The sequence below is a fragment of the Pontibacter korlensis genome (assembly GCF_000973725.1).
GTDB classification, from domain to species: domain Bacteria; phylum Bacteroidota; class Bacteroidia; order Cytophagales; family Hymenobacteraceae; genus Pontibacter; species Pontibacter korlensis.
On record NZ_CP009621.1, the window covers coordinates 230,686 to 346,028 of the forward strand.

General features: G+C 49.3%; 99 protein-coding genes, 1 tRNA gene and 1 pseudogene (2 of these 101 only partly in view). 55 read left to right on the forward strand and 46 right to left on the reverse strand.

The features are described from left to right. On the forward strand, window positions 1-1,145 hold the 3' portion of the coding sequence (locus PKOR_RS00980) for a RagB/SusD family nutrient uptake outer membrane protein (protein WP_046308679.1). 388 nt of this gene lie to the left of the window's left edge; 1,145 of the gene's 1,533 nt are visible here — the last part of the coding sequence; its start codon lies off the left edge, out of view; the stop codon is at window positions 1,143-1,145. A 95-nt stretch (window positions 1,146-1,240) separates the two neighbouring features. Here the strand turns inward: PKOR_RS00980 and PKOR_RS00985 are convergent, their stop codons facing one another. Then, entirely contained in the window at window positions 1,241-2,521 is a 1,281-nt protein-coding gene (locus PKOR_RS00985) for an erythromycin esterase family protein (RefSeq protein WP_046308680.1), read from the reverse strand. 145 nt (window positions 2,522-2,666) lie between these two features. Continuing rightward, window positions 2,667-3,395 (reverse strand): DUF4197 domain-containing protein, encoded by a 729-nt coding sequence (locus PKOR_RS00990; RefSeq protein WP_046308681.1) that lies wholly within the window; start codon window positions 3,393-3,395, stop codon window positions 2,667-2,669. 227 nt (window positions 3,396-3,622) lie between these two features. Between PKOR_RS00990 and PKOR_RS00995 the strand changes: the two genes are divergently transcribed. The 6 genes from PKOR_RS00995 to PKOR_RS01020 all read left to right on the forward strand — a co-directional run bounded on the left by PKOR_RS00995 (window position 3,623) and on the right by PKOR_RS01020 (window position 10,971). Continuing rightward, the gene (locus PKOR_RS00995; protein WP_046308682.1) at window positions 3,623-4,882 is read left to right on the forward strand and encodes a competence/damage-inducible protein A; all 1,260 of its coding nucleotides are present in this window, start codon (window positions 3,623-3,625) and stop codon (window positions 4,880-4,882) included. A 142-nt stretch (window positions 4,883-5,024) separates the two neighbouring features. Further along, window positions 5,025-6,407 carry a dihydrolipoamide acetyltransferase family protein gene (locus tag PKOR_RS01000; protein ID WP_046308683.1) on the forward strand — a complete coding sequence of 461 codons (1,383 nt, stop codon included), beginning with the start codon at window positions 5,025-5,027 and terminating at the stop codon, window positions 6,405-6,407. Between the two features lie 165 nt (window positions 6,408-6,572). Further along, window positions 6,573-7,088 (forward strand): hypothetical protein, encoded by a 516-nt coding sequence (locus tag PKOR_RS01005; protein WP_046308684.1) that lies wholly within the window; start codon window positions 6,573-6,575, stop codon window positions 7,086-7,088. Between the two features lie 211 nt (window positions 7,089-7,299). Continuing rightward, complete coding sequence (locus PKOR_RS01010) at window positions 7,300-7,887, forward strand: hypothetical protein (RefSeq protein ID WP_046308685.1); 588 nt, start codon at window positions 7,300-7,302, stop codon at window positions 7,885-7,887. 268 nt (window positions 7,888-8,155) lie between these two features. Further along, complete coding sequence (gene dnaK / locus PKOR_RS01015; protein ID WP_046308686.1) at window positions 8,156-10,096, forward strand: molecular chaperone DnaK; 1,941 nt, start codon at window positions 8,156-8,158, stop codon at window positions 10,094-10,096. Between the two features lie 182 nt (window positions 10,097-10,278). Beyond that, window positions 10,279-10,971, forward strand: a complete 693-nt coding sequence (locus PKOR_RS01020) for a hypothetical protein (protein ID WP_148561596.1) — start codon at window positions 10,279-10,281, stop codon at window positions 10,969-10,971. Window positions 10,972-10,999: 28 nt separating this feature from the next. Here the strand turns inward: PKOR_RS01020 and PKOR_RS01025 are convergent. After that, a protein-coding gene (locus PKOR_RS01025; RefSeq protein ID WP_415837351.1) for an IS3 family transposase occupies window positions 11,000-12,264 on the reverse strand; the annotation gives its coding sequence in 2 pieces (ribosomal slippage) (window positions 11,000-11,895 and window positions 11,895-12,264; 1,266 coding nt in all). Between the two features lie 116 nt (window positions 12,265-12,380). Here PKOR_RS01025 and PKOR_RS01035 point away from each other — a divergent pair. Further along, complete coding sequence (locus PKOR_RS01035; RefSeq protein WP_158453726.1) at window positions 12,381-12,896, forward strand: outer membrane beta-barrel protein; 516 nt, start codon at window positions 12,381-12,383, stop codon at window positions 12,894-12,896. A 74-nt stretch (window positions 12,897-12,970) separates the two neighbouring features. Here the strand turns inward: PKOR_RS01035 and purE are convergent, their stop codons facing one another. Further along, entirely contained in the window at window positions 12,971-13,498 is a 528-nt protein-coding gene (purE, locus tag PKOR_RS01040; RefSeq protein WP_046308690.1) for a 5-(carboxyamino)imidazole ribonucleotide mutase, read from the reverse strand. Window positions 13,499-13,500: 2 nt separating this feature from the next. Beyond that, window positions 13,501-14,631, reverse strand: a complete 1,131-nt coding sequence (locus PKOR_RS01045) for a 5-(carboxyamino)imidazole ribonucleotide synthase (RefSeq protein WP_046308691.1) — start codon at window positions 14,629-14,631, stop codon at window positions 13,501-13,503. 162 nt (window positions 14,632-14,793) lie between these two features. On the opposite strand from PKOR_RS01045, the gene PKOR_RS01050 reads away from it, so the two are divergent. The 4 genes from PKOR_RS01050 to PKOR_RS01065 all read left to right on the forward strand — a co-directional run bounded on the left by PKOR_RS01050 (window position 14,794) and on the right by PKOR_RS01065 (window position 17,253). Then, window positions 14,794-15,417, forward strand: coding sequence for a MarC family NAAT transporter (locus PKOR_RS01050; protein ID WP_046308692.1), 624 nt, complete (start codon window positions 14,794-14,796; stop codon window positions 15,415-15,417). A gap of 114 nt (window positions 15,418-15,531) precedes the next feature. Continuing rightward, entirely contained in the window at window positions 15,532-15,939 is a 408-nt protein-coding gene (locus PKOR_RS01055) for a hypothetical protein (RefSeq protein WP_052738653.1), read from the forward strand. A 270-nt stretch (window positions 15,940-16,209) separates the two neighbouring features. Beyond that, a complete protein-coding gene (locus PKOR_RS01060) occupies window positions 16,210-16,692 on the forward strand; it encodes an RDD family protein (protein ID WP_046308693.1) in 483 nt (160 codons plus the stop codon). A gap of 129 nt (window positions 16,693-16,821) precedes the next feature. Next, the gene (locus PKOR_RS01065) at window positions 16,822-17,253 is read left to right on the forward strand and encodes an RDD family protein (RefSeq protein ID WP_046308694.1); all 432 of its coding nucleotides are present in this window, start codon (window positions 16,822-16,824) and stop codon (window positions 17,251-17,253) included. 10 nt (window positions 17,254-17,263) lie between these two features. Here PKOR_RS01065 and PKOR_RS01070 read toward each other — a convergent pair whose 3' ends face one another. The 4 genes from PKOR_RS01070 to PKOR_RS24630 form a co-directional block, all read right to left on the reverse strand. Then, entirely contained in the window at window positions 17,264-18,541 is a 1,278-nt protein-coding gene (locus PKOR_RS01070) for a DUF389 domain-containing protein (RefSeq protein WP_046313881.1), read from the reverse strand. Window positions 18,542-18,656: 115 nt separating this feature from the next. Further along, window positions 18,657-19,238 carry a SixA phosphatase family protein gene (locus PKOR_RS01075; RefSeq protein WP_046308695.1) on the reverse strand — a complete coding sequence of 194 codons (582 nt, stop codon included), beginning with the start codon at window positions 19,236-19,238 and terminating at the stop codon, window positions 18,657-18,659. 47 nt (window positions 19,239-19,285) lie between these two features. Further along, complete coding sequence (locus PKOR_RS01080; RefSeq protein WP_046308696.1) at window positions 19,286-22,159, reverse strand: tetratricopeptide repeat protein; 2,874 nt, start codon at window positions 22,157-22,159, stop codon at window positions 19,286-19,288. Between the two features lie 190 nt (window positions 22,160-22,349). Further along, a complete protein-coding gene (locus tag PKOR_RS24630; protein WP_148561597.1) occupies window positions 22,350-22,529 on the reverse strand; it encodes a hypothetical protein in 180 nt (59 codons plus the stop codon). Window positions 22,530-22,943: 414 nt separating this feature from the next. Between PKOR_RS24630 and PKOR_RS01085 the strand changes: the two genes are divergently transcribed. From PKOR_RS01085 to PKOR_RS01100, 4 genes are read left to right on the forward strand one after another with little or no spacing between them, the layout of a single operon-like run. Then, window positions 22,944-23,999 carry an NAD-dependent epimerase/dehydratase family protein gene (locus PKOR_RS01085; protein WP_046308697.1) on the forward strand — a complete coding sequence of 352 codons (1,056 nt, stop codon included), beginning with the start codon at window positions 22,944-22,946 and terminating at the stop codon, window positions 23,997-23,999. Between the two features lie 55 nt (window positions 24,000-24,054). After that, window positions 24,055-24,816 carry a glycosyltransferase gene (locus PKOR_RS01090; RefSeq protein ID WP_046308698.1) on the forward strand — a complete coding sequence of 254 codons (762 nt, stop codon included), beginning with the start codon at window positions 24,055-24,057 and terminating at the stop codon, window positions 24,814-24,816. After that, the gene (locus tag PKOR_RS01095) at window positions 24,803-25,459 is read left to right on the forward strand and encodes a lipid-A-disaccharide synthase N-terminal domain-containing protein (RefSeq protein ID WP_046308699.1); all 657 of its coding nucleotides are present in this window, start codon (window positions 24,803-24,805) and stop codon (window positions 25,457-25,459) included. The genes PKOR_RS01090 and PKOR_RS01095 overlap by 14 nt, the downstream gene beginning before the upstream one ends. A gap of 5 nt (window positions 25,460-25,464) precedes the next feature. After that, window positions 25,465-27,099, forward strand: a complete 1,635-nt coding sequence (locus PKOR_RS01100) for an ArnT family glycosyltransferase (RefSeq protein WP_046308700.1) — start codon at window positions 25,465-25,467, stop codon at window positions 27,097-27,099. A gap of 92 nt (window positions 27,100-27,191) precedes the next feature. Here PKOR_RS01100 and PKOR_RS01105 read toward each other — a convergent pair. Both PKOR_RS01105 and PKOR_RS01110 read right to left on the reverse strand, forming a co-directional pair. After that, window positions 27,192-27,273: transfer RNA gene (locus PKOR_RS01105), tRNA-Leu, on the reverse strand. Between the two features lie 112 nt (window positions 27,274-27,385). Continuing rightward, entirely contained in the window at window positions 27,386-28,105 is a 720-nt protein-coding gene (locus PKOR_RS01110) for a phosphatase PAP2 family protein (RefSeq protein WP_046308701.1), read from the reverse strand. A gap of 83 nt (window positions 28,106-28,188) precedes the next feature. Here PKOR_RS01110 and thpR point away from each other — a divergent pair, with 83 nt between their 5' ends. The 12 genes from thpR (at window position 28,189) to PKOR_RS01170 (ending at window position 40,727) form a co-directional block, all read left to right on the forward strand. Then, window positions 28,189-28,734 carry an RNA 2',3'-cyclic phosphodiesterase gene (gene thpR / locus PKOR_RS01115; protein WP_046308702.1) on the forward strand — a complete coding sequence of 182 codons (546 nt, stop codon included), beginning with the start codon at window positions 28,189-28,191 and terminating at the stop codon, window positions 28,732-28,734. Window positions 28,735-28,751: 17 nt separating this feature from the next. Continuing rightward, window positions 28,752-29,285, forward strand: a complete 534-nt coding sequence (locus tag PKOR_RS01120) for a CinA family protein (protein WP_235337101.1) — start codon at window positions 28,752-28,754, stop codon at window positions 29,283-29,285. 35 nt (window positions 29,286-29,320) lie between these two features. After that, entirely contained in the window at window positions 29,321-29,974 is a 654-nt protein-coding gene (locus tag PKOR_RS01125; protein ID WP_046308703.1) for a class I SAM-dependent methyltransferase, read from the forward strand. A 126-nt stretch (window positions 29,975-30,100) separates the two neighbouring features. Continuing rightward, window positions 30,101-31,933, forward strand: a complete 1,833-nt coding sequence (locus PKOR_RS01130) for a M61 family metallopeptidase (RefSeq protein WP_046308704.1) — start codon at window positions 30,101-30,103, stop codon at window positions 31,931-31,933. Between the two features lie 97 nt (window positions 31,934-32,030). Further along, a complete protein-coding gene (locus PKOR_RS01135; RefSeq protein ID WP_046308705.1) occupies window positions 32,031-32,684 on the forward strand; it encodes a hypothetical protein in 654 nt (217 codons plus the stop codon). Between the two features lie 249 nt (window positions 32,685-32,933). Further along, the gene (locus PKOR_RS01140) at window positions 32,934-33,950 is read left to right on the forward strand and encodes an MBL fold metallo-hydrolase (protein ID WP_052738655.1); all 1,017 of its coding nucleotides are present in this window, start codon (window positions 32,934-32,936) and stop codon (window positions 33,948-33,950) included. A 76-nt stretch (window positions 33,951-34,026) separates the two neighbouring features. After that, complete coding sequence (locus tag PKOR_RS01145; protein WP_046308706.1) at window positions 34,027-35,505, forward strand: sodium:solute symporter; 1,479 nt, start codon at window positions 34,027-34,029, stop codon at window positions 35,503-35,505. A 300-nt stretch (window positions 35,506-35,805) separates the two neighbouring features. After that, window positions 35,806-36,123: a hypothetical protein gene (locus PKOR_RS01150; RefSeq protein WP_046308707.1), complete on the forward strand. Its 318-nt coding sequence runs from the start codon at window positions 35,806-35,808 to the stop codon at window positions 36,121-36,123. Between the two features lie 158 nt (window positions 36,124-36,281). Further along, window positions 36,282-38,102, forward strand: a complete 1,821-nt coding sequence (locus PKOR_RS01155) for an ABC transporter ATP-binding protein (protein ID WP_046308708.1) — start codon at window positions 36,282-36,284, stop codon at window positions 38,100-38,102. A gap of 124 nt (window positions 38,103-38,226) precedes the next feature. Beyond that, window positions 38,227-38,754, forward strand: a complete 528-nt coding sequence (locus PKOR_RS01160) for a hypothetical protein (protein WP_235337103.1) — start codon at window positions 38,227-38,229, stop codon at window positions 38,752-38,754. A gap of 105 nt (window positions 38,755-38,859) precedes the next feature. Then, entirely contained in the window at window positions 38,860-39,729 is an 870-nt protein-coding gene (locus PKOR_RS01165; RefSeq protein WP_046308709.1) for a DUF2911 domain-containing protein, read from the forward strand. A 74-nt stretch (window positions 39,730-39,803) separates the two neighbouring features. Further along, window positions 39,804-40,727 (forward strand): class I SAM-dependent methyltransferase, encoded by a 924-nt coding sequence (locus PKOR_RS01170; protein WP_235337105.1) that lies wholly within the window; start codon window positions 39,804-39,806, stop codon window positions 40,725-40,727. A 328-nt stretch (window positions 40,728-41,055) separates the two neighbouring features. Here PKOR_RS01170 and PKOR_RS01175 read toward each other — a convergent pair whose 3' ends face one another. From PKOR_RS01175 to PKOR_RS01180, 3 genes are all read right to left on the reverse strand, one after another. Continuing rightward, complete coding sequence (locus tag PKOR_RS01175; protein WP_046308710.1) at window positions 41,056-42,771, reverse strand: sodium:solute symporter family protein; 1,716 nt, start codon at window positions 42,769-42,771, stop codon at window positions 41,056-41,058. After that, window positions 42,768-42,914: a hypothetical protein gene (locus PKOR_RS25170; protein WP_200897408.1), complete on the reverse strand. Its 147-nt coding sequence runs from the start codon at window positions 42,912-42,914 to the stop codon at window positions 42,768-42,770. Before PKOR_RS25170 ends, PKOR_RS01175 begins: the two co-directional genes overlap by 4 nt. A 68-nt stretch (window positions 42,915-42,982) precedes the next feature. After that, complete coding sequence (locus tag PKOR_RS01180) at window positions 42,983-45,526, reverse strand: PIG-L family deacetylase (protein WP_052738656.1); 2,544 nt, start codon at window positions 45,524-45,526, stop codon at window positions 42,983-42,985. A gap of 400 nt (window positions 45,527-45,926) precedes the next feature. On the opposite strand from PKOR_RS01180, the gene PKOR_RS01185 reads away from it, so the two are divergent. The 4 genes from PKOR_RS01185 (at window position 45,927) to PKOR_RS01200 (ending at window position 48,544) form a co-directional block, all read left to right on the forward strand. Further along, the gene (locus PKOR_RS01185) at window positions 45,927-46,625 is read left to right on the forward strand and encodes a hypothetical protein (RefSeq protein WP_046308712.1); all 699 of its coding nucleotides are present in this window, start codon (window positions 45,927-45,929) and stop codon (window positions 46,623-46,625) included. 224 nt (window positions 46,626-46,849) lie between these two features. After that, window positions 46,850-47,518, forward strand: a complete 669-nt coding sequence (locus tag PKOR_RS01190; RefSeq protein WP_046308713.1) for a DUF2461 domain-containing protein — start codon at window positions 46,850-46,852, stop codon at window positions 47,516-47,518. Next, on the forward strand, window positions 47,515-47,892 hold the full coding sequence (locus tag PKOR_RS01195; RefSeq protein WP_052738657.1) for a hypothetical protein: 378 nt from the start codon (window positions 47,515-47,517) through the stop codon (window positions 47,890-47,892). The genes PKOR_RS01190 and PKOR_RS01195 overlap by 4 nt, the downstream gene beginning before the upstream one ends. Before the next feature lie 169 nt (window positions 47,893-48,061). After that, complete coding sequence (locus tag PKOR_RS01200; RefSeq protein ID WP_148561598.1) at window positions 48,062-48,544, forward strand: hypothetical protein; 483 nt, start codon at window positions 48,062-48,064, stop codon at window positions 48,542-48,544. 21 nt (window positions 48,545-48,565) lie between these two features. Here the strand turns inward: PKOR_RS01200 and PKOR_RS24635 are convergent, their stop codons facing one another. After that, complete coding sequence (locus PKOR_RS24635; RefSeq protein ID WP_148561599.1) at window positions 48,566-48,754, reverse strand: hypothetical protein; 189 nt, start codon at window positions 48,752-48,754, stop codon at window positions 48,566-48,568. Window positions 48,755-49,047: 293 nt separating this feature from the next. On the opposite strand from PKOR_RS24635, the gene PKOR_RS01205 reads away from it, so the two are divergent. The 7 genes from PKOR_RS01205 (at window position 49,048) to PKOR_RS01235 (ending at window position 55,621) form a co-directional block, all read left to right on the forward strand. Next, window positions 49,048-50,520, forward strand: a complete 1,473-nt coding sequence (locus PKOR_RS01205) for an APC family permease (protein WP_046308715.1) — start codon at window positions 49,048-49,050, stop codon at window positions 50,518-50,520. A gap of 146 nt (window positions 50,521-50,666) precedes the next feature. Continuing rightward, window positions 50,667-51,227, forward strand: coding sequence for a vitamin K epoxide reductase family protein (locus tag PKOR_RS01210; protein WP_046308716.1), 561 nt, complete (start codon window positions 50,667-50,669; stop codon window positions 51,225-51,227). 9 nt (window positions 51,228-51,236) lie between these two features. Next, on the forward strand, window positions 51,237-51,635 hold the full coding sequence (locus PKOR_RS01215) for an SPW repeat protein (RefSeq protein ID WP_046308717.1): 399 nt from the start codon (window positions 51,237-51,239) through the stop codon (window positions 51,633-51,635). 296 nt (window positions 51,636-51,931) lie between these two features. After that, a complete protein-coding gene (locus PKOR_RS01220) occupies window positions 51,932-52,630 on the forward strand; it encodes an alpha/beta hydrolase (RefSeq protein ID WP_046308718.1) in 699 nt (232 codons plus the stop codon). Continuing rightward, window positions 52,582-52,833: a hypothetical protein gene (locus PKOR_RS01225; protein WP_046308719.1), complete on the forward strand. Its 252-nt coding sequence runs from the start codon at window positions 52,582-52,584 to the stop codon at window positions 52,831-52,833. Before PKOR_RS01220 ends, PKOR_RS01225 begins: the two co-directional genes overlap by 49 nt. Before the next feature lie 3 nt (window positions 52,834-52,836). Continuing rightward, window positions 52,837-53,982 carry an NAD(P)/FAD-dependent oxidoreductase gene (locus tag PKOR_RS01230; RefSeq protein WP_046308720.1) on the forward strand — a complete coding sequence of 382 codons (1,146 nt, stop codon included), beginning with the start codon at window positions 52,837-52,839 and terminating at the stop codon, window positions 53,980-53,982. A gap of 196 nt (window positions 53,983-54,178) precedes the next feature. Further along, complete coding sequence (locus PKOR_RS01235; RefSeq protein WP_235337575.1) at window positions 54,179-55,621, forward strand: ArnT family glycosyltransferase; 1,443 nt, start codon at window positions 54,179-54,181, stop codon at window positions 55,619-55,621. An 81-nt stretch (window positions 55,622-55,702) separates the two neighbouring features. On the opposite strand, the gene PKOR_RS01240 is transcribed toward PKOR_RS01235, so the two are convergent. The 17 genes from PKOR_RS01240 to PKOR_RS01325 form a co-directional block, all read right to left on the reverse strand. Further along, window positions 55,703-55,915, reverse strand: a complete 213-nt coding sequence (locus PKOR_RS01240) for a hypothetical protein (protein ID WP_046308722.1) — start codon at window positions 55,913-55,915, stop codon at window positions 55,703-55,705. Window positions 55,916-56,273: 358 nt separating this feature from the next. Further along, entirely contained in the window at window positions 56,274-56,780 is a 507-nt protein-coding gene (locus PKOR_RS01245) for a hypothetical protein (RefSeq protein WP_046308723.1), read from the reverse strand. A gap of 13 nt (window positions 56,781-56,793) precedes the next feature. Continuing rightward, window positions 56,794-58,455, reverse strand: a complete 1,662-nt coding sequence (locus PKOR_RS01250) for a dipeptidyl-peptidase 3 family protein (protein ID WP_046308724.1) — start codon at window positions 58,453-58,455, stop codon at window positions 56,794-56,796. A gap of 450 nt (window positions 58,456-58,905) precedes the next feature. Continuing rightward, the gene (locus PKOR_RS01260; RefSeq protein ID WP_046308726.1) at window positions 58,906-59,520 is read right to left on the reverse strand and encodes a deoxynucleoside kinase; all 615 of its coding nucleotides are present in this window, start codon (window positions 59,518-59,520) and stop codon (window positions 58,906-58,908) included. 214 nt (window positions 59,521-59,734) lie between these two features. After that, complete coding sequence (locus PKOR_RS01265) at window positions 59,735-61,066, reverse strand: vanadium-dependent haloperoxidase (protein WP_046308727.1); 1,332 nt, start codon at window positions 61,064-61,066, stop codon at window positions 59,735-59,737. A 71-nt stretch (window positions 61,067-61,137) separates the two neighbouring features. Next, window positions 61,138-64,605 carry a VCBS repeat-containing protein gene (locus PKOR_RS01270; RefSeq protein ID WP_235337107.1) on the reverse strand — a complete coding sequence of 1,156 codons (3,468 nt, stop codon included), beginning with the start codon at window positions 64,603-64,605 and terminating at the stop codon, window positions 61,138-61,140. A 27-nt stretch (window positions 64,606-64,632) separates the two neighbouring features. Then, window positions 64,633-67,974, reverse strand: coding sequence for a VCBS repeat-containing protein (locus tag PKOR_RS01275; protein WP_046308728.1), 3,342 nt, complete (start codon window positions 67,972-67,974; stop codon window positions 64,633-64,635). Window positions 67,975-68,071: 97 nt separating this feature from the next. Then, window positions 68,072-69,604, reverse strand: a complete 1,533-nt coding sequence (locus PKOR_RS01280; protein ID WP_046308729.1) for a RagB/SusD family nutrient uptake outer membrane protein — start codon at window positions 69,602-69,604, stop codon at window positions 68,072-68,074. Window positions 69,605-69,654: 50 nt separating this feature from the next. Further along, entirely contained in the window at window positions 69,655-72,909 is a 3,255-nt protein-coding gene (locus PKOR_RS01285) for a SusC/RagA family TonB-linked outer membrane protein (protein WP_052738658.1), read from the reverse strand. A gap of 414 nt (window positions 72,910-73,323) precedes the next feature. Then, window positions 73,324-74,424 (reverse strand): SGNH/GDSL hydrolase family protein, encoded by a 1,101-nt coding sequence (locus PKOR_RS01290; protein ID WP_148561600.1) that lies wholly within the window; start codon window positions 74,422-74,424, stop codon window positions 73,324-73,326. Between the two features lie 123 nt (window positions 74,425-74,547). Then, entirely contained in the window at window positions 74,548-75,432 is an 885-nt protein-coding gene (locus PKOR_RS23270; protein WP_148561601.1) for a phosphodiester glycosidase family protein, read from the reverse strand. Between the two features lie 28 nt (window positions 75,433-75,460). Beyond that, window positions 75,461-76,711: a hemopexin repeat-containing protein gene (locus PKOR_RS01300; RefSeq protein ID WP_046308730.1), complete on the reverse strand. Its 1,251-nt coding sequence runs from the start codon at window positions 76,709-76,711 to the stop codon at window positions 75,461-75,463. 150 nt (window positions 76,712-76,861) lie between these two features. Further along, on the reverse strand, window positions 76,862-78,547 hold the full coding sequence (locus PKOR_RS01305) for a BACON domain-containing protein (RefSeq protein ID WP_046308731.1): 1,686 nt from the start codon (window positions 78,545-78,547) through the stop codon (window positions 76,862-76,864). Between the two features lie 61 nt (window positions 78,548-78,608). Next, window positions 78,609-79,556: a sugar phosphate isomerase/epimerase family protein gene (locus tag PKOR_RS01310; RefSeq protein ID WP_052738660.1), complete on the reverse strand. Its 948-nt coding sequence runs from the start codon at window positions 79,554-79,556 to the stop codon at window positions 78,609-78,611. A gap of 27 nt (window positions 79,557-79,583) precedes the next feature. Next, entirely contained in the window at window positions 79,584-81,320 is a 1,737-nt protein-coding gene (locus PKOR_RS01315; RefSeq protein ID WP_046308732.1) for a RagB/SusD family nutrient uptake outer membrane protein, read from the reverse strand. Between the two features lie 26 nt (window positions 81,321-81,346). Beyond that, on the reverse strand, window positions 81,347-84,895 hold the full coding sequence (locus PKOR_RS01320) for a TonB-dependent receptor (protein WP_200897409.1): 3,549 nt from the start codon (window positions 84,893-84,895) through the stop codon (window positions 81,347-81,349). Window positions 84,896-85,002: 107 nt separating this feature from the next. After that, window positions 85,003-86,196, reverse strand: coding sequence for a FecR domain-containing protein (locus tag PKOR_RS01325; protein ID WP_046313904.1), 1,194 nt, complete (start codon window positions 86,194-86,196; stop codon window positions 85,003-85,005). 455 nt (window positions 86,197-86,651) lie between these two features. Here PKOR_RS01325 and PKOR_RS01335 point away from each other — a divergent pair, with 455 nt between their 5' ends. The 7 genes from PKOR_RS01335 to PKOR_RS26070 all read left to right on the forward strand — a co-directional run bounded on the left by PKOR_RS01335 (window position 86,652) and on the right by PKOR_RS26070 (window position 92,207). Then, window positions 86,652-87,206 (forward strand): RNA polymerase sigma-70 factor, encoded by a 555-nt coding sequence (locus PKOR_RS01335; protein ID WP_052738662.1) that lies wholly within the window; start codon window positions 86,652-86,654, stop codon window positions 87,204-87,206. A 375-nt stretch (window positions 87,207-87,581) separates the two neighbouring features. Continuing rightward, on the forward strand, window positions 87,582-87,947 hold the full coding sequence (locus tag PKOR_RS01340; RefSeq protein ID WP_148561602.1) for a hypothetical protein: 366 nt from the start codon (window positions 87,582-87,584) through the stop codon (window positions 87,945-87,947). A 615-nt stretch (window positions 87,948-88,562) separates the two neighbouring features. Next, window positions 88,563-89,405: a UDP-2,3-diacylglucosamine diphosphatase gene (locus PKOR_RS01345; protein ID WP_046308736.1), complete on the forward strand. Its 843-nt coding sequence runs from the start codon at window positions 88,563-88,565 to the stop codon at window positions 89,403-89,405. Continuing rightward, window positions 89,402-90,388, forward strand: coding sequence for a glycosyltransferase family protein (locus tag PKOR_RS01350; protein WP_046308737.1), 987 nt, complete (start codon window positions 89,402-89,404; stop codon window positions 90,386-90,388). Before PKOR_RS01345 ends, PKOR_RS01350 begins: the two co-directional genes overlap by 4 nt. Window positions 90,389-90,440: 52 nt before the next feature. Beyond that, window positions 90,441-91,823 carry a GH1 family beta-glucosidase gene (locus PKOR_RS01355; protein WP_046308738.1) on the forward strand — a complete coding sequence of 461 codons (1,383 nt, stop codon included), beginning with the start codon at window positions 90,441-90,443 and terminating at the stop codon, window positions 91,821-91,823. 130 nt (window positions 91,824-91,953) lie between these two features. Continuing rightward, complete coding sequence (locus PKOR_RS26065; RefSeq protein WP_415837280.1) at window positions 91,954-92,094, forward strand: hypothetical protein; 141 nt, start codon at window positions 91,954-91,956, stop codon at window positions 92,092-92,094. Then, window positions 92,031-92,207, forward strand: coding sequence for a transposase (locus PKOR_RS26070; protein WP_415837281.1), 177 nt, complete (start codon window positions 92,031-92,033; stop codon window positions 92,205-92,207). The genes PKOR_RS26065 and PKOR_RS26070 overlap by 64 nt, the downstream gene beginning before the upstream one ends. Before the next feature lie 44 nt (window positions 92,208-92,251). On the opposite strand, the gene PKOR_RS01365 is transcribed toward PKOR_RS26070, so the two are convergent. Then, window positions 92,252-93,460 (reverse strand): IS110 family RNA-guided transposase, encoded by a 1,209-nt coding sequence (locus PKOR_RS01365; protein ID WP_052738663.1) that lies wholly within the window; start codon window positions 93,458-93,460, stop codon window positions 92,252-92,254. A gap of 299 nt (window positions 93,461-93,759) precedes the next feature. Between PKOR_RS01365 and PKOR_RS26175 the strand changes: the two genes are divergently transcribed. Next, window positions 93,760-94,575: an IS3 family transposase gene (locus PKOR_RS26175; RefSeq protein WP_235337109.1), complete on the forward strand. Its 816-nt coding sequence runs from the start codon at window positions 93,760-93,762 to the stop codon at window positions 94,573-94,575. A gap of 75 nt (window positions 94,576-94,650) precedes the next feature. Here PKOR_RS26175 and PKOR_RS01375 read toward each other — a convergent pair whose 3' ends face one another. From PKOR_RS01375 to PKOR_RS01385, 3 genes are all read right to left on the reverse strand, one after another. Beyond that, on the reverse strand, window positions 94,651-95,070 hold the full coding sequence (locus tag PKOR_RS01375; RefSeq protein WP_046308740.1) for a DUF1761 domain-containing protein: 420 nt from the start codon (window positions 95,068-95,070) through the stop codon (window positions 94,651-94,653). A gap of 4 nt (window positions 95,071-95,074) precedes the next feature. After that, entirely contained in the window at window positions 95,075-95,485 is a 411-nt protein-coding gene (locus tag PKOR_RS01380; RefSeq protein WP_046308741.1) for a DUF6157 family protein, read from the reverse strand. A 117-nt stretch (window positions 95,486-95,602) separates the two neighbouring features. Then, a complete protein-coding gene (locus PKOR_RS01385; protein WP_046308742.1) occupies window positions 95,603-96,079 on the reverse strand; it encodes a hypothetical protein in 477 nt (158 codons plus the stop codon). A 120-nt stretch (window positions 96,080-96,199) separates the two neighbouring features. Here PKOR_RS01385 and PKOR_RS01390 point away from each other — a divergent pair, with 120 nt between their 5' ends. Continuing rightward, entirely contained in the window at window positions 96,200-97,756 is a 1,557-nt protein-coding gene (locus PKOR_RS01390; protein WP_046308743.1) for an IS1182 family transposase, read from the forward strand. A 42-nt stretch (window positions 97,757-97,798) separates the two neighbouring features. Here PKOR_RS01390 and PKOR_RS01395 read toward each other — a convergent pair whose 3' ends face one another. The 3 genes and pseudogenes from PKOR_RS01395 to PKOR_RS25445 all read right to left on the reverse strand — a co-directional run. Continuing rightward, on the reverse strand, window positions 97,799-98,503 hold the full coding sequence (locus tag PKOR_RS01395) for a hypothetical protein (protein WP_148561603.1): 705 nt from the start codon (window positions 98,501-98,503) through the stop codon (window positions 97,799-97,801). A gap of 234 nt (window positions 98,504-98,737) precedes the next feature. After that, window positions 98,738-99,031, reverse strand: coding sequence for a tyrosine-type recombinase/integrase (locus tag PKOR_RS25440; protein WP_148561786.1), 294 nt, complete (start codon window positions 99,029-99,031; stop codon window positions 98,738-98,740). After that, window positions 98,979-99,353, reverse strand: a pseudogene (locus tag PKOR_RS25445) (tyrosine-type recombinase/integrase); the annotation flags it as partial. The gene PKOR_RS25440 and the pseudogene PKOR_RS25445, both read right to left, overlap by 53 nt. Before the next feature lie 77 nt (window positions 99,354-99,430). Here PKOR_RS25445 and PKOR_RS24645 point away from each other — a divergent pair. Beyond that, window positions 99,431-99,856, forward strand: a complete 426-nt coding sequence (locus PKOR_RS24645) for a hypothetical protein (protein ID WP_148561604.1) — start codon at window positions 99,431-99,433, stop codon at window positions 99,854-99,856. Between the two features lie 732 nt (window positions 99,857-100,588). Further along, window positions 100,589-100,765: a hypothetical protein gene (locus tag PKOR_RS25180; protein ID WP_200897410.1), complete on the forward strand. Its 177-nt coding sequence runs from the start codon at window positions 100,589-100,591 to the stop codon at window positions 100,763-100,765. A gap of 75 nt (window positions 100,766-100,840) precedes the next feature. Here the strand turns inward: PKOR_RS25180 and PKOR_RS01410 are convergent, their stop codons facing one another. Further along, window positions 100,841-101,470 (reverse strand): hypothetical protein, encoded by a 630-nt coding sequence (locus tag PKOR_RS01410; RefSeq protein WP_046308746.1) that lies wholly within the window; start codon window positions 101,468-101,470, stop codon window positions 100,841-100,843. Window positions 101,471-101,702: 232 nt separating this feature from the next. On the opposite strand from PKOR_RS01410, the gene PKOR_RS01415 reads away from it, so the two are divergent. The 4 genes from PKOR_RS01415 to PKOR_RS01430 all read left to right on the forward strand — a co-directional run bounded on the left by PKOR_RS01415 (window position 101,703) and on the right by PKOR_RS01430 (window position 106,035). Then, on the forward strand, window positions 101,703-104,144 hold the full coding sequence (locus PKOR_RS01415) for a GAF domain-containing protein (protein ID WP_046308747.1): 2,442 nt from the start codon (window positions 101,703-101,705) through the stop codon (window positions 104,142-104,144). A gap of 264 nt (window positions 104,145-104,408) precedes the next feature. Beyond that, complete coding sequence (locus tag PKOR_RS01420; RefSeq protein WP_046308748.1) at window positions 104,409-105,215, forward strand: hypothetical protein; 807 nt, start codon at window positions 104,409-104,411, stop codon at window positions 105,213-105,215. Window positions 105,216-105,360: 145 nt separating this feature from the next. Next, on the forward strand, window positions 105,361-105,585 hold the full coding sequence (locus PKOR_RS01425; RefSeq protein WP_046308749.1) for a CDGSH iron-sulfur domain-containing protein: 225 nt from the start codon (window positions 105,361-105,363) through the stop codon (window positions 105,583-105,585). Window positions 105,586-105,591: 6 nt separating this feature from the next. Beyond that, window positions 105,592-106,035 (forward strand): putative signal transducing protein, encoded by a 444-nt coding sequence (locus PKOR_RS01430; protein ID WP_046308750.1) that lies wholly within the window; start codon window positions 105,592-105,594, stop codon window positions 106,033-106,035. Between the two features lie 50 nt (window positions 106,036-106,085). Here the strand turns inward: PKOR_RS01430 and PKOR_RS01435 are convergent, their stop codons facing one another. From PKOR_RS01435 to PKOR_RS01445, 3 genes are all read right to left on the reverse strand, one after another. Continuing rightward, entirely contained in the window at window positions 106,086-107,438 is a 1,353-nt protein-coding gene (locus PKOR_RS01435) for a RagB/SusD family nutrient uptake outer membrane protein (RefSeq protein WP_046308751.1), read from the reverse strand. A gap of 18 nt (window positions 107,439-107,456) precedes the next feature. Beyond that, window positions 107,457-110,423: a SusC/RagA family TonB-linked outer membrane protein gene (locus PKOR_RS01440; RefSeq protein ID WP_046308752.1), complete on the reverse strand. Its 2,967-nt coding sequence runs from the start codon at window positions 110,421-110,423 to the stop codon at window positions 107,457-107,459. A 255-nt stretch (window positions 110,424-110,678) separates the two neighbouring features. After that, window positions 110,679-110,933, reverse strand: a complete 255-nt coding sequence (locus tag PKOR_RS01445; RefSeq protein WP_046308753.1) for an acyl-CoA-binding protein — start codon at window positions 110,931-110,933, stop codon at window positions 110,679-110,681. Window positions 110,934-111,107: 174 nt separating this feature from the next. Between PKOR_RS01445 and PKOR_RS01450 the strand changes: the two genes are divergently transcribed. Next, complete coding sequence (locus PKOR_RS01450) at window positions 111,108-113,306, forward strand: S9 family peptidase (RefSeq protein ID WP_046308754.1); 2,199 nt, start codon at window positions 111,108-111,110, stop codon at window positions 113,304-113,306. Window positions 113,307-113,450: 144 nt separating this feature from the next. Here PKOR_RS01450 and PKOR_RS01455 read toward each other — a convergent pair whose 3' ends face one another. The 3 genes from PKOR_RS01455 to PKOR_RS01465 form a co-directional block, all read right to left on the reverse strand. Then, window positions 113,451-114,137, reverse strand: a complete 687-nt coding sequence (locus tag PKOR_RS01455; protein ID WP_235337113.1) for an N-acetylmuramoyl-L-alanine amidase — start codon at window positions 114,135-114,137, stop codon at window positions 113,451-113,453. A 53-nt stretch (window positions 114,138-114,190) separates the two neighbouring features. Continuing rightward, window positions 114,191-115,162, reverse strand: coding sequence for an N-acetylmuramoyl-L-alanine amidase family protein (locus tag PKOR_RS01460; RefSeq protein WP_235337115.1), 972 nt, complete (start codon window positions 115,160-115,162; stop codon window positions 114,191-114,193). A 68-nt stretch (window positions 115,163-115,230) separates the two neighbouring features. Further along, window positions 115,231-115,343, reverse strand: the end of a protein-coding gene (locus PKOR_RS01465) for a serine hydrolase (RefSeq protein ID WP_046308756.1). Its footprint extends 763 nt past the window's final position; 113 of the gene's 876 nt are visible here — the last part of the coding sequence; its start codon lies beyond the right edge, outside the window; the stop codon is at window positions 115,231-115,233.

The following is a 115,343-nucleotide window of genomic DNA, read 5'->3' on the forward strand; positions in this document are numbered from 1 at the left end:
CGCCGGAAACAGATTTGCGCAGGCGCCTGCTTGCCGAAGCAAAAGCGCTAAGGGCCTTATACTACCTGGACCTGGTATCACTTTGGGGAGGAGTGCCACTTGTATTGAATGACGTTCCACCAAGTGAGTATACGGCGCAACAGAGAGCCAGCCGCGAAGAAGTGTATGCGCAGATAGAGCAGGACCTGACTGAAGCGATACCTGATCTCCCTTTGAAGAGCAGCTATGGCAGCGGCGAAAGATTCCGCTTTACAAAGGGAGCGGCGCAGGCATTGCTTGGCAGGGCATACCTCTACCAGGAAGAGTGGCAGCAGGCAGCTGAGCAGCTTGACGAGGTGATCAATTCAGGACAGTACAGCCTGGAGCCAGACTTCAGTAGGGTTTTCTCCTTAGAAGGGGAGTTTGGCCCTGAGTCTTTGTTTGAAGTTGCCTACTCCAGCGATGCCGACTATGACTGGGGCAACTTCCCGTGGGGCAATGGCCGCAATTTGGAGAGTAACATTCATATCCAGTTGATGGGGCCTCGCTCCGACTTTTATACCAAGGCACCAGAGGATAGTTTAATAGGTGGCTGGGGCTTTAACACCCCTCGCCCAACTCTGTACCAATCCTTTGTTAATGCAGCAGATACAGAAAGAAGAATCCATACAATTATGTCTGAGCAGGAGCTCGAAGCAAAAGGCGGAAGCTGGTCTGCACCTACGGCTTATGATTATATGGGATACTTCCAGCGCAAGTATGGCTCTTTTTCTAACCAGACAAACTCCCAGGGAGGTGCTATCGGCGAGCTGAACTATGGCACCAACTGGCGATTGATTCGGTATGCAGACGTGCTGCTGATGGCCGCCGAAGCCTACTACCGCCTTGGAAATGAAGGCAGGGCACGCCAAGAACTAAACAAGGTGCGCGAAAGAGCCGATCTTGATGAAATAACGGCCTCTGGTACCGACCTGTTCAATGCTATTGTGAGGGAGCGGGAATTAGAACTTGCCTTCGAAGGCTTCAGGTACATCGACCTGGTGCGTTGGGGCCTGGCAGCAGAAGTGCTGGGGCCCTTGGGCTATGTGGAGGGTAAGCATAACCTGCTTCCTATACCGGATGCTGATGTAAGAACAGCAAACCTGACACAGAACCCCGGTTACTAAAACCAAACAAAGCTTAGAACACTAAACTCAGGAAGGGCCTACAACTGTAGCCTCTTCCTGAATTTATATAAGTGTAACACCACTCCAATATTTTTTTAGTAGTTCCATGGGTAAAGATCCGGCTCTTTGGCGCCGCGGTTCTTCATGCGGATCGGGTGCACTGCCTCTGTTTCGTCAAAATAGATAAAGGCATCGTAGCGCTCAGGTATTACGGTAGGCACATAGTTGCCGAACATTTCATACTTCGGATCATATACAACCCCTATAGCCCGGTGGCCGATTCGCTCCTGCAGCTCGGGCAAATGCTTCAGGTCTTTGGACAGGATAATTTTATCATCCGTGCTCATATTATGCAGCATTTCCTCCCAACTGCCCTCTACAGCCGGTGGTACATCCATTTTCTGCATAGGTGCTCCCCAGGATTTTCCGGCAATCACGGTTCCCTGGTAGGAGCCAAAGCCAACGAGCTTTACATTGTCGCGCCCATACTTCTGGCGGGCAAGCTGCCCAATATTAAACATGCCATGATCGGCCATATCAGTATAGCTGGCATCGCCAACATGAGTGTTATGCTCCCACACAATAGCCTTTGCGTTCGGGCCGTGAAGTTCGAGCAGGCGATCCAGTGTCTCCATCATATGGCTGTCGCGCACATTCCACGAGTTACTGCTTCCGCCAATCATGGCCCGGTAGTACTTCTCAGCATTGGCAGCCACCAGTGCATTCTGCTTTGTGTTAAAGTCCTGCTCCGGATCATCACTAAGGCTGCGCTGTTGCTGTACCTTTGTCAGCATCTCGATTACTTCGCGCTCACAATCTGTAGGAACAAATGCTGTGGCCTGGGCATAGGTTTGCGGATCACGGTTAAACGGCTCAAAGCAGTTGATGGCTATGCGCGCGGCCTCGGCGGCTTGCCCGTCGTTCTTTTCCAAAAAACGCAGGATCTGCTCCAGCGACTCCCAAAGGCTATAGACATCCAGGCCATAAAAGCCTACCTTCTCATGCTGCATCCGCAGGTTGTTGTGCTCCCGCATCCACTCTACCAATGCTGCCACTTCCCAGTTGGCCCACATCCAGGTAGGCCACCGACGGTATACTTCCAGCACTTCCGCTATTTTGCTACCTGAACCGGGGTAACCTTTGATCAGCCGGTTCACAGCATAGCACTCGGGCCAGTCCCCTTCCACCGCAATAAAGTTGAAGCCCTTCTCCTGGATAAGCCTTCTTGAAATGGCCGTCCGCCAGGTATAATACTCAGAGGTACCGTGTGAGGCCTCGCCTAACATAACCACACGGGCATCTCCTATTTCCTGAAGTAAAACATCCAGGTCTTTCTCCTTTGTAATTGCTGTATATTGAAAAGGCTTGTTTCCCATAGCGGTGGAATAAATATAATGTAGCGCAAAATCTTAAATTGCTGTATTGTACTTTCGATGAGCAGTTTATGTTCCATAAAATAAAACACCCGCTCTACTTCTCAAGTAAAGCGGGTGCAAAGTCTTGCTAAGTATATTGTACAGCTTATGACTGGTTCTGCTGGGCAAAAACTCTTCGCAGAAGCTCTGTAGTACGTGCCACCGGATTTTCCCTGATCTTCAGTTCTTCCTGCGCCACTAATAAAAACAGGCCATCAATGGCTTTCTGAGTGGCATAGTCATCCAGGTCTGGATTAACTTTTTGCACCAGCGGGATCTTGTTGTACTGGTTTACAAGATCAGCATAGTACCTGGTGGCGTTCGTTTTCTCCAGCGACTTTACCATAATGGGATTGAAGGCGTTGTAAAGTTGCTGTGAGGTAGTACGCTTCAGGTAATTGGTAGCGGCATCTTTATCTCCCCTCAATATGCCCCACGCATCCTGTATCGTCATTTGCTTGATAGCACTCACAAATATCGGCACAGCGCTTTTGGCTGCATCTTCGGCTCCGCGGTTCAGGGTAAGTATGAACTTGTCTACTTGGTTGCCCAAGCCCACCTGGCGCAGCGTATTCTCCACGCGCTGCACATCCTTTGGAAAAGGAATCCTGATGAGTGGGTTGCCAAAGTAGCCGTCCGTCTGCGAGGCCTGGCCCGCGCCATTGCTGATACCTACCTCAAGTGCCTGCTTCAGGCCAGCTGCCACTTCACCTTGCGTAAGTGTGCCACTAGTACCCGCCAGCACGCCATCCATAGTGCGCTGCAGATCAGTTACAGTACAAGAGGAGGCAGTTAGTGCCACAGCTATTGCAGAAGTATAAAGTAGTTTCTTCATGTATGGTTTTCTATCTCTTACAGATTTTTATGCAAATATAGACAGGTGTATTCACTGTCTCCGTTGCAGGCTAAGTTAAGGTATTTTGTTCGTGCTTCCACATGATGCTACAACCTGCAAGGCAACTATTACAAAGTATAGCAACAGCAATTTATGCCATCTGCCACAACATCTTTACCTTTATCAGGGTTTTAAAGACCTAAACATAAATCAGACCAGAAATATATATGAGCGCAGTTACTGCTGAAATCATCACCATAGGCGATGAGATTCTCTATGGCCAGATCGTGGATACCAACTCTGCCTGGATGGGTACCGAGCTTACCAAGATTGGGGTAAAGGTAAAGCAAATCACTTCCATCTCCGACAGTGCCGACCACATTATAAAAGCCCTGGACGAAGCTACTCTGCGGGCCGATGTCGTACTGATTACAGGAGGCCTTGGCCCTACAAAAGACGACCTGACCAAGCACGTGCTTGCCTCCTATTTTAACACCTCCCTTAAACTACATGAGCCTTCGCTAGCTGACATAGCCTCCTTGTTCAGGCTTCGTGGAATAGAACTAACCGAGCTGAACCGGCAACAAGCTTTTCTGCCAGAGAACTGCACTCCGATCAGAAATGTGTTGGGCACCGCCCCGGGCATGTGGTTCGAGCGCAACGGCAAAGTATACGTATCAATGCCCGGGGTGCCGTTCGAAATGAAGCGCATGATGACAGACACGGTGCTGCCCCAGCTGAAGGAGTATTTCGACACGCCCCACATCATCCATAAAGTAGTTCAGACAGTAGGGCTGCCAGAGTCCATACTTGCCGAGCAGCTGGAGACGTGGGAGAATAATCTTCCTGAGCACCTCAAGCTGGCCTACCTGCCGCACCTTAACGGCGTGCGCCTCCGCCTGACAGGCCAGGGTACAGACGAGGCAAAACTGCAGCAGGAACTACAGCAGGAAGTGGACAAGCTGCAGTACATTATTCCCAACCACATTTTTGCCTATGGCGAAGTACCCCTGGAAGAAGCAATCGGGCTGATGCTAAAGGAACGTGGCTTAACCATTGCCACAGCAGAGAGTTGTACGGGCGGTTTTCTGGCACATAAACTTACAAGTATAGCAGGCAGCTCTGCCTGGTTTATAGGTGGCGTGATAGCCTACCATAATGAGGTTAAAATCCAGGAGCTCGCGGTAAACGCTGAAACCCTACAGGAGCACGGCGCCGTAAGCGAGGCTACTGTTCGTGCCATGGCCGAAAACGTGCGTCTTAAGTTCGACACCGACATTGGCGTGGCCACAAGCGGTATTGCAGGCCCAGATGGTGGTACACCAGAGAAACCCGTAGGCACTATCTGGATAGCCTTTTCCGATAAGTATAAAACCGAGGCAAAGCTGCTTAACTACAATAAAAGCAGGCTACTCAATATCGAGTATACCACCATGGCTGTGCTAAACCTGGTGCGCCAAAGTTTGGATACAACGGTTGAGGAATAGGCTAAAATAATTAACTTTGTATGGGTTTTTAACGCGAAACTACCTTTAGGCAAAGCATAATGATCAACATAAAGTATAGCACCTTTGCCTATGGCCCTACTCTATATTCTGAATTAAAAACGATCAACGTATAACGACACATATGGCACTTGTAGAAATGGTTATGCCCAAGATGGGCGAGAGTATCATGGAAGGTACCGTTCTGAAATGGCTCAAAAGCGTGGGTGACACCATTGAGCAGGATGAATCGGTACTGGAAGTAGCTACAGATAAAGTGGACACAGAGGTACCAGCCCTGCAAGGCGGCGTACTGAAGGAGATTCTGGTACAGGAAGGCGATGTGGTGGCAGTTGGTGCTCCTATTGCCATTATTGCTACTGACGGTGAGGATACCGGAGAAACTTCTGCTGCTGCCCCCGAAGCTACTGCAACCGCTGAGGCTCCCGCCACAACTGCACCTGAGGCTTCACCACAGCAGACTGCTGCAGCCTCAGCCCCAAGTGAGGCATTTGCCAAGCTGGACCAGCCTGCAACTGGCCGTTTCTACTCTCCATTGGTGCTAAATATTGCTCGTGAGGAAGGCATCTCGATGCAGGAGCTGGAGTATATCCCAGGCACCGGTCAGGAAGGCCGTGTATCTAAGAAGGATATTCTGGCATACGTAGAGAGCCGCAAAAATGCTCCGCAGCAAGCTAGCGCTCCTCAAACTCAGGCACCTGCACAGCAAACGCCACAAGCAGCCCCTGCCGCGGCAGCACAGGCACAGCCGCAAACATCTGCACCTGCCGCTGTTAAACCAGCAGCTTCTTATGGTGGCAACGTGGAGATTATTGAGATGGACCGCATGCGCAAGATGATTGCCGACCGTATGGTGGACAGCAAGCGCATCTCTCCCCACGTTACTTCCTTTGTGGAGGCCGACGTGACAAACATCGTGAACTGGAGAAACAAGTGGAAAAATGATTATAAGAAGCGTGAGGGCGAGAACCTGACCTTCACTCCTATTTTCATCGATGCCATTGCCAAGGCAATCAAAGATTTCCCGATGATCAATGTGTCAGTGGATGGAGGCACTATCATCCGCCATAAAGACATTAACATAGGTATGGCTGTGGCTCTGCCAAGTGGTAACCTGATCGTTCCGAACATCAAGAACGCAGACCAACTGAACCTGAACGGCCTAACCAAGAAGGTGAACGACCTGGCCAGCCGTGGCCGCAACAACAAACTGACGCCGGATGATCTGGCAGGCGGTACCTACACCGTGTCTAACGTTGGTTCTTTTGGTAACGTGATGGGTACGCCGATCATCATGCAGCCCCAGGTGGCTATCATGGCCGTGGGCGCTATCAAGAAAAAGCCAGCTGTGATCGAGACGCCGGAAGGTGACCTGATCGGTATCCGCCACTTTATGTACCTGTCGCACTCTTACGACCACCGCGTAGTGGATGGCTCGCTGGGAGGTATGTTCGTGCGTCGTGTGGCAGATTACCTGGAGAACTTTGACGTAACTCAAACTATCTAGCGCTAAAGGTTAAATTGACCTTAAGTATAAAGCCTGCTCCTCGAAAGAAGCAGGCTTCTTTTTTTAAGAAAGTTTTCACTATTCAGCACTTTTTACAGCAGGCAAAGTATAAATTAGCAAACTGATATATTATTAAGCGCATCCTTGTATTTATACTCAACACCAATGAAGAACATATTACCCTGGATTCTGGCTGCCGTATTCCTGTTTCTGGCGCTGTACTTTTACTGGCAAAAGAACGAGGCGGAAAGCCGCCTGACCATAGCCGACAACCAAGTGGCCGAAATAGACCAGGAGCTGGAAGACCAAACAGAAGCAGTAGACTCGCTAGAAGACATGGTCCTGCCCCCTGACACCATGAACCTGGTACCTCCGGGCGGGGCCGCCTTTGTGGATGAACTTGGCAGCCTTAGTCAAAGCGACATACAACGCCTGAAGCGCAAAGGATTGAAAAGTCCTGAAAGTGACTTGATGAACGACCTGAGCCGCAAGCAAAACAAGCTTATACCAGCCGAGGGCGTATTGGGCGGCACCATGGCCATCCGCGACAGCCGTATCTTAAATGACCGTTATGCCCTTGCCTATTATGAAGATGGCCATACAGGGGGTTATTTGGTTCTGAAGTATGAAGTAAACAACGGAAACATTAACTGGACTGTGGTGGACAACTCCAGGCTGTAATCAGCTTAGGTTGCAGGCAAAGACACTGATCTTGTAGCGTTCTCACATAGTTAACTGAAGCCTCACTACACTCAGTGAAGCCTCACTACACTCAGCAGGTTGATCGGTGTACCGCGAATCACACTTGCCTCGGCTAGAAAGGTAATTCTTGAGTTAACGTAAAATCAGCACAAGATTTGAGAAGTATAAAATACCATCTATCACCTACACAATGACACTATTACTTAACCTGTTACTGCCCCTCTGTTTTATACTCCAGGACAGTAGCCAGCTACTGCTGCGCCAGGACCTGCAGAAAGATTTTGGCAAACTGCAGCAGAACAGCAGTCACTTCATCAGCGACAACAGCACCCTGAACCCTTCAGTAGAAACCGTAGCTAACGACCTGCAGCTGTTTGGCTTGGTAGCAAACCTGGATCTAAGTCAGGCAACATCTACCTGGCAGGAATATGGGTCACACCAGGTACGCCGCTGGAAGTTTGACGAGGGCAACATTCGCAGCATTACCCAGATACAAAGCGAGATGAAGCTCGATACCCTAGTCACACAGCGCTACCTCGATAACAAAGCGCCCACACAGCAGCACATTACCAACAGCTTTACTTTCCGCACTTATCTTATCTCTACAGACTCCGATAAAAACAAGCTGTATTACCAGACAGAAAACGAGCAAGGCTTGCTAAGCTATCAGCTGGGGGATAAGGTAGTAGAGATAACTTACGCTTCGCCCAAAAAGGGACTGGCAGACGTGTTACAGCCTTATCGTCAAGAGATAGAGAAGCTTACTTCTGACTTGTAACAAGCATACATTTACAACGGCCACCTCTAACAGAAGTGGCCGTTTCTTTTTGCAACAACTTATAAGGCAACTTATAAAAACACCTCAGAAATTTTGTCGCAGTGGCGGAGCAACCGTAGAAGCAAGTCAGCCAACATGCGGGGCATACTACCTTGCTTCTGACATAATGACATAGAATAAGTGTTATTTTCCCCTTGGCACATGGCTTGATAAAACAGAAGTAACTGAAAAAGGAAATTGAATAAGAAACTATAAATAAAACTATAGAATGGGAAAAATAATAGGCATTGACTTAGGTACTACAAACTCATGCGTTGCCGTAATGGAAGGTAACGAGCCAGTTGTTATACCTAACAGCGAGGGCCGCCGCACGACTCCGTCTATCGTAGCGTTTTTGGATAACGGAAACGGCGAGCGTAAAGTAGGTGATCCTGCCAAGCGCCAGGCAATCACTAACCCACAGAACACCATTGCTTCTATCAAACGCTTCATGGGCCACAGCTACAACGAGGTAAGCGAAGAAGCAAAGCAGGTATCTTACAAGGTACAGCAGGGAAGCAATAACACTGTGCGTGTACAGATCGGCGACAGAGAGTATACTCCTCAAGAGATCTCTGCCATGGTGCTTCAGAAAATGAAGGCTACAGCGGAAGAGTACTTGGGTACTTCTGTAACTGAGGCGGTTATTACCGTACCAGCTTACTTTAACGACGCTCAGCGCCAGGCCACAAAAGAGGCTGGCCAGATTGCAGGTCTTGAGGTAAAGCGTATCATCAACGAGCCAACAGCAGCGGCACTGGCTTACGGTCTTGATAAGAAGAGCGTAGATCAGAAAATTGCCGTGTTTGACCTTGGTGGTGGTACATTCGATATCTCAATCCTTGAATTGGGTGACGGTGTATTCGAGGTGTTGTCTACAAACGGTGACACACACCTGGGTGGTGACGACTTTGACCAGGTAATCATTAACTGGCTTGCCGAGGAGTTCAAAAAAGACGAAGGCTTAGACCTGCGTAAAGATCCTATGGCACTGCAGCGCTTGAAAGAAGCTGCTGAGAAAGCCAAAATTGAGCTTTCTTCTTCTCAGGAGACAGAGGTTAACCTGCCATACATCATGCCGGTTGACGGAGTGCCAAAGCACTTGGTACGCAAACTGACTCGTGCTAAGTTCGAGCAACTGTCTGACGACCTGATCCGTCGTTCTATGGAGCCATGCAGAAAAGCGCTTCAGGATGCAGGCCTGTCTACTTCTGACATTGACGAGGTGATTCTGGTAGGTGGTTCTACCCGTATCCCGAAAGTGCAGGAAGAAGTAGAGAAGTTCTTCGGTAAGAAGCCTTCTAAAGGTGTAAACCCGGACGAAGTGGTGGCCATCGGTGCGGCTATCCAGGGTGGTGTATTAACAGGTGAGGTTAAAGACGTACTTCTACTGGACGTTACTCCGCTTTCTTTGGGTATCGAAACAATGGGTGGTGTGTTCACAAAACTGATTGAGTCGAACACGACAATCCCTACGAAGAAGTCTGAGACATTCTCCACTGCTTCTGATAACCAGCCGTCTGTAGAGATCCACGTACTGCAGGGTGAGCGCCCAATGGCAAGAGACAACCGTACCATCGGTCGTTTCCACTTGTCTGACATTCCACCAGCACCACGTGGTGTTCCACAGATCGAGGTAACATTCGATATCGATGCCAACGGTATCCTGCACGTTACGGCTCGTGACAAGGCTACTGGCAAAGAGCAGAAGATCCGCATCGAGGCTTCTTCTGGTCTGAGCGAGCAGGAAATCGAGAAAATGCGCAAGGAAGCAGAAGCTAACGCTGAGGCAGACAAGAAGGCGAAGGAAGAAATCGAGAAGCTCAATACTGCTGACTCCATGATCTTCCAGACAGAGAAGCAGCTGAAAGAGTACGGCGATAAGCTTTCTGCAGGCAACAAGTCTAATATCGAGAACGCCCTTGGTCAGCTGAAAACAGCTCATGGCTCTAAAGACATCGCTGGTATCGACTCTGCTATCGAGGCACTGAACAATGCTTGGAGCGCAGCTTCTCAGGAGATGTACGCTGCTACGCAGGGCGCTGAAGGCCAGGGAGCTCCAGGTGGCAATGGCCAGGCTGGTGGTGCCGGAACTAACGCGGGCGCAGCCAACGATGGTGGTGTAACTGATGTTGACTACGAAGAAGTAGACGGCAGCACTAACAAGTAAGCATCTAAAACTCAAACTATATAGAAATCCCCTGCCGGACTCCGGCAGGGGATTTTTTATTAACATAAAATCCGCGTAACAAAAAAATAACCTTGTGTGGACGTACTGGCTTTTGCTAAAGATTGGCTGAGTCAACTATTATAGATTAATTGCGCAGCACTTTCAACCCGCTTAGCAACCCTATGAAACGAATCTACACAACACTGCTTTTCTTCCTGTTATTCACATCAGCTTTTGCTCAACAAGACTTCCGAAAAGGCTACATTATACAAAATGGCGACACGCTTAGGGGGTTTGTGGACTACCGGGGCGACAGACGAAGCGCTCGGGTTACCTCTTTCAAGCCCACCCTCGAAAGTCAGGAGCATAATTTTGGGCCAGATGCTATCAGCGGGTATGGATTTGAGGTAGAGAACAAGCTATTTGAGTCTAAATCAATACCTGCAACAAGCCCCGACACACAGACGCATGCCCTGTTCTTAAATACGTTGGTTAAGGGCCATGCCAGTATCTACTACTACCGTGATGCCCAAGATGTAGAGCATTATTATTTATCCATGAATGATGGCGCTCTGGTTGAGCTTCTTGAGCAAGAGTACCGTCGACAGGACCCTGAGACAGGTAAAAATTACAAGGTAGTTAACAAGATATTTATCAATACGCTGGCAAACGCTTTCTCTGCTTGCAGTAGCCTTTCCGAGGCAAGGTTCAAGCAACTAAGACTTAGCGCCAATTCACTGACAGATATTGCCCTTGCATATAACCAGTGCGTTGACCCAGCCAGCCTTGTGCATGAGCAGGAGAAAAGAAAGATGAAAGTTATTGTAGGGCCTGTGGCTGCAATCACCAGTTCCACCTGTCTCGTCCTGAAATAAGTTGACGGGTTTGAGACGAAATTACTTTTTAATTTGAGACCTCCCATGCGTTTGTGTTGGAGGTTTTCTTTTTCCACTGCTTTACCTCTAATTTATCCTGCCGGTGCATCTGCTCGGGTGTGAGCAGGTGGCACGAGAGGTGGGGCCTCTGCCTGTTATAGATGTCCACAGACTCAGCGATCACTGCCACGGCCTCCAGGTGGTGGGCAAAGCCCCGCGCCAGGGCGAACTCGTCCTTCAAAATGCCGTTCACGCGCTCGGCCACCGCATTCTGGTAAGGGTCGTATTGCTCGGTCATGCTCGGTTTTATCTGCGCCTTCTCCAGCAGCTGCTGGTAGTCTGCAGAGCAGTACTGCAGCCCCCGGTCGGAGTGGTGAATTAGCCCGTAGCCGTACTTCTTCTGCTCGATGGCCATCCTCAGGGCCTGCAGAGGCCCCTCTGCCCGCAGGTCCTCCGAGAGGTGGTAGCCCATGATCTTCTTGGAGTAGGCATCAGTGACCAGCGAAAGGTAGCTGTGGCCTTCTCTGGTGGGGATGTAGGTGATGTCAGAGACCCACACCTGCTCGGGGCGCTCTATTTTGAGCCCCTCCACCAGGTTCCTGTGCTTTTTCATCCAGTGCTTTGAATCAGTCGTTTTATGGTAGCTCTTGCGGGGCCTCACCAGCAGGCCCCTTTCTCTTAGAATTGCAAAGAGCTTGTCTCGTCCCACCTCGAGCTGCTCTTTCAGCAGGTGATAGAGCTTACGGGTGCCCAGGCGCGGCATCTGCAGGCGGATCTGGCCCGCCAGCTCCACGAGCTGATCGGCGATCTGCTTTTGTTCCAGAACTCTTGCCTGCCGCTGATAGTAGGCTTGTCTGCTGTGGCCAAGCAGTCTACAGGCCAGGGAAAGGCTTATTTGCCCTTCCTGGCGGAGGTGTTCGACGGCTTGGCCAGTGGCTTTTTTCGGATCTGGATCCCCATCTGCCCCTCGGCCACGTCAATGATGGTGTCCAGCAATTTGGCCTTGAGCTCGGCTTCCTTGGCTCTTTTCTCAGCTGCGGCCAGTTGGGCCTCTAGTTCTTTGATGCGTTGGTTGGGTGTCTGGGGCATAGCGCTTGGATTGAAGTCCCAAGTTAATCTGCCGTGCTTACGAAGCCAAACCAAAACGGTGCTTCTGCCCTGGATACCGTACTTTTTCTGGGCTTGTTTGTAGGTCAGATCGCCCTGCTCGACCTCAGCCACTACGGCCAATTTAAAGCCCAAGGTATAGTCACGCTGGGTGCGCTTGCTTTTTTTCTCTGCTGCTTTTTCCATATAAGGTTGATTTTTCTGTCAACCTATTTTAGGACGGGACAACCCTTACATTTAAAGGCGACACCTACCTGAGCAGGGCCTCTTTTACAGATGAATCCGTCGCAATGGCAGGCGGTGTGGCTACCAATTTCTCTATTCCTCAACTCAGTGAGAAGATTTCCTTACAGGTTGACCTGCTCTATGTTCCCAACAAATTCTTCGCTTTGCTTGAAGAAAAAGGTGATTACGGAAGCACCACTACCTATGAGACTATGTTCGACCTAGCTTACATCAAGCTACCTGTGCAGCTTCGCTATACCTATCCACGCGGGCGGCTGCGTCCTTACCTAAATGCAGGCCTAGTGGTTGGACATGCTATCAAGGATGAAAATCAGGTATCAAGGTATTTAAGCTCTGAGTACAAAAAAGATAGGCCTAGCACTTATCCTGCCATACCGGGTAATGGCAGGTCCGATGGGTTCAGGAATTTCACTGAGGGCTTGACGGCAGGAGCCGGCTTGATGTGTCATCCTTACCAAAAAGGAACGCTCTCCCTAGAGGCTCGCCTCGAGCTAAACAATGGTATGTCACACATAACAGGAATTAGCTCTACGGTAAGCACGCTATACATCATGCTGGGCTTTGGCTTCTGATGTATTAAAGATCAATTATCAAGAAAAGGCACTATTGTTCTTTAACAGCGCCTTTTCTTGATAATTCACAGATACTAGTCCAGATCCCTGTCTCCACGCTTGAGCTCTTCCACCGAGCGCATCACCTTATCCTTCAGGCTGTTTTTATACTTCTCCAGCTTATCAGCCACGGCAGCATTGTTGGTACCAATGATCTCAGCGGCAAGTATCCCAGCATTCAGGGCACCATCCAAGGCAACAGTAGCTACAGGTATACCTCCCGGCATCTGAAGTATAGACAGTACAGAGTCCCAGCCATCAATAGAGTTAGATGATTTTACAGGAACACCAATAACCGGCAGTGTAGTAATAGAGGCTACCATACCTGGTAAGTGTGCTGCGCCACCTGCTCCGGCAATAATCACCTTCAGGCCACGCTTACGGGCATTCTCTGCGTACTCGAACATGCGGTGCGGCGTACGATGCGCTGACACAATGGTCAGCTCGTAAGGTACGCCCAGCGTTTCCAGAATTTCGGCAGCTGCTTCCATTACCCTTAGATCGGACTGGCTGCCCATAATAATGCCAACCTGCGGCTGTGTATTTTTTACTTCTTCGGCCATGCTTATGCTTTTACTTTGATAACGTTTTTAACAGACTCGGCACGCTGCTGCGCCTCTTCTATGTTTTGCCCCAGCACAGTGATGTGTCCCATTTTACGGGCAGGGCGCGTGTATTTTTTACCGTACAGGTGAATGTAAACTCCTGGTACTGCCAATGCTTCCTGCAGCCCCTCATACCTGGCCTCGCCGTCATAGCCGGGCTCGCCAAGCAGGTTCAGCATCACAGCGGCACTCTGGATTTCAGTAGAGCCCAGCGGCAGGTTAAGTATAGCGCGCAGGTGCTGCTCGTACTGCGAAGTATAATTGGCCTTGATAGTATGGTGCCCGCTGTTGTGCGGACGCGGTGCCACCTCATTTACCAGTATCTGCCCGTCTTTGGTCAGGAACATTTCCACGGCAAGGATACCGACCATGTCAAAAGCCTCGATCACACGGGTAGCAATCTCTATGGCGTGGCGCTGCAGCTTGTAAGGCACGTTGGCAGGAGCAAAAAGCGAATCTACCAGGTTATGCTCCGGGTGGAAGCTCAGTTCCACTACCGGAAATGCGGTAACTTCACCACTTTCGTTGCGGGCTACTATCACAGAAATTTCCTTCTCAAAATCTACCAGCTTCTCCAGCACCGACGGCTCCTCAAAGGCCTTGCTTAAGTCTGCCTCGCTAGCCAGACGGGTAACACCACGGCCATCATAGCCCTCACGGCGCAGTTTCTGGAAGGCCGGCAGGAAAGAAGTGTTCTGCTGCAGCTCCTCTTTATCTTTCAAAAGTATAAAGTCAGAGGTTGGAATATTGTGCTTCTGGTAAAACTCCTTCTGCAGACCTTTGTCCTGAATGGTGCGTACGGTTTTGGCATCAGGGTATACTTTCACCCCCTCCTGCTCCAGCTTCTCCAACGCATCGGCATTTACGTGCTCAATCTCGATGGTGAGGATATCACAGTTCTTGCCGAACTCATATACTGTATCAAAATCGCGGAAGCTGCCTACGTAAAATTCGTTGCAGATGTCCTTGCAAGGTGCGTTCTCGTCAGGGTCCAGCACCAGGGTATAGAGGTTAAAATCTAGCCCGGCCTGCATCAGCATGCGGCCTAACTGGCCACCGCCAAGTATGCCTAACTTTACTTCTCCTTTCATGTATTGTAACGGTTTGGTTGATCTATCCTCAAAAATAAGGATTATGCGTGGAGCGGAACGACAATCTCTAAAACATTTCCTGCACGCGGGCAGCTTTCTTTTGAATTACATGAGCAAACGTCTATATTTAAAGCTACACTTTGTTTGTCCTGTCCATTACCTATGGAAATTATACTTGCCACCCTTTCTGCCCTTTTTTCGGTAGTAAATCCTTTTGGAGCGATGCCTGTGTTCCTGACATTAACCCAGGATGACACACCAGAGCAGCGTAACCAGCAGGCCCTGAAGGCTTGCTTATATATGGTCGGGATTCTGGCGGTGTTCTTTCTGGCAGGGCAATATGTGCTTAACTTTTTCGGTATCCGCATCCATGACCTGCGAATTGCCGGCGGCCTTATGATCATGCGGGCTGGCTTTGAGTTGCTCACTCCCGGAGGTAGCAAAAAGAAGATTTCACCAGATGTGGTAGAGGAAGGGCAACAGAAAGAGGATATCTCCTTTACACCATTGGCTATGCCTATGCTCTCCGGGCCGGGCGCCATAGCGGTAAGTATAGGCTTGTTTACTACCTCCCTCTCTTACCTCGACATGATAATGATCCTGATCGGCATTATACTGCTGGCTGCCCTTTCTTACCTTATTCTGCGGTTTTCGCACCAGCTTACGCGTTTTATGGGTAAATCAGGCCTGGCAGCTCTCTCACGCATCATGGGTTTTATAGTACTCTCAATCGGAGTTAACTTTATTGTATCGGCGCTTAATGCCTTGTTCTTTACAGAGCGATAACCGGTATGTCTTGAGCACATTTTTACGACTGAAGATGTCTATGCCATTATCGCTTATATCCGGTCGCTAGACCCGATCAGACATGAGGTACCCAAGTCTGACCCAGATTTCCCGATGAACCTGATCCTGCGCACGATGCCGTCTGACGATGTAGCACCGGCACTGGAGAAAACTGCATTGAATGATGAGTTGTCGCGGGGCAAATATTTGGTAACAGTTGGTGCTTGCGGCGAATGCCACTCCCCAAGTACCCCAAGTGGGCCGATAGCAGGAAAAGAGTTTGCAGGCGGCATGGAATTCACCTTTCCAAACGGCGCCGTGCTGCGCTCGGCCAACATCACCCCAGATAAGGACACAGGTACAGGCAAGTGGACAGAGGATGCTTTTGTGCAGCGCTTTAAAATGTACCAAGACCCAGCCTTGACACTCCCACGCCTAAAGGCAGTAGGATTCTTGGGCTACCGAACCATTGTCCTTGTATATCTCCCAAGTGTTAGGGCTTTCTCTGGTATTTTCTCGTAAGTGAAAAACAATTGGCTCCCGGCGACTTCCAGACGCTAATGCCCTGGAAAATGTACGCAGGCATGAGGGAAGAAGACCTTCGGGCCATCTATACATACTTAAGGTCTCAATACCCGGTAAAGAACAAAGTAGAGCGTTTATCACCGCCCACAAAGTCTTAAAATCCATATTAGAAACTATACCCCAAAAGCTGCCTATACTTGCGGGCAGCTTTTTTTGTTGCAGGTCTGCCCCGGATGTTGTATCATCGCTGCCAAGACAATTCTATACATGCAACTTTACCAAAACGAAGAAAAGAGTCCGCTTACCCTCGAATATGCCAGCTTCTGGAAGCGCATGGCCGCCATTTTCGTCGACGCTATGCTTATTTCTTTTCTCATGAGCATTACCCTACCTTGGCTAGGAATTAATATTGCCCCTGAATTTACCGATATAGAAGGGCGGCTGAAAGTACAAGGTATAGCTGCTTTTTTTGGCTGGCTATACTATGCCGGCTTTGAGAGCTCTTCTAAACAGGCCACGCTGGGTAAGCAAATCTTCGGCATTTTTGTAACCGATACTGAAGGGTACCGCATTTCCTTCGCCCGTGCCACCGGCCGTTATTTTGGCAAGATGCTGTCTGGGCTTATCCTGCTCATTGGCTACCTGATGGCCGCCTTCACCGAACGCCGCCAGGCCCTGCACGATAAGCTGGCAGGAACATTGGTGTTGCAACATCCTGGCAATTCAGCTTCCGAAGAGAAATATCCCTAAGCTCAAAAACGTCATATCGTCCTGATCCACAAACAGAAAGAAAGCAACAAAAAGTAGAAATAAGATAAAAAGCTGAAACCAAGTAATTGTCTGCAAGTATAAAAAGGGGAGCAACATGAGTTTCACCCTATGCAGACTACCTATACCCAAAGTAGAAATAAAACCGAACTTGCAGAACTGGGCACCCGCCTGGTGGCTTTTTTATTAGATGTACTATTGCTGCTTACGCTAATAGGCGTTGCTGATTTCTTCACTTTCAGCAGTGATGACAGTGCACTTTTGATAAAGCCTGAGCGCTTGCTACACCTGCTGCTGGGCTTGCTTTACTTTGCCGGCACCGAGACCTGCGCCTGCCAGGCTACACTTGGCAAATACCTCATGCACCTGCGTGTTACAGATCATAAAGGAGATCGTTTAACTTTCAAAGCGGCCGCCTTGCGTTTTTTTGCCAGACCTGTGTCCGTGGTGCTCTTTATCTTTCGTGTACTGGTAAACATGCATAACAGCACCCGTCGCACCTTTCATGACCGAATAACCGGCTCAAGAGTAGTGCAGCTCTAGTAGCATTTGCCTACTCTTTGTCCTTGCCCGCATAGTTCAAAATTGTAATATCGAACATTGGATCTGCGTTCCAGTTTTCTGCTTTGATGCGTTTATGCAACACATCCCGCACCATTTCCTTCACCTGTTCGTCTGAAAGCGCTTCATTACGGTTATAGAGGTACAGCTCGCAAATAACAGGATTTAAGTTAGACAGTGTGCCGCGGGTAAAGCGGGCACTAGCTTCTATGGTTTCGATGTCCTTCATCTTTTTAAGCTCGTTGCGCATGACTTCTGTTACCTGGGTGTTAAGGCTTGCCTTTTGCAGTGCTGGCTGGCGCGAAAACTGCCAGTAAAGCATGCCTGCAATAATAAGCCCTGAAACCAGCATGGAGAGCCTGAATACAGACTCTTTCCCGTCAGCAAAACGTGCACCTTTGATGGTTACTTTGCCCAGGTATCGGAAAACCAACGCTGCCGTAAACTGGATGACTACCAGCTGAAAGAGTAGCAGGAATGCTCCACTGCGTATCAGCTGCCAGTTGCCAAAGTTCAGTGCCATACCAATCAGCCCGGTAGGAGGCGCAAGCGAGGCTGCCACCAGCATACCCACAGCCGCGCCGGAAACCAAACTATCCCGCTCCGATTGAATCAAGTTGATACCTCCTGCTACACCAGCTGCCAACGGTAACAAGATAGTCACCTGCGAAATGTGGCTCACGTTCACCATCATAGGGGTAGCGTGCTGCTGGCCTATCAGAAATGAAAGTATAAACGTGACTAAGATGGCGGCGCCTATGGCCATAAAATAGCGCAACAAGCTTTGTTTAAGCAGCCCGCCTTTTCCTGAGGCTGCTCCCAGGGCAGCGTTCATGGCTGGCCCGGCGAACGGTGAAACCAGCATGGCGGCCACCAGCAAATAACTAGTGTTCGTATAAAAGCCCACCCACACCAGCATGCCGCCTGCTACAGCGTATGTCAGCAGCCCAACTTTTGAGCCCACACTCTGCAAGCCTCCTAAAAAAATCTCTAAAGGACTGCGGTAGGTTACGTCCGTTACCTGGTCCGGCGCATCACCCTGGGGTGGGTACATTGTAATAACTCCCCGGGGGACCAGCGTAATCTCTGCCTCTTCGAACTTACGCAGGTCGGCTATAAACTCGCTTACCTTCTTATTGTTGAGATAAACTGTTACCACTTCCCCTTTCTCCACCTGATCCACCACCAGGTTTTTGCCATCGTGCTTCTCGGCTATTTCCCTTACCTCTCGTCCTTCTCCTTCTTTTACCTTTACAGTTAGTTTACGCATGTTCCTTTTATTTACCTCTTTTAGTACGGAGGCAGGAGGCACAGGTGTTCCAGTAAAACAGAAAGGCCCCTGCAACAAGAGTTACAGGAGCCTTTCTAAAATAAGTATGGGGAAGTTATTTACCAGCCTTACCGTAATGGTCTGTCTCTACGGTTGCCGTACCATCGGGTGCCAGTGTTACTTTAAACAGGTAGTCGTATTCCTGTTCTGATATATCTGCTACAGGTCGCTTTGCCCCCATTGCCTCTATAATTGGCAACACCGTGTTTGAGTGGCCTGATACCACCACTGTTTGCCCACGGTGCTGCTGCAGGATACGGTTTTTCAAACCATTAAAATCGTGAGCATCATACTCCTGCACTTCCAGCTTTCTTTCGTCTGCCAAAGGTTTGAGTGTGCTCTGGGTACGGACATACTTTGTGGCATAAAGGGCATCTACCTGCTGCCCCTGCAATAACGCGCGCAGTGCCTCTGCACGTGCCAGACCTGCTGGTGTTAAGTCAGGGTCCTGGTTATCCGGGTTTGAGATATCTTTTTCAGCATGACGCACCAGGTAAATTTCTGTTGGCTCTGCATTGTTATCAACAGGGTCTACCACGGACAGGGCTCCCTCCTGCCCCACTGTGGATTGCCGACATGCTACAGAAAGCAGCATTAACAGAGGTACTAAAAACTGTTGTAGTAAATGTCTTTTCATGTAAACGACTGTAGGTTAGATGTATGGAAATTGATGGTTGTGTTTAACTATGCCTGAGCCAACTGTACGCCGGCCTGTGCCACATTCTCGGCATCCTGCATGCGTCCTTTCTGTTGCAGCAGGCGCACCAGGCGCTGCCGTATTTCCAGTTGGTAAGGGTACAGCAAAAGGGAATTTTCATACACACGAACAGCGCTGTTAATTTTTCCTTTCGCTTCATACATGCGGCCTCGGGCGGATTGTATCTGTGCCTCCTGCACAACAGTTTCCGGTTTTGGGAGCTGCTTTATAATGGCCTTAGCTTTATCCTTGTGCCCCAGTGTTGCCAGTACAGACACCAGCAAATGCCTCTCCTGCATCGGCAGGCTAAGCTCATTATCCAGCAGGGGCTGCGCCACCTGCTGAGCGGCATTTTTATCCTCCAGTTGCAGCTGGTAGGCCGCCATACGCACCATAAAGTCAGCACGTGGCGAGCCAGCAGCCGTTAAAATGCGCTGCGCCTCCTCCAGTGTTTCAAAAGCTTCTTTATACTTACCCTGGGTAGCCAGCACATCGGCATACTGCCTGCGCAATTCATAATTTTGCGGTTTCAGTGTCACCAACCTTTTCAGCTCCTGTACCGCCTCCGGGTTTAGACTTGTAGTACCTTTTAACCAGCTGGCATAAGCCATAGCCTCATCCCGACGATCACGCAGGTATGTTGAAACAGTTGGAGCATGCGCTACATAAGCTTCGGCCACAGCAATAGCCTCGGGCACCATGCCATAGTCCACAAAAAACTCCCGAAACCTTTCATTCGACTCTGCTCGCATTAACAGGTCATCTTCCAGGTCAGCAGCCTTTTTATAAAGCGCTATCTGGCTCATGAGTGCATCGTGGGCATTCAGCTTGCCACGGCGCTTCATGATTTCCAGCAGCTCTGCCTCTGCCAGGTATATGGGTGCATAGCTTGCGTCTATACGCTTAGCCTGCTCCAGCCAAGCCTGCGCCTCCTTATACTTTTTCTGATGCTGGGCTACACCGGCATAAGCCAACAGGGCAGGCTGGTAGTTTTTATTCCACACCAGGGCACTATCTAAGTATACTATTGCTTGCTGCAAGTCGTCCCGTCGCTGAGCCTTTTGTGCCAGGTTTACGTATACCTGCGCCCAATTACTGGCCATTGCCTGCTTATCGCCGGATAAATAAGCTCGCTGCCGTGCCACCAACCCGTCCAGAAATGTATACAGTTCCGGATCTTTGGCTTTGAGGTCTGCCGTGGTGTTGATGGACTTATGGTTAAGCGGATGCACCTTTACCGGCTCAAAGTAGGCTGGGTAGGTCTGTGCCAGGTATTCGTGCTCATTATTGGCAGAGTAATAATCCAACGTGCGGCCCTGCTCCATAGCCTGGTTGTAAAGCCTACGTACTTCGCGTTTCTCAGCATCCGTAAAAACACGCTGATGAAACAGGTGTACATACTCATGCAGTACCACGTTGCGCTCCAGGTAAGAACCGCGCACCACATACTCAATGGCCGCAGCCCCACTGCCTACACCCCGGATGTCCATCCACTGGCGGTTATCAAAAGTTGTAGCTTGCCGGAAATATGGGGAGCCCATAGCAATAGCCAGGTCTATATGCAGTGGAGGAATGACAAACTTCTCTCCTTGTTTCGATAAAAAGGGGAAATACACGATGCTCTCATACAGCTGCGACCACACCATCTGCTGTACTTCGTCGCCAGGGTAATAAGCAACATCCGGAAATACCCTGGCGAAGTTTTCAGGATCTGCAATTACTGTCTGTAGTACTACCTGCTGCAGCGAATCGTAGTTGTGCAGGTAAGTGAGCTGCTTTTGCTTTATCACAGCGGCCAGTGCATTATGCGCCGGTCCGTAGTGTTTCTTTTTCTGGAGGATACCTTGAAATACAGCCTGGGCTGAATCGAGGCGTGCCTGCCGGTTCATATCAAAGGCCATATAGAAAGCAGAACCGCGCAACATGGCAGGCAGTACAGAGTTCTTATACTTTTGCTGCACATGTGCAGCCTCTGCCAGCGCCTCTGCTACCTTGTTTTCAGAAAGTAATCTATCGGCAGCCTTTAGCTCCTGACGCACCTGCTCGTCATCTGCTTGGGCATAATCGGCATAGGTCAGGTTGGTATGGCCGTTGCCCCAGTGCCAGTGGGTCACGTAATGCAGTGGGTTCAGCTCCAAAGCCAGTTCCCATTGTGCCGCCATGTTATGAAGCTGCGTCGCATCCACACGGCGCCAGATGGCATAGCCGTAGTTAAAGCGGGCATCGGCGTTAAATGGGTTCAGGCTGAGGCTGTTGATAAGCGGCTGCTCAGCCAGCTCCGGCTTTTGGTTCCAGAAGTGTACATCAGACTCCAGTAGCCAGGCATCAGCATTGTTGCGATTCCAACGCTGTACTTTCCTGGCCCACTCCAAGGCCTCACCATATTTCTTTTGAAGCATCAGCACACGCCCTACAAGCAAAGCGGCGTCCTCGTCTTGTGCGTTACGCTTTAGCAACTGGTTAGCTGTAGCCAGTGCTTTCTCCAGCTCCCAAGCCTGTACCTGCAGCTTACTTTGCAGCAGCCGTGCCTCACGCTCCTGAGGGTTCTCCTGCAGCACCTCTTTTACCAGTGCTTCGGCCTGGCTAAACCTGTTCTCCAGTATAGCTAACCGCGCCTGCGCCAGCTTTACCCCCGTGCTGGCAGAAGCAGACTGCAGCACATGCTTTGCTTCCTGCCAGGCACCTAAATCCAGCAGGCGTGTTGCTTTCTGCGCCGGGCTAATGCTTACTTCCATTGCCTGCTGGCGCTCCTGCTGTAGCTTTTGGCGAACCTCCGCTACTTCATTGGGGTGCTGGGCAAAAACAGGAATGGCCGTCAGGAAAACAGACGCGCAGAGCAGTACTTTAGAAATAGAAAGCATTGGAATGAGGTTCACAGATGACTATCCCATAAAAGTATAATATTCCTGCTTTTGATAAAAGGAACAAGAGGTTATCTTTATTTGACATTCCCACCGCTAAAGCAGGTTGGATTCTTGGGCTACCTCGCTACTGCGACCGTATATCTCCCAAGCTGAAACGGTCTGCCCGACCGCCTTATTTCTTATATTACTAGCTGCGTTCACATCCCGGTGCAGGGCATGTTTGCTGCAGCAAAGGTAACAGCCGGCAAGTGCAGGCGGTAGAACATAGGGTAAGATCTAACCCAGCAAAAGTAAAGGAATGTCGCACCACATCCAGAGCGTCTTTGCCCACATCGACGCCCAGGTTCTGACAGAGTAAATTTTTCATAGCTGAAAGGGGCTTAAGTGGACAAAAAACATTCATCTTCCGGGCCTACACTCACTCATGCCTGCGGATGGGGCAGCCTCTAGGTACTGTCCAGGCTTTTAAGATGAAGAGAAAGGGAAGGGCTTTCTCCCTCCCTTTCTGTTGGCTTACGTTTAAGAGCCTGATAAAATTGCACATACGCTTATACTGCCAAAGATATGAGTGCCAGGGCTTTCTTTGGCATTTAATCGTAAAAAGCTCTTCCATCAGGGGCGGCTCATTTAAAGCCACTTGGCAGTAAATCACAAATTGCCAGTCTCCTATAAACAATCTACAGATTTTCTACAGATTCCCAATCTAGCTTTGGCCTGCTTGTTTCACTGAGCTCCGGCTCAGGAATACAGCAGTTAAGAACCACAGTTACTCTTACAGGATATGGGAGCCAAGTTTCGTATACTTTTAACGGGCAGTGCCGGCTTCATAGGCCATCACCTGATGCTGGCACTGCAGCGGCATGGGCATTATGTAGTGGGCCTGGATAACCTAAACAGCTATTACGACCCTAAGCTTAAACACGAGCGGTTAACACAACAGGGCTTCAAGCCTGAAGCTGTACAGCAACAAGTTCTTCTACAGCGTAACGTTAACGCAACTACATACTTTGTGCAGCTGGATCTGGCAGATGCCACCAACCTACAGCAGCTTTTTGCTGAGCAGGCTTTTGACATAGTAATCAATCTTGCCGCGCAGGCTGGTGTACGCCATAGTATAGATCACCCGGAGGAATATGTGAAAAGCAATTTAGTCGGCTTTGCTAACCTGCTGGAGTGTTGCCGGCGCCATCGCATCAAGCACCTGCTTTTTGCCTCTTCCAGCTCGGTATATGGTCTGAACGAGCAGTCACCCTTCAGTACCAGCCACCGCACCGACTCGCCAGTTTCGTTTTATGCCGCCACTAAAAAGGCTAATGAGGTAATGGCGCACAGTTATGCCCACCTTTACGGCATTCCAACCACAGGCCTGCGCTTTTTTACAGTATACGGCCCTTGGGGGCGTCCCGACATGGCTTACTATAGCTTTACCAAGGCCATAGTGGAAGGCACGCCGATCCGAATCTTTAACCACGGCGACATGTTACGCGCTTTCACCTACGTAGATGACGTAGTTGAAAGCATTTTACACTTACTGCAGGTGCAGCCTCAGCATGGTTCGGTTCCGTATAAACTCTACAATATTGGAAACAACAAACCCGAGCAACTGCTGGAGATGGTGGCAATTCTGGAGCGATTGCTACAGCTCAAGGCAAAACTAGACCTGCAGCCCATGCAGCCCGGCGATGTACAGGCCACTTATGCCGATGTAGACGATCTGATATTGGCAACCGGCTTCAGGCCACGCACCTCCCTGGATGAGGGTCTCAGCAGGTTTATGGCCTGGTTCAGGGAATACCATCAGGTGGAGGCGGAACCCCAGCTGCTAACGAAGCGATAGCGCCTGGACTGTCCCCCAATAACCCATATTAGAATCAATTTAACATAGAGAGCAGATGCTTGAAAGAGGATTAGAGTCGGTCTCGCTGACCGTGCTGGTGCCGGTTTATAACGAAGAAGGCTGTCTGCAGCGCTTCCGGGAGGCAATGGATGCCTTTTTGGCGCAATCGCCGGTGCCAACGCAGGTATTGTTTGTGAACGATGGTTCCACCGATAACAGCCTGCACCAGATACGCCAGATCTGCCAGGGCAGCGCAGGCTACAGCTATATTTCCCTGGACTGTAACCACGGCCTCAGCACCGCCATTAAAGCCGGTATAGACCACAGCCAGACCACACACATCGGTTATATCGACTCCGACCTGCAGACATCGCCACTGGATTTTATGCTGTTTTTTGAGCACCTGCCCCACCACCAGATGGTGATTGGCATCAGGGCCAAGCGTAAGGATACCTTCATCAAGAAACGCTCTTCTAACATAGCGAATGGCTTCCGCCGCTACATGATAAACGATGGTATCCAGGACACAGGATGCCCGCTAAAGATTATGGATGCCGCCTACGCCAAGCGGGTGCCCTTCTTCGACGGTATGCACCGCTTTCTGCCTGCGCTGATACAACTGCAGGGGGGAAAAATAAAACAGCTGCCGGTCCAGCACTTTGAGCGCTATGCTGGGTATTCCAAATACCACCTGTTTAACCGCCTGTGGGGTCCTTTGCTTGATACTTTTGCCTTCCGCTGGATGCGCAAACGGTACATCAGGTATGGCATTGCCGAGGAGTTTGTGAATCAACCTGTAGCCAATGGACATTTCTGAAATGCTTATTTACGGCATTGGGCTGCTGGCCCAGCTGCTGTTCTCGGCACGTATTGTCATCCAATGGGTATTGTCTGAGCGCGCAGGCAGGGTACTCTCCCCTTCCTCCTTCTGGACTACCAGCCTGGTAGCCTCCATGTTGTTGATGGCTTACGGCGCCCTGCGCAATGATATGGTGATTATAGGCGGGCAGTTTATATCTTATTTTATTTACCTGCGCAACATAAAGCTGAAAGGCAGATGGGATGACATGTCTGTACCTGTACGCTGGGTAGCGCTGCTATCTCCTTTTATGGCTTTGGGCTGGCTGCTCTGGAGCGATACCTACAGCTTCAGCTACATGATGGAGCACAGCAAAATTTCAGGCGCATTGATTGCCTGGGGTGGTGTTGGGCAGCTGATATTTACCCTGCGCTTTGTGTACCAGTGGTATTACGCTGAGCAAATGCAGGAATCGGTTATACCTATCGGCTTCTGGAGTATTAGCCTGGTAGGTAGCCTGATGATAATATCATACGCTATGCTGCGCATTGACCCTGTGCTGTTTCTGGGCCAGATCTTTGGTGTTGTAGCCTACAGTCGCAACTTTGTACTTGGGCTGCGCGAACAGCGGTCAGCCCCAAAACCTACTACATCTAGCTAATCCTGATGTTGCAACCTGACAACCCGCGCACAGGCCGTTTTATGTATGGCCTGCTTTTAGTGCTGTTTCTGCTACTGCTGTATAACTTAGGGGGATGGGGCGTAATTGAGACCAGCGAAGCCCGTTATGCCGAAATCAGCCGCGAAATGTGGCTCAGCGGCGATTGGCTCCACCCACGCCTGCTGGGTATACAGCACTACCACAAGCCGCCAGTTACCTACATTGTTTCGGCGCTTGGGATGGGGCTCTTTGAGCCAAGTGCCTTCGGAGCCCGCTTTTTTCTGCAGCTCTCCCTCCTGCTGCAGATCTGGCTGGTGTACCTGGTCGGAAAACTGATCTTTAAGGACTCACGGCAGGCTTTACTGGCTGCTGTTGTGTACCTAAGCATACCGGCAGTGCTGCTCTCAGCCCGCAACCTAACAACAGACTCTTTCCTGACAACCTTTGAACTGGCTGCTGTCTGGGCCTGGCTGAGGTATAAAATCGATGCTAAAGCTGCCTGGCTATACTTTTTCTACCTGCTGCTGGCCTTGGCTTTTCTTACCAAAGGGCCGGTAGGGTTGATTTTTCCTGTTTTAGCAGCCATTGGGTTTGGCCACAACTATACTTCCAGGTACAGGCAGTTTTTAGGCTGGCACCACCTGCCAGCGCTGCTGCTCTTTCTGGTGCTGGGCAGTTCCTGGTATGTATACCTCATGCTGCAGGACCCAGCTTTTGTAGATTATTTTCTCTTTAAGCACACGGTACAGCGTTACGCAAACCCGGATACTTTTGGCCGCTCCAAACCATGGTGGTTCTACCTGGTGCTGGCTCCGGCACTTAGCCTGCCTTGGTCCGCTATACTTCTGGTAAAGTTTAAGAAATTAAAAGAACTACCGACACCGCTCAAGCGCCTGTTCATACTTTGGATACTTGTGCCGCTGGTATTCTTTTCCTTTTCTGGTTCTAAACTTATCCTATACATACTGCCGCTCTTTGCCGGGCAGGCACTGCTGACATCATGGTTACTCACAAACTTATCCACAGAGGCAATGTGGAAAGCCACGCGCGGCAGCATGATTCACTTTGCTATACTTGCACTGGCGCTGTTGGTAGCCCCTCTACTACCCGTAGGTGTACAGTTGCCGTGGTGGGCGCTGGCCTTTCCTGTACTCATACTGGCAGGCTTGTTTATACTTTGGCGTAAGCCATGGCCACACCAACAGAAGCTCATGTACAGCGCTTTGCTGTTTACCCTGCTGCTTCTGCCCTACTCAACACACCTGATGGGGAGCAATCCTGATTTTACCAACGGCAGCAGGCCCGTGGCAGAAGCTATCGAGGCGCATAGCCTGCAGAAGCGGCCTATCCTGGTATACAACCGACTACTTCCGTCTCTGGCTTTTGAGTTAAACAAGGAAATTATCTCCCTGAAGGATGATAGTAACAAACTAGAGCGCGAAATACAGTTTGAGCAGGACGAGCAATGGCGGGAGCAACTGCTGGAACTAGAGCGCAGCCAGGACATGCAACGGCTTAGACAGCTGTTACAGCAGGATGTGGTACTTGTGGTGAAGAATGAGCTGCCTGGAAAGCGGCAGTGGATGCTGCAACACTTTGATGAGCAGGTGCAGGTAGGAAAGTGGACAATTTACTATTAAAGCAATTACTTTTCTGCAGGGGGCTGAGCAAGTACAATAGAGTTGAAAACAAAAAAGGCTAATCCTAAGATTAGCCTTTTCATGATTTAGTGTGCGCAAGAAAGGACTCGAACCTTCACACCTTGCGGAACTGCCGCCTGAAGACAGCGCGTCTACCAATTTCGCCACTTGCGCTTGATTCACTATATCAAAATAAACGTCCCAAAACCCTTTAACCCTTTGTGTTTTATTGGGAGTGCAAAAGTACTATACTGTACTATAAAAAGCAATATTGCCTAGATGATTTTTATTCTCTTTTGTCTGCATCGTCCAGCAGCACGGGTGTAATTTCTTTACCAGAGAAGCGCTCCATGCGGCGCAGCACTGTTATGCCTACTATAACCCACAGAAAGCCAGCCGCAAAGCCTGCCAGCACATCGGTTGTGTAATGTACCCGCAGGTATACCCGGCTAAAGCCAATCAGCAGTACAAAAATGCTCAGCAGCACAATTAGCAGGTTCCGCAGGCGCACATCCTGCACGTTTTGCCACACCAGGTAAATCAACAGCCCATAAAAGGAGGCTGCCACCATACTGTGCCCACTCGGAAAACTTAGCCCCGACGCTTCCACCAAAGGCGACATGGGCCTCTCCCTGTCAAAAAAGTATTTCAGGACAAGATTCAGAGTAATACTGCCCAATGCCACAACCGGCACTTTCAGGGAATTCCACCGGTGCTTGCGCACAAACAGGTAATAAGCAATAAGGGCCAGCGCAGCCGGAGTCAGGAACTGCCGGGAGGCAAAAAAGGTGATAAACTTTATAAAGCTGTCCATAAACGGACCGCTGATACTGGCCGCAAAGCTAAACCCCGCCTCGTCCAGCCATACTTTGTCCCCTTCCAGAATCTCGCGGCCAAGGTACAAGAACCCTACCACACAGGCTAAAAACAGCAGCCATACAAACACCAGCTCAACCGTAAAGAGAGCCGCAGATGCCACCATTCTTTTATAGAAACTTCGTATCATAATGCTTTGGTGTCAATTTTGTGTCGTATTCATACCTGGTTTTGCTAACAGCCACATCAGGTAATAACCATACCCTATAAACTATGAAAGACAGCATCAGGTTATTTGTTGCCGTGCCGCTGCCCCAGGTGCTGCAAGACAAGCTCCAGGAACAACTTCAGCATTTTGGGCACCCCAGCATCCGGTTTGTTCCGCCTCAGAACCTGCACCTGACCCTGTACTTTATCGGTAATGTAGCGCAGCAGGAACTCACAAGTATACAGGAGCAGCTAGCTCAGGTAGCTGAGCGCCATCAGCCTTTTACCTTGCAGTTCAGGCAAACAGAGCCTGGGCCTAAACTAAAACATCCAAGGCTGATATGGGCACGCTTTGCCGCACATCCTGCTTTTGAGGCGCTCAGCCAGGACCTGACAAAAGTGCTGGCTGAGCAGCCACCCAAAAATCAGAAAGCTATACCTCATATTACCCTTGCCCGTTTCCGGAAGGATAAGACGCCACCAGAGCAGCTACCTATCGTAACAGCTGCAGAGGCTCTGGAACTGCCGGTAATGGAGCTGGCACTCTGGCAATCGGTGTTGGGTACACCTCATCCAACTTACTCAATAGTAACACGCTACCCACTGGGCTAAAACCTGCAGCCGCCAAAATGAGTAAGATAAGCCTGTTTTACACTAACCAAAACATCAAGATGAATCAAACAGAGCTTACCGAGCTGGTGCTGGGCCTGAAGGACAAAGGTTTAACAGTGGCGTTTGCTGAGAGCTGCACAGCAGGTATGCTGGCCTCAGAGTTTGTTAAAGCCAAAGGCAGCAGCGATGTACTGAAGGGTAGTTTAGTGGTGTACCAGCCGTCGGTAAAGCAAAAGCTCTTAGGTGTTAAAAAAGAAACCCTGGATCTTTACACGGCAGAGTCTCAACAGGTAACAAACGAGATGGTGATGGGACTAAAGAAAGCACTAGACGCCGACATAAGCATTGCCACGACAGGTTTGGCAGGTCCGGGAGCCTCCGAAAATGAAGAAAAGCCGGTGGGTACTATGTTTGTGTCCTTCCTGTACGATGGCAAAGCAGAGGAATTCCGTGAGGTATTCAAAGGCAACACCGAAAGCATCCGAAAGCAACTTGTTGAGTTTATCTTTAAAAAACTTAAAGGGGTTCTGGAGCAGCATTACGACCGCTAATACCTATTTTAGCGTCTGAACCCACTATTTATACTTTGCCGAAGCTTCCTGACAGCGGATTTCATTATGTAGCCTCTTTTTATGATGCCCTGGCACGGCTGGTATATGGCGAGGCCCTGCAGCAGGCACAGCTAGCTTTGCTCCCCTTCCTATCACAGCAGGCCCGGGTACTGGTAATTGGCGGCGGTACCGGCTGGATTCTGGAGCAACTGCTGCAAACGCAAAAGCAGCTGGATATTCTGTATCTGGATGCTGCCCCTGCCATGCTACAACGGGCACAACAGAAATATGAGCGCTACCAAAAGCCACAAAACTGCCATGTTAGTTTCCGTTTAGGCACAGAGCAGGAGCTGCAGCCGCAAGAGCAGTTTGATGTCATCATCACTCCTTTTCTGCTCGACCTCTTCCCCCCTTCGCGCCTGCAGCAGCTTATGACCAGGCTAACTGCTGCCCTGAAAGCCCATGGTAAGTGGTTGTTTGCTGACTTCTGGCCTGTAGAGCAGCCTCCGCCCTGGTGGCAACAGATTCTGATTCGGGGAATGTACACTTTCTTCGGATGGCTGAGTGGGGTGCAAGCCAGGAAGTTACCTGACTACAGCTCCCATTTCAGGACGCTCGGTTTTGAGGAGAAGTATAGCGCGACATTTTATAGCGGCATGGTACAAGCAAAGGTGTTTGAGCGAAGCTAATGAAATAGCTTGCTACCCTCTACTTCATCATTTACTCCCCCCTCAAACAGCCACAACTTAATTACGGATTGCTCACCTGCTGCTCAATCCCTATATTTAGCCTTTCAACTATACTAATCTAACCTGATGAAATCCAAATTATACAGCCTGCTCGGTGTGGCACTGGGGCTAATGGCACAATCTGCTCTGGCACAGCAGCAGGTAAAATATGATCTTTCTTTCCCTAACGCAGTGCACCACGAGGCAGAGATAAAAGTTACTTTCTCCGACATCCAAGGCGATACTTTAAAAGTGTTGATGCCTCGCACCTCACCTGGCCGCTACGCTATACACGAGTTCGCCAAGAACGTGTACAACATAAAAGCTACCAACACACAGGGCCAACAACTGCCTGTTATAAGGCTAAGCATGAGTGAATGGGCAGTGCCAAATCATGGAGGGAGTGCTACCCTTAGCTATACTTTATTTGCCGATCATGCCGACGGCACCTATGCAGGCGTAGATGAAACGCATGCGCACCTGAATGCCCCTGCCACCTTTATGTACGCCCGTGGTTTTGAGCAGGCTCCCGCCTCTGTTACTTTTAATACGCCTCAAGGAAGCAACTGGAAAGTAGCCACCCAGCTGAAGCAGGAACAGGGCAACACCTACTCGGCCCCTAACTTCCAGTACCTAATGGATAGCCCTACTGAACTGAGCAACTTTGATTTTGCCGAGTGGACAGTAAATGACGGCGGTAAGCAGAAAACCATACAGGTAGCCTTGCACCACACAGGCACCAGCGAGCAATTTCAACAGTATGTAGCCCAGACAAAGCAGATTGTAGCTGAGCAACAGGCAGTATTCGGTCAACTCCCTGACTTTGACTTTGGCCGTTACACATTTATAGGCTGCTATATGCCACAGGCCGTAGGCGACGGCATGGAACACCGCAACTCCACTATACTTACCAGCTCCAGGCCTTTGGCTGCTGCCATGGGCCCGCTACTTAACACAGTGTCGCATGAATTTTTCCATGCCTGGAATGTAGAGCGAATCCGTCCAAAGTCGCTGGAGCCTTTCAACTTTCAGGAGGCAAATATGAGTGAGGCGCTGTGGCTGGCAGAGGGTTTTACCAGTTACTACGGCGATCTGACTATGGCCCGCACGGGTATTTTCGACCTGAAGAAGTATGCCTCCGACCTAGCGGGAGACCTTAATTACGTGCTGCTGTTACCGGGCCGCCAATACCACAGTTTAGTGCAGATGAGCCAGCAGGCTCCCTTTGTAGATGCTGCCCGTTCTGTAGACCCGGTTAACCGCCACAACACCTTTACCTCCTACTATACCTACGGCAGCATGACAGGCTTGGCACTGGACATGACCTTGCGCCAGAAGTATAATAAGACCCTTGATGATTACATGCAGGCACTATGGAGCAAGTATGGAGCACCAGAAAAGCCCTATACGATGGCTGACCTGCAGGAAACACTAGCTGAAGTTAGCGGAGATGCTACCTGGGCAAAGCAGTTCTTTGAGCAAAGCGTGTTTGGAAGTGGGCTACCTGATTATGCTCGGCTATTGGCCAAAGCTGGACTCGAGCTACGCAAAGCAAAACCTAATGAGGCTACAGTAGCCATGCTTAACTTCGATTATAAGGATGGAGTAGCCACCATTGCAAACGGCACTTTTGTGAACACAGGTGCCTATAAGGCTGGTCTGGAAAAAGGCGATGTTATTTTAACGTTTGACGGCAGAAAGCTAAAGTCAGAGAAAGAACTGAACAAAGTTCTTAAAAAGCATAAACCAGGAGATAGCGTACCGGTAACCTTTACCCGACACGGCCAGGCCCGAACTACGAGCTTTGTACTAGACGAAGAACCAATTCTTGAGTTGGTACCTTTTGAGAGTATAGGTAAACAGCTAACACCAGAAATGCAGGCTTATCGTGCGGCGTGGCTGGGCTCCAAGGCGAAATAGTATCTTTAAGTATAATGAAATGCCGATAGATGCGTTTTGCTTTTGAACCATCTAAGCCTTACCTTAGTATAAGAATTTATACTTCAGATATTTCCACGTGAAAAATATATTCAGAACCATACTGGCAGCAGGCTTGCTGTACGCAGGGCAAAGTGTGGCACAGGATGTTAAGCCTAGTATAGAGCCAGCTCCTGTACCAACAGAAACAACTGTTGCTCCAACCGCCACAGTTCTACAGGAAAGTGCCGTGGATACAAAACCATCCTGGCAGGGGCCTAAACTTAGCTACAGCCTGAACATGGGAGCTAGCTTCAGCAACGGCTTTGGCAGTGCTACTTACCTGGAGCCTTCGGTGCGTTACCAGGTGAGCAACAGGTTCAGGGTTAACACCAGCTTAGCCTATGTGCACACTACCTCATCGAACATGGCAGTAACAGGCCCTGAGGGTACTACTGTTCTGTACCGCAACCGCGGTGGCAGCCATTATATAGCTAGTGTGGGCGTAGATTACCTGGCCAGCGACAGGCTTATCCTGAGCGGCAACATATGGCGCGATTTTTCTAACCTGCCAGCCAACGACTTTAACAGGAGCTTTAACAACTTAGGGCGCATGGGTGCCGATTTCCGGGCTACTTATAAGATCACAGAAAACCTGAGCGTGACCGGTGGCATCCGTTACTCTGAGGGAGCCTCTCCTTTTGCCAGCCCATTCTACTCGCCGGCTTACGGCAGCAGGTATGGCTACTGGTAGCAGGTACCTGTAAAAACAGAAATCAAAAGGACGCTTCTCTACTTAAATGTTAGGGAAGCGTTTTTTATGTTCCTGCCCTAAGCTCCTGCCGCAGCAACCAGGTATCATCTTAACCAAAACTACCGTTTCTGAAGTATACAAGTATGATTTGGGGCAAAAGCTTTGTAAGTGATGGCCAAACATCCTTAAAAATACAGTTCTTTGCCTCTACCTTTTGTGAGTGAATGTGAACTACAACTGAAACAAACTTTGCAGCAGCATAACAACCATACCCGCCATATTAAGAACGACCGCCTCGAAACCATAAAACCTGGCTACAGGGGCAACAAAACCATCAACGGGCGCTTTGCCAACGGTGAGGAGCTATATAACCCCGACTTTAGAAAGGTGCTGCGCTGGCAACTAAGCCGTAATCCGCAGCGTGAGCAAAAAAAGCACGATGACTACACCCCACTGGTGCAGGAGGGCTCCGATTTTATACACGATCAGCGGGATATGCTGGTATGGCTGGGACATGCTTCTTTCTTTATCCGGTTAAACGGCATTACATTTCTTACAGACCCCGTGCTGTACGATATACCACTGGTGAAGCGAAAAGTAGGCTTACCGTGTGCACCTGAGGAGCTAAAGAACATCGACTTTCTTCTGCTCTCTCACGCTCACCGCGACCATCTCGATAAAAAATCCATCCAAACGATTTTTGAGAACAACCCACAGGTAAAGGCACTTGCCCCGCTGCGTGCAGGGGATATCCTGCGAAGTGTTAACCCCAACCTGCCTTACCAGGAAGCAGGTTGGTACCAGAAGTTTGACCTGGTGCCAGGAAGCGTGGAAGTATACTTTCTGCCTGCCTCGCATTGGCACAGGCGCGGGCTGCTGGATATGAACAAGGTACTTTGGGGCAGCTTTCTTCTCAAAACGCCAGACCTGACCGTTTACTTTGCCGGAGACACAGGCCTAGACGGGCATTTTGAGGAGATTGAGGAACTGCTGGGGCCAATGGATGTATGCCTGATGCCAGTTGGAGCCTATAAGCCATCTTTTCTGATGCGCCGCAGCCACCTGAACCCCAACGAGGCCGTGAAAGCGTATAATCAACTGCGGGGCGGCCTTTTTATACCCATGCACTACGGTACCTACGACCTGTCTGACGAGCCAGCAAGTGAGCCGGTGCGCCTCTTGGAGCAACTGGCTGCCTCTGGCGTGCTACAGGGCCTGCGCATTCCGGCTATAGGGGAGCCGGTGCTTTTGCACGATATGATCTAAGGCTGGTGGTAGACAGTAGTTTTGCTATATTTGTACTATTGAGCTTAAATAGCGTTTACGAACTACTACTTATATTATGTCCTCAACCCTTATCATAGGCTTAATTGTAGCCTATTTTTGTATTCTTATTGGCATATCCTACATCACCAGCCGAAACACCGACTCTGAAACCTTCTTTCTTGCCAACCGCGCTTCGCCATGGTATGTAGTAGCTTTTGGTATGATTGGCACCTCTCTTTCGGGGGTAACCTTTGTGTCGATACCGGGTATGGTGGCCGCAGCGGAGTTTTCTTACCTGCAGCTGGTGCTAGGGTACTTGCTTGGCTACTTTGTGATTGCCACAGTACTCATGCCAATGTACTACCGCATGAACCTTGTATCGATTTATACTTACCTGGAGCAGCGCTTCGGGTGGTGGTCGTACAAAACGGGGGCAGCTTTTTTCCTGCTTTCACGCACACTGGGTGCTGCTATTCGCCTTTTCCTGGTGGCAGGCGTGCTGCAGTTAGCTGTTTTTGATGAACTAGGCGTACCCTTTTCTGTATCTGTTATCATCACCATTGCGCTGATCTGGGTTTATACCTTCCGTGGTGGTATGAAAACCATCATCTGGACAGATACTTTTCAGACAACAGCCATGCTAGTGGCAGTGGGTACTAGTATCTGGCTTATCTCTGACGAACTGAACCTGGGCTTCCAGGGGATGATAGATACCATACAGGCAAGTGATTATTCGCAGGTGTTCTACTGGGACGTGAAAGACAGCCGGTACTTTCTAAAGCAGTTCTTCTCCGGCGCCTTTATCGCCATTGTGATGACTGGTCTTGACCAGGACATGATGCAGAAGAACCTCAGCTGCAAAAACATTGGGGAAGCACAGAAAAACATGTTCTGGTTCAGCATCATACTTGTGTTTGTTAACATACTGTTCCTGGCGCTAGGTGCCCTGCTATACATCTATGCCAACGCCAAAGGCATTGCACTGCCAGAGCGCGGCGACGATGTGTTCCCATTCCTGGCTCTAAACCACTTCACATACTTTGCCGGCATCGTGTTTATACTTGGTATCATTGCCATCACCTACGCCTCTGCCGACTCAGCACTTACAGCTCTCACCACCTCCTTCTGCGTGGACTTCCTGGACTTTAAGAGCCGTCCGGAGCAGGAGCGTGTTCGTATGCGCTACATCGTGCATGCTGGCTTCTCGCTGGTAATGGTGCTGGTTATTATTGTGTTTGATATTCTCAACAACGATAGTGTGGTGACAGCGGTCTTTAAGGTCGCCGGTTATACCTATGGTCCACTGCTGGGTATGTATACCTTTGGTCTTTACACCAAACGTGCTGTTCGCGATAAGTTTGTGCCAGCTGTTTGTATCATTGCACCACTGCTTACCTTCATCCTGAGCTACAACTCAGTAGACTGGTTCTGGGGCTATGAGTTTGGCTTTGAAGTACTGATCCTAAACGGCTTCCTGACTTTTGTTGGCCTGATGGCTGTGTCCTCCGGCAGAATAGACGAACTGGAGCTGGTTCAGGAGAAACAGACAGCTTAAATCCAGAAGTCAAGCAAAAGGCCTCCTCTTTAACCAGAGGAGGCCTTTTGCTTTTTAAGTGCCTGTCAAGAGGCTGTTTGTATAACAGATTATACTTCATTCCTACAGGCTCCTTCTCCTAAAAACAGGACAAGGAATTCGCTGTCTCAACTAGGTGAACCCACCCCCTAACCCCTCCGAGTAGGGGAATTTTAGGGGAACGATAAACATCCCCCTGTGACCAACGGTCGCAAATTTCAACTCTCGTCTCACTGGACAATTAAGTATAGCTGGGGCTGTCGAACAGGTCCCAGTCCTTAGGTGGGGGTAGGGGCCCTCGACAAAGAGCGCCTCGAGAGGTTCCGGTGCCTGAAAGGCATTGCGACGCAGGAGCAAAGGAAGCGAAAGCAGCGCGATGCCCAAAGACGAGGCCTCCCGGCCTTGAGGGTACCAAAGCATGAGGTGAAACAAGCAGGTGGTAAGGCTATGGAGGAACAGCAGCAACGAAAAGATAGCTTCCCTCAAGCAGTAAAAGGCTGTAGCTATGGAAGCATAGCCTCAGACACAGACCACTTCCTAAAAAGCTTTAAAACAGATGTTCATGCGCTAAACACATACATCCTGACGAACCTCCAATAAACCATCTATAATCTCCCACATATTACTTACCTTTGCAATATTTTGCGGGACTGTGGCATCATAAGGCACTTGTAGCTGTTATACCATTGTATCCCAAGGGCTGGGCTGGTTTTGCAATACTGGCTTGGCTCCCAAACATTTTAAGCAGCGTATTATTAATGGCAAAACGCGGATTCGGGTTTAGCGGCGAAGAGAAAGACAAAGAAGGCAGGAAAAAGATAACGAAGGAAAGCTTTCGCCGTGGCCTCAAAATTTTTAGCTACGTACTTCCCTACAAGTTTAAATTTATCGTTGGTCTGGCGTTCCTGGTACTGTCCAGCCTAACGTTCATGGCCTTTCCGTACCTGGTAGGCGAGCTATTCAACTCTTCTACCGGTAATCCAAGCGGCTTACTTCAGGATATCAATGTGATTGCCATGGGGCTGTTTGGTATCATTCTGTTGCAGGGTATTTTCTCCTTTTTCAGGGTATACTTCTTTGCCCAGGTAAGTGAGAATGCCGTGGCTGACATACGCCGCGACCTCTACAGCAAATTTGTGCAGCTTCCCATCTCTTTCTACGAGAAGCGCCGTGTGGGCGAAGTAACCAGCCGCATTACGACCGATGTCGCACAAGTACAGGATGCGATGTCCATCACGCTGGCCGAGCTCTTCCGCCAGACTACGACACTTATTGTGGGTGTAGGCATTATCATGTGGACCTCCATCAAGCTTTCCCTGTTTATGCTGGCAACTTTTCCGGTGCTGGTGGCGCTGGCGTTGGTGTTTGGCCGCAAAATAAAGATGCTGTCTAAGAAAACACAGGATGAATTAGCCAATACCAATGTTATTGTAGAAGAAACGCTGCAGGCTATCAACACGGTAAAGGCCTTCACAAACGAAATGTTTGAGGTGGCGCGGTACCGTAATACGCTTGGCAAGGCCGTAAAAACAGCTCTTTCTGCTGCTTACTACCGTGGTGCTTTTATTACTTTCATTATTGTTGGCCTTTTCGGTGGAATTATTCTGGTGATTTGGTATGGTGCCACACTGGTAGCCAATGGCGATATCGATGGTGGCAGCCTGATTTCTTTTGTGCTCTACACAGTCTTTATAGGTGCCTCTGTAGGCGGTTTAGGGGAGATATACGGCAAGGTGCAGTCTGCTTTGGGAGCTACAGAACGTATACTGGAAATCCTGCAGGAGCAGGAAGAACCTACCGATAAGAGTGATAGGGCACTGAGCGAAGTTCCTCGTGTAAACGGTAATATCAGCTACCGCCATGTGGCTTTCTCCTACCCTACCCGTCCCGATATTCAGGTACTTAGCAATATTAACTTTAGCGTTAATGCCGGAGAGAAAGTAGCCTTAGTAGGCCCGAGTGGCTCTGGTAAGTCTACTATCATACAACTGCTGATGCGCTATTACGATGTTTCTGGAGGCAGTATACTGGTTGATGGCCGCGACATTCGTGACATGAGCATGACCATGCTCCGTGCCAACGTTGGTGTGGTACCGCAGGAGGTTCTGTTATTTGGTGGCACTATCCGCGAAAACATTGCCTATGGCCGACCAGGAGCAACAGAAGCCGAAATAATTGAAGCAGCCCGAAAAGCCAATGCCTACGACTTTATCATGAGCTTCCCGGAAGGTATGGATACATTGGTAGGTGAACGCGGTATCAAGCTTTCAGGTGGCCAGCGCCAGCGTGTAGCCATTGCCCGAGCCATACTTAAAGACCCTGCCATACTTATACTTGATGAAGCTACCAGCGCCCTCGACTCTGAATCCGAACACCTGGTACAGCAGGCAATGGATGAGCTGATGAAAGGCCGTACCACCATTGTAATTGCACACCGCTTAGCTACTATCCGCAAGGTGGACAAGATCCTGGTAATCGAGAATGGTGAGATTGTAGAGCAAGGATCCCATGAAGAGCTTTCTGTTAACCCGGAGGGCATGTATGCCAACCTGCTTCGTCTGCAGTTTGAATTAAGCTAAAAGAACAGAGTGGCTTGAGCCACTCCCAAAATAAACGTACAGAATCCTGCTGCAGCCTTGCCTGTGGTAGGATTTTATACTTTATACATATACATTAGGCTATATTTTACGTAACAGGTGAAACATGCGCCTAAAGCATAAACTCTTTCTACCCTACACCCTGCTTTTTTCTTTACTGTTCATGGCCCTGCAGGTGCAGGCACAACGGTATTCTGGCACTTTCACAGCTCTTCATGCCTATTATTTGGAGATAGGAGGCAACTCTGATACCTATTCCATCAACTATGACCGCATAGTATACCAGCGCTACATCTTTAAAGCGGCTGTTCGGGCAGGTATAGGCACCAACCTGTTTTTTCAGGAAGGGGAGCCAGGGGTGTATCCTATCGTACCCGTGGAAGCTGTCGGTATGGTAGGTGCTACTGAAAACCACGTAGAGTTTGGCCTGGGCTATACCCGCCGCTTTACAGACCATCCTGACTTACTACAGAACATGTATTTTACCAGAGTGGGGTTCCGGTACCAGGCGCCGCGCGGGGGCTTACTGGTAAGGCTGGCGGTAACTCCTTTCATCTCCCCTGAAAGCAAGAGTAAAACACCGGGACATGCTGTGGTACCAAGGTTTGGCTTGAGTGTGGGGCGAAGCTTTTAGACTGCGGCTTTAGGCACTTTCTTACTCCCCCAGCATTCCTTTCTTTGGGGATAATTTGTAATATTACGTCAGCATCACGATGCTACAACTTAAGTAAAAAGAACCATGAAGAAAACACTGATCGGATTTGCATTATCAGCAGCACTAATGCTTGGAGCAGGTGCTGTACAGGCACAAGGCATCAAAATGCCAGCCTCAAGCCCCTCACAAAAAATTGAGCAGGCTGTCGGCTTGGGCACTGTGACGGTAGAATATTCACGCCCGTCTATGAAAGGCCGCGAGATTTTTGGAGATCTGGTGCCTTACGATAAAGTATGGCGCACAGGAGCTAACGCTTCCACCAAGATCAAATTCTCTGACGATGTAACCATCCAAGGAAACAAGGTACCTGCGGGCGAGTATGCCCTTTATACTATACCAGGCAAAGACGAGTGGACTGTTATCATCCACAAAAACACAAAGCACTGGGGTGATGGCGGCAAGGACTACAACCCGGCTGAAGATCAGGTTCGCTTTACTGTAAAGCCACAGCAAAACCCGCGCGAGGTAGAGTCTTTCACCATCAACTTTGCTAACCTGAAACCAGATGCTGCCGACCTGGAGATCCTGTGGGACAATGCTATTGTACCTTTCACCATCACTACAGATGTAGACAGCAAGGTAATGAGCCAGATACAGCAGCAGGTGATTAACGGCACTAACGTAAACCCAGGCATGTACGCAGCAGCAGCCAACTACTACCTGGAAAACAACCGTGACCTGAAGCAGGCGCACGAGTGGATGAAGAAAGCCAACGCAACCGATCCTAAATTCTGGAACATGCACACACAGGCCAAAATCGAAGCGCAAATGAAGAACTACAAAGCTGCTATCAAAACAGCTGAGAAGTCTATGGAACTGGCTAAGGCTGCTAACAACCCAGACTATGTACGCCTGAATGAAAAGGCTATTGCTGAGTGGAAAAAGTTGAAATAAAGTTAACTTTGTTTTTAACGTATAAAAGCCTCCGGGAACATACTTCCGGAGGCTTTTTTGTGTCACTATAAAGTTTGAACCTGTTGGAAGAGAAGAAGCATTCTGAAGAACACTTGGGTCCGGCCCGAGAATACTGGTGGAACGAAGATTACCTGGAGCTCTTGGCCGAGCGTCTGTACCTGCGCTATACCCAAACACTGGTGGACATTGGCTGCGGCAAAGGCATGATGGGCTTTAGATTCTCAAAGTACATGCCATCAGGTAGCAAAGTGTATGGTGTAGATTATGAGCCTGGCTACATTGCCGAGGCACAGCAGCGGGCGCAGAGCGAGTTTGGGCACAATACCATCGGGTACGAATTCAGAGTAGGCAACGCCACTGAGGTACCTCTTCCCGATAACATTGCTGATGTAACACTCTGCCAAACCCTGCTGATCCACGTAAAAAACCCGCAGCGCGTGATAGAGGAAATGATCCGCGTAACAAAGCCCGGTGGCTGGGTACTGGCACTGGAGCCAAACAACCTGGTGCCTAACCTCATGTTCGACCGCTATGGGGAGACTGACTATAATGTGGAGGCCATGCTGGAAGTATTAGAAATCAAACTTCGTATCGAGAAGGGCAAGAAACAGCTGGGTGAGGGCTTCAATTCTCTTGGCGATGTAGTACCGGACCTCTTTCTAAAAGCTGGCCTGCAGGATGTGAAAGTATGGATTTCTGATAAGGCGCTTTCCATCATTCCTCCCTACGATACGCAGGAAAAGATGCTGCGCGTGGAGCAAATGCTACAGTGGATCGAGAGCGAGGCCATGGGCTATGATTACCAGGACAACCTGAACTACTTTATGGCGGGCGGTGGAGATAAAGATAAGTTTGATGCCTACTGGCAAAAGCTGCTCTACAACAAGATCATGCTCAAAGAAAAGCTACAGAAAGAAGAGTATGTATCGGCGGGGGGAAGCTTGGTCTATATTGTTGCAGCGCAGAAACCAAGGTAGTCAATTTATTAAAAGAGCTGGTTCCATGGTTACAGCTTTCTGCAGATTGATACAGGCTATTTTTCCTTTGCTGCTATTCATCCCCGGCTTTACTTCCTGCTCGTTTCACCTACCGCTTCGCTCAAACCAAGGACTGGAATCAGGCTCGATGGCCACCGCCTTTGCTAACTTCGGCTCTGAAGGGAGGCATAGGAGGATGTTCATAGTTATGAGAATTCCTCTCTACAGAAGGGTTAGGGGGTGGCATGAACACAGCGCCTATGCTTTAACAGTAACACATCTGCTTTAAGGATAAGGGGCAGAGCTTGTCAAAACAAGAGCAAACCCACTACGCAAGCAGCTCTTTCTTTCTCTTTCCTATCAAGCCTTCCAGTATAAAACCAAACAGAATCACTGCAACACAGCCTATTACATTGAACCACAGAAAAGCAATATCAGTGAAGTAGTGGCAGTAAAGCACCACAGCTTCAGCAAGTATGGCTGCGAAGAATACAGCATTGCCTTTGATCCGCTTAAAGTAAAAAGCCACGAGAAAAATACCGAGGATTGTGCCGTAGAAGATAGACCCTATGATGTTGACTGCCTGAATCAGGTTATCGAGCAGGGAGGCATAGGTGGCAAAAAGTATGGCTATAAAGCCCCAGCCTGCTGTCAAAAGCTTGGAGGCTCTGAGGTAGTGTATCGGGCTGCCATCTTGCTTTACGGAGCGTTTGTAAATATCTACCACAGTCGTTGAGGCCAGTGCATTAAGCTCTGATGCCGTTGAGGACATAGCAGCAGAGAAAATCACTGCCAGCAGCAATCCCACTAACCCTGTCGGTAGGTACTTCATCACGAAGGAGATGAAAACGTAGTCTGTATCTCTGGTCTCTGCCTTTGGTACAGCTTTCTTGATCACACTTTTTACCTGCTCCCTCACCTCGTTTCCGGCAGAAGTATAGCTTGCCACCTCGGCCTGAGCGGCAGCAATGGCTGCTTCGTCCTCAGCTTTAAGCGCCACTACCAGCTCCTGTACAGCCTCCTGCTTCTGCTCAAACACCTGGCTGTACTGTGCCTCCAGCCCGCGCAACTCATCGGCGTGGGCAGTAGCGTATACTTTGCTTTTGGCTGCCTCATTGAAGAATACGGGTGGCTGGTTAAACTGGTAAAACACGAACACCATCACCCCGATAAACAGGATCAGGAACTGCATTGGTATCTTCAGAAGGCCATTAAATAACAGCCCCAGGCGGCTCTCCCCTATCGACTTTCCGCCTAAATAGCGCGCTACCTGGCTCTGATCCGTACCAAAGTATGACAGCGCCAGAAACAGCCCGCCTGTGATGCCAGACCAGAAGTTGTAGCGGTCATCCCAGCTTTTTTCCCAATCCCAGTTAAAATCCACGACATTCATCCTGCCCATTTTACCGGCTACGGCCACGGCATCGCCAAAGCCCACGTTCTCTGGCAAGAAGTTTACCACCATGATTCCTGCAATGATCATCCCACCCATCATAACCGCCATCTGCTGCTTCTGCGTCACACTAACGGCTTTGGTGCCACCTGAGACAGTATAAATGATCACCAGTATACCGATGATAAGGTTGGTTGCTGTAAGGCTCCAGCCAAGTATAGTGGAAAGTATAATGGCGGGTGCATAAATGGTTATACCCGCTGCCAATCCGCGCTGCACCAGAAAAAGAAAAGCTGCCAGTGAACGGGTCTTCAGGTCGAAGCGGTTCTCCAGGAACTCATAGGCAGTAAATACATTAAGGCGGTAAAAAATTGGGATAACTGTAATGGAGATGATCACCATGGCAATAGGCAACCCGAAGTAAAACTGCACGAAGCGCATTCCGTCTTCATACGCCTGCCCTGGCGTAGACAGGAATGTAATCGCACTGGCCTGCGTCGCCATCACAGATAAGCCAATGGACCACCACTTCATGCTGTTGTCGCCCTTTAGGTAGCCTTGTATGTCTTTGCTGCCGCGCGTCTTCCAGACACCGTAGGTCACGATAAACCCTAGTGTGCCTATTAGCACAACCCAGTCGAGTGGCCTCATGCGTAAATTTTTGTGATGATGTAGAACAGAATAATCAGAAAAGCCAGGTTACCCAGCACCAGCCAGTACATACCAGCCCAGCTGCTAAAAAAAGGCGGTTTCTCAATTAGTGTTTCTGTATCTACAGGGTGATTGTCTTTCATAGTTGTACGTTCCGGTAAAAGGCTCTTCGACAAAAGAAGGATAATCTATACTACCTTTTGTCAGAAAGCTACTTCACTGCACTTTGTGCTTTGCCACTTGCGGCACCTTCTGCTTTTCCCAATGAAATGAGGTTGGCAAACAAACGGTAAGCACCTGGTACGCCTGCCGGTAACTCCCTGAACCAGGAGTAGCCTGTATAGATGTAGTAGCCCTCACCATACTTGGCTACCAGCAATCCGCCATCGCGGGCTGGCTCACCAGGGTCATTAGACGAAAGTATAGGCGTAAATTCTTCGCTCCACTTGTTAGGGAAGTACAAGCCTCGCTCCTGCACCCATCCTTCAAAATCTCTCTTCGTGATTTTGTTGGGCGTATTAAGCACTGGATGGTTTGGGGCTAGCAGGCGTACTTCGGCGTCCTCTACGGCGACACGATCACGGCTGAGTTGCAGTGGATAGGGTGCAACGTTTGGCACCACCAGGCTGTGGTTCGTGTTGTACTGCACAATCAGGTTGCCTCCCTGCTTCACGTAGTCGAGCAACACCGGCTGGTAGAAGCGCATCCGGTCTACAGTGTTGTAGGCACGCACCCCAAGTATAACTGCATCAAACTGCTGCAAGTAGCTTAGGCGCATGTTCTCATCTTTCAGCAAGGTGACGTTGTAGCCGATTTGCTCCAGGCTAGCAGGAATATCGTCACCTGCTCCCATCAGGTACGCCACTTTCTCTCCCTGCTTCTGCAAGTCCAGCTTAACGATTTTTGCCGTCGCCTCCGGAAATGTTACTTGTGCAGGAATATGGCTGTAGTTGATCTCACTTAATCCCTGGGAATAAGTTTTACCGCCCACAGTGGCGATAGCCTGCAACTGTGCCTCCTGCTGTTTCTTTGGCGGATAAACCATGAAACGTATGCTTTGCTCAGCACCTTTAGATGCTAATTCAAAAGGCGCTGCCGCTGGCTCAGAACGCCAGCCTTTTGGCATGGCCAGTTTCAGCTCACCTTTGATATTGTCTTTACCCGCTTTCACCAGTACCTGCACCTGCTTCGGCTCGCCATTTGCAAACATCAGTACCTGTTGGCGCAAGTTGACAAACACTGGTGGCGTTACTATAAATGGCCGATACACCTCTCCCTCTACTGGGTCAGTTCTTTTATAAACTACTGGCACTTGCACCTGCAGCAGCTCGCCAGCTACCTGTAAGCTAAAAGTAGCCTGTGCGGCAGGCGCATTTTCCGGCAGCCCAACTTCCTGTAACGCTTTAACCGCGAACATGCCCAGCGTACCTTGTTCGCGTAGCCAGTAAGGCTGTGAGTATGGCAAGCCTTGTGGTACAGTTTTGCTGCTGCTATACTTCAGCGGGTCGTTATTCTTCAGGTTATAATCAAGGGTAGTATCCGAGGAGGCAAAACTGTACTGTATACGCTTTAGAGTAACAGGTGTCGAGGAACGGTTGATAGCCTCTACTTGCAGCGTTACAGGCTGGCCCGGAGCAACAGCATAATCGCTGGCTGTAACCTCCAGGTAGAGCCCCATACTCTCTTGTAGCACATCCTGTATTTCCTCCAGCTTTACCCGCTTCCAATAGCTATCAGGCAACTTTTCCAGTTCCTTTCTGGCTGCAATAAGCGTTGGCACTATAGCTGCCGGTACTGTTGGCTTGAAGTTATTGATAGCCTGTTGAATCAGCTGCTGTACTTTTTCGCTGCCCTTTACACGGCTCCAGCTTGTATTAACACCTTCAAAGAGTTCCTGCTGCGCCTTGTCGCCTGATGTATGCTGCAGGTATTCTATACTTGTGCCACGGGAGCCACTTGCGCCAAATCCCTGGCTTTTGTGCATACTGCGGCTTTCTGCGGCTACTTCTCCATAAGACTTCCCTAACAAGGGGTTATACCCACCAACATCTATTTTTAGCAGCTCTTTTCCATACTTTTCAAACTCCTCCTGGCTTGTGAACGACCAAACGCCAGTGTTCCAGAGCAGGCGCTTTGGCTGCCATACTTCCACATGCTTTAACTGCTCCGGAAAACGCTTCGGGTCTGCGGCAGCCTTAAAAGCCTCCGCAGCAAGTATAGCTGAGGCACTGTGGTGCCCATGACCCGCCCGCTCATCAGGAGGAAAACGAGTGATCATTACATCAGGCCTAAACTTACGGATTGTCCAAACCATATCTGCCAGCACCTGCTCACGGTCCCAGATCGTAAAGGTTTCCGCTGGGGTCTTAGAGTAGCCAAAGTCGTTGGCGCGGGTAAAAAACTGCTGTCCACCATCCCTACGGCGCGCCTGCAGTAACTCCTGTGTCCGAATAATGCCTAAGCCTTCCCGAATCTCAGGGCCTATCAGGTTTTGACCGCCATCGCCACGCGTTATAGCCAGATAACCGGTATTGTAAAGTTTTTCGTTTGCCAGATAGGCGATCAGGCGGGTATTCTCATCATCAGGGTGCGCCGCAACATAGAGCGCAGAGCCCAGCACATTTAGCTTTTGCAGGTCTTGCAGCACCTTAGCTGCCGAGGCTTTCTGCGGCATTTGTGCCAGCAAAGCCCCTGCGCAATGCATCAGGCCCAGTGCTAATAACATCGAGTGAAGGAGACGTGTACGGATCTTCATAGTATCAGAAAACAGGCAGTGCGCCCGCGATATGTGTTGACAATGTATGCGCCCTGTAAAACTAAGCATTTCTGCGGATGGATAACATGCCTTTTACCTCCTTTCTGACATAGACACCAAACCTAAGGTTAAACAACAGTTTCAAGCATTTATACTTCATTTTTAAGCTGGAAGCGCTAATTTTGTTGATAAGGGGCTCTTTAAGAGTTTTCCACCAAAATTCTTAAAAAAGTATAGGATAAGAGTTAGATTTATACTATGTTCGTTTAAGCTTAACAGCTACTACTTTTTCTCTTACCGCTTACTAGTACAGATAACTTTAGCATAACAGTAACGTAAAACACTGCGCTTACGATATAGCGTGTTGCATACTTCTACCCCCTCTATGCGATAGACAAATATGCCCAACCAAAGAGAAAGTAACATCAACGACTTTGCATTCGACTACTTATGCAGCCATTACATCACCCGTTTTGGCACAAAAAAAGTATTGGTAGATAAAGAAGAGCGAACAAAACAGGGGCATATAACACAGGGGCTATTCTCGCTAAAAAAACATGACGACACGCTTTTTGTTGCTGCTTTACACACAGCCCACTCCCCTCAGATCACCAAAGCACTTACAAGATTTAAAAAGAACGGTTTAAGCAGGCTTCGCTTTGTTTCGGCACTGTTGGTACTTGCGGCCGTCTCTGTAGCGGGTTGGCTCATCTTAAAGAGTATAACCTACGCCTTAACAGCCGCTGTAGCGCTGGCTGTGCTTACTTTTGCGCTGCACTCGGTGCTTGAGAAGAGATATCATACACAAAAGATTACCCGCCTGCTGGACGAGCTAAAGAAAACACCTGCCGATGAGCAATGGTTGGGTCTCTCGGTAAGCAGCCTTGTTTTTCGCCATAATTACCTGGCAAAGCACCTGTTAGCATTGTGCGAACGCCGTGGTATTGGGCTAATTACTGTCGGGCAGCGTGCTAAAATAGTTCTGCTGAAAGAAGCACAGACATCAGCCTGTCGGCGCGGCGATTTTCTGTCGCATTACCAGTCTGATGAACGCATACGTAAGGCTCTCTTGGGCGACTCTGTACTGCGCGTAGCATAAGCAAAACATATCCTGGCATACCTTTCTACTTATTCAATAATTAGGTTGCAGTGCAACAATAGGGTTGCAGCATTAGTACAAAACCCTACATGCCCCTAATACAGTAACAAACTTGATAGAAAGCTATGACACTAATACTTTTAATTATACTCGCCATCATTATCATAATCGGGGTAATCTGGTTTAATTCTAAAACCCCAAAGCGGTAACGAGTACCTTTCTAGATGAACATTCGGTACATCCTTGACTTTTTGCAAGGACTACAGCAGCACAACAGCAAGCAGTGGATGGATGTGCACCGGGAGGAATACCTGCAGGCAAAGGCTTACTTTGTAGAGTTAGTGGAATACCTGATTTCACAACTACAACAGTTCGACGCATCGCTTCATGGGGTAACGGCGCAGGAGTGTATCTTCAGGATCAACAAGAATGATTTTTCCAAAAAGGGAGAAGTACCATACAAACGCCATTTTGGCGCAGGCATATCGCCAGCAGGTCGACACTCCCCTTTTGCCAATTATGTACTGATGCTGGAGCCTGGAGGACAATCGAGAATAGGTGGCGGTATACGTAAACCTGGCAGTAAGCAACTCGAGCTGATACGGCAGGAAATTGACTATAACCCTGGCCAACTACAGCAAATACTGGATGCACCCGCGCTTAAGTCTACCTTTGCTGGGCTGCGCGGCGAGCAAACCAGAAACGCACCTAAAGGCTACGATAAGTCGCACCCAGAGCTCGAGCTAATCAAGTATAAAGGATACCAGGTGCTTCACTTTTTTAGTGATGAAGAAGTAACTGAACCTGGCTTCATAGAGCGTGTGCCCTCCATGTTACGGCAGGTAAAACCGCTCCACGATTTTCTAAACAACGCCATAACTGAACTATCGTGAAACATACGTTACCCTTTATTGCAAGCCTGCTGCTTGTTGTAGCTATCGTTATGTCCTGCCGCCAGGAGCCAAAACGGATGCCAGATACATTGCCAGATGTGTACGGCTACGTCACCGATATCAAACGCACTGCTAACAACGGCAGCGGTGCCATGGCTGTCGTGGCTATTAAGGCTTTGGAGGGGGTAGAAGCAAATTATGATGATGCCAGCGTCAAGATTGATGAGCATACGCTATTGGAGGACCAAACTGGAGAGCCGCTAACATTAGCGGAGCTACGCGAAGGGCATGAGATTCAGGCTTGGTTTGATGGAGATGTGCTGGCAAGTAAGCCTGTACAAGGTCGCGCTAAAGCAGTACGCATCAAAAGGTAGCCCACCCTATCAAACAAATTGTTCCCTCCAAAAAGTATCACTCTAGCAATATAGTATAAAAATATATTCACTAAGCGTCAGCCTTCTGTTACTAAAGGTCGTAAAAGGATGCTTGTCGGGAAGTTGCCACAGGGCTACCACCGCATACCTAGCACCTCACCTTTACTACATGGAGCATCTACCTTACATTGACTTTGAGGAAAAAGTGGCGGCCTGGCCCGCACCAATTGAACTAACGCACCTGGAGGGAGACGTTTTTGTAACAATAAAATCACACCAAACCTACATAGAAGCAAAGTGGAGTGGTCATATCACTTCTTGTGATATCATCACTGCTTCCAGAGTATACCTCTCACTTATGCAGACGCACGATTGCCCGGACAAGTTACTGAACGATAAAACAGATGTAACCGGCGACTGGTCTGATGCCAACGACTGGATGGAGTTTGAATGGCTCCCACAGGCTGTTTTTGCTGGTTTACGTTTTATGGCTCATGTTTACTCAAGCAACATGTTTAGCCGTCTCTCTGCCAGAGACCTATACTTAAGGGTAACACCACGTCTGCAGATGCAAAACTTCAACAACCGCGAAGAAGGCCTGCACTGGCTGCTTACCTGCCTACCCTCTGAGCAGGAAGAAGAGGTTAGATAGGAGCTTGAAGCCCCGATTGCTTTATTCTGCAATCGGAGCTTCCACTGTAATTTCCACCGTATCTAACATTACATCCATTACTGGCTCCTCATAAGCTGGGGAAAGTGGCTGTAGAGCAACTACTTTTGTTTGTTGCGGAACTCTGTATGTTTCTTGTACAGCGAAACCAAAACCAAACATTGATGCGGCGAGAACGATTAAAATTTTCATAGTTTTAAAATTTAGTTGTTTTACTTCCTTTTGTTATCACAAATCTACTATAAGGTACTATGTAATACAAAGTACTGTTACAGTATAAGCTACTATATTATACCAACACCCCTCATCTGTCCGCGAAACAGCTTAAGAGCTGGACGAACATGATTAAACTTTTAAAGCATTTTTCAGGCTTTTAATAAGATTTGAGATCACAAATTGGAAGAGACGACTTTTTGCAAGATGAAGATCAGCAAAGGGGCTATAGTAGGCTGAAAAAACAGTAACTTTGGCCCCACTTTTTACTTATGCACAACTCTACAAATCCTATTCAAGAAGAGGAGGCGCGTGACACAAGCGGGTTCAAGCGCGAGATTACCCTCTACGACGCCATCATGATCGTGACAGGCGGCATGATTGGCTCTGGTATATTCATTGTAACTGCTGATATTTCCCAGGCCGTTGTAAGTCCCGGCTACATGCTTTTAGTATGGCTTATCTCTGGTTTCCTCACCATGGTAGGGGCTGCAAGCTATGGCGAGCTGTCCTCTATGTTTCCAAAGGTGGGCGGGCAGTACGTTTACCTGAAGGAGGCATACAATAAAATGGTTGCCTTCCTGTATGGGTGGACACTGTTTCTGGTGATACAAACTGGTGTCATAGCGGCCGTAGGAGTAGCTTTTGCTCGTTTTACAGGTGTACTGATTCCCTGGTTCAGTGAAGACAATGTGCTGCTGCGAATAGGCAGTTTCAACTTCTCGTCTGTGCAGCTTCTTACCATAATCAGCATTATCTTTCTTACCTACATTAATTCCAGAGGAGTTAAAAGTGGAAAGATGATCCAAAACATCTTTGGAAGCACCAAGCTGATAGCACTCTTTGGTTTGATACTTTTCGGCCTGCTGATGGGGGTAAACGATACAGCGGTTGAGGCAAACTTCTCTGACTTTTGGGGACCAAGTGGCGCTAGCACAGCTCTACCAACAGGCATGGCGCTGGTCTCGGCACTAGGCATAGCGATGGTGGGTGCTTTGTTCTCTGCCGACTCCTGGAATAACATAGGCTTTTCAGGAGATGAGATCGTAAACCCGAAACGTACCATTGTATTAAGTATGGTGATCGGCACAGCTATCGTAATGGGAATTTACCTGCTCATTAACCTGGTGTACCTGCTGGTGCTGCCTATGCACGGCTCTCCGGATGCCACCACTGTACTAGGGCAAGGCATCACGTATGCCGATAATGCACGCGTGGCTGCCGCAGCTGCAGAAGTGATTGGAGGATACAAAGCGACTGTAGCCATCGCTATACTCATCATGATATCCACATTCAGCTGTAATAACGGAGCCATACTTTCCGGAGCTCGCGTATACTACGCCATTGCAAAAGATGGTCTGTTTTTCGAGAAAATGGGCCGCCTGAACAAGAATGGCGTACCTGCAGCAGCACTTTGGCTACAGTGCATCTGGGCTTGTCTTTTGTGCCTTTCCGGCACCTTTAATGACCTGTTGGATTATGTGGTCTTCGCTGTTATGTTGTTCTACATACTGACAATAGTTGGCATATTTGTGCTGCGAAAAAAACGTCCGGAGCTACCCAGGCCATACAAAGCTTTTGGCTACCCCGTGCTGCCAGCACTTTATGTACTTATTTCCTCTGCCATCTGTATCATCCTGCTAATTGATAAGCCAAAGTTCACCTGGCCAGGCCTGATTATCGTGGCACTTGGTATACCGGTTTATTACCTCTTTGGTAACAGGTTCAGGAAGATTAAAGCTTAGTTTATACTTAACCGATATCAGAGCCTACAGCCAATGCTGTAGGCTTTTTATTTGCTCATTAGCATTGGCTTTGGCTTAATCAAAATATTGCAAAACGCATATCTGCTGCTCACGTAGTACATCTGTAAATACAGCTAAGGACTTATATGAGTACAAAAGATGCTATACCACCAGGCTGGAGCTATAACCCGGCCTCTTGGCCACAACGCCTGCCAATTGTAATTGCCGCTTTAGTAGGAATGGGCATTGCCACTTACCTGGCCTTATTTCAGCTAAAAGTAATCGATACTGTTTGGGAGCCGTTCTTTGGTGACGGAAGCCGCAAGATTCTCACCTCCAAAACCTCTCAGATCCTGCCTATACCCGACGCAGCACTAGGCGCTATAGGATACGTGGCAGATGCACTTGGCGGCATAATTGGTGGTGTACGCAGGTGGCGCACCATGCCTTGGATTGTGATTGCCTTTGGCTTGGCTGTAGGTCCATTGGGTTTTGTAAGCGTCCTGTTGGTAGTACTGCAACCAGTACTGTACGATGCCTGGTGCACCCTTTGCTTAAGCACAGCACTCATTTCTGTAGTGATGATAGGCCCTGCCATGGACGAGATGCTGGCTAGCCTGCAATACATGAAGCGTGTAAAAGAGGCTAATGTGTCGCTTTGGAAAGCATTCTGGGGCTACAAAGAAGTTCAGGGTAGAGTAATTTAAGCAGGAGCTATGTGGGCACAAATCATAAACGCAATACTAGGCATCTGGCTTATGGCCTCCTCTGCCATACTTGGCTACGCCGATTCTAAAACTATAACCGATAACGAGCACATCATAGGGCCAGTTATTGCAAGCTTTGCCATCATATCGTGGTGGGAGGCGACACGCGTTGTTCGCTTGTACAACGTACCACTAGGGCTCTGGCTGCTAGTGGCTCCATGGGTGCTAGGTTTTGATAACACTACAGCCACTATCAATAGCATGCTGGTAGGTGCAGTTGTAACAGGTTTAAGCTTTGTAAAAGGAAAGATAGAGGAAACCCACGGCGGAGGGTGGATTGCTGTAGTGAAGTCAGACACGCTGCACGCGCGCCAAGCGGCTAAGCAGCCGAGAACAGACCTGGAGTAGAAATTACAGAGCAGGAAGGCTCTTTAAGCCACGACATGATGCTGCGTGAGGGAAACCGGGAAGCATTCACTGCACGCATGAACACTATGGACCCCGACCATCTAAACAAGCCAGCGAACATACAGGCACCTGCACTTTGTTCCTCTATCGAGGAACAAAGTGCAGGATGCAATACAGCTTCTAAACAATGGACATTAGCCTCAAGTAAGCTGTTCTAAAGGTAAATGCGTTATACTTAACATTCTGCTGTTCTCTTTCTCTAAAAACAACTACCTTTCTCATCGTACATAGTTACCATGAGCAAAGTATACCTGATAAGTGGACTGGGGGCAGATTGGCGCATGTTTCAGTTTCTGAAACTGCCAGAGTACATACCTTATGAGCATGTGGAATGGATTGCGCCGCTTTACCGCCATGAGCCACTTCATGAATATGCACAGCGCCTGAAAGCGTATATCAATGATCCGGAGCCTGTACTTGTAGGCTTATCTTTTGGAGGTGTGGTGGCCATTGAGTTGGCAAAATTGCTGCGTCCTTGCAAGACAATCATTATCTCCAGCCTAGCCAATCGGTACGATCTGCCAACATATTACCGCATACTTGGCAGTACCAAATTGCACCACTGGATGCCGTTCCGCCTGATGCAGGGCATGTATCCCCTAGCTCCTTTCTTCTTTGGCGCACATACCAAAGCTGAGCGAAAGGTTCTAAAGCAAGCTTTTTTCGAGATTGATGAACAGTTCCTTCGGTGGGCCTTGGAGCAGATGCTGGCATGGCCACAGGAGAAAGTGTTGCCAGGTTTAGTACAGATACACGGCACCCGCGATCTGGTCCTCCCGCTCCGCGACCGCTCTGATATCCTCAAAATACAGGGTGGGGAGCATCTCATGATTATGCACCAGGCCGACAAAATAAGTGCTATCTTAGCTTCGATTTTAGAAGAAACATGGACAAAAGCAGATACATCGTTACCACCACTAAGGGGCAACAGGTAGACCTAACGCAAGCGCAAATTTTACGCAGCAACAACCTCTACCCTTTTGGACAGCACAATTACGCTATTTACGAAACACCTGAGGGTATTTTTATAAAGGCCATGAATAGCGGCGAGCGTGAGATCATGCTTACGCATTATGAGCAGATAGATGAAGCCACTGCTCGTAACTACAAGCACCCATACTTCAGAACAGACGATTGATTTATGCAACTCAGCTTCTGGGAACAGGAAACATACTTTAAGAACATAGATGTACTGATTGTAGGCAGCGGCATTGTAGGGCTGAACGCTGCCCTGCACCTAAAAAAGCAACAGCCACAGCTAAAGGTGTTGGTGGCGGAGCGGGGCTTACTGCCTACCGGTGCTAGCTCCAAAAACGCTGGGTTTGCCTGCTTCGGCAGCCCCTCAGAGATGCTGGACGACCTGCAGCACCACTCTGAGGATGAAGTGTTCGGCTTAGTAGAGCGTCGTTGGAAAGGTCTCAAGCGCCTGCGCCAGAATCTTGGTGATACTGCCATAGATTATCACCGCTGGGGTGGCTATGAGCTGTTTGAGCCGCAGCAGCAAGCGTTGTACCAGTCCTGCCTGGAGCAGTTGCCTTACCTGAACAAGCAGTTGCAAAGTATAGTTGGCCAAGCGGAGGTATTTCAATCTGCAGATGAAAAAATAAGCCAGTTTGGCTTTAAAGGAGTACAGCACCTGCTGCTGAGTACTGCCGAGGGCCAAATAGATACTGGCAAGATGATTCTGGCGCTCACGCAGAAAGTACAGGCAATGGGCGTGCTGGTGCTGAACGGCCTGGAGATGCAATCGCTGGAGGAGGATGAGCAAGGTATAACGGCCGTTACGGCTCAAGGCCTGAACCTGAGGGCCAGAGCCGCTCTGGTGGCTACTAATGGTTTTGCCCAAAAGCTTCTTCCTACGCTACAGGTACAGCCCGCACGCGCGCAGGTGCTCATCACTAAACCTATTGAACACCTTAAGCTAAAAGGCACCTTCCACTACGACAGAGGTTATTATTACTTCCGTAACATCGGAAACAGAGTGCTGTTCGGTGGCGGCCGGAACCTGGCCATAGAAACCGAAACCACGACTGAACTTGGCTTAACAGAGCTGATACAAGAAAGGCTGGATAACTTGTTGCACGAAGTTATACTTCCAGGTACACCATTCGAAGTAGAGCACCGTTGGAGTGGCATTATGGGTATGGGTGTCGGTAATGCCAAAACTACCCTAGTACAGCGTGTGTCGGAGCGGATTAGCTGCGCCGTACGCCTTGGTGGTATGGGTATTGCCATCGGCTCTTTGGTAGGTGAAGAAGGAGCTGAGCTGGTACTGCAGCAGGTGTAGCAAATGAAGTAGCTAATTAAAACCAGACACTGTAACTATAGTGAGATTCTTAAAAGGGCTCCATGAGTCACCGAGAGCTGTCCTGTTTCTTATATGGGTATTGGTTACAGTCATCAACATCAATAAGGCCTTTCATATTGATGATACTTTTCACCTCGAGGTAGCCCAGTGGATTCAAAATAACCCAATGCAGCCAATGTCAGGTCGTGTCAATTGGGAAAACACTAGCCAGCCAATTTACTATTTTAACCAACCACCTCTATACTTCTATTTTATAGCTGCAGCAGGTAGTGCCTTTGGCTATTCGGAAGTCCCGTTACACCTATTTCAGTCTCTTTTTTCCTTACTAAGCATAATTTACTTCTATAAGCTGCTATGCCTCTTTCATAGGAATTTTGCTTTGCTAGGGACTTCGTTCCTCGCATTGGGACCTGCCTTTATAGTTAACCAGAACTTGATGGTAGATGTCCCTGTACTTAGTGTGTCTATTATCTTTATCTATTTACTTATAAAGTATGACGAGGTACACCTAAAGAGGGACATCTACTTTGCAGCTCTAATCCTTAGTATAGGCTTACTCTTCAAATACTCACTACTACCCCTCTTTCCTATACTTGTATACTCAGTTTGGCAAAAGAAAAGGCTCGATTTAACACCAGCCATTTTAGTGCCACTACTTTTCCTCATGGCCTGGACAACTTTAAACTACCTAGAGTTTGGAAGCTCCCATATGGGTGGTAGACATAGAAATGAAATCTCTTCAAAACTATTATTTGATAACTCTATTGCCTTTCTGCTTACTCTAGGTGCAGTGGTTCCTTTCTCTATCGTTTTCATTCAAAGCTGGTTTAAAGCAAGAAGAAGGCAAGCAATAGTTGTTAGTTGTTTTTGCTTGTTAATTGTTGTTTCTGCATATGTACATGTTTACGGCTTCCAAATAAGATCTTTCCCACATACTATATTTTGGCTTGCTTTCCTGGCTAATGGACTTGTGCTCATTGTACTTTCCTTCGTAGGTGCACTTGAAGCTCTACTCCTACCCAAAGCTAGGATAGTAGCACTATGGGGCATATCCATGGCTGTATTTATTACGCTTTATGCACCGTTTATGGCCACAAGGCATATTCTCTTGATTCTCCCTCCTCTGATAATTCTTTGCGGTTACCTACTCGATCATGCATCTAGAGCAACCGCTACAATATCACTTATTCTAACCTGCTTTTTAGGTCTGACTTTAGGTGTTTCGGATTGGCTTTATGCTGATTTTTATAGAAGGGCATCTAAGGATGCGTTGGTAAGTGTGCCACAGGGAAAAAAAGTGTGGGCAGTCGGTCATTGGGGCTGGCAGTGGTACAGCAAACAAGAAAATATGCACTTTTACGAATACAAGATATCTAATCTTGAGGCAGGAGATTTCCTTATTTCGCCGGAGGTATATCCTAAACAGCAAATTCCAAATGATATTGAACTTGCTAAAGTTGCAAGTATAGTGTACTCTCCAAGTATTTGGAATGCGTTAACAACAGCTCATTTTGCCCGCTTTTATAACTCTTATTCCACAAAACTTCCATGGTACCTCTCCAATGCGCCCGTAGATTCAGTTACTGTGTATAAGGTAGTAAGAACATCTTGTCGGTAGCTCACACACACATCCCCTTAAAAGCAAAAAAGGCAGCCTGTGCAGTACAGGTTGCCTTTTATATGATGCGTCTGGTGTGACTTATGCGGTTGCCCATTTGGCAGCAGTTTGGTGAGACATCGCGTTTATATAACGTTTTTGAGCTTCCTGTTCAGCTCGGTAGAAAGCATTGTACTCTTCCTCTCCCAGCTCTTCACGAAGCGCTATATGGTATAAGGCCATTTCAGGATAATACTTGTACTGTTCCTGTCGCTCTTTTGGACTGCTTCTGTTAAAGTCATAGAAACTTCTCATGGTTGTTTTTCCTGTTAAATATTTGATCTATAATTTGTTAAACAACCTTAACATACTCTTAACATTTAGTTTTAGTTGTTAAGTTTTTTACAGAATCACCATCAGCCGCAGGCACGGTAGCCTTTTAACTAAAAAATATTGCCGCTCCACTTAAGGCATCAGGGTAGCTACCTCAGAAGAAACAAGTTTTCAGTTGCACTGAAATTCTTTTCGGCAACTTTATTAAAACTTATCAGAAAAGCACATCTAATCTTCTGAAGGAACATGGCCTAGCGCTTCAGCTTTAGACTTCATCATAACAAACAAAGCCCGACCACATGGACGGGCTTTGCTGCTCTTTAGATCCTTATCGCGCTTTTTAAAATATGACGATAAACAGGATGAAGAATATAATTAATAATACTACTGTCTGATCTGAGTACTGCTTTAAGTAAAATCCTGTGCATAAGAGCAATTCACGGTCCTCAGGCGGCACATTAGCTGCTAACAGTATGGTGCCGTTGCAGATTTCCAGTAAGCCTTGGCTATACCAAATCAGCTCCTCCCCTGCATTACTTACCCAGCGGTAGCTGTTCGAAAACATGTCAGAAACCAGCGTATACCAGCGACCGGATGCCATGCGCAGGGTGTATCTTCCCCAATCCGGCATACTCACATCCGCTATTAGCTCTCCATTTTCCAGAATATCTACCTCATTTTTAAAGCTGCTGCGCATCTTCAGGAAGTATGAAGTTGTTTCGGAAGTATACAGCGCATCGTTGCTCCAGGTGCCGGTAAAGGTTAACCGGGCTATAGGCGCTAGCGCTGAACCAAACACATAATGCTTGCTAAACAGCTTCGGTTGCTTCCAAGGGATGGTCTCCATTTGGCTAAAGCGTTTATCTGTTAAGCCCCAATACCTCTGTACCCTGCTCAAACACGATATCTACTGGTATATTGGCTTGGGCCAGGCGATCCAGGTCTGCCTGCAGCTGAGCACTAATTTGCCCCTGCTCATTTAGTAGCTCACCCACACCCGCATAATCGCCGTTGCCCTGCAGCGTCAGAATTTTCTCCGACAGCTTATTCATTGCCTCGCGCGTCTTCTCATAATTTACGTGGTATTTACCTGTTGCCTCCTCACGTTCGAAGGCTCCGTTTTCTTTAAAGAAGTTAAAGCGCACCATGTTAGCCTTGCCGTGCGCACTGGCTGCACCAAACCTGACAGATCGGAAGATACCCGCCAAAAAGGTAGTATAATACTCCTTCAGGTCGCCTTCAACTTCGCCTTTCTCTTGCAACTGCGTAATCATGTATAAGCCCAGAATATCGGCCTTGCCTTCTTCCAAGGCAGATGCATGCTCCTTTAATGCTTCACGTACTGTGCCTTTATTGTTGATGGTGTTCTTGATTCCCAGACCGTGCGCCACCTCGTGGAACATGGTGTTGGCAAAAAAGGCATCGAAGGTTACGTACTGCTGCTGGTCCTCGGCTATCAACTCCTCTGCAATAGGCTCCATGATTTTATCGAACTTAGCTTGCATGGCATTTTTAAGCTGCAGGCGGCGCGTACCTTTCTTCAGCTGCACTTCCTCATCGTTAGGCAAATTGATGGCAATGGTTTTGCTACCAGCGTTGCTGTCGCCGGCATAATACACTACATCATAGGCATTCAAGTCGGAGTCAGTACCCGGAGTTTCTTTTTTATACTGTGCCGGCACAGGCAGGCCACGCTGTAGCTCCGGCAAGAAAGCCGCATATTTCGACAGGCGGTCGCTCCACTCCATATCCTTAATCAGTACGTAAGCCTCGTGCGCAGCCTTGTACCCGAACAGCTTATCCTCATAGGTTTCGATCGGACCAATAACTATATCCAGCCTATTGGTTTTCATCTCCATCCAGGCCAGGTCCGATGGTTGGTAATTATCAGTTAGCATGGCCTCTGCACGCAAAATCAGGTATTTCTTCAGGCCTGCACCTTCTGCCAGATCAGCAGCCTGCTTCAGCAGTTTTGCTACCTGCTGTACCTGGTCCTTAAACTGAACATGGTAAGGTACCGTGATCAGCTTACCATTCTCATCGCGTCGCAGGAAGGTGTACTGGCTGCTTTTATCCTTCAGGTCGGCCTGCTCAAACTCTTCCTTCGTCATATCTGTCGGATAAAAGTTAGCTCCCTCCGGCTTTGGCCCTACTCCTGGTATAAACGGCTCGTTGTTGTTAAGGCGGTCCCATGGGCCATAGTTGATTTGCACATACCTTTTGGCGGCTTCGCTGTCCAGAGTAGCTAATAGAGAATCTCTTTTGCCATAGGCTTCATACCAGAACAGTCCGTTCATTATATCTGATGCCTCAATCAGAAGCGGGATCATCTTTCGCTCATTCTCACTCAGGTGGCTCAGGTCAGATGTCAGTCGAACCGAAGTATATGTATCTAGTTTCTGCTGCAGGCTATCTGCTGCTACCTCCTCTGTAGTGGTCTTGTTACCATCGGTTGTACTGCTGCTACAGCCGAAAGTAGCCGCAGCCATGGCCGAGGCAAATAATATATGGCGTGGTTTCATGTATTTAGTTTGAGATTAGTTTCTATGTTGAAGATAGTGTTTTTTAGGGTGAAGGCAATAGGATTAGTAGTATAGAGAGCTTTGGGTATACTTTCATAGCTACAGCAATTTACAGCTTGCGGCAAGCTCCTTACTAGCTGCTGTTCATCCATGGCTTTGCTTCCTTTATTATTGTACTTCCGGCTTTGATGGCCTCTAGGCCAGGAGGCCTTGTCCTGGCCTGGAGGCCATCGTGCGGCGTGCCTGAAGCTGCTCCTCGCTCCGCTGCGGGCTGTCCTTGCCGGGCGCCGCAACATGCACAAGGCGCTCAAGTCAGGTGCAGTTAGCCAGCGCTGACGAAGCTTGAACCAGACTCCCTTCCCTGCTCTTTAGAGAAGGTGGGGTAAAACGAAAAGGGAAGCAACCTTGGCTGCTCCCCTTTTCAGAAGTATAAACGTATAACCTTAATTCTTAAAACAAGCCGAACAGCTCACCCTGGATTTTTTCGATGATGGTACCTAGATCCTCAGGATTGGCAACAAAGTCCATGTTATTCACATCAATTACCAACAGTTTGCCTAAGTCGTAATTGCTCATCCAGGTGTTATAGTGCTCGTTCAGGTTACGCAGGTAGTTGATGCTGATGCTGCTCTCGTAATCGCGGTTGCGCTTTTCGATCTGTCCGATCAGTTTTGGCAGGTCAGCTTTCAGGTAGATCATCAGGTCAGGCGCCTTCACCATACTGATCATAGACTGGAACAGCGCATAATAGTTTTCGTAGTCGCGGGTACTCATCAAGCCAGACTGGTGCAGGTTCTTGGCAAAAATATGGGCATCCTCGTAGATAGTACGGTCCTGAATTACACTCTTGCTGTTAGCCTGTATCTGCTGTACTTGGTTAAAGCGGCTGTTCAGGAAGAACACTTGCAGGTGGAACGCCCACCGTTCCATGTCCTCATAAAAATCCTTCAGGTAAGGGTTGTTATCTACCGCCTCCAGGTATAAATCCCATTTAAAGTGCTGGGCCAGCTTTGTAGCCAGCGTTGTTTTGCCGGCACCAATATTGCCAACTATCGCGATATGCATTGTATTCTGAAACTTTAATAAAACAGGATTGCAAAAGTACGGCATTTTAAAGCAGCATTATCGACAACTTCCCCACCGGGTTATCAACATTAGCTAACAGCTATACTTATACATCACCCGCAAATATCAATTATCGCGCAGCTAGAAAATCAATAGCAAATAGGAAAAAACGTGTTTGAGTTATCCACCCTTGGCAGGGTAAGTCTAAACGACTTTAGTTACGGGTTTTGAGGTTCGAGACTATGTGCGCCCCCACTTGCTTTCCCTCCTCTGAGCCATTAACGATGGCTGGCATGAAGTGTATACCACCGTAAAGGCGGCTTAGGGCAGCCTCTTCGGCCGCTTGCTCAAAAGAGCTAAAGGAGCGCACCGGCAGGCCATAGGCAAGCTCTGTTGAGTCCTCATACTGAAAAGATGGGCCGTACAGGTCTGTCAGCACCACTGCTGCGGCATTTGAGATAACACTGTGCCCGCTTGGGTACTCAGGGAAAGGTGGTGTTTGCAGGAGAGGCACCCAATTCTCATCCACAAGCATATTTATCGCCGTTTCCGGGCGTACGCGGTCGCTTCTGTACTTTTCATCCCAACAACTGATGAAGCCATCAGCCAGCGAGATAGCCACACGGGTATAAGCCTCCATGGTCTGCATCATATCGGCTGCTACTTTACGCGAAGCAATGCCTGCTATTCCCATCCAATGTCCTCCAGGGGTTATCTTCTTGGTGGCGTACATGACATGCCCTGTGGTATGCATCACAAAAGGATTGCAGTCCCAGAAGCTGGCGATTTGCCTTTGCTCATCGGTCATATTATTGGTGGTTTCATAGACCTGCATCACCTCTTTATAGAAATCGCTGTTCTTATCTGTGCTGTAGACAGAGGGCTTAGCCGGAGCAAACTGGCTGCAGGAATCCAGCACAAAGGGGCGCACCTTAAACCAGAAAGGCTCCACGGCATCCATGTAAGCTGGTGGTGTGGGCACCCAGCGGCCCGGCTCCTGAGATACCGTATGGCGAAATCCCCTTGTCTGCTTATACCCATCCTCAGCGGCATAAGCCATGATGCTTTTCGCTGCCAGCTGCCCGTACCGTACCGAACGCGTGAAAACATCCTCCGGCACACCCATTTTCCTGTACTTGGCAAACAGCTGCTCCTCATAGGCATCCAGCATGTCGGTTGAGAAGATGAGGTTACGGCCAACAGTAAGGTAAGCGCTTAAACTGGCGAGCGGGAAGCAATAAACAGCATCTGCAGCTGGCTGCGGTATGCCTTTATAGCCATTCAACTGCCCTGCCAGCGACTTGTAGGCCGGGTAGTCGTGAACCAGCACCTCATAGGCGGCAAGCTGAGTATAGGCGTAGATCCTGCTGGCTACCGGCGGGGAGAAAATATCGTGCATGATTATATCCGTTAGCTCTCTAACGGATTGGTGCAGGAACTCAGGGTCAGCCGCCGCCTGCCTGTAGTCGACATTCTTGTTCTGGCAGCCAGTTACTACTCCCAAAACAAGAAAAAGTAAACTGGCAAGTATAAATGGCCTCTTCATGTCTCAGGTATCTTTTATAGGTGATTAGAGAAAGTTATTTCAGTTAGCAATTTGTCCGGCGGATATGAACATTATGGATCATCACGAATAGTTATACTCGACGCCAGCTGCTCTGCTGACAGAGGTGAATCCAACTTTTTGAGGAGCTGCAAAGGCTGCTTGTTGCAGGCTACCAGCATGAGCTCGCCATCTGCAGTTTTAAGCTTTTTAATATCGCGTACTTCTCCTGCCAGCATAAACCGGCTTTCAGTTGGAGGTACAGCCCTAAAGCCACCTTTGCCGTTGCCTGCCAGTATTAGTCCATAACTGCCATCATACCTGCCCTGGTAAGTGCTAACGCCGTGTAGGTTTCCCCCTGCCAAGATATCCAGGTGGCCATCATGGTTTACATCCTCCACGTGTAGCGCAAAAATTTTAGATACCTGTGCCTGGTAGGGCAACAGGTGCTTTTTAAACTCCCCGTTCCCCGTGTTCTCCAGGTAGATGGACTCAAACGTGTTTACCTCCAACAAGAGTGCCTCTTTCAGCTCATCCTTATCAAAGACTTCCTCTATGGTTTTACCTGCGTAGGCTTCATAGTTGTTGAACTTTTTGTTGATAAGCGGCAGCTGCTTACCAAGCTCATCTTTTGTGGCGACAGGATACCAGTTGTTGTGCAGGCGGTAACTTAGGATATGGTCCATACTTTCGTTGCCGTCAATATCCTTCACATACATTCTTAAAGCTGTATCTTCTTTCTTTCTGAACTTTGTGTTAGTGCCTAAATTGCCCAATACCAGGTCCAGATCACCGTCTTTGTCGAAGTCCGCGGCTTTTACTGTTTGCCAGAAACCTGCCAGCTGGTTCAAAAGCCCGTTGTCGGTGACTTTGCTGAATTTGTTATCCTTGTTCTCAAAGATTGTTACCGGCATCCAGTCCCCCACCACTACCAGGTCCGTATCACCGTCGCCGTTATAATCCAGCCATACGCCATCTGTTACCATGCCTGCTTTGCGCAGCTCAGGAGCCAGTTGCGCTGTCCTGTCGGTAAAATTGCCTTTGCCGTCGTTTCGTAACAGGTAAGAGTTGGGGGAGTGGCCATACCTGTAGCCAAGCACGCGGCCACCAACAAACAAGTCCAGGTCACCGTCACTGTCAAAGTCAAAAGGCCGCACACAGCTCTTGTTATCATACATGGCTGGCAGCCCTTTGCTCCTGGTAAAGTTGCCTTTGCCATCATTGAGGTAGAGCCGGTCAAACTGCTCCTTCATCTCTCCATAGAATTCGTTGCCGCCGCTTACCACGTAAAGTTCTGGGTATTGGTCGTTGTTGGCGTCGAAAAAGGCAGCATCCACGTCCTCATAAATTGAATCAGCCTGGAAGAGCGACTGGTTGGAAAGTATAAAATTGCCATCTGACCGCTGTACATACAGAGCCCCCGCCTGCCACTTGGCTCCGCCTACATAAAAGTCGTCTAGCCCATCTCCATTTACATCGCTAACGGCAACTTTTGGACCTTCTGTAGAAGTCTGAAACGGAATCAGGCTTTCTCTGTAAAAATCAAAGTAGTTGTTCTCCTTATGTGTAAAGCTCACCTGATAAGCATTGGTTACATCCTCGAACAGCGGTTTATGCTTCGGTGCAAAGTGACTGTAGTATACATCAGCGTCTTGCTCGGCTGCGGATTCCTCCAGTACGAGTATGGCGTTTGCCGGCACATTGGTTCGCAGCTCTGTTTTCTGATTTGCCCAGATCACGATCAGGGTATCTACGCGAGCCTGTTTGCCCAGGCCAAAGTTCAGCACAGGCTCAACCGAAGACATAAACCCACGCGTAGGCATGAGCTGTTGTACTTGCATTGCTCCGTTGCTCTTCAGCAGCACCTTTGCTCCGTGGCCAAAGGTGTTTAGCTTATCTCCTTTCAGTTTCACTTTAAGGTAGTTGTTGCCACTCCGCTCACTGCCGTTATTTTTATAAATGCCCGCAGGCTGGTTGATGTTATTGGTGACCAATTCCAGGTGCCCGTCGTTATTTAGGTCGGCATACACCGCACCATTCGATACGGTTGGCTCAGCGAACCCCCAGGCCAAGGACTTGTCCTGGAAGCGCAGGTCACGGCTCCCTTTGTAGAGATAATTATGCACCTTCCCTTCTGGCATCATGCTGATGGCTTTTTGGTCAAGGGAACTGGAGATCTCAGGCGCATAATGCATGGAGTCTGTTGAGGCAAACTTGACGTAATCCATGTTATTTGGCCGATGCACAATGCCGTTCGAGATAAAGATGTCTTTGATGCCATCATTGTCATAATCGGCTAGCAAGGTACTCCAACTCCAGTCAGTGGCTGCTACGCCGGCCATCAGGCCCACATCAGAAAACTTCTCGCCACCGTGGCTTAGCTGCAGGCAGTTGCGGCTATACTGGTTGTAGTACCCAAACTGCAGCTTATACAGGAATATATCCAGCGGATCCTCACCCATGGATGACTTCTCCACCACTTCATCTTCAGGGTACATGTCCAGTGTCATCAGGTCAGGATAGCCATCATTGTTCATATCGGCAGCGTCGCAACCCATCGAGAACCTGCTCAGGTGCTGGAAGTGGTTCTTTACACTTTCTGTAAAGGTGCCATCTCCGTTGTTCAAGTAATAGTAGTCATCTTCATGAAAATCGTTGGCGACATAGATATCATCCCAGCCATCGTTGTTCATATCAGCCACCACTACTCCCAGGCCATACCCCATGGCCGCGCCATAAATCCCGGCCTTTTCGCTAATGTCTTTGAACTTAACCACTTTGCCCTCGGCTGCCCCATCAGAGGTAATTAGCTGGTTTTCGTACAGCACATCTCCTGCCTCGTTGTGGCGGAGGTTGCGGGTGTTCACCCGGTCGTAGCTACGCGAAGTATGAACAGCATGGTTCAGCAAGTATACATCGAGATCACCGTCACGGTCGTGGTCGAAAAAAGCGGCCTGGGTAGAAAAGCCTGTAAAGTCAAGGCCATAGTCAGCAGCCATCTCGGTGAAGCTTACTTTGCCGTCTGCATCTGCTCCATTGTTGATATACAGTTCATTCGCTCCTTCCAGACCTTTAAAGTCGCTCACTGCACACACGTAGATATCCAGCAGGCCGTCCCCGTTCACATCGGCCATGGCCACGCCTGTCTGCCAGTCAGAATAGCCCTCCACGCCAGCTGCCTCAGAGACATCCTCAAACGCAAAGTTGCCTTTGTTTAAGTATAGCTTGTTTTTACCCTGGTTTGAGACAAAGTATAGGTCTACCAAACCATCGTTGTTAAGATCGCCAGCTGCCACGCCAGCACCATTGTAAAAATACAGGTAGCTCAAGATATTAAGCTTATCTGTATCCTGTACATGATTGGTAAAGCTGATTTGGGTTTGAGTGGAATCCAGCACCTCAAATAAGGCTCGCTCTCCTCCTGCTGCCTTGCTTTGGCAACCATAAAAGGACAGGCACGCCGCCACTGCCCCCACAAGTGCGCCAATGGCTAAGAGTTGGTGGTTAAAAAGCTTCAGAGACATAGCAAAATAGTATTTCATAGGGTGATGTTCTAAAGTTTTCTACTTTTAAAGAGCAGGCTTTTGACTACTACTCTGGATTCCAAAAACCTGCAGCTTATCGTTGTTTTTGCCTAGCAGGAAGTAAGGCTGGCCATTAGCTCCGGTTACCTGCCGCATGCGGCGCACCTGGCCCTTGGTAAAAAAGCCTGACTCTTTGGGCTTCTTCACCTCAAAACGGCCACCACCCTTTCCCTCCAGCACAAGTCCGTAGTTGGCGTCGTACTGTCCAATCTCCGGCAACACATCATGGAAATTACCTGCCAGCAGAATATCCAGGTGCCCGTCTTTGTTATAGTCCACTGTCTCAATGGCATGGATAGGAGAGAACTGCACCTCTACAGGCAGCGCCTCCAAAGCGAAGCTCATATTCCCTTTGTTGATCAGGACAGATGAGTTCGGGTTATCTACTTTTTTGATGAGGGCAGCTTTTAGCTCCGCTTCCGGCAGAATCTCGTGTATCTGCTTGCCGGCATAGTCTGCGTACTTGATGAACTTCTTCTTAATGCTTGGCACCTGCTTCTGCAAATCCTGCTTCAGCACCATAGGGTAGGCCTTTCCGTTCTCAGTATAGCAATTGATGACCTGCTCTATGGTACCGTTGCCCTCGAAATCGTGCACATACATTTCCACAGGTTTGTCTGGGCTTGCAGCCAAACGCGTGTTCCGGCCCAGGTTGCCCAAAACAAAGTCCGTGTTTCCGTCTCCGTTTATATCGGCTGGTTTAATGGTATTCCACCACCCTGATGAGTTAGGTATTTCAGTTTTTTCGTTGAGCTTACGGCCTTTGTTATTCGTAAAGATGGTAACCGGCATCCAGTCTCCCACCAGTATCAGCTCCGGGAACTGGTCGCCGTTCAAGTCCATCCAGGCGGCATCGGAAATCATGCCCAGCTCGTTGGCAGGCAGGTATCGCTTGGTGTAGTTCTTAAAGTTTCCGCTTCCATCGTTCACGTACAGGTAGCTTGGGGGATCATAGCCATACCCTCCCGGGATCATGCGCCCTCCAATAAACAAGTCCATGTCACCGTCCTGGTCGAAATCAGCGGCGGCTACGCAGGAAGCATTCGTTTCAAGGTTTGGCAGCCGGTCTTCTTTGGTGAAGTTTCCTTTTCCGTCGTTAATGTAGAGCCTGTCCAGCAACTGGGGCGAGTTTGCCATAAACTCGTTGCTGCCGGTTACGACCATCAGGTCCAGGTCGCCATCCCCATCCGCATCAAAAAACTGAGCTGCCACATCTTCAGAGGCCAAATCCTCTTCAAATACCTGTGTGGTGCTTTCCATAAACGAGCCGTTTTTCTGCTGCAAAAACAGCCTCTTGGCTCCTCCAGCCGCACCACCCAAGTACACATCGTCCAGCCCGTCGCCATTCACATCTCCTGTAGCCAGGGCAGGGCCCTGGGTAGAGAGCATTTGCTTCAGCATAGCATCGCGGTTATAATCTACAAAGTTGCTTTCCTGATGGGTATAATCCAGCTTTACGAACTCAGAGGCATCATAAAAGGGCTTGTCCTGCTTGATAACTTCGGGAAGATGCAGCTGGTCGGCTTTTTGGTATTCTAGTGTAATATCCTGATCAGGCCTTACCTGGTCGAGCACCTGCATTTTGTCATCTGGCCAGATCACACGCACAGAATCAATCTTAGATTCCTTGCCTAGGCCAAACACCAGTGTCAGGTCTACCGAAGATTCGAAGCCGCGGTTGGGCATTTGCTGCAGGTATACTGTTTTTTGAGGCTGGTGCACATATACTTTCGCCCCTATTCCGTTCAGGTTCACCTGTCCCCCCTTCAGTTTTACACGCAGATAGTGGTGCTGCAGCGCCTCAGAAGTTTTGTTCCTGTAGACAGAGACAGGCATGTTCACGTTGTTCACGACCAGGTCCAGGTCTCCGTCGTTGTCAAGGTCGCCGTAAGCTGCCCCGTTTGAAAAGCCAGGTGCACCTAAGCCCCAGCTCTTAACCTGGTTCACGAACTGCAGGTTACCCTTGTTCTGGAAGGCATAGTTAGGGATAGGCGTAGAACTCATTCTGGAGATCAACTCTTTGTTGTAGCTGTATCCGCCACCGCCCTCAATGGCCTTGCGCATGGTCTCTTCGTTGCCCAGGAAGTTGACATAGTCCTGATCTGTCAGGTCCTGAAAGATGCCGTTAGCCACGAATATATCTTTCAGGCCATCGTTGTCCATGTCGAAGATAAGCGCACCCCAGCTCCAGTCGGTAGCATGAACCCCGGCCAGACGGGCCACTTCGCTAAAGGTGTTGTCCCCGTTGTTCAGGTGGAGCATGTTCTGCATGTACTGCACATGAAAGTCGCGGGCTAGCTTCAGCTGCTGCAGATCGTAGTTTTCGTAGGCCGAGGTTTTCTTTAGCCGGACATCATCCCAGGGCAGCATGTCGGTTACGAAAATATCGAGGTTGCCGCTGTTGGTAAGGTCGGCTATGTCTGCCCCCATAGAAGAAAGACTCTCGTGCGGCATCCAGTCTTTGCTGGCCTCGGTAAAGGTGCCGTTTTGCTTGTTTATGTAGAGGTAATCCCGCTCATAAAAATCATTGGAAATAAAGATATCCAGCCAGTTATCATTGTTTACATCCCCAATCGTGATGCCTAAACCAAAGCCGATCAGGCTACCGTAGATGCCTGCCTCTTGGCTTACATCCGTAAACTTACCGCTATCGTTGCGGAGCAGTTTATCGCCGCCTAATTTGTTGCGTTGACCACGAATGTTCGTAAAACCCAGCCTGCTTACTGGGTAGGAGCTATTGTTGAGCAGGTACACGTCCAGGTCACCATCCCGGTCATAATCAAAAAAGGTAGCGTGGGTAGAGTAGCCTTCATCATCCAGCCCGTAAGCAGTGGCTTTATCGGTGAAGGAAGGAATGCCCTGATCGGAAAGGCCGTTGTTTATGAAGAGTTCGTTTTTGCGGTTGTCGCCGTTTACCTCTCCGGCATTGCAGACGTAGATATCCAGTAAACCGTCGCCGTTTACATCGGCCAGGGTAACCCCCGTACTCCAGGCCTGGTTACCTCCTACTCCTGCCTGCTCGGTGATGTCTTCGAACTGGAAATTCCCCTTGTTCAGGTATAGCTTGTTCTTCTCTTTGTTGGAGGTCAGGTAAATGTCTGCCAGTCCATCGTTGTTCACATCCCCGATGGCCACACCTCCTCCGTTATAGAAGTTGCGGTAGTTGAAGATGTTCATCTCCTGGCTGCTTTCCACTTTATTGACGAACGCAATGTTTGTGGAGGAAGCGGCAAGCTCTTCGAACAAGGCACTGTCTTCTTGCTGTGTTTTCTTGTTGCAGGCAAAACACATAGCAAGTATAAGGGTGACTAATGCAGGTATTCTCATGAGGGCTGAAAAATTATAAACTGCCTCTAAAACCTAATTTTCCTGTGAGCAGAAACTGCTAGCTCACAGGAAAATCAGTTGCTATTCTGCTACAGAGCTAGTAGCCTGGGTTTTGAGTCAGGTTAGGGTTATTGGATAGCTGTTGGGCAGGTATCGGGAACAGTCTTCTAAAATCCTGGGTATTGTTTTTAAACTCCCAGGTATCTCCCGTATACCTTCCAAAGCGAATAAGATCGTTTCTGCGCCAGCCCTCCCAGGCAAACTCCCTACCTCGCTCCTCTAACAGCATATCAAGTGTTACAGAGCTTAACGGATTGACACCAGCACGGGCTCTCACCTGGTTTACCAGCTCAAGCGCCTCCCCGGCATTGCCTAAGCGCAGCAGCGCTTCCGCCTTCATCAACAGCACATCTGCATAGCGGAATACCACAAAGTCATTGTCCTGGTCTGTTCGGCTATTGTTGGTTTGCACCTCATACTTCACACTGCGCACCCCCTCGTTTGCAAAGGCTCTTTCCAGTGAGGTAATCTGAGGCGTAAAGATGAGCTGCTTGTTCTGGTTGTCTACTGCATCGGTAAAGGTGATCACTTCGCCCTGGTTGTTTAACTGCGGGCCAACCAGCCACATGTTCCTCCGCTGATCGTTTTCAGAGAACAGGTTGTAAAACTCTGCCCGCGTAGCATAACCATTCCAAGGGTTCGTGTTTAAGCCGTAAACCGCACCCTGTGCATAGTGTAGCGTCCTCATCTGAAAGTTCATTCCCGGGGCCAGTATCCTGTCGTAAGGTATGGTAAAGATGTTCTCTACATAGGTTGCAGGGTCGTTGCCATTATCCACTGAGAAGTTGCTCAGGAAATCCGGGTTCAGGCCATACCCTACAGGGGAGTTGATTACGGCGTTGGTTGCGTCTATAACATCCTGCCACCTGGGGGTACCGGTATAAACTTCAGCGTTTAAGTATAGCTTTGCCAGCAAAGTATAGGCAGCCGCTTTTGTAAACCGGCCATAAAGTTCCAGCGAGTTTCCCTCTCTCAGGGTAGGCAGCGCTTCCAGTATTTCCTGCTCCACAAAAGCAAAAACCTCTGCGCGGCTACTCTGCTCCGGGTTTCCGGGCGGGGTCTCTTCTGTAATAATGGGCACGTTGCCAAACATGTCCAGCAGCCAGAAATAGGCAAACGCACGCAGCATTCTTACTTCTGCCACCAACACATCTTCACCTTCTATCTGCAAATCACTTGTCGAGAGTGTGATCAAATTCAGGTTAGCATTGGCAATCACTCTGTAGGCCCACTCCCACGATCCGTTAATCTGGCCGGGAGAAACAGGGGTCCACTCGTGCCTGGCCATCAGTTGCCAGGAGGCGTTGTCGTACCAGTCGGGACCGCGTGTTGGCACCACTATCTCATCGGTAGTTGCTTCCAGAAGAGGTAAAGGAGGATCCAGAAAGCCCCGGAGCTCAGCGTAGGTGGCTCCCACAGTTGAGCGTAACTCCGCTTCTGTACGGGGATATTGGGAGGCTTCTGCCTGGTCAAATATCTCAGAATCAAGATCTGTACAGGCTTGGCTTCCCCAGCCCAGTAATGCTACTGATGCAAAAGCTAAAACCTGCAGACGCTTATATGTTCTCATGATAGAATCAGTTTTTGAGTTTATATATCTGTTAAAGCATCAGTACATAACTAGAAGACGATGGAAATACCCAGCGTGAAAGTTCTTGTTCTTGGGTAGAAGGTCAGTGGTTCTATACCAGTTGATAAACTGGCTGCGCGAATATCATTCTCCGTAATATCCGTGCCGCCTAGAGAGCGCCTGATGGTGGAAGCCTCAGCAGGTGTAAGGTTGGCACCACCAGCACCGCCACCGCCGCCTGGCTGTACACCCGCCGACTGTGAACCGCCATAAATGTCACGTGAAGTTCCTAGCCTTGGCTCAGGATCTATGCCTCGGTAATTAGTGATTACGAAGGTGTTGTTACCGGCAATAAAGACAGAGGCGTTCGTGATCTGGTCCCAGAAATTAGGCAGACGGTAAGAAAGGCGGAAGTTGTCCAAACGGACAAAGTCTCCGTCTTCAACCCACTGGCTGGAGAATGCCGGAGGCAGGCCCTCTGGAATACCTGTATCAAAGGCATCTTCCACCACGTTGTTGCCCGGGAAGCGGTTCGGGTTGGCAGAGTAAATGTAAGGTCCGTTTACAATCTGGTGGCCCAAAGCGCCTCTGAACAGGAAGCTAAGCTCCACGCTCTTATAACCCAAAGTGTTACCCCATCCAAAAAGAAGATTTGGGTTTGCATCGCCCAGGAAGGTACGGTCAGCTCCAAAAGGATCATTGCCGCCGCCTCCGAAGTCCTCCCAAAGGTAGATTGGAGCTCCCGTGTCATTTGTGCCATAGCCTCTTAGAACCGGCCCGTAGAACTGGCCAACCGGCCTGCCTTCCAAGAGCACTACAGGCTCTGCTATACCACCCTGGCCACTGCCAAAGTTACCATAGGTTCGGGGGCTTTCAGGATCGTACTGGAATAAGCCAGAGCTTAAGGACTCTACCCTGTTTCTGTTATGTGAAAGGTTAAGGAGTGTGCGCCACTGGAAATCGCCTGCCTCTACAGCCAGGAAATCCAATGCCAACTCTACCCCGCGGTTGCTGATTTCACCAACGTTGGCTAGTATGTTAGGCGCTACGGCTGTAAGGTTTCCGGAACCATACCTTGTACCTATGGCGATCGGATATTCAAACAGCAGGTCTTTGGTATTCTTGTCATACAACTCCAGCGAGCCACTCAAGCGGCCATCAAAGAAAGCGAAGTCCAGACCGACGTTCCACATACTTGAGGTTTCCCACTTCAAATCAGGGTTCGCATTCTGCAGCGGCCTGTAGGCTCCAATAAACTCTCCCCCTGATTGGTAGGTACCGCTTCGCCCATAAAGTGGCCGGGCTGCATAATCTGGTATACCTTCCTGGTTACCAGTAACACCATAGCCAACACGCAGCTTAAGGTCGCTTATAAAGCCAACGTCCTGCAGGAAGCTTTCCTCCTTCAGGCGCCAGCCTACAGAAAGCGAAGGAAACCAGCCCCAGCGGTTATTCTCACCAAATCGGGAAGAGCCATCCCTTCGGATGTTAGCAGTCAACAGGTACCTGTCGTTGTAGGAATAGTTAACCCGGCCGATAAAGCCAACCAGGATTGCCTCTGACTGATAGGAACCTACTTCCCGATCCAGTGGGTTGTCGCCGGTGCCAATGTTGTTATACCCGAACACATCCGGGAAGCCCCTGTTAGCGGCAAACAAGCCTTGGTTTGATAGTTTCTGGTAAGTATAGCCGCCGAGCACGTTAAAAGTGTGCGAGCCAAAATCCCTTTCATACTGCCCAGTTAGCTCCAACAGGCGGTCTATCACCTCTCTTTCAGAGCGCATGCCGAAAGAAACGTTGTTATTGTTGGCCCGCCATGTACTAGGCCTGAAGAAGCCATAGATACTGTTGTAGGTGTTGATAGAGGTGTTTACCCCAAACCGAAGGCCTTCCACCGGCTCCAGGTATACTTTCAGGTTACCTAATGTCTGCCTGTCCCTGGATTCATTGGTGATCTGCCTCATTCGGGCCACAGGGTTCTCAATTTCGAAACCACCCGGTATGCGGCTGCCATTAAACTCATCAAAGCCTGCAATGCCTGGCTGCAGGTAAGTGCCATTGTCATTGTAGACCGGAATAGTTGGGTTGATTCTGCCGGCCAGCAGGAAAGGGAAATAGTCTACATAGTCCTTATTGCTTACCTGCTGCGAGAGCAACAGCTGTACTTCCAGCTTGTCATTTATTGCTTTTTGAGTGAGGTTCAGTCGGCCGTTCAGGCGATCAAAGCCAGAGTTGATGGCAATACCGGGCTGCTTCAGATAAACTACAGAGCCTCGGTAAGTAAACTTATCGGTACCCCCTGAGACAGCCAGGCTGTGGTTGTGGCTAATAGCGTTGCGCGTTAACTCATCAAACCAGTCGGTTCTGGCGCCATAGTCGTTTGCTGCTACATCCAGCCCCTGCTCCCGTAGCCTGTTTACATAATCATCGGCAGATAGGAAAGGAAGCGTTCTGGATACCGACTCTACGCCTGCATAACTGCTTAGCTCAACTGTAATCCTGCCTTCCTGCCCGCGCTTGGTTGTAACAATAATAACCCCGTTAGCACCTCTTGAACCATAGATAGCAGCAGCTGATGCATCTTTCAGGACGTCTATCGACTCGATGTCTTCCGGCGCCACCGTGTTTAAGTCTGCTCCGGCTACACCGTCTATTACAATCAGCGGCTCGCTGTTGGCACTCAGAGAAGAGGTACCTCTTAAACGTATCGCTGGCCTGTTGTTGGTTGGGTCGCCACTGTTAGATACTATGTTCAGGCCAGCCACCTTACCTTGTATTGCCTGCATCGGGTTATTGATGACCCCTGCGTTCAGGTCCTCGGCTGTTACGGTAGAAGTAGCACCTGTGACATCGGCTTTGCGTTGGGTACCATAACCGGTTACCACCACTTCCCCCAAAGCTTGCACATCAGAAGTAAGTGTAACATTGATAACTGACCGGCTGTTGATAGGTACCTCCTGCTTTCGGTAACCTAACGAGGAAATGATGAGTGTCCCAGTGGGATTGGGTACAGTTAGCGTGAAATTGCCGTCCGCATCCGTGGTGGCACCTACTGTTGTACCTTGTACAACTACAGCAGCCCCAGGTACGCCTGTTCCTTTTTCATCAGTTACCCGTCCTCTTACTTCCAGCTGCTGCTGTACAAGAGCAAAGGCAGTAGCACTACTGGCAATTTTAGCCTGCGTCGTTTCCGGAGAAAGTAAAGCAACGGCTAGCAGTGCTATGGCAATCTTTTTGGACGAAAGTGATTCCGGGAAAGGAATAACAGAGGAAAGCACATTTGAGGTAAGGTAAATCTTTCTCATATAATGGCCTTAAGAGATGTTAGAATATAGATGTTATAGCAAGACGTATCTCCCTTGTACCCATGGAAAAGCACTTCAGGCTCAAAAGCCTGTCTGGTGCACCATGTACTGCATGTAGTGCTCAAGCAGGGGCTTTAAATCATACTTATTCTATACTTTCCTCTTCGCTATGAGACTATTAAACCCCTCTTATCTTAACTGATTATTTACATTAATACACATATTATTTATAAATGTTTAATAAAAATATAAGTTTTTAAACATTTATTTTACCTCCATAACTTGGTTTGATCTTAAAAACAGATATGCTTTGGCAACCACACATCAGCGAGGGCAGTTGTCCTCAGGAAATGGAGCTTCCCATATAAGCTTACTAGCCAACAGGGGTGAAGAAAAACCTTCACACAGCCTGTTCTACAGGCCCTTGGTTGGGGTCAGCTCATACTTGCGCAGAATCTTCAGGAGCTGCGGCTTTAACTGCTGCAGCATCCGATCAAAGCCCAAGTCGTTTGGGTGACCACCATCAATTGTGCCTTCATGATCATCGCCGAGTTGCTTGTCGTAGGAGAGTAAGTATAAGTCCTTCACCCCACTGCGTAGCAGCTTAGAAACCTCCAGTTCTATCTGCTCGTTTTGCGCTTTCACCCAGTTTCCCACTTCCTCATCGAAAGCTCCGTGTTCCCGGACAGTCCTGGGTATAACGATGATGGGCGCCAGAGGGTGATGTTGCCTGATGGTGTTTACAAGGTAGGCTGTTCGCTCGCGGATTTCCTCAGGCGAAGAGTTCGGCACACAGTCCAGCACAAAGGCATCTGCTTTGACGGTAACTATCATATCAGCCACAGCCTTTTCCATTTTGGCGCTTCCACTTAACCCTAGGTTCAGAAAGTTAATACCGGTGTCACGGCTAAGGCGAGCAGGGTATGCCATACCTGGCCTGCTGGCTGAGGCTCCTTGCAGTATGCTGGAGCCATACATCAGGATTCGCTTTTCGAATGGGTCTTTCATAGCCTGTAGAGAGCTTCCCTCCTCTACTCCAATTTCCAGGCTGACAGTTTCATCATACAAAGGAAGGTACAACAAGCATTCTTTCTCGCCTTCCTCCATGTTCTGTACCAAGGTGTACGCTGTGCAGTCGCCCTTAGGCCTCCCAACACCGGCAAATTGCCAGCGGCCATCATTTTTGATATAGAGGTCCAGCCCCTCGTGGGCAATGGCAGTCATGTTGGGCAAAGTTTTGCGGCTGCTGGTGCACCATTTAGCTGCAATGACAGTACTGTTAGTTTTAAAGGCAATGGCTAAGCCTGCTGAGTTAGTTAAGCGTCTTTTTACCGCCGGAGGCATTAACGGGTGATCCGTAGTATCAACCCTATGGTAAACCTGTTGAGTAGGTAATATCTTTCCAACCAAAGTCAGATCAGAGGCCGGTGTATAAACAATTGACTGGCCATAGGAAAAGGTTATAGTAAGGGCACAAACTACAGCCAGTGCCCACTTCATGATATCATACTTCATACTGTAGGAGTATTATACTTTTCGATGATTAGGTGCTGGGCTATAAAAAGCAGCACATTGATATTTTAGATGGAAGAGTGAAAAATAAACTACTCTTTGCTCCTGCTAAAGCGTCATTTCTTCCTAACGCTCATGAAAGGTAATGACAGTCGCCACGCCACGTTCACCTGCATGGTCAAATTGTTTATTGTCGCACGGGTAGTTCACTACGCCCCGGTTTCTGACCCAAGCCGTAGATGATCCTCCGCCATCCAGGTTCATGGCCTCCACACAGCCCAGCGCATGCATCACTGTAGCCAGTTGCTCTGTTGTCATGCCGTGTGCTTCCGTAAACCTGCCATCTACTACCACGGCGATCAGGTGGTTATCTTTTGTGATACCCACTGCAGTCCGGGGATGCCGATTGGTATTGAAGACCTGCTGCTCCTGTTTCACAAGCTCATCACTAAAAACCAGCAGGGGTCCAGATGTCAGCAACGTATGGGCTTCGGTCAGAGAGCTCCATCCGGCTGAGGGTTTCTTCACAACAGAGATGCTCCCATCTGCACCTACGGCAAAGCCTGCGTTTTCCCGGTAGGGGGTAAAGCCGCTTCGGGTGGTATGGATGATTTGCCCCTCCTTCTTGAAAAAGACCGTGGAGCCACCTTTGGAGGTGTCAAAATATGACCCGTTAATGGCCGCAGTGGCACGAAGACGCGCAGCCCCCTCACTTGTCTTCAGAAAGCCAGAGGTGACATGTGGAATGTCTATCGCTACCCCTTCATCGTTCAGGTCAATATCCAGGACAGTGATGCTTTGGTTGGAGTTGAAAAGGTCATTGAAATGCTTATACTTCCATACAAGGGACTCTGAAACATTTCGTGTCTCCCAGTTCGCCGTGGCCAGCTGCTCGGCCACGGTTTGGGGCACCTGTACGACAGGAGGTGTCGTGTCTGGCCTTACCTGATCTTCCGAACACCCGGCCAGCAGCATGGTCGGGAGCAGCAATAGGGCTAAAAGCTTTTTCATGGTTGTATCTTCTGTTGAGGCGTAGAACTTACTTTTCCCCAAGTATGGCTTCCGGCCAGGCCACCTCTGTATTCTTTGGGTAACCCGGCTCCAACTTCATACTTTCCTCCGGGGAGATGACAACGAATTCCTTTCCCCTGAACAAGTATACTTTATTCTCCCGGCTGTTATAGTCAGCTGCATCCACGTCACCGCTGCCCCATGAAAATGGCCAGTCAGGCACTAACGTGCTGATCTTTTGGGGAGCTCCTGCAACCTTGTTCCTGCTGGCCGGTACTTGCAGGTATTCTTCTCCTTTAAACAGGTAAATCTCCTTGCTCCTCGGGTTAAAGAAGGCTGCATCCAGGTGGCCGTAGTGCCAAGGGGCGGGCAGGTTGTTCACCAGGTCTGTCAGGGGTTTGGGGTAGCCGGCATCAAGTGTTTTGGCCTCCGGGGAGAAGCGGGCATACGCTGTGCCTTTAAAAATATAGACCTTGTTATCGCTGTTGTTGTAGTAGGCTGCATCCAACTCGCCAGCCCAGGCGGCAGGAAGGGCGGGCAGGGCCAGGGCAGTTCTTTCAACACTTCCTTCACCTGGCTTTGCTGCACTTTCCACATACGCCAGACCGTTCATCAGGCGGTAAGTGGTTTGCCAGCGCTTCTTCTTGTTTTCAACCGTAAAGCTGGCACCTACCATAGGCCAAAGCGCCTTTGCAGAGAAAACCTCACTACTTACCTCTGGATCGAAGATGTTCGTGTAATTTACCTGATCAGTATTTTTAGGAAGTATACTGCCTTCTATGTGGTACACAGCCGTTACGCTGTCGTTGGCTGTGAAACGCGCTGCCACCGGAATAGCGTGCCAATGGTTAGAGACCACATAAAGCTTGTCACCGGGCCTGATAACTTTTGTGCCGTCTGCCTTTCTGAGCATTCTGCTGTAGGTGTAGTTTTGAACCGTACTTTTGGATTTCTCCTCTTTGAAGATGATCTCGGCCGGCACTCCCTTTGCTACCAGTATTTCCTTCATTTCGGAGGCTTCGCATAGTTTGGATTGATGCGCAGCACAGCCGCCGGATACCACAATGTAGTCGAACGATGTGGGCGAGGCATAGAGTCTGTAACCAACCTCCACCCTTTCCACCAATGTGTTTTTATCTGCAGAGCCTAGAATAAGTATGCCGTTCCGCTGGCCAGTCGGCTCCTGTTGCGCCATGGCCCCGAGGCTGCAAACCTGAAAGGTTAAAAGTATAAGTACCCTGGCCACTTGTAGCTTCGGAAAGATCTTGTTTTTCATCATCTGCTTTTGTTTTACACAAAAAGGTGCCGGGTTTCAGCAACCCTAGCACCCATACTTTATAGATGTACTTCAGGATGCTCCTGATAGCACACAAAGTATAAAGGAATATGGGAAGTTATACTAGTACTCCCCATATCCATTATAAAAAGCTTAGTTCCCGTCTGCCAGCGCGCCCATGGCGTGTAAGCCGGAGCGGCTGTTATGCTGCAGATCCTTTGTTATCAGGCTGCTTTCTACGGCAGGGCTAAGGCTGCTGCCCAGTTTCACCAGGTCGTCTGCGCTCATGCCGTGCTCCAAGGCAGGGTTATTCTCCCCAACAGGTACATAGGCCTCTGTAAACATGGTGCCCGCATCAAAGCTGGCTCCCTCAATGGCCTCACCATTCGCCTCATAGGCTACACTTCCCAGCACCGAGGACCCTACAACCGGGGCAGGTGCATCGGATTCATATACATCTACATCCGGCCCGTCGCCTTTCTGCTCATTACCTGAGACAATCGAGTTGTAAATGCTTACCTTGTTAACGCCTGCTCTTCTATAGATACCGCCGCCAGGTCCGTTAATCGAGTTGCCAGTAATGGTAGTGTTCACTATTACAGCCTCATTATTATTATACATCATAACACCACCGCCTCCGTTAGCAGAAGTACTGGTATTGCCATAGATAAGGCAGTTCACCAGAAGGCCTTTGGAGTTCTGGCGGATGTAATAAGCGGCTCCGTAGGAGCGTCCATTGTTATCAGCAATGATAGAGTTGTACATATTAACCGTGGCGTCCGGATAGCCATGAACACCTGCGGCTGTTCCGCCCGAGTTACCTTTCACCTCTGTATCATACATATGGGCAACAGACTCACTGATCCACACACCGCCGGCATTGCCAGCAGAACTGTTGTTGTTTATCTTGCTTCTGTGGATGGTGACAACTGATCCCCCGAAGGCGTACAAGCCGGCCACGTTCTTATCAGACATGTTGTCCACAATCTCGGTGTCCAGTATGTCTACCACGGCGTTGCCGATAGTGATACCTCCGCCATAGTCTCTTCTAAAGGAGGTGCCGTTGATCTTGGCAGAGGAAGTTGCCGGACCAGCCTTACCCTCTGTGATTTTCAGGCCTTCCAGCACCACCTTCTGCCCCTCTGTTTTAGGGGCAGACACCGTGACCACGTGGTAAGACACGCCGCCGCCGGAAAGTATGGTCCGGTACTGATGAGGGCTTGCCTCGCTGCCTTCCGTGGCATCGGCCGGGTAACCTCCTTTTAAACGAACATACTTGCTGATCTCAAAAGTCACGTCACCGGCATCCCCCGGATCGCCGCCCGTAACCGTTGCTGTCGGCGTATAAACCCCTTCAGCTATATGGATGGTGTTCCCGCTAACTGCTATGCCCAGTGCATTCTGCAGGTTAGTGGCATCGTCCCAGGAGTAACCTTCCCCGGTACCGTCTACCCTCACGTAGATGTCATCCCGGTTGCCGGCCTCCTGCGTTACCAGAATCTCCTGCTGCGTAACACCGTTTGCCGAGACTGTAATTTTTCCGGTTCTCTCGTCGTCGTCGTTTTCCTCTACCGTAAAAGAGAGGTTCACCTTGCCTTTCTCCCCGGAAGTCTGCTCCAAGCTGATCCAATCCACATCCGTTTCCACCTGCCATGCCTGGTTGGTTAGAAAAACGATAGTGTGCTTGCTGCTGGTATTTGCCACGGAGAAAGCCTGGTTCTCCAGAAACAGCCTGGGCTCAAAGTCCTCGTCGTCCTTCTTACAGCCTGCCAAGGTGACAAGTATAAAGGCAGCCAGGAAGAACCGTGTGATCAAACTGAATTGTAGTATTCTTTTCATGGGTTGATGCTGTTTTTATCAATAGCGTCAGTGAAACAGACCTGCCCCACTGACACCTTGCTTATTTGCTGTTGATATAATTGGTATAGAGGGATTGATAGCACGTTGCAAAGTCCTTCTCATCCTCGTAGGCGCTCTCGTACATGAACGGGCCGGTATACTCCACCGCCTCCAAGGCGGCCAGAATAGCGTTCCAGTCGTTCTTTCCTTCGCCTGAGCAAGGGAAGAAGTGGTTCTCCGCCGCCCCAGTACCATCGGCAATATGCACCGTCTTCAAACGGCTGCCCATGGCCTTTATCAGGTTCTCCGGGTTTTTGATGTGATTCATGTCAATGGCAGAGTAGATAGACTTTGGCAGCCTGTTAAAGATTTCCACCGTTTCCTCTACTGTTCGCATAAGCGGGCGCTCCCGGCCGTTGCTGGCCTGCAGCTCAGGTCCGAGCATATTCTCAAGCACCATCGTGGCATTTATACTTTGCACCGCCTTGTCTAGCTCCGTGGCCGACTTGATCAGCTGGCTTTTGCGCCTGTCCCGCTCGTTGAGGCCCAGGTAATAGCTCGGGTGGAAGAGTATAACCTCCGGCTCCAGAATCCTCAGGAAAGAGATCAGCTTCGTATGCTTTGCCACCACATCCTGCCTGTCTGCCTCATTAAGGATGGACAGGTCAATGTGCTGACCGTAGGGCATGTGCACCGACCATACTTTGATACCGGCCGCATCCGCTGCCTTCTTGGCATCCGTCAGCCTTTTGATGATTTCCTCATCGGACAGCTTGAAGTTCCGGTTCCCATCCAGAAAAAGGCTCATACCGGAAGCTTCCACAAAACTCACCCCCACAGATTTGGCATAAGCAAGCTTCTCCGGCGTAAACTTACTGATGGCCAATCCATAGCCAATTTGGAGGGGCGCTACCGGGGTTTCTTTGGCAGGCTCCTCCGGCGCAGGCTCATCTTTCCCAGTATCACAGGCACTGAAGTTGAGCAAACAGGCAAATAGTATCGCTAACATTGCTATTCTTGTCATGAGTGTGAAAAATTACTCCCAGTTTGGGTTTTGTACCAGATTCTCGTTCAGTCTCAGGTCTTCGATTGGAAGCGGGTAATAATAGTCCCGGTTTTCGTCGAAATAGCCGCCTAGTGAGAAAGGGTTCAGGTAGCCGGAGGTACCGTTGGTTAATGGCCTTTGTTGTATGTTGATAATAGTGGAAGCCTCTTTTGGCGCGCCGGCGGCGTTGCCATCGTGCAGGAACACATCAGTTTTGCCGTCGTTGTTGAAGTCGTGTGCGCCCAGGCCTGAGAAGTAAATGCCCACCATCGGCTGCTCTATTTTTTTGCCCTCTTTCCAGCGCATCAAATCATCCCAGCGGTGTCCTTCGTTAAAGAGCTCAATGCGGCGCTCCCGGCGAATCTCCAGGAGCACGCCTTTGTTAGCTCCTCCATCTATATTTGGATACATAGCCGCCAGGTACGGATCGGGGTTGGCATTGGCCTGCGCCAGGTTGAGGTGCGGCATACCTACTCTGTCTCTGAGCTTGTTGATGCTGATATCCAGGTCCTGCTGCGTGAGGGTGCCCAGCTCGGCTTTGGCCTCCGCATAAATCAATAAGGCCTCTGCGTAACGGAAGATGATAATGTCCATGTAAGAGGCACTCCACTGGTCTCGGGACGGAAGTGCTTTGATCACGCGGTAACCTGTGGTTGTACCGTTCAGGTTCACCGGCTCAGGGGTGCTCTCTCCGTATACCATAAAATTCGGTCCGGCTGTAGTCTGGGTCAGGCGAGGGTCGCGGTCTTGCATCTCCTCATAAAACTCCATGGTTTCATAGCCCGTCTTATCTGTAAACCGGCTACCGTCCTTCATCAGGTAGCTATTGATAACATCCTTTGTGATACCCCAGGCACCCATGGTAGGGGCCGTCATCAGGTAACCCAGGTTGTGCTGGCCTAAATCCCGCTCGTAGTCCCTGGCCAGGATGGTTTCCGTAGGGTCCTGCACGTTACGGGCAAACAGCTCACGGTATGCCTCATTAGGGCCGCCTGCGGTAAACAAGCGGTAAGCACCTGAGTTTATCAGTTCCCCGGACGCAGCGGCCGCTTCCTGCAGCAGCTGCTCATAATCTCCAAGACCATGATACTTTCTGAACGTGCCCTCGTACAGCGCGATTCTGGCTTTCAGAAGCAAAGCTGTATACTTGGTAATGCGGTTTAGCTCTACCTCCGCCGGAATGTTGGCTATGGCATAGTCAATATCGGCCATCACCGAATCGATCACCAGCTTGCGCGGATCTCGCGCCTTGTACAGATCAGGGTCCCCGGCCTCCAGCACTTTGCTGTACCACGGCACATCCCCAAAGCGCTGCACCTTCTCAAAGTAGAAGTAGGCCCGGAAGAAGCGGGCGATGCCGCCATACTTGCGCTTGGCTGCCTCATCAGGCACGCGGTGGTAGTTCTCCAGGAAAAAGTTAATATCTCTGAGCCTGCTCCAGGACCAGCCCCCGCTCCCACGGGTGGTAGGCACCATACGGTTGCCCCTCACTCTATCGGACGCGTTCAAGGGCACGATGTTATCTGAGGAGGCATCATCGCTGTAGACCCCGGTGGTGGGTAGCATACTGTAAAAGTCATTTGTGGCCACCTCCAGGTCCGTAGCTGTTTTGAAGAAGAACTCTGCGTCCACTTTGTCCTTTGGGGGCCTGTCCAGGAAATCTTTTTCGCAGCCGGTAAAGAGCATGGTAAGGAAGGCGAAAACGGAAGTAATGTATATTCTTTTCATCTTTTATTAAAAATCATGAGGGTGAACTATAGGGTCACGTTAATGCCCAGCGAATATGTTTTACCCATAGGATAAGACCTTAAGTCGGCTCTGCCCACGGCGCTGCCTGGACTAGAATAGTTGATGGCGGAGCCTGCCTGCTCCGGATCGATATATTTGCTCAGGCCGCCGAAACGCAGGGTAAACAGGTTCTCTCCGCTAAAGTATACACGCAGCTTACGCACGCTGATCTTGGAGGTCAGGTCCTCTGGCAAGGTATAGCCAAAGGTCAGGTTCTTCACGCGCATATAGCCGACATCCTCCAGGTAGTAGTCGTTCATCTCATAGAGCGAGCGACCGCTGTTCAGCGAAGCGTAGCCCCGCTCGATCTGCGGATACTTACCAGGATTTTCCGGTGTCCAGGCGTTCTCTACCAGGTCTTTTCTCAGGAAGGATAAATAGGGTCTTTGATAGGTACCCCAGTAAATGTCACCGGTCGGGTACCAGTTCTGCTTGGCCACACCGGCACCGGCAACAGAAAGGTCAAAGCCTTTCCAGCTGGCGCTCACGTTAAATCCAAACGGGAACTTTGGCATGGCATTACCAATCGGCTGCAAGTCGCCATGGTCTTCCAACGTATAGTTGCCCCGGTCTATGCGACCGTCACCGTCCACGTCTACATACTTGATGTCCCCGGCGCGCAGCTTGTTCCAGTCGTTGTTCTGCACTACGTTCAGGATGTAGTTGTACACGTTTCCAAGGCTATTGCCAGGGTTCACAAAGGAGTTCTGGTAGGCCAGTGCCTCCTCATCCGTCTGGAACTGCCCGTCCACATGGTAACCCCATATTTGTCCCAGCTCCTGCCCTTCCCAGTAAGTACTCATCAGCCCGTTCGGGTTATCAAACTTGGTTATCACGCCCTTGAAATTGGACACGCTGGCTGTGGCGCGAACTGTGAGCGGAGAGCCTCCTACTTCAAAGCTGTTATTGTAGCCCAGGCTCAGGTCAAACCCTCTGTTTCTCAAAGAAGCCAGGTTCTCTCTTGGCTCAGCGGCCCCGAACACCCCTGGCAGTGGTGTACCCGGCAGATACATGTCTTCCGTCTCCTTCTGGTACACATCGATGGAGGCCATTAATTTGTTCTGGAAAAAGCCCAAGTCAGCCCCGAAGTTGATCGTGCTGGTTGTTTCCCAGCTCACCACTTTTGGCAGCGGACCAGGAGCGCCGGCATATACCAGCCTTTTACCTTCGTTTAGCCAGTCGGAGTTGCCAATGCTCATGGTTTGCTGGAAGGTGTTGGTGCTGATGTTCTGGTTGCCTAACGAGCCATAGGAAGCTCTTAGTTTAAAGAAGCTGATGGCATTCTCCAGTGGCTGCCAGAACTTTTCCCTGTTCACCTGCCAGCCTGCAGACACAGAAGGGAACCAACCCCATCTGCTCTCGCTCGGAAAACGCGACGAGCCATCATAGCGGGCATTTACCTCCAACAGGTACTTGCCGTCGAAGTCATAATTAAAACGCCCGAAATACCCCTGCACTGACCACAGTTCGGCCGATCCGTCAGCCGCCATCAATTCGGTGCCAAGGGCCAGGTTAGCCAGGTCTCTCATCAACAGCCCCCCTTGTTGGGCAAACACACGGTCACGCTCAAACTCCTCCTGGTTAAAGCCCGCCATCAGCTTAAAGTGATGGTTGCGCCCTACCTCTTGCGAGTAAGTACCATAGGCGTTCAGGGCATTGTAGTTATCCTTCCAGCGATATTCGTTCAGACGGTTAACACCTACCGTGCGCCTGTCCAGGCGCGCACTGGTCAGGTACTCAAACTCGTTGAGACGGGTAGAACTGGCCTGGTTAGTAAACCTGTTGCTGTAGTTGAAGTTGAACTCCAGATTTTTTAGAGGAGTAACCTTGGCCCTGAAGGTGTTTGTAAGCTCCTCGATATTGGTGCGCTCCCAGTTCTGCGCGTACCCCATTGCTGCCGGACCGCCCTGGCCATACACGTCCACAGGCATGCCATCTACCATGTTGGGTTGGAAGGGGTACAGGTAGTACCAGGTGGTGGTGCTCCACATGCCGCCGTAGCCATTTCGATAGCCGCCAAATTCCACGTCCTTCTCCTGGTTAAAAAGGATGTTGTTCGACAACTCCAGCCACTTTTTCGGCTTAAAGCTTACGTTGGCCTTCAGGTTATAGCGGTCCATGCCCCCTTCGGCAATGTTGTTGATGTCTTCCCGCTCAAAAATCCTTCCGGACAGGTAACCCTTGAGCTTTTCCGTCCCCCCGGATACAGAGACGTTGTGCATGTTAGAATACTGGTATTTCTTAAAGAGGTGATCGTACCAGTTGGTTTTGTAGAAAAACTTGTAGGTTCCGTTTGGCTGCAGTTCGTGGAAAGGTGCAATCTCTCCCTTCGATACCATCCTGATCGTTTCCCAGTCCAGATCATTGTAGCCGGTGTAGGTCGTTCCGTTATACCCGAAAATAGCGGCATCCACTGTCTTTCCATACAGGTAAGGATCTGAAATAAAATCGGTTCGGGTAGTAGGCGTGGTCCAACCAAAGTTGTTGGAGTAGTTTACCACCATGTCCCCTACCTCGCCTGTTTTGGTGGTGATCAGAATAACGCCAAAAGCACCCCTGGCACCATAAATCGCTGCAGAGGCGGCGTCTTTGAGCACCGTCACACTCTCTACATCCTGCGGGTTCACCCGTGTGATGTCTCCCTCAATGCCATCAATGAGCACCAGCGGTCCACCACCGTTGATGGAGTTAAAGCCCCTAATATTGATATCGGGAGTGGCTGTCGGGTCACCGGAATTTACCTGTATGTTCAGGCCCGGCAACAGGCCCTGCAGAGAGCTGGTAATATCATTGGCTGGGCGCAGGGCAATATCTTCGGCGTTCACCTGGTCCACGGCTCCGGTCAGGTTAGCTTTCTTCTGGGTACCGTAGCCCACAATCACCACTTCTTCCAGCGCTTTGGTATCCTCTGAGAGCGTAACATGGATGGCTGCACGGTTGTTAATCTCTACCTCCTGGGACTGAAAGCCGATGTAGGAAAAGACAAGGGTGCCATTTCCATCCGGAACAGCGATCGTATAATTCCCTTCCCCGTCGGTGGGAACTCCTTTGTTAGTTCCCTTCACGACCACCGTTACGCCGGGCAGACCAACTCCATTTTTGTCGGTAACCTTTCCTGTAACTGTAACAACTGTCTGCTTCTTTCTAACCGGCTCAGCAGGCTTTACTACAATGGTTTTCTCCACTAAACTGTACGTCAGCGGTTGTCCCTGGAAACATTCGGTTAGTACCCGTTCTAATGGTGCATCCTTTAGTTTAAGTGTTACTGGCATTGCCTGCTGTAACAGCTCATCGTTATAAAGAAAAAGGTAACCGCTTTGTCTACTGATAGTCTTGAAAATCTCTTTCAGTGAGGCACCTTCCTTTGTGATAGTGATACCTTGGGAAAAACCATAAGCATGGATATGCATGCACGTCACGAGCAAAAAGAGAGTTACCAGCTTTAATGCCTGGAACTGTTTAGGAAGCCATTCGCGAGGTCCCCGACTGCTCTTGAATAGTAGATTTTGTTTCATAAAAAGGGTGTTTGGATAAATGGTAAAGTCAAATAGAAATGATTGTACTTGCGTTTAGGGCCAACACTACCTGGGAAGCATGCAACCGCCCCTATCATGTGTGTACTTTATTTGGTGGAAACAATAATTTTTCGCCCCTCTGCCTTAAACTCTACAGAACCTGTCAGTGCCAGCATTTTCAGCACTTTGTCAAGCTCCGTATCGCGGGAGATAATACCTGAAAAGTGCTTTGAGGAGGGCATCCCGCCATAAACTGCCTCTATCCCATACCACCTTTCCAGCTGCCTCATCACAGTAGCTATATCCGCTTGGTTGAAATAAAAGAGCCCGTTTTTCCAGGCTACCGCCTCTTCTACATCTACCTCTCTTAACTGGATAACCTTGCCTATACTAGCCTGCTGTCCGGGCCTCATCATCTTACTGACACTGCCGCTTTGAACTTTCACCGATCCCTCTAACAATGTGGTAGTGATAGGGCCTTCACTGGCGTAAGCCATCACGTTAAAATGTGTACCCAACACCTCTACTGTCGCTGTGCCTACATCTACCTTGAATGTTTTCTGCTTATGCTTTGAGACCTCGAAATACCCTTCCCCTGTTAATTCAACAACCCGATGGTTTCCTACAAATGCCGACGGGAAATGGAGTGAGGAAGCAGAATTCAGCCAAACCTTAGTCCCATCTGGTAGCACCACTTGATACTGTCCACCTACAGGTGTTGAGATTGTGTTAAAAAAGACCTCATTGCTATTATTGTCAGCAAGCTCAAAAATCACCTGTCCGTCCTGTTTAGATACCTTTACCCCATTTTTCTCCCGGACTACACCGTTGTTCATCTCATCCAACATAAAGACAGAGCCATCACTAAGTGTGAGCTTTGCTCTATCCTCCCCTGGTAGTATTGCTTCAGTTTTATGCTCTGAAACTGCGACAGCAGCACTGTCAAGGCTGCCAGTTTTCTTGATCTGAAACTGGTAAACAGCCAGTACTGTAGCTAGAAGCAGAGCAATAGCCGCAGCGTACTTCCATGCTGTACTGTACCAACTGCTGCCTGTTTGGCTATGCGGCTCTACAGTCTGCAAGGCTATTCGCTGCCAAGCTTTATCTAAGTCCAGAGTTGAGAAGTAGCTGAGCTCTTCCTCCAGGGTTTGCTGATTTCTGAGCCTATCAAGGAAGCGTCTGTTTTCCTCATTTTCCTCAAGCCATTGTTGTAGCTCCTTCTCTTCCTCAGCGTTTAACTCCCCCTGCAGATGTCTTAGAATAAGGCCTGCTCTTTTGAATTGTGGTTGATGGTTCTCCATAGTGGCTGTGTCTGATGTGTAGACACCCATGAAGACAAAAAGGGTGAAAGGTTTTATGGAACATTGTTATGAAGCAGGCTGACACTCCGCGCTAAACAATCCACACTAACTTCTAAATCAACGCGTTAACACCTTTCCAGCAAACCTTTTTCATATTTGCTTAACTCAATCATAACAGTATCATAATCTCCATGTGGGAAGTAGCGGCGATTTTAGAAATAACTTTGAAGGGTTGAATAAGAGCAAATCCCTACGCCAAGTATGGAAGGGCAGGTTCTGTCAGATGTAATTCACCGTATGAGGCAAGGCTTTCATCCTGTACCAGGTAAAGGGGGGAAGCCTGCCAGAGCTGAAGCTGCATTAAAAACCGTGACTTGTGTGTGCCGCCTCAAACGCAAGCAAGGGGTGCTTCAGTCGCCATTTGATCAGGAATCACTATTTTACAAAGCAATACCATGATGATTGAGAATGAGGAGCCAGCTACGCTTTGTGTTGAATTGAGCCTAAAGCAGCTGTTTGACAGATACTATACCCGCCTAGTACACTTTTCAGCTCAAATAACAGGTTCCACACAAGCCGCTGAGGACGTTGTACAGGAAGCTTTCATCAAATACTGGAACCAACAGTCTGACGTTACTCCCCACCCATTGGCTGTTAAGAGCTACCTCTATACTGCCGTAAAGCACGCCAGCCTGAATTTTGTTCGGCACCAGAAGGTGAAAGCAGGCTATGCTGTAGACTTTGACGACACAGCTGTAGAAGATAGCCTTGAAAGTGCGATCATACATGCGGAGGTCCTCGCTGAGCTGCACCGTGCCCTGAGCACCTTGCCAGCTGTCTGCCAGCAGGTCTCCCGAATGTGTTACCTGAATGGAATGAAGAACCAAGAAGTTGCCCAGGAACTAGGCATCTCCGTCAATTCTGTCAAGACACACAAGCAACGGGCTCTGCAGCTCCTGCGACTACAGCTCCGCCCGGAGCTATTTGCCTTGGTGGTTTTCCTTAATTAGGCTTGACTGCAATAGTAGAAGCCTCCTTAGAGACCTTGCCATAAGTGCTCATTATAGTATAGCAAATTGTTCTTCTGTTAGCTACTTCCTTTACTTGTTGCCGTTGGCAACCTAAGGCTCTGACAACACTAGATACACAATCAACAAGGTTGCTGTATGTCAGCTGTTACGGATAGGTTACGCCTGCGTTATTTATTATTTATATCTAACTGGTGCTGTTTAATGGTCCAGGCAAGCACCTTACCTTGGCTATAAATAGTAAGTAATCTTGTTTGCTTGGTGAGTGCGCTTGCAGGCGCACTCTGTTTAACAACTTCCTGTATGCCGAGTTTTGTTAAAAGCGTTGGAATCTTAATAACCACATGCTCCGCTTTGATGCTGGCAGTCAGTCTGGCGGGTTTCTTTCTGGTGGATTTCCTGCCAATAAGAGCTGACAGCGTAGGAGAATCCCCCTTCTACCACCAGACCCTTCACCATGGGAAGCTCATCTCATTGCTGTTCACTGTTCTAAGCCTAAGCTCTCTGCTCACAGGGTTGTTCATAGCACGCTGTAAGAACTGGGCCAGGGTATTGGGGCGAGCTATCGCTTTGGTTTACCTAACTTACATCTGGCACCAGGCTTTATTTATTGCCGGCGGCACGGGAGTGGACATTGCACGTGGGTTGTTAGGGTCCATCCCTTTACTGCTACTCATCGGGTACTTAGGTAGGAAAGAGGTAAAAAATCACTTCGGGTTTTAAATAGGCCTACCTCTAGCAGTACGGCTTTGCTATGAAAACTCCTTTCCTGCATATACCCAATTGACTTCCTCCCAGGCTTAGAGGCACTCAGTAAAGGTTGCGTTCCAACGGCTGTCTGAACACCTAAGTCTATACTATGCTAAAACCTTCACAGGTTTCCCAGGGCCACTTGGCTCATAGCTGCCTTCAATATAAAAACCATCTGCTAGCCTCAACCTCATACTTACAAGTAGACCCTGGGCAGAGAGCCGGGGTCAAAGCAGTTACTCTAGCCTCTCTAAAGGTGCCCGCGCAGCCTTACACCCCACCCTTTCCTCTGTCTATCCCTAGGCTGCTTCTGTTATTGCTCCCATTTCCGCTAACTTCTTAACTCAAAGATAACCAGCTCATAACCTGCAAATAACAGCTCTATTTTATTTTTACACTCAAGCAAAGAAAGCCTTTGCCAGGAGGAGTTCTAACCAGATTCACATCAGACATGAGCAGGCAAAAGCTATTAATCCGCACCATTACAGAAAAGCTACTGGATATTTTCCTATTCAGGCTGTACTCCTTCTACTCCCCTTTTAAATTTAATAGGGAGAAACCTTAATGCAACACACCCAACCCTGCTGAATGGGACAAAAAAGAAAAGTAGAGGTAGCCGTCATTTCAGACGTGCACCTGGGAACCTACGGCTGCCATGCCAAAGAGCTGCTGGCTTACCTCAAAAGCATCCAGCCCGACACACTCATCCTTAACGGCGACATTATCGACATCTGGCAGTTCAGCAAGAGCTATTGGCCTGCCTCGCACATGCGGGTGATCAAGTATCTGATGGGCCTTATCGCCAAAGGCACCAAAGTCTACTACATCACAGGAAACCATGATGAGATGCTACGCAAGTTCACCGGGTTTCAGCTCGGCTCGTTTCAGGTGGTAAACAAACTGGTGCTGGAGCTTGACGGTAAGCGCGCCTGGATGTTTCACGGCGACGTGTTTGACGTGACCATGCAGCATTCTAAGTGGCTGGCAAAGCTGGGAAGCCAAGGCTACGACCTGTTAATCCTGCTCAACCGCCTGGTGAACTTCTTCTGCCTTAAGTTCAAACGCGAGAAGATACAACTGTCGCGCAACATCAAAAACCGGGTTAAAAGCGCTGTTAAGTTCATCAACAACTTTGAGAGGACTGCTGCTGACATTGCCATTTCCAGCGGTTACGATTACGTGGTCTGCGGCCATATCCACCAGCCGGAAATGCGCGACATTTCCAATCAGCAGGGTCGCGTTACCTACCTTAACTCCGGAGACTGGATTGAGAACCTGACGGCACTCGAGTTCGACCAGGGGGAATGGCGCTTGTACCGTTTCCGGGAGGACTTGAACGCGGTGGTCATGGATGAGGAAGAGGAGCATGTACCTACAAACCTACAGCTCTTCCAGCACATGATGGTAGAATTTAACCTCCGGTCTGCGTGAGAATTCTGTATGCTATCCAAGGCACCGGTAACGGCCACTTGACCCGGGCCATGGACATCATACCAGCCCTGCAACAACACGGTGAGGTGGAGATTCTGGTAAGCGGTTGCCAGGTAGACATTCCCCTACCCTATCCTGTCAGGTACCGCCTCAACGGCCTGGGTTTCATTTTTGGCAAGAGCGGGGGCATAGACTTCTACCGGACGTTTGCCAAGGCCCGCACACGCAGCTTCTACAGGGAGATGCGCCAGCTGCCCGTTAACGAGTATGACCTGGTGATTACAGATTTTGAGCCGGTATCGGCCTGGGCCTGTATGCTGGCCGGGAAGCATTGCGTGGGGCTGAGCAATCAGGTGGCGGTGCTCCATAAGCTGGTGCCCAAGCCCAAAGAGACAGACCACTTTGGGGCATTTATTCTCAGAAACTACGCGCCTACCACCACCCAATATGGGTTTCACTTCGCAAGGTTCGACGACACGGTTTTCACCCCAATTATCCGCAAGCAGGTTCGGGAGCTTACAGTATCTAACCAAGGACACTACACAGTGTACCTGCCGGCCCACGACGATCAAAAAATCATAAGCAGGCTTGGTCGCTTTGAAGGAGTTGAGTGGCAAGTGTTTTCCAAGCACAACCGGCAGCCTTTCCGGCACGGGAACGTGTCGGTGCAGCCTATCCAGAATGAGGCTTTCCTGGAGAGCATGGCCTCGTCTGCCGGCGTTTTGTGCGCGGCAGGGTTTGGCACTCCTTCCGAAGCACTGTACCTACAGAAAAAGCTCATGGTCGTACCCATGAAGAGTCAATACGAGCAACAATGCAATGCGGCTGCGCTACAGCATATGGGCGTTGCCATGATCAAAAGCCTCAAGAAAAAGCACCTCCCCATCATAGGGCAATGGCTTGAGGAAGGCCAGCCGGTGCACGTAAACTACCCTGATGAAACAGCCTCCCTTGTGCAGCGTATCGTGAGTGAAAATACCTGACTTATAACTCTAACGCAGCAGGCACTCTTCAGAGGCACTGCTGCTTTTCTATATGCCTGATACTTTAACAAACCCGGTAGCTGAAAAACCGGTATTAACACGTTCTTCATTCGGCCAGGATTTTCAATGGGGGGTTGCCACGGCAGCCTACCAGATTGAGGGGGCGCACAGCGCAGCAGGCAAAGGGAAATCCATCTGGGATGTTTTCTCTGCCAAGAGGGGCAAGGTCAGAAAGCGCCACAACGGCAACACCGCCTGCGACTTTTTCAACCGCTTTCCTGATGACCTGCAGCTCATGCAGGCCATGGGTATTCCCAACTTCCGCTTCTCGCTTTCCTGGTCACGCTTGCTCCCACAGGGTACCGGTGAAGTGAACCAGGCAGGCCTAGACTACTACGACCGTTTGATCGACCATTGCCTGGAACTGGGCATCACTCCCTGGGTTACGCTCTACCATTGGGACCTGCCCCAGGAGCTCGAAAGAAGAGGGGGCTGGACTAACCGTGATATTCTGGGTTGGTTTGAAGAATACACTGCCCTATGTGCCCACCGCTTTGGTGACCGTGTCAAGCACTGGATGGTGCTCAACGAGCCGATGGTGTTTACCGGGGCCGGTTACTTTCTGGGGGTGCACGCTCCCGGGCGGCGCGGATTTGGTTCCTTTATACCAGCGGTTCACCACGCGGCACTCTGCCAGGCTACAGGAGGTCGCGTGCTTAAGGACATACTGCCCAAAGCCGAAGTAGGTACCACCTTTTCCTGTTCCCATGTGGAGCCCCTCCGCCAGCAGGAGAAAGACATACAGGCGGCTATCCGGGTGGATGCCCTGCTCAACCGGCTTTTCCTGGAGCCTGCCCTGGGCTTAGGCTATCCGCTGGACGATTTAAAATTCATGCGCCGGATCGAAAAGTACATGAAGCCTGGCGATGAGGAGGTGCTAAAACACACCTTTGACTTTATCGGCATTCAGAACTACACCCGCGAGGTTGTGAAATATGCTTTCTGGACACCTTTCATACAGGCTAACCTGGTGCCGGCCAAGAAACGCGGGGTACCTTACACGCGCATGAACTGGGAAGTATACCCAGAGGGAATCTACCACCTGCTCCACAAGTATAGTGCCTACAGCGGCATTCCCAAGCTCATCATCACCGAGAACGGGGCCGCCTTTGCCGATGAAGTGTACCAGGGGCAGGTACACGACCCCCTGCGCGTAGACTTCCTACAGCGCTACCTCCAGCAGGTGTTGCACGCCAAGCAGGAAGGGGTTAATGTACAGGGATATTTTGTGTGGTCTTTCGTCGACAACTTTGAATGGGCTGAAGGCTATGACCCGCGGTTCGGGCTCGTACACGTAGACTTCGATACCCAGAAGCGTACCATTAAGAGCTCTGGCTATTGGTTTCAGCAATTTCTAAAGGAGAGCAGAAAGTGAGGTTGGAGTAGTAAAGCTGACTTTGACTGATGCTATTGCCCGCTCCACATACTTTCAGGCATATTGTGCTGTAGACTTCCTTGAAAGTCGGCCATTGTAAAGTTACAAAAACCTATAACTTTATAATGGAATGAAAAAGACACGCTTCACAGAATCACAAATCATCAAGGCCCTCAAGGAGCACGAGAGCTCTGTCGGGAACTTGGGATCACCACCGCTGCCTTCTACAAGTGGCGCCAGCGCTACGCAGGACTGGAAGTCAAAGAACTAAAGCGGATGAAGGAATTGGAGGAGGAGAACGCTCGCCTCAAGAAGATGTTCGCCGAGCTCTCGCTGGTGCACCACGCCCTCAAGGACGCTGTGGAAAAAAAGGTACTGTCTTGAAAGTCAAGAATTTTAGTTGCATTTTTCTTATCTGTTCCTTATCTTTAGTCTACCTGAAAGAGAGCTCCCGGGCCGACTGGTAGGGGAAGTTCATCTTGTGTAGCCCTGGCCTGAGCCGGGGCTATTTCTTTTTCCCCTGTCCCTGGCTCCGTTTCTTCTGTTATTGCGTCTTTGTCAGCTTCGCTGACACCTGAAAGAGAGGCTCCGGCCTCCTGGATGAGGTTGTTGTTTTCAGTTTCCTCCTGCTTTTGCCCATACTGCGGGTCAAAGGCCTGGTTCCTTTTCCAGAGGGTGTAGATGAGCACGAGCAGCTTCTTTTGCACGGCCACGTAAGCCACCATCTTCCTCTTTCCCTTGCCTGTCAGGCGCTCATACAGGGCCCGGCAGACGGGCACCTTGCGGCTCACGGCATTGAGTGCCGGCATATGCAGTATGCGCCTGATATGGCTATTGCCCTGCTTAGAGATCTTCTCTCGGCCCACCCTGTTGCCCGACTGGTTCTCCACCACGTCATAGCCGGCGTAGCTGACCAGCTGCTTGTGGCTGGTGAACAGGGCAAAGCCGTTGGTCTCGGCCACCAACGTGGCCGCTGTCAGCAGGCCTACTCCCGGAATAGTAGTGATTTTCTGTATCCGCTCCTCCAGCTGCGCATCGGCCTGCAGGGTGGCCTTGATCTCCCGGGCGATCTGCTGCAGCTGCGCCTCGTAGAGCTGCAGGGTTTTGTTAAGCCTTCGCTGCGTGCCCTTGCCGGGCAGCATGGCGTGGGACTCGGCGTGGAGGCGATTGATAGCCTCTGTTCGCATCAGCTGCACCTGCTCATGCTCCCTGGTAAGCTTGCGCAACAGGTAGAGCTGGGGGCTCATCGGCTGCCAGGGCGCCAGGTGCCGTTCCGCGCCCATGTGGGCCAGGGCCTTGGCGTCGATCCGGTCGTTCTTGGACTTGTGGCCCAGGCTCTGGGCAAACTTCCTGGCCCGGTTGGGCAGCATCACTACTACCTGGCGACCCTGCTGGTGCAGCCGCCAGGCCAGGTTCTCGTAGTACACCCCGGTGGCCTCCATGATAAAGACGAGCTGCGCTTGCGGGTTTTCCCATTTGCCCGCCCAGCGGCTGAACTCAGCAAAGCCTGTGGGGGTGTTGGCAAATTGGCGTGTGGCTTTCACCACCACCCGGTGCTCTGCTGTGAGCACCGAGAAGCAGGCGTCGAACTTGTCCTTGGCGATGTCGGCGCTCACTGATTGCTTGAGGATCATCATGGCCTAGAAATTAAAAGGTGTAACAAAGACTTGAAACCCGTTGCCCTCCCCACTGCTTTTCTCATGGTCTTATGCCAGATCATCTCCTGTGACCAGATGTCCGTAAGTACTGTTCCGCCTCAAGGGAAGAAGCAGGCAGGGTGGAACTTCCTTTTTTTCTGTATCACCCAAGGTGTACTTGCTTTAGGGCATTCTTGCCATCCTGCCTGTGGTTCCTTTTGTTCTTACTTGTATTTTCCCTACTGGATTCAAAGATATGAGCTGTAGGGCTCGGGCGAGAAGAAGGCGCTGGTGGGGTTATGGTAGAGGAGCACGGGGTGAGCGTGCGTCAGGCTTGCAGGGCAGCGGGTGTAGCCAGAAGCACCTATGAGTACAGACCAAAAGAGAAAGACGACAGCCTCATCGCCCAGGAGCTGCAACTGTTGGTGGAGAAGCACCCGGCCATCGGCTTCTGGCAATGCTTCCATAGGATCAGGAGGAAGGGCCACGGCTGGAATCACAAGCGGGTGTACAGGGTCTACAGCCAACTGAGATTAAACATCCGCAGGAGGCACAAAAAGCGGCTGCCGGCCTGCGTGAAGCAGGCTTTGTTCCAGCCGGAGAAGATCAACCAGGTCTGGTCGGTGGACTTCATGAGTGACAGCCTCTGGGACGGCCGTAAGTTCCGGCTCCTCAACATCGTCGATGACTATAACCGGGAGATCCTCTCCATGGAGGCGGATCTCTCGATCCCGGCTCTTCGGCTGATACGGGTGCTCCGGGTACCTCAAAGAGTTCAGAGGGCTGCCGGAGATGATCCGGGTGGACAACGGGCAGGAGTTCATCTCCCAAAAGCTCGAGGACTGGTGCAAGGAGAACAAGGTGCGGCTGGTGTTCATCCAACCCGGCAAGCCCATGCAGAACGCCCACATCGAGCGCTGCAACGGCAGCATCAGAAGGGAGCTGCTCAACGCCTACGTGTTCAAAACGCTATCAGAGGTGCGCCAGAAGGCCGAGGAGTGGATGGAGGACTACAACCACCACCGGCCGCATCAGGCGCTGAACTTCAGAACGCCGGTGGAATTATTGGAGGAGCTCACAAACCACTAAACTGTCAGATAAACTCCGACTTTTGATTAACAATTACGTTTCAAATTAGCAAGAAACCCGCTATTGCTTATACATATTGTTAGCGGTTCGGCTTTTTTCATTCAGTTTGATATTGCGTAAATTATTAGTGTTAATAAAATTATTCCTAATGCTTGAGCTGTTCCTGTTATTGCTCCAAAAGTTAAAGGTTTTTTCATTATAGGAATTACAGAGGTTGTAAAAACAACTGCCGTAGCAATCCCGAATCCTATCAATATCCCAAGTCTTAATGCATCATTGTATGAATTTGCGATTGTAAGCTTCAACAGAATGGCGATTACAACTGTAGTAACGCAACAAGATACTAAAGGCACTATGTAATAAATGTTGGTTTCTTTCCAATTTTCAGGTCTTTGAAATCCCATCGCTTCTTCCCACTTTTTACCGAAAGCAAATTGCCGGTGCCAAATACCACAAAATACACAATAGAATATTGTCCCAACTGCAATAGCGACCCAATTAAGTTCTGTTATTATCTCCATTGGGCTATTTCCTGGATTTCATTGCTTTCACTTTTTTAATTTCCGTGTCCGCTAAGAATTTTTGATAATCGTCTGTTTCCATTCCAAAAAGCGCCACCTTCCCGTTACTGTCGCTATGAATGCCAAAACCGTAAGTTTTGGTCAAAGGGGAAGCTCGGAAGCAAGGTTGTCCATTTGAGAAAAACTGATCTCGTGCTTGTTTATATTCGGATTTTGTCAATTCCTTTCTGTCAGCAAACACCTGAAAGAAAACATCATCAGAAGTGAATTTATAGGGATTTTTTGCAATCATTTCGTATTGCATTTCCGCAACAGTCTTTTTGTCTTTTGTTGGTGGTTTAGTTCCACTGTCAGCTTTTGTGTCGTCCGCAACTTCAATAAAAGTGTCAAAATAGTTTGTAGAATGTATTTTCATTTCGTTGTCGCTTTAATTCTTTTTGGTCGTTTTTAGCTGACCGCTAACGTTTAGTACAAAAGGTGAGCGAGGCTTAGGCGAAGCTTAACTTTTGTGCCGTGTTGGGGAGAGCTTTTCTTATTTCAGCTTATTCACGTGAATTTCTAAAAATCCAATTCCTGTATCTTCTACTTCTTCCAAGTACCCTTCTTTCATGATGAAACATGATTGAGTGAAGTATTCTTTCTGCTTAGGATTGTCGCTGGCGGTGATAAAGAGGGTATCTGATTTCAAGTAATAGGTTCCAGCTGATTTTACTTCTCTGAATCCACCAATTTCAAATGTCTTATCTTCATAAAGCTTTAGTACTATGCCGCCGATTGATGCTTCTCTGGAAGCAACTAAAACTTCTTTCTTGTTTTCAGAATTATAAGAGAAGAACAGTTCTTCCGCTACTATTAATAAACTTAATGATAATACCGCAGAAGCAAAAGATATAGCTGCATTTCTTAGCGTTGCTTTTCTTCTTTTTATCAGAAAGCCTAATAGAAATATTAAAGTTAGTATGAGACCAACTGCCATTATTAATATCACTATTATTGAAGCTATTTCCATACTTTAAGTTTACCCCAACGGTTGGGCTAAAAAGCGTTTAAATGATTTTTAGCTTTTGTGCTTGTTGCACAACCTATTGAAGATAATCGTAAAAGCATATATTACCAAATCTTTGACAGGATGCAGGGCAGGAAAACTTTCGAAGACGAGCGGGAGCTGTGCTTCTCGCTCTCGGTGCACGTGCCGGCGCACAACTTCTACCGGCGGCTCAAGGACAAGCTCGACCTGGAGTTTCTCTACGAGCTGACGGCTCCTTATTACGGCAGGTGCGGCCAGCACTCGATTGACCCGGTGGTCTTCTTCAAGCTCTGCCTGGTAGGGCACCTGGAGAACATCAGCTCTGACCGCCGCCTCATTGAGCACTGCAGCCTGCGCCTGGACCTGCTCTACTTCCTGGGTTACCAGCTTGACGAGCCCCTGCCCTGGCACTCGACCGTATCCCGCACCCGCCAGCTGCTACCCACCGAACTCTTCGAGGAGGTCTTCACCCGCGTGCTCGCCCTGTGCGCAGACGCCGGTATGGTGTCAGGCCATACACAGGTAGTGGATTCAGCCTTGATCAAAGCCAACGCCTCGATGGACTCGCTCGAGCTGAAGGTGCCCCGCCAGGAACTGGCTGATCATCTGGAGCAGGTCAGAGCCATCAGCCCTGCCGACCGCAAAGCCATGCGTGACAAGGCCAGCCAGCAGCAGCGCACCCTCTCCGCCAGCCGCGACGAGCTGCAGGAGATCCGGGCCCGTAACCGCAAGTGGGGCAAGGACCAGCACCCCGGAGCGAGCAACAAGGATAGCCGCTTCACCTCCAACAAGACGCACTACTCGCCGGTGGACCCCGACTCCCGCATCGCGGTAAAGCCGGGAAAGGCCCGCAAGCTTTGCTATCTCCTGCAGCTGGCGGTGGACACCAGCCGCCATGTCATCACCCATGTGCATGCCGACCTGGCCGACAAAAAAGACAACCAGTGCCTGCCTCCCCTCTTACAGCAACTGCTCCCCAGGCTAGAGCACCTGGAGCTACACTGCAGCACCTTGCTGGCCGATACTGGCTACTCCTCAGGCGAGAACTACGCGCTCTTGGAGCGGCAGGCCGTCACGGCCTTCATCCCGCCCCACGGCCCTTACAAAGGTGGGCCGGAGGGCTTTACCTACCACCGGGAGGGTGATTACTGGCTGTGCCCCGAGGGCAGGAAGGTGACCTTCCGCAACGTGCTGGTGGAGAAGAAGAACAGCAATAAAAAGAGAACCTACTACACGACCAGAAAGGACTGCAGAAACTGCCCCTCAAAAGAGAGTTGCATCGGTCACTTGCATGTCAAAAAGATAGAGGTCACCTACTACCGCGACGAGTACGAGCGCACCATTGCCCGCCTGAACAGCCGCTGGGGCCGGCGCATGAAACGCCTGCGGCAGGCCACCGTGGAGCCGGTGCTGGGCACGCTGCTCGACTTCCTGGGCATGCGCCGGGTCAACACCCGGGGGCTGGAGCTGGCCCACAAGGGTATGCTGGTGGCCGCCGCAGCCTACAACCTGCAGAAGTTCTTGCGCTTCACCCCAAAAAGAAGCCAAACAGCCGTCATGGCCCTGCCCAGGCCTGACCTGGAAACGTTTTTCAAGATGGTTTTGGGGAGCCTGAAGAGAAGTGAAATCAGAAATGGTATAGAGACCACAAGTTACTGAAGAGTTGTGCAACAGCTACTGTGGTTATGGGTAGGAGTGCTATTAATGCACTAATTTGATATGGCTATTAGTAAGTTCTATAACCCTAAATCTCTGCCCATAGATTAACCCTTCACCATTTTTTTCGTCATCACCATTCATATACAAATAGGTTGTGCCATTTATGATATCAAATTGGTAATCATAATAGATTTTTCTCCTTTTGCGATACAATACCGCTTCTTGAGGTTGAACAAATTCAAAATATTCATCCATTGTGGAGTTTGCTGGAATTTTTTCCAGTATCCATTCTGATTCTAATTTTAGGTTTTCAAGTTTTTCGTTTTCCTTCCATTTACCAACCAATCTTTTTGAAAGTAAAACATTAAAGTTTTCTCTCTCAATTTGAAGTTCCTTGAAGTAGCTTTCAAAGATTTCGTTTTCTAAATTCTCAAATGTTAGTGACTTCCAATCGCAGAATTTGAAGATTTTCAACTTTCGGTCGTCTATTTCAACTTCGTAATATTGAACATATGAACTTAGCATAGTCTCCTCGCAATCCTCTGAATAGCTTTCCGCTAACTTCACGAAGGAGTTTAAATTAGATATTGATTTTTCGCTTAGTACAGTTTTGGATGAAGCAAGTTTATCCTTATTTGGAATTGTAATCCTTCCGACAACGGCATTTCCTTCCAGATTAAATGACATTTCCCTAACTGTATAACTCTCATCACCAAAAGTGTGCTTTATTTTCAATGTATTGAACACTGGCTTTTCTTGCGTTGTGCAACCCAAAAGGAAAAGCGAGAATATATAAATGAGAATTTTCAAAATTTCGGATTTATATCTTACCCATAACTATAGTATATACGACAACATACGCTTATCTGCACTATGTACGTAGTTGCTGCAGCATGCTTTCGCACTTCTTTGCTGGCTAAATCCTGTAAAATTGAATGAGGCGTACATGGTCGTATATGTTTAAGCTAATATAGGTGTTTGCTATAAATTATCCAATGGGCTGGTGATTTTATCCAAGGCATGGGTGGTGATGTGGGTGTAGATTTCGGTGGTCTTGCTGCTCCGGTGCCCCAGCAGCACCTGGATATACCTTAAGTCTGTTCCCTGCTCCAATAAATGGGTGGCAAAGGAATGGCGCAGCGTATGGGGCGTGGCGGGCGCTTTTAAACCCGCCTTTCCCCTTACTAGCTCGAAAGACATTGCGGATGCTTTCCACCGTGTACTGCCCGCCCGTCTGCCCCTCAAAGAGCCATACATTGGGCTTATACGCTTCATAGTAGGCACGCAAACTTTCCAGTAGTTTTTGCGAGAGCAGTGTGGTGCGGTCTTTCTTGCCCTTGCCGCCCCGTATGAGCAGCAGATTCCGCTCTGACTGCACGTCGGTAAGCTTCAGGTTGATCACCTCCCCAATTCTTAGTCCGCCTGCATACAGCAACTGGAGCATGCAGCGGTGCTTTAAGTTCTCGGTCACGGATAGGATCCTGAGCACATCCTGCTTGCTTAAGACCTGGGGCAGGCGCTGGGGCTTTTCAGGCTGCTCTACCTGGCTGAGCTGCACTTCGTGGGGTAATAATACGCGCTTGTAGTAAAACCTCACCGCGTTGATCGACTAATTGCAAAGGAGCAGGAATAGGTGCCTGCCTGCTCCAGCGGGTTCAGGTAAAGGACAGGTAATTGAGAGGGATAAGCCATAAGTATAATGAGACGGTTACTGCCCCTAAAGGTAAAACCTTTCAAAACCGTATCCGTGTTACTACCCGGGTATACCCGGGTAGTAACACGGATACGGTTTTGAGCCAATCCAGAACATGCGCCCAGTGCGGCACCGGCATCATGGGCAGGAGCGACAAGCGGTACTGCTCCGACCAGTGCCGCTACCTGGCCAACAACGCCGCCAAGCAACAGAGCCAAGGTGAGAGGCGCGTGCAGCAGGTCAACGCGGCCCTGAAGAGGAACCGCAGCATCCTCCGCCAGCTCAGCCCCCAGGGCAAGACCACCTTGCCGCGGCAGTACCTGGAGCTGGCCGGCTTCGACTTCCGCTACCTGACCCAGATCTACCGCACGCAGAAAGAAAACACGTATCATTTGTGCTACGACTAGGGGTATATGCTTTTGCCCGAGGAAGAAAGTGCTGATCGTGAACTGGCAGCCTTACATGGACGGGGGGCGGTGATGGCGTTGCTGATGTGGCAACGTGTGCATGCCGGCCGCTCCCCTGTGGCTGTAGCCAAGGCGGCACACCACTTTGAATGCATCAAGTAAGTCAATCTCTTGCTGGCACAGCCTTCCTTGGCTCCTGCTGCCGTTCTCTGGTTTATCCTGCAGAGAGAGCCCATAACACAGTTCATGTTATAGTTAGGTTGATTTGAGCTTAAGGAATTCCTCTTATACAGATGGACATCTACTGGATAGCCAGAACCTCTCCCCCTGTTTCTTTCACTCCTGTAAATTATGGGTTTATTTTCACAAAAGATATTCACTATTTGCCATAACTACTCTGTAATGGAGGGTACAGCCCCAGAATAAGGAATTATAGAAGCTTACCTAGCACTTTCAATACACGATTCAAAATGTCTTAAAACGGCTTATTCAGCCTCTAAATAGGATGCTGTGATGTAACCTTGATTGATGTCAGTTGCGCTGAGTGAATGCCCCCCTTCGCCTTTCGCGGCTTACCTCTGTCGAGCTTTTACTACATACCTATTCGACCAGCCTCCTAACTAATGTCATCGCATGTCGTTTATTAAAGTAGATGTAATAATTATTTCAACTGACTAGATAATTATTATATTTTCATAACACTCTATTAATCATCTATAAAACAAACTTAATATGACAAAGGGACATAATCAGGACCGTAACAAAACGAGTAAACCAGAGGCTAAAAAACAAGGAGGGCAGGAAGGCCACCGCAGCCTAAGCGATCAGCAAAAGGATAAGAGCCCGAACCAAGGCCGTCGTGATGACAAAGACCAATCAGGCGGTACTAAAGGCCAAAACGCTATTTAAAACAAACTTACAGAAACAAACAGCCCCGGCAGCTTTACTTACTGCCGGGGCTGTGCATTTTTATACTTCTATAATTTAACGTCTCTCCTTTTTTCTGTCATCATAAGCGTCTTTGGCTTCGCGGCTTTTCTTCAGGGTAACAAACTCCACTTGCAGCGCTGCAATTTTGATTTTGTCACCTGTGTTTAGCAGATCCAGCACCTCCTGCTTGCGTGAGTTTAGCTCCCCTACCACAAACTCAGCGTAAGCCCACTGGTCCGGGCTCCAGTTTTGGCGGTATTCACGGGTATAATCAAGGGCACGCACAAAAGCATCACGCAGGTGCACTGGCTTTATTTTGCTGATCTGAATGGTACCTGTCATCTCACGCTCCCAACGCTCCAGCTCACGGCCGTCCAGGTTTACCAATTCGCTCTCATGCCGGGCCTCCCATTCCTGGTAGCGTTGCTTATACTCACTGTACTCTGCCCTGGACTTTTCTGAAAGCTTTTTCGTGTTGCTATCCAGGCTGTAGGTTAGCTCTTTAAACTCCTTTTTTACCGTTGGCCACTCAGCAGATATCGTGCTATCAGCCTGGGAACTGCGCTTCTGCATCCAGGTACGCAGGTCTGCAAGATCCCGCTCCAACTGCGACTGCGCCTGCGCTACATTAATTGTTATAAAAGCCATTGCGGCTACCAGTATCCATTTAAGGGTCTTCTTCATAGTGTTTCTAATGTGTGCTTGTAAACTTTAACAAGCTATTACCGTAAATATTGTGCCACAAAAATACTCTTAGCAGGCTAAATATCCAGCCGCAGACGGCAGCAGAGTATAAAGCGATAGGTAACAAAACCATAACACCTGTCATACTAAGCCACACTATACTTTTAAAGGTAAACATCGTTTATAAGAAAGCATAAAGTATGGCCAAGTAAGTATGGCAACAACACAATTTATGAGTAAACACCACAAAGCCAGTTTTCATGAGACGGTAGTTTCGATGAGCAGCGACGATGACGTTATACTGAGCGTGAACGACTTTCCGTTCAAAACAACGCTCAGCCTGGCTCCGCTTATTTCTTATTGGGAAGACAAGCTAGTAAACGACCCTAATTGTAATACCGGCCGCGTGCGTGAACTTATCAAACTGCTGCGTAGCACTCCCGAGCTCATGGGCTCTATACAGGATGTTTCTGTTATTGATAAGCATATTGATACAGTAGACGTGCTGATGGAGGATATTTTTCCCGGAGCCTTATGGGAAAATGACCTGAAGGCTGTTTCGGTGCCATTCCGCTTCCAGAGCTTTTATGCCACACCCAAGTTAGAGGAGTTGGAGCTGTTGGAGGGCAACGACTCCTCCGAAAAGCTTGACCTGGACCGCCAGACATTACTTTTCCGTCTTACGCTTCAGGCTTACACCATCATATTAGAGAAGTTTTACAACGCCAACTTTGTGGTGGAAGAGCCTTTTGTGTTTACTGTACATGACAAGTTTACTGGCTTGCCACGCCAATACAAGGCCGACGTTGACCTAAAATTTATGGAGGTACGGGCCAAGGGTGCAGTAAAACCACTGAAGACACAGCAAATTAACTTCCTGATCAACCGCTACAACGATTTGGACCTCTGGATGCAGCTTTTGCCCCCAGACAACTTTGAGTTTAGCGGATTTGCCATCTATGATTTTACTGATGTAACCATGGAGGAGACTATTTCCTCTCTGCGTTACGATTTGCTGGACAAGGATACAGTAAGCACTGAGGAAGGATTTGACAGCCTGCAGCAAAAGCTGCGTGTGCTCTTTGGCCTGCCAGGCATAAAACTTGGTTTTGCCTCCTGCCCTGAATCACGTGAGTTTGACACTAGCTATGCCCGCCGCATCTGGAGTGGCCTGATCCTGACACAGGATTGCAAGCTGTCGATAAACGACCTGAAAGGCTCTGTTTATGAGCCTGTGCTAAAAGAGGGCAGAACTGTAGTGGTAGGTGATTTACAGGAACTTCCTCAGCCTACAGCTATTGAGCAACAGTTGCTGGAAACCGGTGTGCGCAACCTTATTATTGCTCCCTTGCGGTATGAGGACAACACCATTGGACTTATGGAACTTGCCTCCCCTATACCCGGAGAGCTCAATGCCTTGTCCACCATCAGGCTAAAAGAGATTCTGCCCCTGTTTGCGCTGGCACTGAACCGCAGCCTGGACGAATTGCGAAGCAGCATTCAGAGCATCATCAAGGAAAAGTATACCGCTATTCATCCTATTGTAGAATGGCGTTTTACCCAAGCTGCCATCAACCTGCTGGAAAAAATGGAGCGCAATGCCAGCCCGGAAATCGAGCCTATCATCTTCCGGGACATATATCCAATTTATGGCTCTTCCGATGTGCGCAGCTCTGCTGCTGAGCGCAACAAGGCCATTCAAGGCGATATGCTGGAACAGCTGGTGCTGGCTAAAGAGGTAATCTTGGCTGTAAAAGACAAAATGCCGCTCGCTATACTTGATGAGCTCATGTTCAAGATAGACAAGCTCTCGCAGGGAATTTTGCACGAACTGAGCTCCGGGGATGAAGTGGTTATACTTGACTTTCTGCGTACTGAAATAGAGCCGCTATTTGACTATTTCTTTAAAAAGGAAGCATCTGCCCAGCCTGCTATTCAGGCCTACCGCTCCGCTATCAATAATCCTTACCGTACTGTTTATAATAAGCGCCGTGCCTACGAGGAAAGCCTGTTCATGATAAACGAGACCATTTCCAGCTTCCTGGACCGTGAAGAGGAAAAGGCACAGCAGATCTTCCCGCACTACTTTGAGAAGTATAAAACAGATGGCATCGAGTATAACATCTACATTGGTGCTTCTTTGCTCAGCAACGGGGATTTCCAGCCGCTCTACCTGAAGAACATGCGCCTGTGGCAGTTGATGCTTACCTGCGAGATTGCCCGCCGAATCCAGAAACTGCGCGCCAGCCTGAAGCTACCGCTCGAAATCACGCAGCTTATACTGGTACACTCTGACCCTATCTCCATCCGCTACAGGCTGGATGAGAAGAAGTTTGATGTGGAGGGGGCTAACAATATCAGCTATGAAATCATCAAAAAACGCATCGACAAAGCCACTATACTTGACTCTGAAGAGCGCCTGACGCAGCCCGGTAAGATTGCCATAGTGTATACACAGCAGAAAGCTTTGCAGGAGTACCTGCGCTATGTAGAGTTTTTGCAGGCAGAGGGATACATACAGGACGAGATAGAACACCTGGAAGTTGAGGACCTGCAAGGGGTGCAGGGGCTGAAAGCCATACGTGTTACGGTTAACCTAAAGGAGGAACTCCGGCACAACATAGATGCCGGCGATGAGCTCCTTAATATTGCTCAATCTGCCAGCCTGAACTAAGAAATCAGCAAGTATAAAATATTACAAATATCATATTTATTAAATATTTTAAACTTTTTTTCACATTCTCCAGTAGCCACATATCACTACATAAATAACCTTATTATCAACTACTTATACCTTCAAAGCAGCTCCAGAACTATCTCCCCCAGAAACTTTTCTTCAGACCAAGTGCAATTATTTAGAAAAAGAAGGCGTTCTCACTGAGACTTGCGGGCAAAGGCAGCCGGCAAGTGTTGTTTCATCAAATCAACTTTTAGCCCAATGAAACTGAGAAACAAATTTATGCCTGCCATGCTGATGTTAGGCGTGGTAGCGTTTAGCTCTTGCGAAAAGCAGGAAGGAGAGTCTGTTCAGCCAGAGTTTGAACAAGGCATGATCTCACACATTATGGCAGATTCTGCCGAAGTAACCTCTTACAGCTTTGCAGGTAAGCAACTAAGCCAGGTAAACCACTACGATGTGGAGACAGGCGATCTGGAGAGCTTTGAAAAGTATGAGCGCGACAGCAAAGGCAGAATTTTAAAAACCAGCATGTACGCTGGCAAGAACCAAGCCCTTCTTTCGGAGCAAAGCTTTACCTACAACACAAGCGGCGAGCTGACAAAGAGCAGCATGGCTTACTACAACAACAATAAGTTGGAGTATACAGCCTACGCTACTTACGAGTACGACTCTAACAACAAGCTGGAGAAAAAATCTCTGTTTGAAGGTACTGACGAAGAAGGCCAGGGAGAACTGAAGTCTTTTACCAAGTATGAAGTACTGCCAAATGGTAACTACACGCAGGAGAAACAGTATGTGGTTGATGATAACAACGAAGCAAAACTGTTCTCTACCACAACAAACTCTTTCGATGCCAGCACGAACCCTTTCCATGGGTTAACTGAGCCAGGCACTGCCAGCAGCCCGAATAACCTGGTAGCTTCTAAAACTGTGGTACATAGCAGCAAGAAGACTTACGAGTACAGCTATACTTACACGTATGACGAGCGTGGCTATCCACTAACTCAAACAGTGGTGTCGCCAAACGGTAAGCGCCAGACGTACAAGTACCTGTACAGCAACTAAGGTACCAGAATTATTTTGCAGCAGCGGCCTCAGATAACTTATCTGAGGCCGCTGCTGTTTTGTACCTGTCTTACCTACACTCCCGCTACTTTTGCAGAGATATCGGCAGAAATGGGTATATTGGGAGAGCAAACAAACAAATACTATGGCAAAAACTAAGATTACAGTAAACAGCAACGGGTCCTTGCGAGTAGAAGGCGATGAGTTCGAGATAGTAGACAAAGAGGGTAACAGCTACGGGCTGGGCGGACGTACGCTTGTGTCTATCTGCCGCTGTGGCCTCTCTAAAAATAAGCCTTTCTGCGATGGCTCCCACAAAGGGCACTTTGAGCATGATGCAAAAGCTTTCGATCTTCCTCCTAAAAAATAACACCTGATGGCAGAGCGCCTGGTTACCATTGCTACGTTTAACGAGCTTACAGAGGCCCACATCGTGAAAGGTCGCCTGGAGGCAGAGGGTATACTTTGCTTTTTAGGAGACGAACACATTGTGGGGGTGCAGCCGTTTTACTCTGTGGCTGTGGGAGGCGTTAAACTGAAAGTAACCGAAGGCGACGTAATGGAAGCCAAAGCTATACTTGCCCGCATTCAGGAAGGCTCCAGCCAGTTCGATTACGATACTGTTGAGATGGCCCCACCTATGCAGGAGCACGTACAGCCACGCACCTGCCCTAACTGTGGTTCTGATAACGTAGCCGAGGAGAAGTATAACAAAACGGTATTTTCATTCAGCTACCTATTGCTGGGCTTCCCGGTGCCCTTCCTGAGCCGGAAGTATAAATGCTATAACTGCGGCCACCATTGGAAGGACAGGAAATAGAAAAGGCAGCCATCATCGGCTGCCTCTTCTATTTCCTGTCTACTTCTCTTTTATTCTGCCCGTTCAATAAACGGCCTTGGGAAGGTAGTCCACACGTCGTCTCCTGGGCGGTCAAGAGGCAGCTCATCTAACCGGCCGTAGCGACGCATATCCACCCAGCGGTGCCCCTCAAAGTATAAAGAGAAACGGCGCTGCTCCAGCATCTCATCTATCAGAGCCTCTCTTGTAACCAAGCCCGTGTAAGGCAACAGCCCATGGCCTGTGCGGATAATATTCAGTGCTCTTACTGCTTCAAGAAGGTTGCCGGTTTGGATGTTAGCCTCCGCATAGATCAGGATCAGTTCCTCGTTCCGGATGAGTGGGATGGGATCTGTGTTTGATTTGTAAACCGCCACATCATACTCCCCTGTAAGGCCACTTTGTGTAGCTATTTCGTTTCTTCTGGATACTTTCGAGATTCTGTCATCACCAGGAGCAATGTCCTCAACAAAGCTTGGATGGGCTATACGCACCTCCCCTGTAGCATTAGGTGCATAAAATGCGGGGTTCAGCTGGTCGTTTGGCGCAGTACTGAAGATATAATACACTCCTTTCGCAAAGTTATCGTTCAACTCCAGGAACGAGCCTTCCAAGGCCTGCAGTGCTCCGGCAAAGTCCTCGCGGTACACATCTACCCGGGCAGCCAGGGCACGGTTAAACTTCTGAAAATCCTCAGGATCCAGTTCATCATCCCCTGTATCGTACAGGTCGGCAAAACCAGAGGACAAAGCAAACGGAAACTCCTCCCCTGCATTCTGCGCATGAACCATTGCCTGATCAAGCAGGCCTGCAATAGAATCCAGCGCAGCAGGTCTTTGCACAAACGGTCCCAGGTTATCGAAGTCCTCCACATTAATCCGTATGCCAGGCTCATCCATCATGGTAAGGTTCATGAGTAACTGGTGTGCTTTGATGGTTTTCGCGAAGGCTAGGTATCCTTGCCGCTGCTCATCAGTGATCAGCGTAGTATTGTTGGCTGCTTCAATCAGGATGTTTGCATTCTTCACTACCCGATAGCGTGCTGCCCAGGGATTGGTTGTGTAAAATGTGTTATCATCTAAACGGGCACTACCGGCGCCCAATAAGTCTGAGGTAAAACGTGGATCAGCACTGGAAAAGCGGTAGTGCTCTCTGCCTATCACCCCCACGTTATCGAAGTACGTGCCTAATAAATTTCGCATCCCCGACTCTGTACCTACCACCATGTTGTTTAAGTCGTCCACAGTGGCATTCTCCAGCACAGACTCTACAGTAGGGTTGTTGGGATCCGGAATATCATTGATCTCGCAAGACGGCAGCACCAGTCCCACTATTATCAAAATGGCTACCGGTGCATGCTTTAGCTGTTTTATATGTCTTTTCATAAGTAGTATCACGTTTTGTTAAAAGCCAATTGAGAAATGGAAGAAGTAGCGTCTGGATGACGGGAAAGGGGTAACATCCACCCCTGTTGAAAGGCCGTTGCCGCCGAAGTTGGAAACTTCCGGATCATAGCTATCATAATCTGTAATAGTGAACAGGTTATTAGCCGAAGCCCCAACTCGAACCTGGCGTACCAGTCCACCAAAAGCACTTTGCAGGAAGGCTGTAGGCAGCGAATAGTAAAGGCCAATTTCCCGCAGGCGGAGGTAAGATGCATCCTGTACGAACGGCTCCGCGCTCGAACCTAAAGCACCTATACGCTCCTGTGCGTTAGACACTCCGTCTCCATCATCGTCGTCGTCGTAGTCAAAGGAAGTGCCGCCAAGGTCAGTCAGGAGCTGTGTCAGGTTTATGTTATCGCCCCCTTGCTTCCAGTGCAGCAGGAAGGAGAAAGTAAGGTTCTGCCTGATCGTAAAGAAGTTGTGGAAGTTCATCTGAAAATCAGGTGTTGCATCACCTAGTTGCACCACTCCCTCATCTCCTCTGATACCCGTAATCTGTGTAGCAGATTTGCCTTCCTCTATAAAGAAAGTACCTAGCGTGTTACCAAAGGCGCCTAGCGGGAAAGCTGGCACATTCAGCTCTGTTATCTCCGACACGTTTTTCCAGTAGCTTGTTCTGGAGTCCCATTTCAAGTTGGGTGTCTCTATTGGAGTTGTACTTAAAGCGAGCTCTACTCCCCGGTTTCGCAGCTCGCCGGCGTTAACAACCTGTGTAGAAAAACCACTTGAGCCGGGCACGTTCTGTACCAGAATCAAATCAGATACTGTTTTGACGTAATAAGTCGCCTCTAACAGTATTCTATCGTTCAGCACCCCTACATCTATACCTGTTTCAAACTCTTTTTGTCGCTCCTGCTTTATGTTTTCGTTACCCCGCTGTATAGGCACAACAGAACCCGGGTTACCACCAATGTTAGAGGGAGCAAAAGAAGTATACTTAGCGCCAAAAGGGGGGAAACCACCCGCCTCGCCGTAGGCAGCCCGCAGCTTAAGCAGGCTGATTGACTCTGCAGTCCAGAAGTCGAAGTTAGCCAGGTTCAGGGCAAGTGAGAACTTAGGGAAATACTGAAACTCGTTTACATCTGCATTGTTAGAAGATTTATCCAGTCGCAGACCGGCCGTAGCTATGATGCGGTCCCGGAAGTTCACTTCCTCCTGAAAGAAAAGGCCTTTGTTACGCACTATCTGCCGTGTTTGCTCTACCTCTAAGGCTCCGGCCTGGTCCAGGTTTGTCTGTGTACCGATAAGCTGTGTTGCCACATTCAGCACCTGGTCCTGGTTAAAGTTCTCCCGGGTAGCACCTACCGTGGTAGTAAATGTCAGGTTATCATCTGCCACAGAAAGGTTGTTAACCACAAAGGCAGCATAGTTGGTATTCAGGTTATAGTTGTTACCCCGAATGGAAGCACCTCCTGTACCCCTACCCTGTGACTGGAACTGCAACAACCTTGGAAAAATGGCGATTGTGCGCAGGTTGTAAAAGTCCAGACCAGCCCTAATGACAAGCCTTGTGTTAGTTGAGGTGCCACTATGAAGGTTAGTGTTTAAGGTTAAGCCTCCCAGGAAGCGATCTGTGTTTTCCTCGTTTGTTATCAGATCCCGGGTTTGAAGGAAGTTTGAGGCTGCAAAAGGGTTATCTGGGTACAAACCGCTCTCATCCGGAAACAGGTCTACAAAGCTAGGGGTTGCAGACAAAGCCACCCCAAAGGAGACACCTGCGTTATCGTTGTTGGTTAAGCCGCGGGAAGCAGAAGAGTTGATGTAGTTGGTGCTAAGGCTAAAGTCGAACGTTTTGGAGATGATGTGGTCCAGGTTAAAACGGACTGATTTCTTTTCGTAACCAGTCCGCTTGATGATTCCTTCCTCATCCTGAATAAGGCCACCAACAAAGAAACGCGTATTCTCACTGCCACCGCTTACGTTCAGGCGTGTGTTATAAAGCATGCCCGTGTTGCCGTAAAGCTCCTCCTCATAGTCTATCAGACGGCCTGCGTTACGTGCGGCCACAAAAAGTGGTACAGCGCTAGCTCCATACGTTGCCTCCACCCGTTCTTCGGTAAAATTGCGCATACCTAACAAATTGGCTGCCCTGGCAATGCCAATATCCTGCGAAAGGTCTACTATTGTTTTGCCGGCAGCACCGCGCTTGGTTGCAATAATAACCACACCCGCCGAGGCCAGGGAACCATAAATGGCCGCAGCAGAGGCGCCTTTCAATACCTCAATAGTCTCTATATCATCCGGGTTTAAGTCAGCGATACGGTTAGAGGCGTTGTCCTGGTTAGAAGTATTACCACCGCCACTGGCAGCTGTTACCGCATTCAGGCCGGACGAGATGGAAGAGTTATCTACTATAACACCATCCACCACATACAGTGGCTGCGCATTTCCGAAAATAGAAGTGATGCCACGCAACTTCATAGCAATGCCACCACCCGGTGCTCCTGAGTTAGACACCACATTCGCTCCCACTAGCTTACCGCTGATGGCAGCGTCCATGGTCTGTGGCGTTGTGATACCGGTTATCTCACGGGTATTTATGGTGGCTACTGCATTGGCTGCGTTGGCTCGCTTTACCGTTGTAGCAAGCCCTGTAACAACAACTTCGTTCAGGTTGGTAACACTTTCCTTCAGCTGTACCTGCAATTCTGTTACAGCAGGTGTTACATCTACTGTCTGCGATGTATAGCCTAGAAAGGAGAAAGTTAGCCTGCCGGTGGCAGTAGGCAGTGTGATGGAAAAGTTACCATCAGCATCAGTGTTGGTACCTACTGTAGTGCCAGGCACTACCACACTTACACCGGGTAAGGCTCTGCCAGATCCAAAATCTGTAACCGTGCCTCGTACAGTAGCCTGCCCGTACAAGGCGAGTGGCATCATACATAACAGCAGCAATAGTAGCCGCATAGGGTAATTTTTCTTCATAGAATGGAGGTTATAGTGATGGAAAAGGGAACAGTTGCAGTTAAATAATTATAACGCAGTATATTTACGGGTTTACCAACACCTAAGTATAAATTATCTAACAATAATTTATAATAACACCAAATGTTTAAACACTAAACGTGGACCTTGGTGCCAAGTCTCGTTTTTTTCAGGACAGCTACCCTCCACGCTGGAAAAAACAAAGCCGCAACCATACATGGCTGCGGCTTCACCTGTGCCTGATAAGTTGTTCTCTTAGCCTACCAACTGGTTCACATATTGCACATATTCAGCACGAGCTTCCTCCTGCCCCTTGCCCTCCTGCTTCTTCCAGGCATCCCATTTGGCGATATTCTTAAAGTCAAAACCTCCCGGGCGCTCTGTCGTAACATCACCTTCTGTAGCCTGCTTGTAGAGGGCGTACAGTTTCAACAGCACCTCGTTGCTTGGGCGCTCGGTCAGGGTTTGAGATTTTGCTACTGCGCTTTCGAATTCTTCTTGTGTGGCCATTTTAATACGCTTTTAAAGTGAAAAGATGAGATGCATTAAGATAAGCAAACAAGCTCTGCATGCATAACGTTATCTGTTTTGTATGCTAAAGATTTTATATAACTTTAAAAACCTGCAGCTACATCATCACTAGCTATAGGCACTTTATTAGTATGACACTTACCAACCTCACCTATGAAATATAAAAAGCCCAAAGCAACCGCCCCGGCATCGCTTCTGGTTGCCTGCCTGTTGGCAGGTTCTGGTTGCTCCTCCAGCAACACCAGCAGTGGCACATCTGCCACTACACAAGCTACCGAAGCTGCAGCTACGCAAAATGAGCAAGCACAGCCGCCAATAGCCAAAAAGGTACCGAAAGAGCTTACCACCCATGGCCACACCCGCATAGATAACTACTATTGGCTGAATGAGCGGGAGAACCCGGAGGTGATAGCTTACCTGAACGCCGAGAACGCGTACACCAAACAAATGCTGGCCGATACCGAAGAGCTGCAGGAGCAGCTTTATGGCGAGATGGTGGGCCGCATAAAGCAGACCGATGAGTCAGTGCCCTACAAGGACAATGGCTACTGGTACTTTGTGCGCTATGAAGAAGGCAAAGAGTACCCGATCTTCGCTCGCAAAAAAAGCACCATGGAGGCACAGGAGCAGGTCATGCTGAACGCCAACAAGCGTGCAGAGGGTAAAAGCTACTACAATGCCGCGGGCCTGAGTGTTAGCCCTGATAACCAGTTGTTAGCTTTTGGGGAGGACACGGTGAGTCGCCGCAAGTATACCATCCGCTTTAAAAACCTGCAGACCGGTGAGCTGTTGGCTGACGCCATCCCAAACACTACAGGCGGAGCCGTGTGGGCCAATGATAATAAAACTGTCTACTACTCTGTAAAAGACCCTGCCCTGCGCTCTTTCAAGATCTTTAAGCACACCTTGGGCACTCCTGCCTCACAGGATAAAGAAATCTACCACGAGGCAGACGAAACCTTCAGCACCTATGTGTTCAAGACCAAGTCCGATAAGTATATCATGATCGGCAGCCACAGCACGATGGCGCAGGAGTACCGTTACCTCGAGGCCAACAACCCAAACGGCGCCTTTAAAGTAATTCAGCCGCGGGAGCGTGGCCTGGAGTACAGTGTAGACCATTTCGGCGACAATTTCTACATAGTAACCAATAAGGATGGCGCTACCAACTTTAAGCTGATGCAGACCCCTGTTAACAAGACGGGCAAGGAGAACTGGAAAGAGCTGATCCCGCACCGTGAAGACGTGTTGCTGGAGGGGATTGAGATCTTCAAGGACTACCTGACGCTGCAGGAGCGTAAGAATGGCCTTACCCAAATCCGAATCAAAGGCTGGAAAGACGCCAAAAACGATTACTATATTAATTTTGACGAGGAGGCCTATACGGCCTACATCGGCAACAACCCAGACTTCGACAGCAAGGAACTGCGCTTTGGTTATACTTCGCTTACCACGCCCTACTCAACCTACGACTACAACATGCAGACCAAGGAGCGCGAGTTGCTGAAGCGTGATGAGGTGGTAGGCAATTTCGACCCAAAAAACTACGAAGCCAAGCGCATTTACGCTACTGCCGACGATGGTACCAAGCTTCCTGTATCGCTGGTGTACCGCAAGGGACTTACCCTGAACGGAAACAACCCCACGCTACTTTATGCCTACGGCTCCTACGGCAACAGCATGAACCCTAGCTTCAGCTCGGTACGACTCAGCCTGCTCGATCGCGGCTTTGTGTACGCCATTGCGCACATTCGTGGTGGTCAGGAAATGGGGCGCCAGTGGTATGAGTATGGGAAAATGCTGAAGAAGAAAAATACCTTCACCGACTTTATCGATGCCTCCGAGTACCTGATTGAGCAAAAGTATACCAATCCGGATAAACTGTTTGCCATGGGTGGCAGTGCCGGTGGTTTGCTGATGGGTGCTGTAGTGAACATGCGTCCTGAGCTCTACAAAGGTGTGATCGCGGCTGTTCCGTTTGTGGACGTCGTGACCACCATGCTCGACACCAGTATACCGCTTACAACCAGTGAGTTTGACGAATGGGGAAACCCGGCCGAGAAGCAGTATTACGACTACATGCTTTCTTACTCGCCATACGATAATGTAGAAGCTAAAGAGTACCCGAACATGCTCGTTACCACCGGCCTCCACGACTCGCAGGTGCAGTACTGGGAACCTGCCAAATGGGTAGCCAAACTCCGCGAGATGAAAACTGACGATAATATGCTCTTGCTGCATACCAATATGGAAGCCGGACACGGCGGTGCCTCCGGTCGTTTCCAGCGCTACAAAGAAACTGCACTGCAGTACGCTTTCCTGCTAAACCTGCTGGAGCAAGAGAATCAATAACCGCAGATGCGGACTGGCCAGCCATATAGGAACAGAGAAGGCGACCCTTTGGGTCGCCTTCTCTGTTCCTATCAAACATTATGCTTACATAAAAGCCCTATCTCTTAGAAGAAAAACACTCATCGTGATTCTATGCTGCTGTCTTCATGATTTGGGAGAACCTTTAAGCCCCAGATCCTTTGTACGTTTCCTGATCTTTTTCATGAAGCCTACACCCGGGTCTACCTTCTGGGTTCTGTAACCGGAATCTACTTCCTTCCAGAGTGGATGGCCCTCAAAATCCTTGTACTCATAGTGCCCGATCAGGTACTCAATGTCATACCTGCTTTTTAGATATCTTACTAACTCTTCATTGGCTTTCAGCTGGGCTTTGGTTAACCCCTCGCTCCCTCCTCCCACGTTCTCTACACCTATGGCACAGTGGTTCAAGCCAATGACGTGTCGAGCAAAAGCCGTATCGGGAAGCTGGCGGTAAACAGTACCATCCCGGTCTACCAGAAACTGAGCGGATACATTTAGGTTACTTGCTGCACCAATCTCGGTACGGGCACCAGGCAGCAGCGTCGGGTTCATGGCTGCGAAAGATCTTTCCAGAGTAGGTATGGCTGTCCAGTGCAACACGATCATTTTGGGCTCTATGTAGGGAGCGTCCTTTTGCATGTTGTACCTGGCTTCCATGTACTCTAAGGAGAGTTGCTTGCGCTCCTGATCAAACACGATGGGCTTTTCTACTATTTTGAAAGCTGGTCCGGCACAGGCGCTCAGAAACAATAGGCCTATGGCCCCCACTCTTACCACCATCCCTTTAAATGGCCTTGTGATCACATTCATCTATAGTTCTTTTGTTGTTGCGATAGATTTACTTGCTCTATTATGGGCACACTTTAAAGCTGCCTCTCACTTACATGCACATAATGCTCCTCAGCCCGCAGTGTCTCCTGGTGGGCTTCTTCCACTTTTCCCAACTTCTTCAGAATGAAGGCTCTGTTCATATGGCATTGCGCTGCCACATACGAGTCGGGGAAAGAGCGGGCAGATTGGGTGAACAACTCATAAGCATGCTGCAGTGAGGTAGCGTCTCCTTTTGCCATCAGCTCCTGCGCTCGCAGGTAATCCTGGTGCCAGAGGCGGGCCGTTTCGCTCATGCGTTCAGCCTCTTGAAGAGCCTTGAAAGGAGGAAGCTTCACCTGTGAGTTTTTATCAAGTATAGGAGGAACCTGTTTGCTGAAAAATTTCTCCAACGCTGCTACATAAGCACGTGCCTCCTTGCGGTTGTACGCCCGCTTCTTCAGCCGCTTCTCTTCCGAAGTATTGGTAAAGAAGGAGGCCTCTGCTATTACACCCGGAATACCATAAGTGTCGCGCAGGACCTTAGTGCCCGCCGTCGCAAAAATAGTATGATCTGATACCAGGCTTGCTGGTGTATTCCCATTATACAAATGCTCAGCAAGAGCCTGCGCTATATCTTTGCCTAAAGCAACACTGGCAGCATTCTCAGAAGCATTTCCGTGAAAGTAAATGATTGGGAAATTAGCCTTGGCGTCAGCAGTGGCATTGTGGTGGACCGACAGGAAAACATCAGCCTGGCTCTCTATAGCTAACTTAGCGCGTTCCGCTAGCGGTATATTGTCATCGGCCGTGCGTGTCATCAACACCCTGGCCCCTTTCTCCTCCAGCATTTTTTGCAGCAGTAGCGCCACCCGTAAGTTAATCCACTCTTCTCGCTCACCAGTAGGCCCTGCGCGGTAACTATCTGTTTCTGCCGTACCCCCATGCCCGGCATCCAGGCAAATGATTTTACCTATCAAGGGACTGGCCCGCTCCTGGGCAAGTATAGAAGCGGGGTGCACAGACATGCATAACATGAGTAGTAGGAAGATTAGGTATCCGGACATAGCTAGCGTATACTTTAGAAGGCTGTGGTTTACTTAATAAGTTTCGGATCTACATAGGTGCCATAGCGGGTGGCATTGCCTGTTCGCCAGAAATACTGATACAGCACTTCTGATAGCTCCTCCACCGTGTGCTCAGCCTGCC

Bases quoted from the DNA above. Each gene is read 5' to 3' on its own strand.
- PKOR_RS01055 (WP_052738653.1), top strand. From the start codon at position 15,532: ATGAACCTGATCCTGCGCACGATGCCGTCTGACGATGTAGCACCGGCA.
- PKOR_RS01300 (WP_046308730.1), bottom strand. From the start codon at position 76,711: ATGATGAAAAACAAGATCTTTCCGAAGCTACAAGTGGCCAGGGTACTT.
- PKOR_RS01100 (WP_046308700.1), top strand. From the start codon at position 25,465: ATGTTGCAACCTGACAACCCGCGCACAGGCCGTTTTATGTATGGCCTG.
- PKOR_RS01095 (WP_046308699.1), top strand. From the start codon at position 24,803: ATGGACATTTCTGAAATGCTTATTTACGGCATTGGGCTGCTGGCCCAG.
- PKOR_RS01000 (WP_046308683.1), top strand. From the start codon at position 5,025: ATGGCACTTGTAGAAATGGTTATGCCCAAGATGGGCGAGAGTATCATG.
- PKOR_RS01010 (WP_046308685.1), top strand. From the start codon at position 7,300: ATGACACTATTACTTAACCTGTTACTGCCCCTCTGTTTTATACTCCAG.
- PKOR_RS01070 (WP_046313881.1), bottom strand. From the start codon at position 18,541: ATGCGTAAACTAACTGTAAAGGTAAAAGAAGGAGAAGGACGAGAGGTA.
- PKOR_RS01380 (WP_046308741.1), bottom strand. From the start codon at position 95,485: ATGAAAATACATTCTACAAACTATTTTGACACTTTTATTGAAGTTGCG.
- PKOR_RS00985 (WP_046308680.1), bottom strand. From the start codon at position 2,521: ATGGGAAACAAGCCTTTTCAATATACAGCAATTACAAAGGAGAAAGAC.
- PKOR_RS01260 (WP_046308726.1), bottom strand. From the start codon at position 59,520: ATGCATATCGCGATAGTTGGCAATATTGGTGCCGGCAAAACAACGCTG.
- purE (WP_046308690.1), bottom strand. From the start codon at position 13,498: ATGGCCGAAGAAGTAAAAAATACACAGCCGCAGGTTGGCATTATTATG.
- PKOR_RS01145 (WP_046308706.1), top strand. From the start codon at position 34,027: ATGTCCTCAACCCTTATCATAGGCTTAATTGTAGCCTATTTTTGTATT.
- PKOR_RS26175 (WP_235337109.1), top strand. From the start codon at position 93,760: ATGGTAGAGGAGCACGGGGTGAGCGTGCGTCAGGCTTGCAGGGCAGCG.
- PKOR_RS01310 (WP_052738660.1), bottom strand. From the start codon at position 79,556: ATGTTAGCGATACTATTTGCCTGTTTGCTCAACTTCAGTGCCTGTGAT.
- PKOR_RS01220 (WP_046308718.1), top strand. From the start codon at position 51,932: ATGAGCAAAGTATACCTGATAAGTGGACTGGGGGCAGATTGGCGCATG.
- PKOR_RS01320 (WP_200897409.1), bottom strand. From the start codon at position 84,895: ATGAAACAAAATCTACTATTCAAGAGCAGTCGGGGACCTCGCGAATGG.
- PKOR_RS01280 (WP_046308729.1), bottom strand. From the start codon at position 69,604: ATGAGAACATATAAGCGTCTGCAGGTTTTAGCTTTTGCATCAGTAGCA.
- PKOR_RS01340 (WP_148561602.1), top strand. From the start codon at position 87,582: ATGCTGGCAGTCAGTCTGGCGGGTTTCTTTCTGGTGGATTTCCTGCCA.
- PKOR_RS01375 (WP_046308740.1), bottom strand. From the start codon at position 95,070: ATGGAGATAATAACAGAACTTAATTGGGTCGCTATTGCAGTTGGGACA.
- PKOR_RS01175 (WP_046308710.1), bottom strand. From the start codon at position 42,771: ATGAGGCCACTCGACTGGGTTGTGCTAATAGGCACACTAGGGTTTATC.
- PKOR_RS01385 (WP_046308742.1), bottom strand. From the start codon at position 96,079: ATGGAAATAGCTTCAATAATAGTGATATTAATAATGGCAGTTGGTCTC.
- thpR (WP_046308702.1), top strand. From the start codon at position 28,189: ATGAAAGACAGCATCAGGTTATTTGTTGCCGTGCCGCTGCCCCAGGTG.
- PKOR_RS01325 (WP_046313904.1), bottom strand. From the start codon at position 86,196: ATGGAGAACCATCAACCACAATTCAAAAGAGCAGGCCTTATTCTAAGA.
- PKOR_RS01420 (WP_046308748.1), top strand. From the start codon at position 104,409: ATGAAACTGAGAAACAAATTTATGCCTGCCATGCTGATGTTAGGCGTG.
- PKOR_RS01285 (WP_052738658.1), bottom strand. From the start codon at position 72,909: ATGAGAAAGATTTACCTTACCTCAAATGTGCTTTCCTCTGTTATTCCT.
- PKOR_RS01045 (WP_046308691.1), bottom strand. From the start codon at position 14,631: ATGAAAGGAGAAGTAAAGTTAGGCATACTTGGCGGTGGCCAGTTAGGC.
- PKOR_RS01120 (WP_235337101.1), top strand. From the start codon at position 28,752: ATGAGTAAGATAAGCCTGTTTTACACTAACCAAAACATCAAGATGAAT.
- PKOR_RS01240 (WP_046308722.1), bottom strand. From the start codon at position 55,915: ATGAGAAGTTTCTATGACTTTAACAGAAGCAGTCCAAAAGAGCGACAG.
- PKOR_RS01390 (WP_046308743.1), top strand. From the start codon at position 96,200: ATGCAGGGCAGGAAAACTTTCGAAGACGAGCGGGAGCTGTGCTTCTCG.
- PKOR_RS01230 (WP_046308720.1), top strand. From the start codon at position 52,837: ATGCAACTCAGCTTCTGGGAACAGGAAACATACTTTAAGAACATAGAT.
- PKOR_RS01345 (WP_046308736.1), top strand. From the start codon at position 88,563: ATGGGACAAAAAAGAAAAGTAGAGGTAGCCGTCATTTCAGACGTGCAC.
- PKOR_RS01200 (WP_148561598.1), top strand. From the start codon at position 48,062: ATGGAGCATCTACCTTACATTGACTTTGAGGAAAAAGTGGCGGCCTGG.
- PKOR_RS01445 (WP_046308753.1), bottom strand. From the start codon at position 110,933: ATGGCCACACAAGAAGAATTCGAAAGCGCAGTAGCAAAATCTCAAACC.
- PKOR_RS01435 (WP_046308751.1), bottom strand. From the start codon at position 107,438: ATGAAAAGACATATAAAACAGCTAAAGCATGCACCGGTAGCCATTTTG.
- PKOR_RS01450 (WP_046308754.1), top strand. From the start codon at position 111,108: ATGAAATATAAAAAGCCCAAAGCAACCGCCCCGGCATCGCTTCTGGTT.
- PKOR_RS24635 (WP_148561599.1), bottom strand. From the start codon at position 48,754: ATGAAAATTTTAATCGTTCTCGCCGCATCAATGTTTGGTTTTGGTTTC.
- PKOR_RS01185 (WP_046308712.1), top strand. From the start codon at position 45,927: ATGCCCAACCAAAGAGAAAGTAACATCAACGACTTTGCATTCGACTAC.
- PKOR_RS01190 (WP_046308713.1), top strand. From the start codon at position 46,850: ATGAACATTCGGTACATCCTTGACTTTTTGCAAGGACTACAGCAGCAC.
- PKOR_RS00990 (WP_046308681.1), bottom strand. From the start codon at position 3,395: ATGAAGAAACTACTTTATACTTCTGCAATAGCTGTGGCACTAACTGCC.
- PKOR_RS01005 (WP_046308684.1), top strand. From the start codon at position 6,573: ATGAAGAACATATTACCCTGGATTCTGGCTGCCGTATTCCTGTTTCTG.
- PKOR_RS01410 (WP_046308746.1), bottom strand. From the start codon at position 101,470: ATGAAGAAGACCCTTAAATGGATACTGGTAGCCGCAATGGCTTTTATA.
- PKOR_RS01110 (WP_046308701.1), bottom strand. From the start codon at position 28,105: ATGATACGAAGTTTCTATAAAAGAATGGTGGCATCTGCGGCTCTCTTT.
- PKOR_RS01075 (WP_046308695.1), bottom strand. From the start codon at position 19,238: ATGAAAAGACATTTACTACAACAGTTTTTAGTACCTCTGTTAATGCTG.
- PKOR_RS01265 (WP_046308727.1), bottom strand. From the start codon at position 61,066: ATGAAGAGGCCATTTATACTTGCCAGTTTACTTTTTCTTGTTTTGGGA.
- PKOR_RS01440 (WP_046308752.1), bottom strand. From the start codon at position 110,423: ATGAAGAAAAATTACCCTATGCGGCTACTATTGCTGCTGTTATGTATG.
- PKOR_RS01205 (WP_046308715.1), top strand. From the start codon at position 49,048: ATGCACAACTCTACAAATCCTATTCAAGAAGAGGAGGCGCGTGACACA.
- PKOR_RS26065 (WP_415837280.1), top strand. From the start codon at position 91,954: ATGAAAAAGACACGCTTCACAGAATCACAAATCATCAAGGCCCTCAAG.
- PKOR_RS01430 (WP_046308750.1), top strand. From the start codon at position 105,592: ATGGCAGAGCGCCTGGTTACCATTGCTACGTTTAACGAGCTTACAGAG.
- PKOR_RS01050 (WP_046308692.1), top strand. From the start codon at position 14,794: ATGGAAATTATACTTGCCACCCTTTCTGCCCTTTTTTCGGTAGTAAAT.
- PKOR_RS25180 (WP_200897410.1), top strand. From the start codon at position 100,589: ATGACAAAGGGACATAATCAGGACCGTAACAAAACGAGTAAACCAGAG.
- PKOR_RS01165 (WP_046308709.1), top strand. From the start codon at position 38,860: ATGAAGAAAACACTGATCGGATTTGCATTATCAGCAGCACTAATGCTT.
- PKOR_RS01275 (WP_046308728.1), bottom strand. From the start codon at position 67,974: ATGAGAATACCTGCATTAGTCACCCTTATACTTGCTATGTGTTTTGCC.
- PKOR_RS01060 (WP_046308693.1), top strand. From the start codon at position 16,210: ATGCAACTTTACCAAAACGAAGAAAAGAGTCCGCTTACCCTCGAATAT.
- PKOR_RS01460 (WP_235337115.1), bottom strand. From the start codon at position 115,162: ATGTCTGTGCACCCCGCTTCTATACTTGCCCAGGAGCGGGCCAGTCCC.
- PKOR_RS01080 (WP_046308696.1), bottom strand. From the start codon at position 22,159: ATGCTTTCTATTTCTAAAGTACTGCTCTGCGCGTCTGTTTTCCTGACG.
- PKOR_RS01355 (WP_046308738.1), top strand. From the start codon at position 90,441: ATGCCTGATACTTTAACAAACCCGGTAGCTGAAAAACCGGTATTAACA.
- PKOR_RS01305 (WP_046308731.1), bottom strand. From the start codon at position 78,547: ATGAAAAGAATACTACAATTCAGTTTGATCACACGGTTCTTCCTGGCT.
- PKOR_RS01365 (WP_052738663.1), bottom strand. From the start codon at position 93,460: ATGATGATCCTCAAGCAATCAGTGAGCGCCGACATCGCCAAGGACAAG.
- PKOR_RS23270 (WP_148561601.1), bottom strand. From the start codon at position 75,432: ATGAAAAAGCTTTTAGCCCTATTGCTGCTCCCGACCATGCTGCTGGCC.
- PKOR_RS01160 (WP_235337103.1), top strand. From the start codon at position 38,227: ATGCGCCTAAAGCATAAACTCTTTCTACCCTACACCCTGCTTTTTTCT.
- PKOR_RS01210 (WP_046308716.1), top strand. From the start codon at position 50,667: ATGAGTACAAAAGATGCTATACCACCAGGCTGGAGCTATAACCCGGCC.
- PKOR_RS01335 (WP_052738662.1), top strand. From the start codon at position 86,652: ATGATGATTGAGAATGAGGAGCCAGCTACGCTTTGTGTTGAATTGAGC.
- PKOR_RS01130 (WP_046308704.1), top strand. From the start codon at position 30,101: ATGAAATCCAAATTATACAGCCTGCTCGGTGTGGCACTGGGGCTAATG.
- PKOR_RS01270 (WP_235337107.1), bottom strand. From the start codon at position 64,605: ATGAAATACTATTTTGCTATGTCTCTGAAGCTTTTTAACCACCAACTC.
- PKOR_RS01225 (WP_046308719.1), top strand. From the start codon at position 52,582: ATGGACAAAAGCAGATACATCGTTACCACCACTAAGGGGCAACAGGTA.
- PKOR_RS00995 (WP_046308682.1), top strand. From the start codon at position 3,623: ATGAGCGCAGTTACTGCTGAAATCATCACCATAGGCGATGAGATTCTC.
- PKOR_RS01235 (WP_235337575.1), top strand. From the start codon at position 54,179: ATGTCAGGTCGTGTCAATTGGGAAAACACTAGCCAGCCAATTTACTAT.
- PKOR_RS01180 (WP_052738656.1), bottom strand. From the start codon at position 45,526: ATGAAGATCCGTACACGTCTCCTTCACTCGATGTTATTAGCACTGGGC.
- PKOR_RS01065 (WP_046308694.1), top strand. From the start codon at position 16,822: ATGCAGACTACCTATACCCAAAGTAGAAATAAAACCGAACTTGCAGAA.
- PKOR_RS24630 (WP_148561597.1), bottom strand. From the start codon at position 22,529: ATGAAAAATTTACTCTGTCAGAACCTGGGCGTCGATGTGGGCAAAGAC.
- PKOR_RS01290 (WP_148561600.1), bottom strand. From the start codon at position 74,424: ATGAAGTATGATATCATGAAGTGGGCACTGGCTGTAGTTTGTGCCCTT.
- PKOR_RS01415 (WP_046308747.1), top strand. From the start codon at position 101,703: ATGAGTAAACACCACAAAGCCAGTTTTCATGAGACGGTAGTTTCGATG.
- PKOR_RS01090 (WP_046308698.1), top strand. From the start codon at position 24,055: ATGCTTGAAAGAGGATTAGAGTCGGTCTCGCTGACCGTGCTGGTGCCG.
- PKOR_RS01215 (WP_046308717.1), top strand. From the start codon at position 51,237: ATGTGGGCACAAATCATAAACGCAATACTAGGCATCTGGCTTATGGCC.
- PKOR_RS01455 (WP_235337113.1), bottom strand. From the start codon at position 114,137: ATGAATGTGATCACAAGGCCATTTAAAGGGATGGTGGTAAGAGTGGGG.
- PKOR_RS01020 (WP_148561596.1), top strand. From the start codon at position 10,279: ATGAAACGAATCTACACAACACTGCTTTTCTTCCTGTTATTCACATCA.
- PKOR_RS01250 (WP_046308724.1), bottom strand. From the start codon at position 58,455: ATGAAACCACGCCATATATTATTTGCCTCGGCCATGGCTGCGGCTACT.
- PKOR_RS01155 (WP_046308708.1), top strand. From the start codon at position 36,282: ATGGCAAAACGCGGATTCGGGTTTAGCGGCGAAGAGAAAGACAAAGAA.
- PKOR_RS01085 (WP_046308697.1), top strand. From the start codon at position 22,944: ATGGGAGCCAAGTTTCGTATACTTTTAACGGGCAGTGCCGGCTTCATA.
- PKOR_RS25170 (WP_200897408.1), bottom strand. From the start codon at position 42,914: ATGAAAGACAATCACCCTGTAGATACAGAAACACTAATTGAGAAACCG.
- PKOR_RS25440 (WP_148561786.1), bottom strand. From the start codon at position 99,031: ATGAAGCGTATAAGCCCAATGTATGGCTCTTTGAGGGGCAGACGGGCG.
- dnaK (WP_046308686.1), top strand. From the start codon at position 8,156: ATGGGAAAAATAATAGGCATTGACTTAGGTACTACAAACTCATGCGTT.
- PKOR_RS01425 (WP_046308749.1), top strand. From the start codon at position 105,361: ATGGCAAAAACTAAGATTACAGTAAACAGCAACGGGTCCTTGCGAGTA.
- PKOR_RS01315 (WP_046308732.1), bottom strand. From the start codon at position 81,320: ATGAAAAGAATATACATTACTTCCGTTTTCGCCTTCCTTACCATGCTC.
- PKOR_RS01245 (WP_046308723.1), bottom strand. From the start codon at position 56,780: ATGGAGACCATCCCTTGGAAGCAACCGAAGCTGTTTAGCAAGCATTAT.